This window comes from Nostoc sp. (assembly GCF_036916655.1).
Lineage (GTDB): Bacteria > Cyanobacteriota > Cyanobacteriia > Cyanobacteriales > Nostocaceae > Nostoc.
Window position 1 is genome coordinate 57672 of record NZ_JBALFY010000064.1, and the last position, 115343, is coordinate 173014.

The 115343-nt window shown below is 41.3% G+C and carries 102 protein-coding genes (1 of these 102 only partly in view); 56 read left to right on the forward strand and 46 right to left on the reverse strand.

Translation table 11 applies throughout. The features are described 5' to 3' along the window. Positions 1 to 43 carry the beginning of an ArnT family glycosyltransferase gene (locus tag V7L31_RS15680; protein WP_334697077.1) on the reverse strand. Its footprint begins 1868 nt before the window's first position, so 43 of the gene's 1911 nt are visible here — the first part of the coding sequence; the start codon lies at positions 41 to 43; its stop codon lies beyond the left edge, outside the window. Positions 44 to 305: 262 nt separating this feature from the next. Further along, positions 306 to 932 carry a hypothetical protein gene (locus V7L31_RS15685; protein ID WP_334697078.1) on the reverse strand — a complete coding sequence of 209 codons (627 nt, stop codon included), beginning with the start codon at positions 930 to 932 and terminating at the stop codon, positions 306 to 308. Between the two features lie 801 nt (positions 933 to 1733). Between V7L31_RS15685 and V7L31_RS15690 the strand changes: the two genes are divergently transcribed. From V7L31_RS15690 to V7L31_RS15720, 7 genes are all read left to right on the forward strand, one after another. Next, a complete protein-coding gene (locus tag V7L31_RS15690) occupies positions 1734 to 2066 on the forward strand; it encodes a DUF565 domain-containing protein (RefSeq protein WP_334697079.1) in 333 nt (110 codons plus the stop codon). Positions 2067 to 2081: 15 nt separating this feature from the next. Then, complete coding sequence (locus V7L31_RS15695) at positions 2082 to 3122, forward strand: glycerate kinase (protein WP_334697080.1); 1041 nt, start codon at positions 2082 to 2084, stop codon at positions 3120 to 3122. Between the two features lie 603 nt (positions 3123 to 3725). Beyond that, positions 3726 to 4226, forward strand: coding sequence for a DUF2231 domain-containing protein (locus tag V7L31_RS15700; RefSeq protein WP_334697081.1), 501 nt, complete (start codon positions 3726 to 3728; stop codon positions 4224 to 4226). Continuing rightward, positions 4223 to 4840, forward strand: a complete 618-nt coding sequence (locus tag V7L31_RS15705) for a DUF2231 domain-containing protein (protein ID WP_334697082.1) — start codon at positions 4223 to 4225, stop codon at positions 4838 to 4840. The genes V7L31_RS15700 and V7L31_RS15705 overlap by 4 nt, the downstream gene beginning before the upstream one ends. Before the next feature lie 32 nt (positions 4841 to 4872). Then, positions 4873 to 5787 (forward strand): cytochrome c oxidase subunit II, encoded by a 915-nt coding sequence (locus V7L31_RS15710; RefSeq protein WP_334697083.1) that lies wholly within the window; start codon positions 4873 to 4875, stop codon positions 5785 to 5787. A 13-nt stretch (positions 5788 to 5800) separates the two neighbouring features. Beyond that, on the forward strand, positions 5801 to 7462 hold the full coding sequence (gene ctaD / locus V7L31_RS15715; RefSeq protein ID WP_334697084.1) for a cytochrome c oxidase subunit I: 1662 nt from the start codon (positions 5801 to 5803) through the stop codon (positions 7460 to 7462). 93 nt (positions 7463 to 7555) lie between these two features. Beyond that, entirely contained in the window at positions 7556 to 8158 is a 603-nt protein-coding gene (locus V7L31_RS15720) for a cytochrome c oxidase subunit 3 (RefSeq protein WP_334697085.1), read from the forward strand. A gap of 113 nt (positions 8159 to 8271) precedes the next feature. On the opposite strand, the gene V7L31_RS15725 is transcribed toward V7L31_RS15720, so the two are convergent. Beyond that, positions 8272 to 8868 (reverse strand): hypothetical protein, encoded by a 597-nt coding sequence (locus V7L31_RS15725; RefSeq protein WP_334697086.1) that lies wholly within the window; start codon positions 8866 to 8868, stop codon positions 8272 to 8274. A gap of 203 nt (positions 8869 to 9071) precedes the next feature. Then, positions 9072 to 10424: a helix-hairpin-helix domain-containing protein gene (locus V7L31_RS15730; RefSeq protein WP_334697087.1), complete on the reverse strand. Its 1353-nt coding sequence runs from the start codon at positions 10422 to 10424 to the stop codon at positions 9072 to 9074. Positions 10425 to 10937: 513 nt separating this feature from the next. Here V7L31_RS15730 and gatA point away from each other — a divergent pair. Continuing rightward, positions 10938 to 12407 (forward strand): Asp-tRNA(Asn)/Glu-tRNA(Gln) amidotransferase subunit GatA, encoded by a 1470-nt coding sequence (gene gatA / locus V7L31_RS15735; protein ID WP_334697088.1) that lies wholly within the window; start codon positions 10938 to 10940, stop codon positions 12405 to 12407. Positions 12408 to 12489: 82 nt separating this feature from the next. On the opposite strand, the gene V7L31_RS15740 is transcribed toward gatA, so the two are convergent. Beyond that, the gene (locus tag V7L31_RS15740) at positions 12490 to 12963 is read right to left on the reverse strand and encodes a helix-turn-helix domain-containing protein (protein WP_334697089.1); all 474 of its coding nucleotides are present in this window, start codon (positions 12961 to 12963) and stop codon (positions 12490 to 12492) included. A 195-nt stretch (positions 12964 to 13158) separates the two neighbouring features. On the opposite strand from V7L31_RS15740, the gene V7L31_RS15745 reads away from it, so the two are divergent. Both V7L31_RS15745 and V7L31_RS15750 read left to right on the forward strand, forming a co-directional pair. Beyond that, positions 13159 to 14067, forward strand: coding sequence for an alpha/beta hydrolase (locus V7L31_RS15745; RefSeq protein WP_334697090.1), 909 nt, complete (start codon positions 13159 to 13161; stop codon positions 14065 to 14067). Between the two features lie 224 nt (positions 14068 to 14291). Then, positions 14292 to 14918 carry a PadR family transcriptional regulator gene (locus tag V7L31_RS15750; protein ID WP_334697091.1) on the forward strand — a complete coding sequence of 209 codons (627 nt, stop codon included), beginning with the start codon at positions 14292 to 14294 and terminating at the stop codon, positions 14916 to 14918. Positions 14919 to 15080: 162 nt separating this feature from the next. Here the strand turns inward: V7L31_RS15750 and V7L31_RS15755 are convergent, their stop codons facing one another. Both V7L31_RS15755 and V7L31_RS15760 read right to left on the reverse strand, forming a co-directional pair. Then, positions 15081 to 16079, reverse strand: a complete 999-nt coding sequence (locus V7L31_RS15755) for an aldo/keto reductase (protein ID WP_334697092.1) — start codon at positions 16077 to 16079, stop codon at positions 15081 to 15083. Between the two features lie 188 nt (positions 16080 to 16267). Further along, complete coding sequence (locus V7L31_RS15760) at positions 16268 to 17017, reverse strand: SDR family oxidoreductase (RefSeq protein WP_334697093.1); 750 nt, start codon at positions 17015 to 17017, stop codon at positions 16268 to 16270. A gap of 195 nt (positions 17018 to 17212) precedes the next feature. On the opposite strand from V7L31_RS15760, the gene V7L31_RS15765 reads away from it, so the two are divergent. Beyond that, positions 17213 to 18112, forward strand: coding sequence for an AraC family transcriptional regulator (locus tag V7L31_RS15765; protein WP_334697094.1), 900 nt, complete (start codon positions 17213 to 17215; stop codon positions 18110 to 18112). A 115-nt stretch (positions 18113 to 18227) separates the two neighbouring features. Here the strand turns inward: V7L31_RS15765 and V7L31_RS15770 are convergent, their stop codons facing one another. Beyond that, positions 18228 to 18914, reverse strand: a complete 687-nt coding sequence (locus tag V7L31_RS15770; protein ID WP_334697095.1) for an HAD family hydrolase — start codon at positions 18912 to 18914, stop codon at positions 18228 to 18230. A 197-nt stretch (positions 18915 to 19111) separates the two neighbouring features. Here V7L31_RS15770 and V7L31_RS15775 point away from each other — a divergent pair, with 197 nt between their 5' ends. Together V7L31_RS15775 and V7L31_RS15780 are read left to right on the forward strand one after the other, a co-directional pair. Further along, positions 19112 to 19885 (forward strand): glucosamine-6-phosphate deaminase, encoded by a 774-nt coding sequence (locus V7L31_RS15775; protein ID WP_334697306.1) that lies wholly within the window; start codon positions 19112 to 19114, stop codon positions 19883 to 19885. Positions 19886 to 20385: 500 nt separating this feature from the next. Next, positions 20386 to 22089, forward strand: coding sequence for a serine/threonine-protein kinase (locus tag V7L31_RS15780; protein ID WP_334697096.1), 1704 nt, complete (start codon positions 20386 to 20388; stop codon positions 22087 to 22089). A gap of 108 nt (positions 22090 to 22197) precedes the next feature. Here V7L31_RS15780 and V7L31_RS15785 read toward each other — a convergent pair whose 3' ends face one another. From V7L31_RS15785 to V7L31_RS15800, 4 genes are all read right to left on the reverse strand, one after another. Further along, positions 22198 to 22416: a type II toxin-antitoxin system HicA family toxin gene (locus V7L31_RS15785; protein ID WP_193946409.1), complete on the reverse strand. Its 219-nt coding sequence runs from the start codon at positions 22414 to 22416 to the stop codon at positions 22198 to 22200. Further along, on the reverse strand, positions 22416 to 22658 hold the full coding sequence (locus V7L31_RS15790; RefSeq protein WP_334697097.1) for a type II toxin-antitoxin system HicB family antitoxin: 243 nt from the start codon (positions 22656 to 22658) through the stop codon (positions 22416 to 22418). Before V7L31_RS15790 ends, V7L31_RS15785 begins: the two co-directional genes overlap by 1 nt. A 176-nt stretch (positions 22659 to 22834) precedes the next feature. Beyond that, the gene (locus tag V7L31_RS15795; protein ID WP_334697098.1) at positions 22835 to 23788 is read right to left on the reverse strand and encodes a heme o synthase; all 954 of its coding nucleotides are present in this window, start codon (positions 23786 to 23788) and stop codon (positions 22835 to 22837) included. A gap of 279 nt (positions 23789 to 24067) precedes the next feature. Next, positions 24068 to 25027: a COX15/CtaA family protein gene (locus tag V7L31_RS15800; RefSeq protein WP_334697099.1), complete on the reverse strand. Its 960-nt coding sequence runs from the start codon at positions 25025 to 25027 to the stop codon at positions 24068 to 24070. Between the two features lie 392 nt (positions 25028 to 25419). On the opposite strand from V7L31_RS15800, the gene V7L31_RS15805 reads away from it, so the two are divergent. From V7L31_RS15805 to V7L31_RS15825, 5 genes are all read left to right on the forward strand, one after another. Next, complete coding sequence (locus V7L31_RS15805) at positions 25420 to 26502, forward strand: cytochrome c oxidase subunit II (RefSeq protein WP_334697100.1); 1083 nt, start codon at positions 25420 to 25422, stop codon at positions 26500 to 26502. Positions 26503 to 26569: 67 nt separating this feature from the next. Next, the gene (ctaD, locus tag V7L31_RS15810; RefSeq protein ID WP_334697101.1) at positions 26570 to 28306 is read left to right on the forward strand and encodes a cytochrome c oxidase subunit I; all 1737 of its coding nucleotides are present in this window, start codon (positions 26570 to 26572) and stop codon (positions 28304 to 28306) included. A gap of 166 nt (positions 28307 to 28472) precedes the next feature. Beyond that, positions 28473 to 29099, forward strand: a complete 627-nt coding sequence (locus V7L31_RS15815) for a cytochrome c oxidase subunit 3 (RefSeq protein ID WP_334697102.1) — start codon at positions 28473 to 28475, stop codon at positions 29097 to 29099. Positions 29100 to 30300: 1201 nt separating this feature from the next. Further along, positions 30301 to 31557 carry a serine/threonine-protein kinase gene (locus V7L31_RS15820; protein ID WP_334697103.1) on the forward strand — a complete coding sequence of 419 codons (1257 nt, stop codon included), beginning with the start codon at positions 30301 to 30303 and terminating at the stop codon, positions 31555 to 31557. Positions 31558 to 31904: 347 nt separating this feature from the next. Continuing rightward, positions 31905 to 32984: a PstS family phosphate ABC transporter substrate-binding protein gene (locus V7L31_RS15825; RefSeq protein ID WP_334697104.1), complete on the forward strand. Its 1080-nt coding sequence runs from the start codon at positions 31905 to 31907 to the stop codon at positions 32982 to 32984. Positions 32985 to 33040: 56 nt separating this feature from the next. Here V7L31_RS15825 and V7L31_RS15830 read toward each other — a convergent pair whose 3' ends face one another. Further along, positions 33041 to 33511, reverse strand: a complete 471-nt coding sequence (locus V7L31_RS15830; RefSeq protein ID WP_334697105.1) for a hypothetical protein — start codon at positions 33509 to 33511, stop codon at positions 33041 to 33043. Between the two features lie 27 nt (positions 33512 to 33538). After that, positions 33539 to 33838, reverse strand: a complete 300-nt coding sequence (locus tag V7L31_RS15835; protein WP_334697106.1) for a methyltransferase domain-containing protein — start codon at positions 33836 to 33838, stop codon at positions 33539 to 33541. 493 nt (positions 33839 to 34331) lie between these two features. Here V7L31_RS15835 and V7L31_RS15840 point away from each other — a divergent pair, with 493 nt between their 5' ends. The 5 genes from V7L31_RS15840 (at position 34332) to V7L31_RS15860 (ending at position 38506) form a co-directional block, all read left to right on the forward strand. Continuing rightward, positions 34332 to 34499, forward strand: coding sequence for a hypothetical protein (locus V7L31_RS15840; protein ID WP_334697107.1), 168 nt, complete (start codon positions 34332 to 34334; stop codon positions 34497 to 34499). A gap of 138 nt (positions 34500 to 34637) precedes the next feature. Next, on the forward strand, positions 34638 to 35711 hold the full coding sequence (locus V7L31_RS15845; protein ID WP_334697108.1) for a hypothetical protein: 1074 nt from the start codon (positions 34638 to 34640) through the stop codon (positions 35709 to 35711). Positions 35712 to 35761: 50 nt separating this feature from the next. Then, entirely contained in the window at positions 35762 to 36172 is a 411-nt protein-coding gene (locus V7L31_RS15850; protein ID WP_334697109.1) for a hypothetical protein, read from the forward strand. Positions 36173 to 36284: 112 nt separating this feature from the next. Further along, complete coding sequence (locus V7L31_RS15855; RefSeq protein ID WP_334697110.1) at positions 36285 to 36686, forward strand: hypothetical protein; 402 nt, start codon at positions 36285 to 36287, stop codon at positions 36684 to 36686. 212 nt (positions 36687 to 36898) lie between these two features. Then, on the forward strand, positions 36899 to 38506 hold the full coding sequence (locus V7L31_RS15860; RefSeq protein ID WP_334697111.1) for a peptidoglycan-binding protein: 1608 nt from the start codon (positions 36899 to 36901) through the stop codon (positions 38504 to 38506). A gap of 135 nt (positions 38507 to 38641) precedes the next feature. Here the strand turns inward: V7L31_RS15860 and V7L31_RS15865 are convergent, their stop codons facing one another. Together V7L31_RS15865 and V7L31_RS15870 are read right to left on the reverse strand one after the other, a co-directional pair. Next, complete coding sequence (locus V7L31_RS15865) at positions 38642 to 40426, reverse strand: tetratricopeptide repeat protein (protein ID WP_334697112.1); 1785 nt, start codon at positions 40424 to 40426, stop codon at positions 38642 to 38644. Next, on the reverse strand, positions 40416 to 41708 hold the full coding sequence (locus V7L31_RS15870; RefSeq protein ID WP_334697113.1) for an ATP-binding protein: 1293 nt from the start codon (positions 41706 to 41708) through the stop codon (positions 40416 to 40418). The genes V7L31_RS15865 and V7L31_RS15870 overlap by 11 nt, the downstream gene beginning before the upstream one ends. A 652-nt stretch (positions 41709 to 42360) precedes the next feature. Between V7L31_RS15870 and V7L31_RS15875 the strand changes: the two genes are divergently transcribed. Further along, positions 42361 to 43683, forward strand: coding sequence for a hypothetical protein (locus tag V7L31_RS15875; RefSeq protein WP_334697114.1), 1323 nt, complete (start codon positions 42361 to 42363; stop codon positions 43681 to 43683). Positions 43684 to 44436: 753 nt separating this feature from the next. After that, positions 44437 to 44997, forward strand: coding sequence for a nitrate transporter (locus tag V7L31_RS15880; protein WP_334697115.1), 561 nt, complete (start codon positions 44437 to 44439; stop codon positions 44995 to 44997). Between the two features lie 3 nt (positions 44998 to 45000). Here the strand turns inward: V7L31_RS15880 and V7L31_RS15885 are convergent, their stop codons facing one another. The 5 genes from V7L31_RS15885 to V7L31_RS15905 all read right to left on the reverse strand — a co-directional run bounded on the left by V7L31_RS15885 (position 45001) and on the right by V7L31_RS15905 (position 49596). Then, positions 45001 to 46404, reverse strand: a complete 1404-nt coding sequence (locus tag V7L31_RS15885) for a collagen-like protein (protein ID WP_334697116.1) — start codon at positions 46402 to 46404, stop codon at positions 45001 to 45003. Positions 46405 to 46561: 157 nt separating this feature from the next. Continuing rightward, positions 46562 to 47584, reverse strand: coding sequence for an NADP-dependent oxidoreductase (locus tag V7L31_RS15890; RefSeq protein ID WP_334697117.1), 1023 nt, complete (start codon positions 47582 to 47584; stop codon positions 46562 to 46564). Between the two features lie 345 nt (positions 47585 to 47929). Further along, on the reverse strand, positions 47930 to 48502 hold the full coding sequence (locus tag V7L31_RS15895) for a GNAT family N-acetyltransferase (RefSeq protein WP_334697118.1): 573 nt from the start codon (positions 48500 to 48502) through the stop codon (positions 47930 to 47932). A gap of 142 nt (positions 48503 to 48644) precedes the next feature. Continuing rightward, positions 48645 to 49079: a VOC family protein gene (locus V7L31_RS15900; protein WP_334697119.1), complete on the reverse strand. Its 435-nt coding sequence runs from the start codon at positions 49077 to 49079 to the stop codon at positions 48645 to 48647. A gap of 103 nt (positions 49080 to 49182) precedes the next feature. Beyond that, positions 49183 to 49596: a GNAT family acetyltransferase gene (locus tag V7L31_RS15905; protein ID WP_334697120.1), complete on the reverse strand. Its 414-nt coding sequence runs from the start codon at positions 49594 to 49596 to the stop codon at positions 49183 to 49185. A gap of 153 nt (positions 49597 to 49749) precedes the next feature. On the opposite strand from V7L31_RS15905, the gene V7L31_RS15910 reads away from it, so the two are divergent. From V7L31_RS15910 to V7L31_RS15925, 4 genes are all read left to right on the forward strand, one after another. After that, positions 49750 to 50511 (forward strand): dienelactone hydrolase family protein, encoded by a 762-nt coding sequence (locus V7L31_RS15910; RefSeq protein ID WP_334697121.1) that lies wholly within the window; start codon positions 49750 to 49752, stop codon positions 50509 to 50511. A 306-nt stretch (positions 50512 to 50817) separates the two neighbouring features. After that, a complete protein-coding gene (locus V7L31_RS15915; protein WP_334697122.1) occupies positions 50818 to 51864 on the forward strand; it encodes a sulfonate ABC transporter substrate-binding protein in 1047 nt (348 codons plus the stop codon). 17 nt (positions 51865 to 51881) lie between these two features. Beyond that, a complete protein-coding gene (ssuD, locus tag V7L31_RS15920) occupies positions 51882 to 53018 on the forward strand; it encodes an FMNH2-dependent alkanesulfonate monooxygenase (RefSeq protein ID WP_334697123.1) in 1137 nt (378 codons plus the stop codon). Positions 53019 to 53106: 88 nt separating this feature from the next. Continuing rightward, complete coding sequence (locus tag V7L31_RS15925) at positions 53107 to 54477, forward strand: LLM class flavin-dependent oxidoreductase (RefSeq protein ID WP_334697124.1); 1371 nt, start codon at positions 53107 to 53109, stop codon at positions 54475 to 54477. Between the two features lie 521 nt (positions 54478 to 54998). On the opposite strand, the gene V7L31_RS15930 is transcribed toward V7L31_RS15925, so the two are convergent. After that, positions 54999 to 56027 carry an aliphatic sulfonate ABC transporter substrate-binding protein gene (locus tag V7L31_RS15930; RefSeq protein ID WP_334697125.1) on the reverse strand — a complete coding sequence of 343 codons (1029 nt, stop codon included), beginning with the start codon at positions 56025 to 56027 and terminating at the stop codon, positions 54999 to 55001. 584 nt (positions 56028 to 56611) lie between these two features. Then, positions 56612 to 57079 (reverse strand): hypothetical protein, encoded by a 468-nt coding sequence (locus V7L31_RS15935; protein WP_334697126.1) that lies wholly within the window; start codon positions 57077 to 57079, stop codon positions 56612 to 56614. A gap of 361 nt (positions 57080 to 57440) precedes the next feature. On the opposite strand from V7L31_RS15935, the gene V7L31_RS15940 reads away from it, so the two are divergent. Further along, positions 57441 to 60236 carry a pitrilysin family protein gene (locus V7L31_RS15940; RefSeq protein WP_334697127.1) on the forward strand — a complete coding sequence of 932 codons (2796 nt, stop codon included), beginning with the start codon at positions 57441 to 57443 and terminating at the stop codon, positions 60234 to 60236. Between the two features lie 262 nt (positions 60237 to 60498). Here the strand turns inward: V7L31_RS15940 and V7L31_RS15945 are convergent, their stop codons facing one another. Both V7L31_RS15945 and yidD read right to left on the reverse strand, forming a co-directional pair. After that, positions 60499 to 61515 (reverse strand): sulfate/molybdate ABC transporter ATP-binding protein, encoded by a 1017-nt coding sequence (locus tag V7L31_RS15945; RefSeq protein WP_334697128.1) that lies wholly within the window; start codon positions 61513 to 61515, stop codon positions 60499 to 60501. Positions 61516 to 61609: 94 nt separating this feature from the next. Further along, positions 61610 to 62221, reverse strand: a complete 612-nt coding sequence (gene yidD / locus V7L31_RS15950; RefSeq protein ID WP_334697129.1) for a membrane protein insertion efficiency factor YidD — start codon at positions 62219 to 62221, stop codon at positions 61610 to 61612. A 276-nt stretch (positions 62222 to 62497) separates the two neighbouring features. On the opposite strand from yidD, the gene chlP reads away from it, so the two are divergent. Then, on the forward strand, positions 62498 to 63718 hold the full coding sequence (gene chlP / locus V7L31_RS15955) for a geranylgeranyl reductase (RefSeq protein WP_334697130.1): 1221 nt from the start codon (positions 62498 to 62500) through the stop codon (positions 63716 to 63718). A 161-nt stretch (positions 63719 to 63879) separates the two neighbouring features. Here chlP and V7L31_RS15960 read toward each other — a convergent pair whose 3' ends face one another. The 4 genes from V7L31_RS15960 to V7L31_RS15975 all read right to left on the reverse strand — a co-directional run bounded on the left by V7L31_RS15960 (position 63880) and on the right by V7L31_RS15975 (position 67382). Beyond that, on the reverse strand, positions 63880 to 65148 hold the full coding sequence (locus V7L31_RS15960; RefSeq protein WP_334697131.1) for an MFS transporter: 1269 nt from the start codon (positions 65146 to 65148) through the stop codon (positions 63880 to 63882). After that, complete coding sequence (locus V7L31_RS15965) at positions 65114 to 65587, reverse strand: MarR family winged helix-turn-helix transcriptional regulator (RefSeq protein ID WP_179066503.1); 474 nt, start codon at positions 65585 to 65587, stop codon at positions 65114 to 65116. The genes V7L31_RS15960 and V7L31_RS15965 overlap by 35 nt, the downstream gene beginning before the upstream one ends. Positions 65588 to 65719: 132 nt before the next feature. Then, positions 65720 to 66574, reverse strand: coding sequence for an ABC transporter permease (locus V7L31_RS15970; RefSeq protein WP_334697132.1), 855 nt, complete (start codon positions 66572 to 66574; stop codon positions 65720 to 65722). Further along, positions 66531 to 67382, reverse strand: coding sequence for an ABC transporter ATP-binding protein (locus V7L31_RS15975; protein ID WP_334697133.1), 852 nt, complete (start codon positions 67380 to 67382; stop codon positions 66531 to 66533). Before V7L31_RS15975 ends, V7L31_RS15970 begins: the two co-directional genes overlap by 44 nt. A 207-nt stretch (positions 67383 to 67589) precedes the next feature. On the opposite strand from V7L31_RS15975, the gene V7L31_RS15980 reads away from it, so the two are divergent. The 7 genes from V7L31_RS15980 (at position 67590) to V7L31_RS16010 (ending at position 70663) form a co-directional block, all read left to right on the forward strand. Further along, the gene (locus tag V7L31_RS15980) at positions 67590 to 67778 is read left to right on the forward strand and encodes a DUF6888 family protein (RefSeq protein WP_334697134.1); all 189 of its coding nucleotides are present in this window, start codon (positions 67590 to 67592) and stop codon (positions 67776 to 67778) included. Next, positions 67765 to 69132, forward strand: coding sequence for a GTP pyrophosphokinase (locus V7L31_RS15985; RefSeq protein WP_334697135.1), 1368 nt, complete (start codon positions 67765 to 67767; stop codon positions 69130 to 69132). The genes V7L31_RS15980 and V7L31_RS15985 overlap by 14 nt, the downstream gene beginning before the upstream one ends. Then, the gene (locus tag V7L31_RS15990; RefSeq protein WP_334697136.1) at positions 69129 to 69257 is read left to right on the forward strand and encodes a hypothetical protein; all 129 of its coding nucleotides are present in this window, start codon (positions 69129 to 69131) and stop codon (positions 69255 to 69257) included. Before V7L31_RS15985 ends, V7L31_RS15990 begins: the two co-directional genes overlap by 4 nt. 22 nt (positions 69258 to 69279) lie before the next feature. After that, positions 69280 to 69534: a hypothetical protein gene (locus V7L31_RS15995; protein ID WP_334697137.1), complete on the forward strand. Its 255-nt coding sequence runs from the start codon at positions 69280 to 69282 to the stop codon at positions 69532 to 69534. A gap of 3 nt (positions 69535 to 69537) precedes the next feature. Further along, positions 69538 to 69915 (forward strand): type II toxin-antitoxin system VapC family toxin, encoded by a 378-nt coding sequence (locus tag V7L31_RS16000; protein ID WP_334697138.1) that lies wholly within the window; start codon positions 69538 to 69540, stop codon positions 69913 to 69915. A 170-nt stretch (positions 69916 to 70085) separates the two neighbouring features. Then, on the forward strand, positions 70086 to 70346 hold the full coding sequence (locus V7L31_RS16005) for an AbrB/MazE/SpoVT family DNA-binding domain-containing protein (protein WP_334697139.1): 261 nt from the start codon (positions 70086 to 70088) through the stop codon (positions 70344 to 70346). Beyond that, a complete protein-coding gene (locus V7L31_RS16010; protein ID WP_334697140.1) occupies positions 70319 to 70663 on the forward strand; it encodes a type II toxin-antitoxin system PemK/MazF family toxin in 345 nt (114 codons plus the stop codon). Before V7L31_RS16005 ends, V7L31_RS16010 begins: the two co-directional genes overlap by 28 nt. Positions 70664 to 70740: 77 nt before the next feature. On the opposite strand, the gene V7L31_RS16015 is transcribed toward V7L31_RS16010, so the two are convergent. Next, a complete protein-coding gene (locus V7L31_RS16015; protein ID WP_334697141.1) occupies positions 70741 to 71430 on the reverse strand; it encodes an SAM-dependent methyltransferase in 690 nt (229 codons plus the stop codon). Between the two features lie 46 nt (positions 71431 to 71476). Beyond that, positions 71477 to 72022, reverse strand: a complete 546-nt coding sequence (locus tag V7L31_RS16020) for a protein-tyrosine phosphatase family protein (RefSeq protein ID WP_334697142.1) — start codon at positions 72020 to 72022, stop codon at positions 71477 to 71479. On the opposite strand from V7L31_RS16020, the gene V7L31_RS16025 reads away from it, so the two are divergent. From V7L31_RS16025 to V7L31_RS16050, 6 genes are all read left to right on the forward strand, one after another. Continuing rightward, the gene (locus V7L31_RS16025) at positions 72015 to 72182 is read left to right on the forward strand and encodes a hypothetical protein (RefSeq protein ID WP_334697143.1); all 168 of its coding nucleotides are present in this window, start codon (positions 72015 to 72017) and stop codon (positions 72180 to 72182) included. The genes V7L31_RS16020 and V7L31_RS16025 overlap by 8 nt on opposite strands. Before the next feature lie 68 nt (positions 72183 to 72250). Further along, on the forward strand, positions 72251 to 73714 hold the full coding sequence (gene ffh / locus V7L31_RS16030) for a signal recognition particle protein (RefSeq protein ID WP_292848720.1): 1464 nt from the start codon (positions 72251 to 72253) through the stop codon (positions 73712 to 73714). Between the two features lie 193 nt (positions 73715 to 73907). Then, positions 73908 to 74168 carry a 30S ribosomal protein S16 gene (gene rpsP / locus V7L31_RS16035; RefSeq protein ID WP_251955408.1) on the forward strand — a complete coding sequence of 87 codons (261 nt, stop codon included), beginning with the start codon at positions 73908 to 73910 and terminating at the stop codon, positions 74166 to 74168. Beyond that, positions 74131 to 74565 (forward strand): KH domain-containing protein, encoded by a 435-nt coding sequence (locus V7L31_RS16040; protein WP_334697144.1) that lies wholly within the window; start codon positions 74131 to 74133, stop codon positions 74563 to 74565. The genes rpsP and V7L31_RS16040 overlap by 38 nt, the downstream gene beginning before the upstream one ends. A gap of 352 nt (positions 74566 to 74917) precedes the next feature. Beyond that, positions 74918 to 75871 carry a PhoH family protein gene (locus V7L31_RS16045; RefSeq protein WP_334697145.1) on the forward strand — a complete coding sequence of 318 codons (954 nt, stop codon included), beginning with the start codon at positions 74918 to 74920 and terminating at the stop codon, positions 75869 to 75871. A gap of 63 nt (positions 75872 to 75934) precedes the next feature. Continuing rightward, positions 75935 to 76339, forward strand: coding sequence for a ChuX/HutX family heme-like substrate-binding protein (locus V7L31_RS16050; protein WP_334697146.1), 405 nt, complete (start codon positions 75935 to 75937; stop codon positions 76337 to 76339). 5 nt (positions 76340 to 76344) lie between these two features. Here V7L31_RS16050 and V7L31_RS16055 read toward each other — a convergent pair whose 3' ends face one another. Further along, positions 76345 to 76683: a carbon dioxide-concentrating mechanism protein CcmK gene (locus V7L31_RS16055; protein WP_334697147.1), complete on the reverse strand. Its 339-nt coding sequence runs from the start codon at positions 76681 to 76683 to the stop codon at positions 76345 to 76347. A gap of 119 nt (positions 76684 to 76802) precedes the next feature. Between V7L31_RS16055 and V7L31_RS16060 the strand changes: the two genes are divergently transcribed. From V7L31_RS16060 to V7L31_RS16085, 6 genes are all read left to right on the forward strand, one after another. Next, positions 76803 to 77603 carry a DUF6816 family protein gene (locus tag V7L31_RS16060; RefSeq protein ID WP_334697148.1) on the forward strand — a complete coding sequence of 267 codons (801 nt, stop codon included), beginning with the start codon at positions 76803 to 76805 and terminating at the stop codon, positions 77601 to 77603. Between the two features lie 87 nt (positions 77604 to 77690). Continuing rightward, positions 77691 to 79511: an ABC transporter ATP-binding protein gene (locus V7L31_RS16065; RefSeq protein ID WP_334697149.1), complete on the forward strand. Its 1821-nt coding sequence runs from the start codon at positions 77691 to 77693 to the stop codon at positions 79509 to 79511. A gap of 482 nt (positions 79512 to 79993) precedes the next feature. After that, positions 79994 to 81136, forward strand: coding sequence for a vWA domain-containing protein (locus V7L31_RS16070; RefSeq protein ID WP_334697150.1), 1143 nt, complete (start codon positions 79994 to 79996; stop codon positions 81134 to 81136). Between the two features lie 19 nt (positions 81137 to 81155). Continuing rightward, positions 81156 to 84401 (forward strand): tubulin-like doman-containing protein, encoded by a 3246-nt coding sequence (locus V7L31_RS16075; protein WP_334697151.1) that lies wholly within the window; start codon positions 81156 to 81158, stop codon positions 84399 to 84401. Between the two features lie 66 nt (positions 84402 to 84467). Then, positions 84468 to 86102, forward strand: coding sequence for a hypothetical protein (locus V7L31_RS16080; RefSeq protein ID WP_334697152.1), 1635 nt, complete (start codon positions 84468 to 84470; stop codon positions 86100 to 86102). A 56-nt stretch (positions 86103 to 86158) separates the two neighbouring features. Next, positions 86159 to 86806, forward strand: a complete 648-nt coding sequence (locus V7L31_RS16085; protein WP_334697153.1) for a flagellar motor protein — start codon at positions 86159 to 86161, stop codon at positions 86804 to 86806. 62 nt (positions 86807 to 86868) lie between these two features. On the opposite strand, the gene V7L31_RS16090 is transcribed toward V7L31_RS16085, so the two are convergent. Beyond that, positions 86869 to 87825 carry a hypothetical protein gene (locus V7L31_RS16090; protein WP_334697154.1) on the reverse strand — a complete coding sequence of 319 codons (957 nt, stop codon included), beginning with the start codon at positions 87823 to 87825 and terminating at the stop codon, positions 86869 to 86871. 339 nt (positions 87826 to 88164) lie between these two features. Continuing rightward, entirely contained in the window at positions 88165 to 88302 is a 138-nt protein-coding gene (locus V7L31_RS16095; RefSeq protein WP_334697155.1) for a hypothetical protein, read from the reverse strand. 36 nt (positions 88303 to 88338) lie between these two features. On the opposite strand from V7L31_RS16095, the gene V7L31_RS16100 reads away from it, so the two are divergent. Beyond that, positions 88339 to 90447, forward strand: coding sequence for a M3 family metallopeptidase (locus tag V7L31_RS16100; protein ID WP_334697156.1), 2109 nt, complete (start codon positions 88339 to 88341; stop codon positions 90445 to 90447). Between the two features lie 126 nt (positions 90448 to 90573). Here V7L31_RS16100 and V7L31_RS16105 read toward each other — a convergent pair whose 3' ends face one another. From V7L31_RS16105 to V7L31_RS16125, 5 genes are all read right to left on the reverse strand, one after another. Continuing rightward, positions 90574 to 91401 carry a DUF928 domain-containing protein gene (locus V7L31_RS16105; RefSeq protein ID WP_334697157.1) on the reverse strand — a complete coding sequence of 276 codons (828 nt, stop codon included), beginning with the start codon at positions 91399 to 91401 and terminating at the stop codon, positions 90574 to 90576. A 230-nt stretch (positions 91402 to 91631) separates the two neighbouring features. Further along, complete coding sequence (locus tag V7L31_RS16110; RefSeq protein ID WP_334697158.1) at positions 91632 to 93947, reverse strand: CHASE2 domain-containing protein; 2316 nt, start codon at positions 93945 to 93947, stop codon at positions 91632 to 91634. A 183-nt stretch (positions 93948 to 94130) separates the two neighbouring features. After that, a complete protein-coding gene (locus V7L31_RS16115) occupies positions 94131 to 95099 on the reverse strand; it encodes a DUF1822 family protein (RefSeq protein WP_334697159.1) in 969 nt (322 codons plus the stop codon). A gap of 70 nt (positions 95100 to 95169) precedes the next feature. Beyond that, positions 95170 to 97824, reverse strand: a complete 2655-nt coding sequence (locus tag V7L31_RS16120; protein ID WP_442944433.1) for a CHAT domain-containing protein — start codon at positions 97822 to 97824, stop codon at positions 95170 to 95172. Positions 97825 to 98304: 480 nt separating this feature from the next. After that, complete coding sequence (locus tag V7L31_RS16125; RefSeq protein ID WP_334697161.1) at positions 98305 to 98955, reverse strand: sigma-70 family RNA polymerase sigma factor; 651 nt, start codon at positions 98953 to 98955, stop codon at positions 98305 to 98307. 551 nt (positions 98956 to 99506) lie between these two features. On the opposite strand from V7L31_RS16125, the gene V7L31_RS16130 reads away from it, so the two are divergent. Next, positions 99507 to 101081, forward strand: a complete 1575-nt coding sequence (locus V7L31_RS16130) for an ArnT family glycosyltransferase (protein WP_334697162.1) — start codon at positions 99507 to 99509, stop codon at positions 101079 to 101081. 58 nt (positions 101082 to 101139) lie between these two features. On the opposite strand, the gene V7L31_RS16135 is transcribed toward V7L31_RS16130, so the two are convergent. From V7L31_RS16135 to V7L31_RS16150, 4 genes are all read right to left on the reverse strand, one after another. Next, a complete protein-coding gene (locus V7L31_RS16135) occupies positions 101140 to 102522 on the reverse strand; it encodes a DUF2079 domain-containing protein (protein ID WP_334697163.1) in 1383 nt (460 codons plus the stop codon). A 41-nt stretch (positions 102523 to 102563) separates the two neighbouring features. Further along, positions 102564 to 103772, reverse strand: coding sequence for a hypothetical protein (locus tag V7L31_RS16140; protein WP_334697164.1), 1209 nt, complete (start codon positions 103770 to 103772; stop codon positions 102564 to 102566). Between the two features lie 169 nt (positions 103773 to 103941). Then, a complete protein-coding gene (locus V7L31_RS16145; RefSeq protein WP_334697165.1) occupies positions 103942 to 105963 on the reverse strand; it encodes a DMT family transporter in 2022 nt (673 codons plus the stop codon). Positions 105964 to 106003: 40 nt separating this feature from the next. Continuing rightward, positions 106004 to 107311, reverse strand: a complete 1308-nt coding sequence (locus V7L31_RS16150; protein WP_334697166.1) for a mannosyltransferase family protein — start codon at positions 107309 to 107311, stop codon at positions 106004 to 106006. Positions 107312 to 107811: 500 nt separating this feature from the next. On the opposite strand from V7L31_RS16150, the gene dxr reads away from it, so the two are divergent. Together dxr and V7L31_RS16160 are read left to right on the forward strand one after the other, a co-directional pair. Further along, the gene (gene dxr / locus V7L31_RS16155; RefSeq protein WP_334697167.1) at positions 107812 to 109008 is read left to right on the forward strand and encodes a 1-deoxy-D-xylulose-5-phosphate reductoisomerase; all 1197 of its coding nucleotides are present in this window, start codon (positions 107812 to 107814) and stop codon (positions 109006 to 109008) included. Positions 109009 to 109520: 512 nt separating this feature from the next. Continuing rightward, positions 109521 to 109718 (forward strand): hypothetical protein, encoded by a 198-nt coding sequence (locus V7L31_RS16160; protein ID WP_256874938.1) that lies wholly within the window; start codon positions 109521 to 109523, stop codon positions 109716 to 109718. A 4-nt stretch (positions 109719 to 109722) separates the two neighbouring features. Here V7L31_RS16160 and V7L31_RS16165 read toward each other — a convergent pair whose 3' ends face one another. Further along, positions 109723 to 110226, reverse strand: coding sequence for an acyl-CoA thioesterase (locus tag V7L31_RS16165; RefSeq protein ID WP_334697168.1), 504 nt, complete (start codon positions 110224 to 110226; stop codon positions 109723 to 109725). Between the two features lie 107 nt (positions 110227 to 110333). On the opposite strand from V7L31_RS16165, the gene V7L31_RS16170 reads away from it, so the two are divergent. Next, positions 110334 to 112400: a CHAT domain-containing protein gene (locus V7L31_RS16170; protein WP_334697169.1), complete on the forward strand. Its 2067-nt coding sequence runs from the start codon at positions 110334 to 110336 to the stop codon at positions 112398 to 112400. A 232-nt stretch (positions 112401 to 112632) separates the two neighbouring features. Here V7L31_RS16170 and V7L31_RS16175 read toward each other — a convergent pair whose 3' ends face one another. Then, positions 112633 to 113490 (reverse strand): SDR family oxidoreductase, encoded by an 858-nt coding sequence (locus V7L31_RS16175; RefSeq protein ID WP_334697170.1) that lies wholly within the window; start codon positions 113488 to 113490, stop codon positions 112633 to 112635. A gap of 159 nt (positions 113491 to 113649) precedes the next feature. After that, complete coding sequence (locus V7L31_RS16180) at positions 113650 to 113880, reverse strand: hypothetical protein (protein WP_292848643.1); 231 nt, start codon at positions 113878 to 113880, stop codon at positions 113650 to 113652. A gap of 416 nt (positions 113881 to 114296) precedes the next feature. Here V7L31_RS16180 and tatC point away from each other — a divergent pair, with 416 nt between their 5' ends. Beyond that, the gene (tatC, locus tag V7L31_RS16185) at positions 114297 to 115091 is read left to right on the forward strand and encodes a twin-arginine translocase subunit TatC (RefSeq protein ID WP_334697171.1); all 795 of its coding nucleotides are present in this window, start codon (positions 114297 to 114299) and stop codon (positions 115089 to 115091) included. Positions 115092 to 115343: the final 252 nt, after the last annotated feature.

Below are 115343 nucleotides of genomic sequence, written 5' to 3' on the forward strand. Positions count from 1 at the left end.
ACCACCGATCAACAGTGCGCTTAACACTCAATTTCATTCTCATTTAGTCAATAGTCAACAATCACTAATCAATAGTCGTTGGTTATCTATCTTTTGTTCTTCGGAGTTTTTAATTCAACAATTTTCCTCTACTCATTACTCAACACTTTACCAACTATAGGGTAGTGGCGTGGCAATGAGTGCTGAGTAATGAGTAATGAGTCTGGAATCTCATTTCTTGTACCAGGACTGGGAATGGGTTAAACGCCGCGCTATCGCTAACGCAAAAGACGAACTATTATTTTGCCTCCTGCCCCCTGCCTCCTTCAAGGACTCAACACAAGTTGCCACTCTTTATTTTGCGAATTCCACTTAGGTAATTGAGTTTCACCGACAACATAAGGGCCCCAGTAACGACGGGAACCATCTTGTGCAAAAGCAACTAAAATATCTCCTTTCTCCAGCTTTAAATTATTCTGAGGTAGCGATAAAATCAGTCCCTTCTCACTACCTTCCTGGGGAGCAAAATCCCAATGTGCTGGTACATCATAGTTAGTCTGTTTAATACTGGAGCCTTTCGCTACCGACTGTCGCGCCAGTAGAGCCAGCCGCACAGGCTGATTTGTTTGATTGCTCATTCGCAAAGTCCCTTGATTGTTGACTTTGCTAGCTGATTTATCACGATCTGCCAAGACAGGATAAGTATTCTCTTTGCTACTATGTTCTATTTGATTGGTTGAGTTAGTTACTGGAGTAGATACACTAGCAGCAGTATTTTTTTTGGGTAAAACAGAAGTTGTCTGCTTCTGAAAAGTTTCTGTTGGTAGTTGTGAAGATGTATCTGGGTTTGTGGACTCAAAGGATACGCTAATTCCAAAGCATCCCACCATAGCAAAAAGCAGTCCCAAGCAAGATGCTGTAACACCGACGTTACGATACACTGAAGATTTCATATTGATAGTTATTAGAAATAAATATTTTGTCTAGGCTTGACCAAATAGTAGCCTATTATCCCAAAAGATAATCACACAAATTAGCCTAATATAGACTTTGTTAAAATTAGGGACACGGATGTATTATAAATATCATTTTGATGAGAAAACACTTGGAGTAAATAATTTCTTTGATGTTTGAAAAACAAGGGTTACAGACACCCATCCCTTAGGATTTTGACCGTAGTATTGAATAAAAAAATAACATTTGATACAGAGCTAGTTAATTCATTTGTATAAAAAATAAAAGTTTCCTAAAACTGCTAGCGGCTCTAACAAGGCGTGCTTTGCCAAACCTTAGATAAATTTAAGTGGTATATTTTATCTTCTGCTATGAAAAGCCACCTGATTGAGAGGATGTTTGGAAAGTACCTATTGATATAGCAAGCGATCGCAGATCCCCCTAAATCTACGCTAGTCCTTTCTCTTATTGGAAGACACTACAGGTAGCTTACCTATATGGCTAAAAGTGAGGAAACTCGCGCTATGGAATAGTTTCCTTTAAAAAGAGGGAATTTGAGTCATTTTCCCCCTTTTTAAAGCTTGCTTGTGGGGATCAAACTAAATATTTATACTTCCCAACCATCCTCTAAGAAAATGTACTTCTCTAAAGATGATAGAATGAGCAAATTTGAAGTAACACTGGAATCTTAGTAGATATCTACAATATTAACAAACAAGCTGATACTAAAACCAATATCCTCCTGAATTTAATATAGATATATTTCAAGATATCTTGACTTTTCCCCAGAAGTCCCCTCAATGCAAAACACTCGTCTCAATAACTTGTTTGATGCCATTGCTACACGCTTGGGGCAATGGTTTTTAAATCCTTGGCGGCGGCTATCGTTGCTGATAATTAGTTTTTTGTTCGGTTTTTTTCTGGGAAACGCAGTTTCCACGACAGCTGGACAACGGGCAGAATTGGATATTGTGGTAGCTGGTTTTTTAGTAATGTTGACGGAAATTACCAGTAGGATATTTTATAGTCGTAGCTTTTTGTCAAGGCGATCGCTCTTGGTAGACTCATTAAATCTCCTCAAAGTTGGTTTCACCTACAGCCTGTTTCTCGAAGCCTTCAAGCTGGGATCGTAGTGAGATGGGGAATTTATGAATTTGTGGCTGGGTGAAATTTTGACAACCGATGCGGTAACAGAAACTTGGCAACAGCAAGCTAGAGTTGCAGCGCTGGCAGATCGCTTAAGGGCTAAAGCTTTTGGGATCGTGCCGGAAAATGTCGACGAAGCGATCAAAGAGCGATCGCATTTACTAAAATCTGTCTTGCCAGCTTTTAAGCAATTCTGCCAAACTACCCTCCAAAAGGAACCCCAGGAAATGTTACCAGTTTTGTGGGACTTGTGGCTTCCTTTGGGAATCAAACTAGCGTTGTACCGCAAACAATTGGGACGCCCTATGATTCAGGGAATATTGGGAGGACAAGGCACGGGTAAAACCACAACCTGCAAAATTCTCAGTTTGATTCTCGATCGGTTGGGATACCGGACTGTGAGTTTATCTTTGGATGACTTATATAAAACTTACAGCGATCGCTTGCTTTTAACACAGCAAGATCCCCGCTTAATTTGGCGCGGCCCGCCAGGAACCCACGATGTAGACTTAGGCTTAAATGTACTAGATCAAATCCGCCAGTCGCAAAGCTCAGTGATGGTTCCCCGCTTTGATAAATCTGCTTATGGAGGCGCTGGCGATCGCACTACTCCAGAAATCGTTACAGGTGTAGATATTGTACTATTTGAAGGCTGGTTTGTGGGTGTACGACCAATCGATCCAAATGTATTTAATACAGCACCGCCGCCAATTCTCACTGATAAAGATAGAGCCTTCGCCCGTGATATGAATCATCGCCTACAGGATTATTTACCACTGTGGGAGCGATTAGATAGCTTAATTTTGCTTTATCCCACCGATTACCGCTGTTCTTTGGAGTGGCGCAAACAGGCGGAACAGCAGATGATTGCTGGGGGTAAGTCAGGGATGAGCAATGCAGAGATAGAAGAATTTGTCAATTATTTTTGGCGATCGCTTCACCCGGAATTATTCATCAAGCCGTTGCTAAAAGATGCCGCAGCAGTTGAACTAGCGATCGAGATTCATGCCGATCATAGTTTTGGTCAAGTGTACGGCAATTAGTATTTTAATTAATGCAAAGTTGAAGAAGAATTCAGGAGCGAAGGCAAATACTCCGAAAGCTCCGATCAGAAAAACACCAATTATTCATCCACCAATCGTACATAATTCATTCTGAATTCTGTTTCTCTAAATACATTATGAAAATACATTTTTGTTAAATAACTAACTTTTAAAAGTTTAAAATTTATTGTTTTGACAATTCATAAAAATTTACTTAAGCTAAAAGATAGGTTAAGCAAATCAACAAACGACAGCGATTTGATTTAGCTCCATCCAGAATTGCTGTCGCAGGCTATTGGTATAAGGAAATGAATCAAAACTAAAATTATTCCATGTAGGCAATTCAACCAGATTTGGCTACAAAAAGCTAAGACATGATTAAGCATATTGCACCGCGCAGATATTGAACAGAATGAAATCAATTATGGATGGATACTTGTGGTGGTGTTAGTGATCGTCCATCAATTCTTGAAGTTTGACTAGCGATTTTAGATTTGGGATTTTCGATTAGGGTCTTCGGGTTTATCTCTCGTCAGGGACGGAATAAATCTAAAATCCAAAATTAATTCACCAAAGTGCGGTAGATATGTCCAGGAGAAGACTATGTTTGAGTATTTTACATCTTTGAACGACCACAATTTACCTTATCCAGATACGGTTCACCCCATCGTTGTCCACTTCGTAATTGCGATGGTTTTGTTTTCCTTTGTCTGTGATCTAATTGGCTATTTTACTGGTAAATCCGGTCTTTTTGAGGTGAGTTGGTGGAATATGTTAGTTGCCACGATCGCCATCTTCGTTGCGATTATTTTTGGTCAGTTTGAAGCGGGATTAGCACAGCCTTACAGCCTAGCGAAATCGGTGCTGAATTTGCATACGCTAATTGGTTGGTCGCTTTCAGGAATTATCACAGCGATTACAGCTTGGCGCTATGTAATTCGTGCCCGCAATCCTAAAAAAATACCGATTTATTATTTGGGAGCCGGATTAATTTTAACCTTAATAGTTGGCTTACAAGTATATCTCGGCGATGAACTTGTTTGGGTGTATGGATTGCATACCGTACCAGTTGTGGAAGCAGTAAAGGATGGTGTGTTGCGATGAACTCAGAATTAATTAACCAATTAACCGACTCTCTAGGCCCAAACGGATTACCTTACACAATTCCGATTCATCCCAACTTAGTCCATTTGACAATAGGTTTGTTCATCATTGCGATGACCTTTGATATCGTTGGTGTTCTGTTCCCCTTTGAAAAATGGGTCTTCAAATTTTTGGCAATTACTGTCGAACGTGACAACTTATTTGCTGTTGGCTGGTACAACATGTTAGCTGCCAGCATCATCACATTTTTCACAGTGGGAGCAGGCTTTTACGAAATGCTGTTGGCAGCACCGCCAGCTGATCTGAAGAGTGCCTGGGGATTGCAGGCAATGGAAACTATGCTTTGGCATGGTGTGGGTGGTGTGTTTTTATTAGCGCTGATTGTTGGCATGACCATCTGGAGAGCATGGCAGCGCTTCGTTTGGGGCAAACAAGAATATAAACAGACAGATAGAGAAGTGCAATGGATCTATCTGTTCGCAGGCATCGCAATCATGTTCATTCTGTACATTCACGGCACACTAGGGGCGCAACTAGCCGCCGAATTTGGCGTACACAATACAGCAGATAATTTACTGCGATCGCACCAAGACCTCAATACAACACTCAAGTAAGTCATTTGCCCAATGCCCAATAACCAAAGACCATGAAAATCCAGAAGATTTTAAATATTTTGACGCTGCTTACAGGCGCGATCGCAATCACTGTTACAAGTCTCTGGATCGGCAAGCAGTCTTACTCTTGGCTTCCTCCCCAAGCAGCGGCCGAATCCCTACTCATTGATGATTTGATTAGCTTCTTAGTAACCCTCGGTGCCTTCATCTTCTTGGGAGTAACAAGTACTCTGATGTATTCTGTGATCTTCCATCGGGCAGTCAAAGATGACTTCACTGATGGCCCCCCAATTGAAGGTAATGTCACCTTAGAAGTTGTCTGGACAGCAATCCCAATTCTCTTGGTGTTTTGGATTGCAACCTACAGCTATCAAGTTTACGAACAAATGGGAATTCAAGGCCCATCGGAAATAGTTCACCTGCATAATCCGCTGGTAATGGAATCAGCTTATGCCGCACCAGCTAAAGCCTTAGCAGAACCCGTTGAGAAAATCGACGTATTAGCTAAACAGTGGGCGTGGGTTTTTCATTACCCAGAAAGAGATATTACCAGTACCGAATTGCATTTACCAAGCGATCGCCGGATACGTTTAGCGCTCAAATCGCAAGATGTTCTCCACGGCTTCTATATTCCTGCGTTCCGCCTCAAGCAGGATATTATTCCCAACCATGCGATCGACTTTGAATTTACTCCCATCCGCCCCGGACAATACCGATTAACTGATTCTCAATATAGCGGCACATACTTTGCGACGATGCAGGCGAATGTCATCGTCGAATCTCCTGAAGATTATCAGCAGTGGCTAGCCCAAGCTGCAACTCAAAAGCCCTCCCCAGCAAAGAATCAAGCGGCTGCTGAGTATGCCCAAACATCCAATCAATCAGTCCAAACTGGTTGGGTTACAGTTCCACCTGCTGCACCTCCTCTAGTCAATTCACCTGGTTGAAAGGAAAGTAACCATGACTAATGTTCCTATTGAAGGTATCCTTCTCCCTAATGAGAAGCCTAACCACGAATCTCCGAGTAGCTGGAAAGAATACTTCAGCTTTAGTACCGACCATAAAGTTATTGGTATCCAGTATCTCGTTACTTCATTCTTCTTCTTTCTCGTCGGCGGTATCTTTGCGATGGTGATGCGGGGAGAACTTATGACACCCGAATCAGATTTAGTCGATCGCACCGTCTACAACGGAATGTTCACCATGCACGGCACTGTGATGCTGTTTTTATGGACATTTCCCTCACTTGTTGGTTTTGCCAACTATCTAGTACCCCTGATGATTGGGGCGCGAGATATGGCATTTCCCCGCCTGAATGCCGTCGCCTTTTGGATGGTACCAGTAGTTGGGATTTTGATGATGGGTAGCTTCTTCGTCCCTGGTGGCCCAGCCCAAGCCGGTTGGTGGTCTTACCCGCCAGTCAGTCTCCAGAATCCCACAGGTAACTTGATTAATGGTCAAGTTCTCTGGCTACTAGCGGTGGCAATATCCGGCGTATCCTCAATTATGGGGGCAGTCAACTTTGTCACCACCATCGTCAAGATGCGGGCCCCAGGAATGGGCTTCTTCAAAATGCCGTTGTTTGTCTGGGCAGTCTTTAGCGCCCAAATCATCCAACTATTTGGACTTCCAGCACTGACAGCTGGTGCGGTGATGCTGCTACTTGACCTCACTGCTGGCACTGCCTTTTTTGACCCCGCCAAGGGTGGAAATCCAGTGATGTTCCAGCATTACTTCTGGTTCTACTCCCACCCCGCCGTTTACGTGATTATTTTGCCTGTCTTCGGCATTTTCTCAGAAATCTTCCCAGTTTATTCACGTAAACCCCTATTTGGTTACAAAGTAGTTGCCATTTCATCTATCTTGATTGCCGTAGTTAGCGGCATTGTTTGGGTACACCACATGTACGTCAGCGGTACTCCTGGCTGGATGCGGTTGATTTTCATGCTGACAACAATGTGTGTATCTGTCCCCACAGGAATTAAAGTATTTGCTTGGGTAGCAACTATTTGGGGCGGTAAACTGCGGCTAAATACCGCCATGCTTTTCGCCTTGGGCGGATTAGTCATGTTTGTCTTCGCTGGCATCACAGGCATTATGCTTTCCTCCGTGCCCGTTGATGTCCACGTTAACAATACCTACTTTGTAGTCGGACACTTCCACTACGTCCTCTATGGCACCGTGACGATGGGCTTATTTGCAGCCATCTATCACTGGTTCCCCAAAATGACCGGGCGGATGTACTCCGAAAGCTGGGGTAAAATCCATTTTTGGTTAGCCTTCATCGGCACCAACCTTAACTTTTTGCCCATGCACCCCTTGGGATTGCAAGGAATGCTACGCCGAGTTGCTTCCTACGCCCCAGAGTATCAATTTTGGAACATCATCGCCAGCCTCGGCGGATTCCTCTTAGGAATGTCTACCTTGCCCTTCATCTTCAACATGGTGATTTCTTGGATGCAAGGCGAGAAAGCACCCGCTAACCCTTGGAGAGCAATCGGACTAGAGTGGTTAGTTTCTTCACCCCCCCCAGTAGAAAACTTTGAAGAAACTCCCATCATCATCTCCGAACCCTACGGCTACGGCAAATCAGAACCCTTAACAGCCAACCTCCCAGAATAACGCCAACCATCGGGAAGACGCAAAAACCCTCCGTGTACCTCTGCGCTTCCCTCCGCGTGCCTTTGCGTTTCAAACTCCCTCTCAAAAACCAACATGGACAGCTATATCAATTCCCACGAATTGCCCCACCCAGCCGCAGAACATACCCACGACGAAGAAGGCAACAAAATGTTTGGCTTCATCGTCTTCCTCCTCTCAGAAAGCGTCATTTTCTTGAGTTTTTTCGCTGGATATGCCATCTACAAAACAACAACCCCTAACTGGCTACCAGCAGGTGTTTCTGGACTAGAAGTAAAAGAACCAGCAATCAACACAGTAATTCTTGTTGCGAGTAGCTTTGTAATTTACTTAGCAGAACGCGCCCTTCAACGCCACGACTTAGTAAAATTTCGCCTGTTTCTCATAGCAACAATGGCGATGGGAACTTACTTTTTAGTTGGACAGGCGATTGAATGGAACGGCCTCGCCTTTGGTTTCACTTCAGGAGTATTTGGTGGAACATTCTATCTGCTTACAGGTTTCCACGGTTTGCACGTGTTCACTGGTATCCTGTTGCAGTTGATAATTTTGGTACGTTCTTTCCTACCCGGCAATTACGATACAGGTCACTTTGGTGTCAATGCAACTTCATTATTCTGGCACTTCGTCGATGTTATCTGGATTATTTTGTTTATCCTGATCTATGTTTGGCAGTAAGGATTGATGGAAGAAAAACCCAGATAATTTATCTGGGTTGGTGTATGGGGCATTATTAATTACTTTTATGCCCCATACACCATTCACTGCAATAACTATACTTAGGTATTGGCTCAACCTTTCAAATTCACTTTTTCCTCAAACTTTGATCCATCTTGATGAGATAAAAACCTATCACTATTGTGATAATTTCTTCGCCATTGTTCTAGCTTGTCTATAGATATTGATTTAGATATGACATTCACACCATTTCCTCGCCAAGCAACTTCTGCATCTGTTGTGAAAACCCCACACTCTAATTGATCTAGCCTCATATTCCAATATTCGCTAAATCGGCCTTTTAAAGTAATAACTTGCTCAAATACCTTGTTTCTATGTTTATTTCTTCTTTTCCTTTCTGTTGCTCCAGTTGCTTCTGTATCAATAAATTTAGTTTCTATTAAAAACAGACTACCCTTAAAAGTTAGGAAGACAAAATCACACTTCCCTAAATCTGTATAATCTGAAATTGGAGACTTTTCAAACAACAGCAATTCAGCGCACGAGGGAAACAATTCTTTAATATTCAGAAATAAATAAGCTTGCAATAGAAGTTCCTTATCGTAAGGAAATAATATCACTCCTTCAAAAAATTTTTGAATGTCCTCGTGAGTTTGGGGTTGAATTCTTTTACAGTATGAAACAAATTTATGTAGCTCATTTACAGTCATCAAGTTCTAACTCCTTCCCCCGGTCGCAGCCTTAAGGGTATTAGCATAAAAAGATACCACTCCCTCAAGGAAATTATCATCCGCATAAGTAACTAAAAAAACGATTCAAATCCTAGCTACTTAAGGCAATTTACTGTTGACAGTTCAATAAAACTAATTCTTAAGATACTTTTCAGTATTGGTTGATTTTTTGCTGCTAGTGTTTAGCTACTAGTCAGGGATTTTATATGAGCAGGAAAACTAGCATTTTGCAAAGCTTGAACGGTAATTCTAGAATCTTGTACACAAAATTGCCAACCCAAGCGAACAAGCTTACGAGAAGTTTCAGTTTGAATAATTCCAATTACTGGCATTTTTGCCTTTTCTTTATCTACTGAATGCTCTTGCAAAATTGTTTTCAAGCGATGTAAATCTTCCATATTACCTGCTTGTTGTGGATTTAATTCCACCATCACCATTTGTACTGTTTCCACTGGCTCTGCATCTTCAAGAATAAATTGAGTTTGTTCATCACGCCGATCTACTTTTCCCCAAATAATCAATCTAGTATCGACTTGGAGTAGAGAACTAATACGTTCATAAGTTTTCGGAAAAACTACGGCTTCTGATTGTGTAGTTAGGTCTTCTATTTGCAATATTGCCATCTGATCGCCTTTTTTCGTCACCACTTTTTTGACGTTATTTAACATCACAACTGCACAAAGCCTTGTATCTTCTCTTTGTTCTCCCAACTGCGAAAGATTAATTGGAGTCAAAAGTGGTGCTATTTGCCGTAAGGATTTCAGTGGATGATCTGATACATAAAAACCTAGTAATTCTTTCTCCATCTGCAACTTTTTCTGTGGGGGCAAATCTGTCACAGGTTTAGATTTGGGAGCAGTTTCAAAGGCATTATTTGCTCTCTTGTTCTGAGCTGAAGAAAATCCATCACCTAATAAATCAAACAGATTCCCTTGACCACTGGCTCTGTCTTTGGCGCGAGATTGTGCCCAATCATACACTAATTCTGAGTCATTAATTAACTGTTGGCGGTTGGATTCGATTTTGTCAAAGGCTCCACAGTAAATCAGCGACTCCAGGGTGCGGCGGTTAACAGCGCGCAAATCGACGCGATCGCAAAAATCAGCGAGTGTTTTAAACTCTCCTGTCTCATTTCTCGCTTCCAAAATACAAGCGATCGCATTTTGTCCCACGTTACGCACTGCCGAAAATCCAAACAAAATCTTGCCTGCCGTCGGTGTAAAATCAACACCAGAACGATTAATATCTGGCGGGTCTATAGAAATCCCCATATTTGTACAATTCGTAATATATCGCTGCACCTTATCGGTATCACCACTGTTAGCCGTTAACAGTGCCGCCATATATTCCAATGGGTAATTAGCTTTTAAATATGCTGTTTGATAAGTTACATAACCATAGGCAGTCGAATGAGATTTATTGAAACAATTAGAAGCTATTAAGCCATTTTTGATCGCAAAATTATGGTCGCGCTCAACTCCAATGTCATAGACATTTTGTTTACCTAAATATTTGCGTGTGGCTATTTTTATCATCCTACCCTACCCTGAAAAATTTTTGCGAAATTAATTAATTGATAAAAATATTGACTTTGTAGTATCTATAGCGGTTATAATACAAAATTATATCACTAGAAAACACTGCTATACTCTTACACGAAAGTAGTTAGTATATATCAAAATATATCAAAACTTTGATCGGCTCTTCATAGATGGTTAATAGCCATACATTTGCTGTTTTTTAAAACCTATTAAACACATTTCAATACATATTAATCCGCTGATTTAAGATGTGTGGGAACTGAGGACTGGGGAAGAAGCAAGGGAGCAGGGAGCAAGGGAGAAAAGTTTTCCCCTCAGCAAGAGTAGCACCCCGCCCCTCTGCCTCTTTTCAATGCCTAATCCCCTTCAAGAGTGCTGAGTGGGGAATCTCATTTCTTTACTCGGTACTCGGAACTGTTTTGCCCAATGCCCCATGACCAATGTCCCATACCCAATTTCGACCAATATGTACTAGAATCAATGACTTGAGTCATAAAGAGAGCAATCATGGCATCCATCCGCGAGTTGCACCAACAACTGATTGAAAAAGAACGTTCTGCCGTCGAAATTACCCAAGAAGCTTTAGATCGCATTCAAGCCTTAGAGCCAAAATTACATAGCTTTTTATGTGTTACCGCAGAACAAGCATTAGAGCAGGCAAGTGCTGTGGATGCCAAAATTGCTGCGGGAGAGGAAATTGGACTGCTAGCAGGGATTCCTATAGGTATCAAAGACAATATGTGTACCAAGGGAGTTCCCACTACCTGCGCCTCGCGGATTTTGGAAAATTTCGTGCCGCCTTATGAATCAACCGCTACGCAAAAACTGGCAGATATTGGGGCGGTAATGGTTGGCAAAACCAACTTAGATGAGTTTGCAATGGGTAGTTCCACAGAAAACTCTGCCTACCAAGTCACAGCTAATCCTTGGGATTTGTCACGAATTCCAGGCGGTTCTTCAGGAGGTTCTGCGGCGGCGGTATCATCCCAAGAATGCGTAGTTGCTCTTGGTTCTGATACTGGCGGTTCGATTCGCCAACCGGCATCTTTCTGCGGTGTGGTAGGGATGAAACCAACTTATGGTCTGGTTTCTCGTTACGGCTTGGTGGCTTACGCTTCGTCTTTAGATCAAATTGGGCCATTTGCCAACACGGTAGAAGATGCGGCAATATTATTGAGTGCGATCGCAGGTTACGATCCTAAAGACTCTACCAGCCTGAAAGTTGCCATTCCCAACTACGCTGCTAACTTAAAACCAGACTTCAAACCCAGAGGTCAGCTAAGAATTGGTGTTATTAAAGAAACTTTTGGTGAAGGTTTAGACCCTGTAGTAGAACAAGCTGTTACCAAAGCAGTAGACCAACTACAAAGTTTGGGAGCAGAGATTCACATAATTTCCTGCCCCCGCTTTCGCTACGGCTTACCCACTTACTACATCATCGCCCCGTCAGAAGCATCAGCAAACCTGGCTCGTTACGATGGCGTTAAATATGGGTATCGCGCTCCTGATGCAGATAATCTGCTATCGATGTACACTCGTACCCGTGCCGCTGGTTTTGGTACAGAAGTCAAACGCCGGATTATGATTGGCACTTATGCCCTCTCCGCTGGCTATTATGACGCTTACTACCTGAAGGCGCAAAAAGTCCGCACCTTGATTAAGCAAGACTTTGAAAAGGCTTTTCAAACGGTTGATGTGTTGGTTTGTCCCACATCTCCCACTACAGCATTCAAAGCAGGGGAAAAAACTACTGACCCCTTGAGTATGTACTTAACTGACTTGATGACTATTCCTGTAAATCTTGCTGGTTTACCCAGTTTAAGTTTGCCATGTGGTTTTGACGATCAAGGTCTACCGATAGGATTACAGTTAATTGGCAATGTGCTACGAGAAGACCAGCTTTTTCAGGTAGCTTATGCTTATGAACAATCCACTACTTGGCATCTGCGTAAACCACAAATAGTTGTTGGTCATTAGTCATTGGTCATTGGTCATTGGCATTGGTCATTGGTTATTAATTCTTCTCCCCAGTCCCCAATTCCCAGTCCCCAATTCCCAGTCAGTCTATTTTTTTATTAGTCTGATTACTGACTATTGACTGTTGATCTTTGTTTTCTGGAGTCGGGGATTCAGCTGTAAGCTGTGGATTAAGTATATGAAGAAGACCAGCTGATGCACCGACCAGTAATAAAATATAGGTCAGAACAAGAGGTATGTATGTATTTCCTTTGTTGTCCGAATTCTTATGAGCATTTTTAGAATCTTCACGGACAACATTGGTTATCAGGCTGTATGATAAAGCATTTCCATCCAGCCCTAAAGCATCTCCATAACGACGGATGAATCCTTGAAGAAAAATCGGCTCAGGTAATTCTTCAAATCGTTCTTCTTCTAAAGCTTGCAAAATACCTGCTCGAATCATTGTTTGAGAGGCGATTTCTTCTATGCGGATGGATTTTTCTTGTCTTGCTTGTCGCAGATGTGTGGTTATTTCCTTTAGTTGCTCTAATTGAGCTTCGTTTAAGAGCGTCACAATCTTTTCCTCTATGGCCTAATTCTACTATTCATTGAGAACACTCCAATTTGCATACGTAAATTTACTGGATATTTGATTTTAGGATAAATTTTTTTGAGAATGGCTTAATCCCGCATTTTAAAATGCTAGTGCGCCTTATAGTAAGTATTTTTATTGTTATAATACATACCTTAAAAGTAAAATAAATCAGGTATGAAAATTAACAAGCTGCAATTTATAATACAAGTATTTTCCCAGAGGCTACTCTGGGCTGGGATAATTGCAGCGATCGCTTACTGTGTTATCTGTCTAGTTCTTTTTATTGGGCAGCCTCAGTTTATTTTCTTTCCCTCTGCTGTTATTGAAAAAACACCAGAGTTTTTTAATCTTCCTTACAAAGAGGTTTGGTTGGCTGTACCTGGTAAAACAGGCAAGTTAGAACGCATCCACGGTTGGTGGATAAAAGCCAAGCAACCCAATGCCAAGGTGTTGCTATACTTACACGGAAATGGTATCAATATTGGCGCAAATATAACTCATGCTAACAGGTTTCATCAGCTAGGGTTTTCGGTATTACTGATTGATTATCGGGGTTATGGTCGCAGTGAAGGCAGCTTTCCTAATGAAAAGCGGGTTTATGAAGATGCAGCGACAGCTTGGAATTACTTGGTACAGCAACAAGAGATTCTACCCAGCCAAATTTTTATTTATGGACATTCTCTAGGGGGTGCAATAGCCCTCGATTTGGCAGTCAAACACCCACAAGCCGCTGGTTTAATCGTGGAAAGCTCTTTTACATCCATCCGCGATTTAATCACTTACCGAAATATGTTTTGGATGTTTCCGGTGGATTTAATCTTGACACAGCGGTTTGAATCCATTAAAAAATTGCCAAATTTAAAAATGCCAGTTTTATTCATTCATGGCGCTGCTGATTCGACTGTACCCTCTTTTATGAGCGAAAAACTTTATGCTGCTGCACCCGAACCAAAACAACTATTGTTGGTTCCAGGAGCAGATCACAACAATACCGCAGTAGTTGCTGGTTCACAATATTTGCAGTTGATAGAGTCTTTTGTCCAACAAGTGCAGACTCCTCGCTATTTGAACAGCTTCGACTAGCTTGGCTATTCCTTACGGTGTTGGCAGGGTTATTTGTACCATTTTGGATTTTAGATTTTGGATTGGGAATTGCCTTGGTGTGTCTGGCTTGGCGTGAATTTATCTGTTGCAATCATTTTTTAAATTGGTATTACTTCACAAATCTTCATCAAAATTCTATTCCGATATATCGCGATATATTCCGATATATCGTATATTAGAGAAAGTTGATTTGAGATTTATTTATGTTTAGACACTTTCGGTCACGTTTTGGCGCACCTGCATGGGCAGGAGTTAGCGAAGAGGATTCATTGCTTGTCAGGTCTTGGTTTGGCCATGAGAAGCATCATGGCAGACATCATGAGAAACACTTTGGCCATGAAATGTTTGGTCGTGGTTGGGGAGATGAACACCGGACTCGTCGGGGTGACATCAAGTTCATTCTGCTGGAATTGTTATCAGAGCATCCTAGTCATGGTTACGATCTGATTAAAGAGATGGAAACTCGCTATGGTGGTTTTCGTCGCCTCAGTCCTGGCTCAGTGTATCCAACACTCCAATTACTGGAGGAAGGTGGTTATCTCAAGAGCGCACAGGAAGGCGGTAAGCGGATTTACACGATTACGGATGAGGGTAGACAATTATTAGCAGAACGTACCCAGCAAGAACCTTCAGACTCTCCTTGGGATACCTTCAAAGGTTTTGTTACAGGTAAGCCCCAAGAGTTTATTGAGTTGCGGAATGCCGCCACAGAATTAGCTGCTGCTGTGGTGCAGGTTGCTCGTAGTGGCAATATAGAGCGGATAAATCGGGTGCGTGAGCTTTTAGAGCAAGTTAAACGGGAAATTTACGCGATTCTGGCTGAGAAATAAGTTAGAGAGACGCGATAAATTAAAGACGCGATAAATCGCCGTCTCTACAAGGAATTTCTCATTACTTATTGACAGGCTCGTAGTCAGGATTTTAGTCCTATTTTCTCAGTACTAAACTGCTTACTACAAACCCTCAAATCTTTGTTTGCGCTGTTAATAGCATTAGCGTTCGCTGTCTAGCATCTTCATTTGATGTTCATCATAACGAGTGCCTGCGATCGCTGATGCGGGAATTGCTGCTTCGATGCGGGTTAAGTCTTCTGGGGATAGGTTCACATCCAGAGCCGCCAACGATTCGGCAAGTTGGGTGCGCTTGCGTGCGCCGATGACTGGCACAATATTTTTGCCTTTTGCAAGTACCCAGGCAATAGCCAACTGTGAAGGGAGAATTCCTTTCTCGGCGGCAATGTGCTTCAGTTCTTCGATTAGGCGTTGGTTCTGGGCAAGGTTTTCTTTGCTAAAGCGTGGCAAGTCGGCACGGAAGTCTCCTTGGGTGGCTGGAGTGGAACCACTCAGCAATCCTCGCGAAAGCACGCCATAGGCAGTTACGCCAATACCAAGTTCTTCCAGTACAGGGAAAATCTCGCTCTCAGGATTACGGTCAATTAGAGAGTATTCGATTTGCAAGTCAGTGATGGGGTGGATGGCGTGGGCACGGCGAATAGTGTTCGCTCCCACCTCCGATAACCCAATGTATCGAATATAACCAGCTTTAACTAGCTCGGCGATCGCACCGATGGTGTCTTCAATAGGAACTTGTGGGTCTAATCGAGCCGGGCGGTAGATATCAATGTGGTCTACTCCCAATCGGTTAAGACTATAAGCTACAAAGTTTTTCACCGAAGCGGGACGGGTATCTATACCAATCCATCCGCCATCGGGAGTGCGTAAAGCGCCGAATTTCACAGAAACCAGTGCTTGATCTCGACGATCCTTGATTGCTCGACCAATTAACATTTCATTGTATCCACTGGCATAGAAATCGCCAGTATCCAACAATGTAATCCCGTCGTCGAGAGCTGCTTGGATAGTTGCAATGCTTTCGTTCTCGTCTGCTGCACCATATATACCAGACATACCCATACATCCAAGAGCTATGGGGAAAACACTTAGTCCTGTAGAACCAAGTTGGCGAGATTGAATTTGATTTTGTGTAGTCATATTTAAATTTTCAGTTGTTTTGCTTCTAGTAAGTAAGTCAGCATAATAAAACCAAACTGTGTGAAGAAAAAAAAGTAAACAAGCCTCAAACCCTTTCTCCCCCTGCACCCTGCCCCCTGCTCCCCTGCACCCTGCCCCCTGCTCCCCTGCCGTCAAAGCGACGGAATATTTTTTTAATTGGAAGTCCCTTAATATGGGCTGGCAGTGGGGCGGACAATTATCTCGTTCACATCAACGTCATCCGGTTGATCGATTGCAAAGGCGATCGCTCTGGCGATCGCTTCAGCCGGAAGCGCAATCTTACGGAATTCCTCCATCCCTTTGTCGGCTTCGACATCAGTAATACTATCTGCCAGTTCGGACTCTGTTACGCCTGGGGATATAACCGTAACGCGAATGTCGGTATTTTCCTGACGCAGCCCCTCCGAAATTGCCAGCACGGCGAACTTAGTAGCCGAGTAAACGGCGCAGGTTGGCCACACAGCATGTCCGCCGATGGAGGACAGATTGATGAACTGACCGAATCCTTGGCGCTTCATCAAAGGAAGTCCGGCGGCGATGCCATTGAGTACGCCACGGATATTCACATCAATCATCCAGTCCCATTCATCGACCTTCAGCGCTTCTAATTTTGAGAGCGGCATAACACCAGCATTATTGATGATGACATCAACGCGGCCGAATTTGCTCTGAGCAAATTCTACAAAAGCTTGAAAGCCAGCACGATCGCTGACATCAAGCGTCTGATACTCCGCCGAGCCTCCCTCAGAACGGATCGCAGCCACAAGCATTTCTAGGCGCTCCGTGCGCCGTGCGCCTAGTATGACATGGATGCCCTTACGAGCGAGTAGACGTGCTGTAGCCTCACCGATGCCGCTGCTTGCACCTGTAATCAGTACAACTTTCTGTTGTTTGGCGTTGTTTTCGTTGGCAGTCATAAAACGGTATTTCCAAGTTGTTGTTATTAATCTAAGAGAGTCATAGCCTACTGCGGTAATCTGAACCTGCGGAATTCTTGCCTAATCCTGCATTTTTATTCATTGTTTATGATGATAAAGATAGGCTGACCTCAACGGCTGAATATATTGGGGCTGCGCTAAGTGCTAGTTTTATAAAGGATTTCAAACGATATTATGGAACAGACTCTTAGAAAGCAGCAGTCGGAACTAGCCACTCTGATTGCACAGAACAGTAGCACAGATGGTATGCAAGCCACGGCGATCGAGCGATTGTTCTTGTTGCGCTCCTCACAACCAAGCGCGCCCCTTCATGCTCTGCATGAGCCTTCCTTGTGCATCGTTGCTCAGGGCAAAAAGCAGGTGATGTTGGCAGACAATCTTTATGTTTATGGTCAAGACCAATATCTAGTAGTGTCCATCGATTTGCCTGTCATCGGCCAAGTGATTGAAGCAACGCCAACCGTTCCGTATCTGTGCCTTCGGCTCGATTTAGATCCAGGAGAACTCAGCACACTAATGATGGAGGCAAAACTAGACGCTCCCGCTAACCAACCATTAAAACCGGGCTTGTCTATTAATCCTGTTAGCCCGCAACTGTTGGATGCAGCTATACGACTTGTACGGTTGTTGGAAACGCCCCAAGATATTGCCATCCTCGCACCTTTGGTTGTCCGAGAAATTCTCTACCGTTTGTTATCAGGCGAACACAGTGCTAGATTGCGACAGATTGCTTTAGTTGATAAACAACTCCAAGCGATCGCCAGAGCAATCAACTGGCTCAAATGGAACTATGAAAAGCCATTTCAGATTGATACGATCGCTCGTGAAGCGCGTATGAGTACTTCGTCTCTTCATCATCACTTCAAATCTGTCACCACGATGAGTCCTTTGCAATATCAAAAACAACTTAGGCTGCAACAAGCCCGTAACTTGATGCTAGGACAGGGCATGGATGCGGCCACAGCTAGTTATTCCGTAGGTTATGAAAGCCCCTCACAATTTAGCCGTGAATACAGCCGATTGTTCGGCGCACCACCATTACGTGATATAGCTCGGCTAAAAAGTGGAGTTTAAGGGCATGGAGAGAAATTAATTAAAAATTAAAAATTAAAAAACTCATGCCCCCTACTTCCCCTGCCTCCCCTGCTTATCCGAGCAGTATTGCCCTACCTCCTCTTTCCCAATACCCCTAAAAATTAGAAGCGATCGCACTTGAATCTGTCTCAATGAGTGAGTTCAGGAATGTCCACAACTGTAAATCAGTAAAATCTGGAATTGCCATAAATGCGCCGAATGACTGCAAAACTTGCGGATCGTGAGTGGAAGCGATGCCAATGGTACGGATATCTGCGCTCACTGCCGAACGAATACCAGAGGGAGAGTCTTCTAAAGCGATCGCTTCTCCTGCTTGAATACCCAACTTATTCAAAGCAACTTGGTAGGGTGCAGGATCGGGTTTACCTGCAATACAATCATCCGCCAAAACAATTGTATGAAACACTTCTTTGATTCCCAAAACCTCTAGCATAAATTCTGCATTTAATCTAGGGGCATTAGTTACTAATGCTCGTTTTAACTGATGTGTATTTGTCCATTCTAGTAATTCCAAAAATCCACTCAACGGTTTAAGATACGAGGCAAGTTTGCGGAAAAGTGCCTCTTTTTCATCTGCAAATTTTTGCCCTTCTGCTGCTGATAATTGTGGCAGAATATCCTTAACAATTTCTGGATTTAGCCCACCACTAATTCTAGATTTATAAAATGTTTCGTCAATTTCTATGCTGTAATTTAACAGCATTTCCTGCCAAGCTCGGTAGTGTATGGGGTCAGTGTTGACAATAGTGCCGTCTAGGTCAAAGAGAATTGCAGCCAGCATGATTTTTTGGTAAAATGTAAATAATTGTTAACTTAATTTAAATATTTTACATGGTTTTTTGTCTTTTTTCCTTATAGGAAAAAGTCGCGAATTAATCTGCTAAATCCGAAAATCTATACTGAATAGGGCATATAAGGACAGACAGGTAGAGCATCTCAACAAAGTGCCGTATAATTGATCACCTTATGTGTAAGCAAATGCTAGATGCGACAAACTTTTTTCGTGTTGATGATTTACTAGTGCAGATTTACAACACTGAAGTCGAAATGGCCAAAGATGTTGCCGAAATCGCCCAAAAGTATTTACAGCAAGTTCTTAAGCAACAAGATACGGCTGCTGTATTGTTAGCAACAGGTAATTCCCAACTCAAATTTCTCGATGCGTTGATTGCATTGGGTGGTGTGGATTGGTCACGGATTATTATGTTCCATCTAGATGAATATTTGGGAATTACTGCTGATCATTCTGCCAGTTTTCGGCGTTATATGCGAGAACGTGTAGAAAAGCGGGTTGCTCCTAAGGAATTTCACTATCTAGAAGGTGATACATTGCAACCAGTGGCAGAGTGCGATCGCTATACTAAACTACTGCAAGCACAGCCAATTGACTTATGCTGTCTTGGTATTGGCGAAAATGGACATTTGGCTTTTAACGATCCAACAGTAGCAAATTTTCAAGATCCCTACAGTGTGAAACTGGTGAAACTGGATAAAGTGAACCGTCAGCAACAAGTAAGCACAGGTCACTTTCCGAATCTAGAAACTGTTCCACAATATGCTTTTACTGTCACCATCCCGATGATTTGTTCAGCTAAAAAAATTATCTGTCTTGCTCCAGAAAAACGTAAAGCAAATGTGGTAAAAGAGATGTTACAAGGAGCTATAAGTACAGATTGTCCGGCTTCTATTCTCCGTCAACAATCCCAAGCAACGTTATTTTTAGATGTTAATTCTGCTAGTTTGCTTTCTTAAAATTTAAATGCGTAAAGCCTTTGACATGGCTTCTCTTCTCCTTTGGAGACGCTAACGCTTAGAGCGACTTTAGGAGCGTCACCCGGAGCATAGGTGTCAACTTAAGCTGGAAATAGCTTATCTGTCGGCTGACATGCCCGCCCGGAAATAAATTTTCGGGCTAATAGCTAAAGTCTACTGAAGTAGACTGGAGATTTTTGGCGATATTTAGTCATCTGAAGATGACTTTAGCTATGAGACGGGAATTTCAATTCCCGGCGGACAAACGGTTTCACGTTAAGTTGACACCAATGCACCCGGAGGGCTTCCCGCAGGGTATTGGTATTACCCCTACCGCATGTACTTTTGCGTAAGTCCTGTCTATATCATTACGCTAGCAAAAGTGACTTGAGACTGTAGATGTCACGAGAAGTAAATCTGCTCAAAAATATTAAGTCTCGTGAAACCGAGTAAGCAGAAAATGGGAAAACTTAATAGACACCATCTACTTATTCCCAAATATGCTTTACTGTTCTAATTCCAGTTGTTCAAATCCTTTTAACCCTGATGACAATAAGTTTTGTATTAAGTGTGGACAAACACTCACACCATTACTCAGAAACCGTTTCCGAGTAATACGACTTTTGGGTGAGGGTGGATTTAGCAGAACTTATGAAGCTAGGGATACAGATAAAATAGACGAACCTTGCGTAATTAAGCAATTTTTCCCTCAAGTTCAAGGAACAGATCCACTTGAGAAAGCAACGGAGTTATTTAAGCAAGAAGCGAAGCGTCTGTATGACTTAGGAGAACACCCGCAAATTCCCCGGCTGATTGCTTATTTTGAACAGGATAAGCGGCTTTATTTGGTACAAGAGTTAATTCAAGGGCAGAATTTATTACAAGAATTGCAGCAGCAGGGAGCCTTTAGCGAAGAAAAGATAAAACAGCTTTTAACTGATTTATTACCTATCCTGAAGTTTATCCATGAACGCGGTGTAATTCATCGAGATATCAAGCCAGAAAATATCATGCGCCGCCTAGATGGCAAGTTGATATTAATTGATTTTGGTGTTTCTAAACAAATTACAAAAACTTTTGTAGGTGTTGGCACAACAGTAGGAACGCCTGGATATACACCATTAGAGCAAATGCGTGGTCAAGTTTTCCCTGCAAGTGACCTTTATAGTTTGGGTGTAACTTGTATTCGGCTATTAACCCAAGTTTTACCAAATGCAGATGGTTCTGATGAACTTTATGATGCGCTCAGAGGTTGCTGGATATGGAGAGAATATTTGCCACTAGGTATAAATATTACTACTGACTTGGGGAAAGTTTTAGATAAGTTAATTCAGGATTATGTTAAAGACCGCTATCAATCTGTCAATGACGTATTTACAGATAATTGCAATGAATCGCAACTTATATCATCTCTAGAACCAGAAACTTCGTCTCTTTCAATGATTGGTACTTGGTGCGGTAAGTCTAAAACTAGAACACATATATTTATTACTCTCTGTATCACTAGCAAAAATGGTAACTCATTTGATGGAAATTTGAATGTTAGAGATGTAAATTTAGGCTGGACTTATCGCATTAAAATCAATGGAGAAATTGATTCTAAAACGAGTGAGGTAATCATTCAAGAAAATGAAGTTTACTCAGAGCATTTCTTGTGGAAATGGCAAAAGGGATTAAGTAAGGGAAAAATTTCCCTTGATGGTAACGCAATTTTTGGCAAACGAAGCACTTCAGTACAATACGATAATTTTTACCTCCTACGAATAGATTGCACTCAAATGTTAATTACTTTGTTGGAAGCAGGTAACTGGAAAGATGCTGATCGAGTAACTGGTACACTGATATTGGAAATCTCTTGTCGAGAAAAAGATGGCTGGCTTGACTCAGAAAGTATTAACAGATTTCCTTGCCAAGATATCAGGAAAATTAATGAAATTTGGCTAAAGTATAGCAAGGGACGTTTTGGCTTTAGTGTTCAAAGAAAAATTTGGTTAATATTAGACCGTGATTGGATTAAAGTAGGCGATCGCTTAGGTTGGCGTATCAATAATCGCTGGAAAGAATATTCTGAGCTTACTTTTAGTATTGATGCACCAGAAGGAGCATTTCCTACTTTTTGGGGTGGAGAGGGAAGAAAGTTGATATTTGGTTATTCAGGCGCTTGGGAAAATTTTTTTGCTCTTATCAGGAGTTGTAAATTGTAAAATTTAGTAGTTTAGGAAAGATCCGCTATGACTGAAATTGTATTTATCGTTGAAGATGATCCAGATTGTGGTTATACAGCTAGAGCTTTAACCGTTCGCGCATATAATTTATAACGCCTCCCATTCATCTCTGCTTATATTAGCTTGACGTAATATTCTATTTAGTAAGCTTGGGCTTATGTCTCCCTGATGCGGATTGGGAATTGTCAGCTTTAATTCACCTTTCACCATATATTGATGCTTACCACCTGGGTAAGGCCCATCAAAACCTGCATCTTTCAAATAACGAATCAGATCGCGCCGATTAATCGATCCAAAGGGTGGCATTAGGCAGCCTCTTTGGTGAAATTCAGGTCAATACTATCAAGTATCGGTAGAGTATGACCTAAACGCAGTCCTAAAATAATCCATCCTTCAAAAGTATCTTGCAAATCCTCCCGACAAGCTTCTAGTGTTGCAGCGTTTGCCCAAACTCCTTGACACTCTGGAATTTCGCCATAGAAAGTCCCATCCTCAAGCAACTCATAAGTTGCTTTGTGCATTGCTGTACGAATGTAATTTGTCAACATTTATATTTTTTACAACTTCATTCAGCTTTTTAATCAATTTGGTTATAACTGAAATTTTACTTGCGTAGGCGTAGATATCGCAAATCCACCAAACTCTAATTATTATGTATATTTTTTAATTTCTGAAAATGCGATCGCGCCACTTTACCAAACGCGATCGCTAAATTTTCCATCCCCTAAGCTATAAAATGCAACTGATCGATCGCTGCATTAATTAGATTATGGGTAACGGGAAGGCTATCAACTACCATCCCCAGACACAACAGCATCATGTAAGAGATGGAATAGAGAAACAACTCTCTAGCGACAGTGCGATCCTCTGGATTTTGCAACAGCCGCCAAGATTTGTGGATAAATAATCCTCCCAGACTGACGGCGATCGCAGCATAAAGAATTCCACTTGCGCCCAAGGGATAAACTAATAAGACGGTTGCGACTACAGTAAGCAGGGTATAATACCAAATTTGCTTCACGGTTGCCGTATCACCTTCAATTACAGGTAGCATTGGTATCCCCACCTTTGCGTAATCATCCCGAATCATCAGAGCTAGCGCCCAGAAATGGGGCGGTGTCCACAAAAAGACGATGGCAAAAATTAACCACGCTGACCAGCTTAATGTGCCCGTGACAGCAGCCCAACCCACTAAAGCCGGAATTGCCCCAGCCGCCCCACCAACAACGATATTTTGGGTGGTGTGGCGTTTTAGCCAGTGGGTATAGACCAAAATATAAAAGACGATGCCAGAGAAGGCTAATAGGGCGGCTAACAGGTTGGCAAATACTGCTAGAAGTGTAAAGGAAATTGTGGCCAGTGCGATCGCAAAAATTAGAGCATCGCGTGGCTGCACCTTACCCGAAGGTATCGGACGATGCCGCGTCCGCTCCATATCATAATCAATATCCCGGTCATAGACACAGTTAATCGTCTGGGCGCTTGCAGCAGCCAAAGTGCCACCAGTGAGAGTTACTAGCAACAGCAATGGGTCTACTTCTCCCTTAGCAGCAATCCACATACTCCCAGCCGTGGTAATCAAAAGCAACGGAATAATCCGAGGCTTGGTTAGCTGGTAGTAGCTTTGAACTACCTGTAAAAATGTTTCGTGGTGGCGAGAGACATTAGTCTCAATCATTTTGGCTCTGGTTCCTTATTTTTCAACAACTTACAGCAGAATTCAGAATTCAGGAGTCAGAATTCAGAAGTAAAACAGGCTTTATACCTGGCTTTGAGACGCAAGCTTGTGTACTTCACTTTCCTTGAAATCCGCTGTATATGCAGCCCCCGCTCAAGCTGGCTCTTTCAGACAAATGAAAACTGAGTGCTGAGTTAAGAGTAGAGACGCGATTAATCGCGTCTGTACAAGAGTTATGAATTAGGAGTTCTTTTCCTGCGCCCTCATCTCCTCCACTCCCTACTCAGCACGGGCTAAACGCCCCGCTTCCGCTAACAGCACTCGTGACTCAGCACTAACCGAGTCGCGTAGTGATAAAACTGTGAAAGCCACCAAAGTACCTAGCAAAGTAGCTCCTATAGCTTGGTGAGAGACGGTGAGAGGCTCGACTTGGAGGTGTAATTTGAAGGTGGCGAATCCCAACAAGATTTGTAAGGTTAGCAACGCACCAGCCATATTTGCCAGTCGCCGTAAGGCTGGATGTAGTGCTGGTGTCCGCCAACAGATAAATACCATTGCCAAGGTTGCCACTGTTGGCGGCACTAAACCAGCAATATGGCTGTACATCACAGTACAAAGTTGAGAACCGCCAAGGCATTGGTGTAGCGCCCAGCGAGAGCCTACCAAAGCACCTAGAATACTTTGCAGGTAAACCAGAACAGCGGCAGTTAAACCAACCCAAGGCAACTTACCAACGGTTCCATTTCCCTGATAGGGCATGAGTGCTGTGCCGATAATCAGGAGGGTGGTAAAAAACAACAGCGCCGTTCCTAAATGGGCGGTAACGATATCAAACCGCAATAATTCGGTAACGGTGAGTCCCCCTAAAATACCTTGGAAGACGATTAGAAATAGGGCGAATGTGGATGCCCAAGGTAGCCAAGAGGGTAAGAAGCGACGACGCCACCAGGACAAACCAAAAAGTGCGATCGCGCTTACACCAATTAAAGCCGCATCCAATCTGTGAAACCACTCCAAAAACACTTGGAGATTCATTTGCTTGGCTGGCACGAGTTCGCCATAGCATAAGGGCCAGTCTGGGCAAGCAAGTCCAGCATTCATAACGCGGGTGGCACTGCCTATGGCCATCAAAATTAAGGTGGCTATGCACATTTTCCACACCAAGCGCCGAATCATTTCTTTGGGCTTTTGCTGCTCAACTACCGCTTCATTTTGTTGTTGTAGGACAAATTCGCTCATGAACGATACCTTCTGCCCGCTCTTGGTGGATCTCTTAAAATTTTCAATTTTCTTTTAGTGTTCCATCTTCACCCTAGCGTATAGGCTAAAGGTTTATAGATTAGCACTCACTTATACTTTGAATCACTCCAGCAATGTTTTGCCCGAAGCTTTAGGTATTTTTCAAGATGTCAGAAATTGATTGATGACAATTAATTTAAGCATTCTAAATTTTTTCACTGGTTTGCATCTATTTTTGGCGTTGTATGATAGTAAACTCATACTCAAAATTACTAAAATGGCCAAAAAAATTAATAAAAATTTCAGACCTTTGTCCCCCATGTCTGACAGCCTAGACTACCTTAGTAAGTGAGCAGGTTTAAGATAACGTAGTAAATTCAATTAAGTAAGCCGTGAAGATTCCAAGTTCAATCTGGACATTACTCATTGGCATCGTGCTAACACTCGCCAGCTTTTGGTACGGACAAAATCACGGACTGTTGCCAGCAGCAGCCACGGATGAAGCCGTATTAGTGGATGGTCTGTTCAACGCGATGATGATCGTTTCTACAGGTATATTCCTGCTCGTAGAAGGTATTTTAATTTACTCTGCATTTAGATACCGTCGGCGTGCAGGTGACAATGAAGACGGCCCACCAGTTGAGGGCAATGTACCTTTAGAAATTCTCTGGACGGCGATCCCAGCAATTATCGTTATCGGTATTTCTGTTTACAGCTTTGATGTGTACAACGAAATCGGTGGCTTTGATCCCCATGCTATCCATCAAGCGCCGATGAATCAAGACTCGATGGCAATGCCTGGAAGTGCTATGGCCGCAACTTTAAGCGATACTCCTCCCAGCACTGAACCGAACCTCAATCAAGAAAAATCTGATGAGGCAATGCAAGATCCAGCTACGGCAGAAGTCCGCAATGCTGACCAAATTCCCCAACTGCGGAATGCTCCAGGTGTAGGTATTGTTGCCCCGACGATTGGGGGAACTCCTGATAAAGCAGGTAAACCAGCACAATTACAAGTCAACGTCACTGGTTTACAATATGCCTGGATTTTCACCTATCCTGAAACTGGTATAACTACAGGTGAAATGCACGTCCCCATTGGGCGAGAAGTGGAAATCAGTATGACCGCCAACGATGTCATCCACGCCTTTTGGGTTCCAGAATTCCGCCTAAAACAAGATGCGATCCCCGGTAGGCAAAGCGAGATTCGCTTCACCCCCCAAAAAGCAGGAGATTATGTCCTAATCTGTGCCGAACTTTGTGGCCCCTACCACGGTGCGATGAGAGCGCCAGTAGTTGTTGAACCACAAGAAGCCTTTGATAAATGGGTGCAAGAACAGCTAGTTGCCAGCAAAGAAACACTAAATCAAGCGATCGCTGTTAATCCTGCCGATCTATCCCCAAATGAATTTCTCGCGCCTTACACCAAGGACATGGGAATTAAACCAGAAATCCTCCATCAAGTTCACCATTAATCAATATGTTATTTAGTCAAAATCTAATGACTAATGACTAATGACTAATGACCAATGACTAAGGACTATGACACAAGCTCAGTTGCAAGAGGCTGCCAATATCCCCGCCATTCTTGAGGAACCAGGGGTAAGAAAATGGCAAGACTTCTTTGGCTTTCAAACCGACCATAAGGTGATTGGGATTCAATACCTAGTCACTTCGTTTATTTTCTACTGCATTGGCGGCGTGATGGCTGACTTGGTTCGTACAGAACTACGAACTCCAGAGGTAGATTTTGTCACCCCGGAAGTCTACAATAGTCTGTTCACGCTGCACGCCACGATCATGATTTTCCTTTGGATCGTGCCAGCCGGGGCAGGGTTTGCTAACTATCTAATTCCCCTAATGATTGGGGCAAAAGATATGGCATTTCCTCGGCTGAATGCTGTTGCCTTTTGGATGATTCCCCCTGCGGGTGTGTTGCTAATCGCTAGTTTAGTGGTAGGCGATGCACCAGATGCCGGTTGGACTTCTTACCCTCCCCTGAGTTTGGTGACAGGACAAGTGGGCGAAGGCATTTGGATTATGAGTGTCCTGCTGCTAGGTACGTCCTCAATTTTGGGGTCGATAAATTTCCTGGTGACATTGATCAAGATGCGTATCCCCAGCATGGACATTCACAAAATGCCCTTGTTCTGCTGGGCGATGTTCGCCACTTCATCACTGGTTTTGGTATCAACTCCAGTCTTAGCAGCAGGTTTGATTCTGCTTTCCTTTGATTTAATCGCGGGTACAACATTTTTTAACCCAACTGGTGGGGGCGACCCGGTAGTATACCAACACATGTTCTGGTTTTACTCCCACCCAGCCGTTTACATCATGATTTTGCCCTTCTTTGGCGCAATTTCAGAAATTATCCCCATCCATTCTCGCAAGCCGATTTTTGGCTATAAAGCGATCGCTTATTCGTCTCTAGCCATTAGCTTTTTGGGGCTAATTGTTTGGGCGCACCACATGTTTACTAGCGGTATCCCCGGTTGGTTGCGGATGTTTTTTATGATCACCACCATGATCATTGCCGTACCCACAGGGATTAAAATATTTAGCTGGTTAGCAACCATGTGGGGTGGGAAAATCCAGCTGAACAGTGCCATGCTATTTGCCATCGGCTTTGTCGGCACTTTTGTAATTGGTGGGATTAGTGGCGTGATGTTGGCAGCAGTGCCCTTTGATATTCACGTTCACGATACTTATTTTGTGGTTGCCCACTTACACTACGTCCTATTTGGTGGTAGCGTTCTAGGGATTTTTGCAGCCATTTACCATTGGTTCCCGAAAATGACGGGACGGATGGTAAACGAATTTTGGGGTAAGGTTCACTTTGCCTTGACTATTGTCGGTCTAAACATGACCTTTTTACCCATGCACAAACTGGGTTTAATGGGCATGAATCGCCGTATCGCCCAATATGACCCCAAATTCACCACACTGAACGAAATTTGCACCTATGGTTCTTACATACTGGCAATTTCGACATTCCCCTTCATCATTAATGCGATTTGGAGTTGGTTGTACGGCGAAAAAGCTGGCAATAATCCTTGGAGGGCACTTACCTTAGAGTGGATGACAACCTCACCACCTGCGATCGAGAATTTCGATGAAACTCCAGTACTGGCTACAGGCCCCTACGACTACGGTTTGGAAAATGCTAGTGAAGGTGTACCTTTATACGATCCCAATCCATTATTATCTGGTGGCCCCAACTCAGTATTAAGAGCAGAACCCGATCCAGCGGTTGCTGCTAATCCCGAAGACCGGAAATAAATAGGGGACTGGGGACTGGTGACTAGGGAATAAATTCAAACAAAATACTATTTATTTTCCAACACCCAGTTCCCAATCCCCATTACCCCTTATCCCCAGAGGGGGCCCCACCATCCCCAATCCCAATCCCTATTCCCCAATCCCCATTCCCCACTTATAAAAATTCATGCAAAGTCAAACTATTGACCCAGCTAAAACGGAACTGAATCATCACCACGCGGCGGAGGCGTCCGTCGGTCATCACGAAGAACATCCAGACCATCGCCTGTTTGGGCTGTTTGTCTTTCTGATTGCTGAAGGGATGATTTTTATGGGACTGTTCGGAGCCTACTTAGCTTTCCGTGCCACCTTATCTGTATGGCCGCCAGCAGGTACCCCAGAATTAGAGCTATTGCTACCTGGAGTCAACACCATCAATCTAATTTCTAGTAGTTTTGTCATGCACAATGCCGACACTGCGATTAAAAAGAATGATACGCGGGGGGCACAAATCTGGTTAGCAATTACCGCTGCAATGGGCGCTACTTTCTTGGTGGGTCAAGTATATGAATATACCCATTTAGAATTTGGTTTGACTACCAATTTATTTGCTAGTGCATTTTACGTTTTGACTGGTTTCCACGGATTACACGTTACTATCGGCGTTTTGGCAATTGTTGCGGTGTTGTGGCGATCGCGCGTTCCGGGTCACTACAGTAATGAAAAGCACTTCGGCATTGAAGCAGCCGAAATCTACTGGCACTTCGTTGACGTAATTTGGATTATTTTGTTCGGATTACTGTATCTACTGTGAGTATTAATTAATTAGTTGTTCAATCCACGCTGACAACATAATAAGCCCCCTAGTGGGGGCTTTTTTATTTCATATAAAAATTTTTATCCTTTACCATACTCAGTGCTGAGAGGAAGAAGGAATATCAATAGGGTTCAGGCTATAAATGTTGCAAAAATTGTAGGTTGGGGAGCCACTGCGTTCATTGGTGTCAACTTAAGCTGGAAATAGCTTATCTGTTGGCTTCCATGCCCGCCCGGAAATAAATTTTTTTGGCTTTTAGCTTAAGTCTACTGAAGTAGGGTGGAGAATTTTGGCGATATTTTAGTCATCTTCAGATTACTTTGGCTATTATACGGGAATTTCAATTCCCGGCGGACAAGCGGTTTCGCGTTAAGTTGACACCAATGCACTGCGTTGCGCGAGTTCCCCCCGTTGGAGGCTTTGCCAAAGCCAACATCCTGATAATATGTTGGGTTGCGCTCCGCTGCACCCAACCTACAAATATTCTTAGCCGAAACGTATTAGAAGGAATATCGATAAATAAATTTAACCTGAATTCGATTGCTCATATAATATCTACCCAATTTGCTCTATAAATTGCGTCTTCAAAGACCAATAATTGCTATTTTTTCGTTTTGTCGAACTCAGGTTGATATGACAAAGCGATCGCCTTTAGTAATGATGAAAATCTGGTAACAAAATTGTGGCGCACACTGTAAGGGTATTTGTGCTTTAAATTCAACTTTTTCGGGTTTTGTTCAGTAATCAGACTGAGCCGTTAAAAAATGAAGAAGAATTCAGAATTCAGGAGTCAGAATCAAGACTCGCTTGCCGCCGGCGCTATCCGCTTTTTAGGTCAAAATTCATTCTGTTAGCGGATAGCTAAGGTTTAGCCCATTCTGACTCCTGACTACTGAATTCTGTTCGATAAGCTTCATGACTCCTGAATATTCTCTTATATCCACAGTTCTAAACACCGTGGATTAGTGTTAGATTTACTTAAGTGATAAAATTACAGACTATTCCAAAAATAAATTTCATATTAAGATACCTATAAAGGTGTTGAATGAACCAATCAAGCGGCTAACCATCAAATAGATCCAAAGTATCGGTCGTCTAATCAGATGAATGCCTTAAATACTAGTAAATCTAGCCGCAGGTATTCATAACCTCACCCAAGCTCTGAATGGTCAGTAAATTAAAAATTAGTATACGCCACATGAGCCAGAACCCTTTAGTCAGAAAAACACTCCGAAGTCGCTTTGAGACTGTCAAACTGATGGGAAGCGGAGAATCTGGTAGTACTTACTTGTTAGGAGGTGCTATACGTAATAGATATAGATACTCTATTGCTAAAAAAACACTTCGGAATCGGTTTGAGATTGTCAAACACTTAGGAAGTGGAGGATCTGGTGATACCTACTTAGCTGTTGACTTGGATTTACCAGGACAACCCCATTGTGTCGTCAAACATTTCCACCCAAAAGATTCTAATCCTGCTGTTCTACCCATTGCTAAAAAGCTATTTGCTCGCGAAGCAGAAGTTTTATACCAACTAGGCAACAACCACGATCAAATTCCGAGACTGTTTGCCCATTTTGATGAAGATGGAGATTTTTATTTAGTCCAGGAATTTATTGATGGTCATGCATTGACTCAAGAAATTATACCAGGTCAGCGTCTTAACGAAAATGCAGTCTTAAGTTTATTAAAAGACATCCTGGAAGTGCTGGCCTTCGTCCACGAACATAATATTATTCACCGAGATATTAAGCCTCAAAACTTAATGCGGCGGCACTCCGATCAGAAGATAGTGCTAATTGACTTTGGGAGTATTAAGAAAATTGGTGCTTTGGGAACAGGCTTAACAATTGCTGTTGGAACTCCTGGCTATATGCCAAGCGAACAGGCTAAGGGAAAGCCAAAACTTTGCAGCGATATCTATGCAGTAGGGATGATTGCCATTCAAGCTTTAACAGGTTTGATACCTGAGCAATTACCAGAAGATCCCAATACAGGAGAAGTTATCTGGCGCGATAAAGCACAGGTAAGTGAGGCTGTAGCAAATATTTTAGATACAATGATTTGCGATCGCTACAACCAGCGTTATCAGTCTGCAACAGAAGCTTTGCAAGCGCTTAATTCTGTTTTGCCATCATCACAATCCTTCTTACAATCTGCTGGCATCAACCAAAACGGTGATGATAGCTATTTGCTAACTTATAGAAACTTTATTTTGCTGCTAGGTATAGGTCTTGGTGCTACTACTAGTTTAATAGTATTAATTTTAATCTATACATTTATTCATACTGGGACATCGCTTCCGAATCAACCTACTCAACTAAAGAAATTTCTAGAAAAATTTGTTGAGTTACCGTTAAATAATACGAATATTCTAGTAGACAAATCAGCAGCTAACAGAGGAGTTTGCCAAAACAATTGCACCATTGCAAAGATTACAAAAGAGCAAATTTAGCACGTGAGAAAGAGTTAATCATCTAGTAGCAATCTTGAAGAAGAATTCAGAAGTCAGAATCAAGACGCGACTCGAAAATACTCGCTCTAAGCGTTGGCACAGCCTATCGTAGAGAAGGCTTTACACTGGGCTATCCACCAATCATAGACAATTCATTCTGTTAGCGGTAGCGAGGCGTTTAGCCCATTCTGACTCCTGAATTCTGACTCCTGAATTCTGTTTGATAAAACTAGATATTAACTATTTATGAAAGATTTATTTTAAATCTAAATATTTAAAGATTACTGTAGGATAAATACTTAAGTATTCCTGTAAGATAAATACAATAAACAACATTAAATAAAAAAATGGACAATACAAATCAAAAAAAAGCTTTAATTAATGCCGAAATCGGACTATTTCTCAGAGGTTTGATTATTGGTAAAGTGTTGACACTTATGGTTATTGGCGGATTGCTTTGGTGGTTACTAAAGCCGAGTTTATCGTCCCGCAGTAGCGCTGATTCTTCCTCCAATCAAAGTTTAAAAACCGTTTCTAATAATGCATCCACTTTTGGGACAGTTGATGATGTCCCCACTGCTTCATTCAATTATGGAGGTAGTACAGCTTGGGCATCTATCCGGCAATTAGTAGATTCTCAGATCCAGAGCGATCGCCCCGAACTACAATTACGCTATGTAAACCCTATTAATGGTAGCCCTGGTTCTAGCTCAGGTATTCGGATGTTGCTGGATGGGAAACTAGACTTTGCTCAGTCCTCCCGCCCTCTTACAGATGAAGAACAAGCTATGGCAAAAGAGCGAGGATTCACCCTTGAGCAACGTCAGGTTGGTATGGATGGGGTAGCAGTGGTAGTCAATCCATCACTCAAGATATCGGGTTTAACTGTTGAACAATTGCAGCAAATTTATTTGGGGCAAATTACCAACTGGAATCAAGTAGGTGGGCCAAATCTAGCCATCACAGCTTTTTCTCAACGCCCAGAGGACGCAGATACAGTAATATTCCCTAGTAACAGCAACTTGAAGGGGCAAGCACTTGGCTCTAATGTGAAGTATGTCTACTCGACTACAGAGGCAGTGCGCCAACTCAGTAAAAACCCTGGTGGCGTGTATTACGCTTCGGCCCGTTCAGTAGTATTTCAATGTAGTGTGAAGGCTTTGCCATTGGGTAGTACTTCTGGTCAGTTAATTCCCCCTTATCGGGAGCCGATGGTGTCGCCTGAGCAGTGTCCACGTCAGCGCAACCAGCTAAATACTCAGGCGATCAAAAATGGCAGCTATCCTATAATTGCTAATTTGTTTGTGATTATTAAGCAGAATAAAGGTCGGGAGCAGCAGATTGGGGATTCATACACCAAACTTTTATTAACTGACCAAGGGCAAAAGGCAATTGAGCAAGCTGGTTTTGTCGGGGTTCACCAGTAGATTTGAGGATATATTGTTGAGTGCGATCGCGTGAGGCATTTTGCTCTGTAATTAGACTACAATCGCTGGGCTACGTACAAAGTAGTTAAGTAACCTTTGGTAATGTGACCATTGAATTTAGTATTAATTAACTCAGCGATCGCATCGAAAAAATGCGCCCTTTTAATGCTATCCAAACTTAGATGCCCAAAGTAGGTATTTAATAGGTTGAGATATGTCGCAGTCTCATATTCTGCATCCCATCGATAAGAGCGATATGTCACTTCACCAAAGAGGCCTGTTTGCTCAATTTCGCACGTTTTAGTAGGTACTTCATCCTCAGGACGAAGAAGCAAGTCATCCTTAAATATTTCAGGAACTAAGCGACGATATAACTCCTGCACTTGCTCAAAGAAGCCATTACTAGCATCACTGTGTACGTGTTCATTCCAAAATAGTGCGATCGCTCCTCCAGGACTGAGCGCTTGCACAGTTTTTTCGTAGGCAATTGTGGGATCGAGCCAATGAAAAGCAGTTGCCGCAATCACTAAGTTAAAAGCATTCTTTTCTACTAGCTAATCCTCAAAAGCTCCAATACGAACTTCTACTTGTGGATAAGTAGCCAGTTTTTGTTGGGCAACTAAGCCGAGATTTTCACCAAGCTCAATACAAAGCATACGATAACCTCGACGCGCAAAAGTTATAGTTGCCTGACCAGTACCACAACCAATCTCTAATATCCTTCCTTGTGGAGTTATTCCTGATAGAGACACCACATCGTCAAAAAGCGCCTTTGGATATCCTGGGCGTACTCGATCGTACAGCAACGCTACCTGATTAAAAGTAGTTCTTAACTGACTTCTCTCATCCGTCATAGTGTTTATGTACCACACCAAATTGTAATTATATAGCATCAGGATTTCTACTTGATAATTTCTAAACTTCCTGGCTTCTTGCTACAAGTAGAAAAAGTTTTTTAGACTGAAAGCCCCTTCCTTATTCGATTTCCGAAATACTTACTAGGACAATGGGCAATCTTTGGAAAATTCATCAATAAGCCCTAACTAAGCTCAATACACTAACAAGATCCGACTTTTTCAGACCTTTTCTCACCGTCAAACTTTATATCAGGCAGTAGAGTACTTGTATAAGTAAGTAGTTCTAGGAAGAAGTTTGAACAATAATTAAACGGGTGCAGTAAAGCGATCGCAAGCAAATTAATCATTATCTAAGATTTACAACATAATCACAACTGATGTATTTGACCCTCGCCCTGTTAGTTATTTCATCTCCAAAGGATAAATAAAATTTGTTGTGGATTTGACTACTCCACAACTCAAAATACTCATTTTTGTAAGGATTATCAAAATGAAAATTTCCCGTAGACTTCGGACAGAGCTATTGCTAATTGCTTTTGATTTAGGCGATGGTGAGGTAAATGACCTAGAAACAATGTGTGAAACTTTAGAGGCTATTGCTGCGGAAGGTAGAAAAGAGATTGAAGCAAGGAAAAAGGAAAATAAAACTACTAGTTAACTTTATAAGAAGAATTCAAAACTCAGGAGTCAGAATTCTTCTTATAAAGCTACTTCTGACTGGAGTACAGCGAGGCGTTCAGGCATTATCTACGATTTAGAAAATATTGATTATTTATGATCAGGAGGAACTTATTAATTGAAACAAAAATCTTCTAAATTAAAACAAAGTGTAATATTGATAACCTTTGGACTTTTAATATCTAGTTGCGGACGTGATATACCGTCATTGGAAGAAGTTGATCAGGCATCGGAAAACTTGAATGCTGCTGCTGTTGATATCTCAAGAGATATGTATGGTTCATGTATTAGAGCAACTAAATTCTTTGGAACGCCAGCTTCTCCTACTATGTTCTCTGAGCGAGAACCAGAAGAAAAGTTCTGTGATGAGAATTATCCGCAAATATCTTCAGTAATGGGAAATGCGAATAAGGTTTTGATTAATTATATGAATGTCCTTGTTCTTATTGCTAGAGGAGAAAGCGAGAAAGGCGAACCTATTTCCTTCGATGAAAGTTACAAAAATCTTGGCGATTCGCTGGCTAATCTTAAGTTCTCGTCTTCTCGTATAGCAGCACCGCAAGCTGTGTTTAAACAAGAAGAGGTACAGGCTGGAGTTGCGATCGCTAAATTTCTCACTAACTTTTTTACAAAGGAAATGCGCCGCAACAATTTGAAGAAAGCGGTTTTATGCACCGATAGCGATATTCAGGCTTATATCAAGGGTAAAGGTGCAGTCGAGGGACAACCTGAACCGGGTGGATTAATTGCGATCGCTAACAAAGTTTACGTCGATGGGTTGCTGGTTGAAGAAGAAATCAGTATTCGTACTTACTTTAGCGAATCCATTGCTCTACTTGGAGATGATCTGAGGAAAAACCCTCTAGAGTTTATGACTGTAGAGGAAAAGTATAACAATGCGATGGACTTGGTACGCGATCGCAAGCAAAAAGCTCAAATATATACTGAAATTTTAAGGAATTTAGCATCATTACACGCATCTCTCAAAAAAGAATTTGCCAAAGATGGTGATATTCCCTTAACAGATGAAAAATTTGATAACTACTGTCAAGACTTGTTTAAGCCATCTGAAACCAAAACTGTAGATAAAAAAGAATCTCAGGAAATTAAAGTTGAAACAATGCAAAGAGTTCAAGCAACTATCGCCAAACACATGAAAGTTATACAACCATTGCTTCAAAAGCTTCAGTAATAAAACCTAAGCGCCATTGATAAAAGTAAATTCAAGAGTTAAATAAAATAATGGAAAATCGAGACTTTAACAATTTAATAATTGCCCACAAATTAATCATTGAAACTATTAATTTAGAACAAGAAATAAGCAGTAATCTTTTGCTAAACCAAAAGATTACAGTCGATGATTTTGAGAAAATATTTGATGAGATTGAAATACCATTATGCAAAATTGCTGACGATATAGCAATTGTTGTTCACCAGAAACTATTGAATCCAGTAATAGGCTACAAGCAAGAAATTGAATTAATATGCTCCAAAATTCAAGATACTATTGAAAACTCTGAAAATTTTCAGAGTTTAATTACAATTCTTAGGAAATTAGTGAATTTTTTTGACAAAATTATAAATTCCGAAGATACATATCCTGAAATGTCCAAAATACTTGATGGGGTCGAATCTATCTGCAATCACTATTAAGTAGTGAATTTAGAGTTCAATTTAGGTAATACCACGAAACTCTATTCTGAAATTAAATCAACAGGACATTTTAGTTGTTTGATGTTATCCATTTATTACAAAGGAATAAAAGATGTCACAAGATGTAACTGACTTTGAACTCTGCCGAAAATTAATCAATCAGATTGTTGAATTTTCTCTAAAAAGACGTAATGAACTGTTTGTAGAAGGCAAGATAGATAAAGTTCAATATATTGCAATCCGCCAGAAAATTGAGGAGCCACTTCGCAGAGAAGCCAAAGATTTAACAATTAAAATATCCGGTAATATTTTTAAAGACATGTCAGTACACAAAGATCAAATTGATATAGTTACAGGTAATCTAAAACAAGTTATTGCTCAGATTCAAGATTACAATAATTCTATCAATTTTTTCACCAGAGTTATTAACTTTTTTGGTAGCATTTTGAGTGCTGCAAGCTCAGGTATTGCTGGAATTCCAAATCTACTTCTCAACCTCGAAGCAATTCTGTAGTAGGATTCTTGAGCATCAACTAGCCAATCTAGAAAATATCTGGATTAAGCTGATTATTTAGTTTGATTCAGATATCTAATAAATAATGCTACCTAGCATTAAATTTGAAATTTCCAAAATCTAATCCTGATATCAAACATCAGTATACAGCCAATAAGTTGATAAAACTTAGTTAGCGATCGCTTAGTCATTATTCATTAGGAGCAAACAAAATGCAACTAGATGCAGTCCTTAAAGAAGAATATCAACAACTCTACAACGATTGTCAAATTACATCAAATATCAGCCAAGTTGATACTATTATTAACCGAATTATGGACAATCGCGCTCGCTATAAAAAAGTAGAAAGAGTGACTGATGTTCCTTGGTTTATTATTGCAGTGATTCATCAACTGGAAGCTAGTGGAAATTTCAATACCCATTTACATAATGGTGATCCCTTAAGTGCTAAGACGATTCATGTTCCTCAAAACCGTCCCCCAGGAGATGCGCCCTTTACATGGGAAGAATCAGCACAAGATGCTTTGATATTTGATGGCTTGAATAATTGGACAGATTGGAGTATTCCGGGAATTTGTTACAAACTTGAAGATTTTAATGGTTGGGGTTATCGGTTATTCCATCAAGCAGTCAAATCTCCTTATTTATGGAGTTTTTCTAATCATTATATTAAAGGTAAATATCGCTTCGATAATGTATTTGATCGTGATTTAGTTAGCCAGCAATGTGGGGCGATGGTACTCCTGAAAAGAATGCAAGAAAAACAACGAATTTCTTTATCGCCACAGGATGGAATTGGGGATAATATTGATATAAAAACACCAAAAGAAAAAGTAACTTGGTTTGAACTTTATCGTAAAGAAGAAGCTGGTATATCTTACCCAGTTATTGCAGCTAACGCAGGTTCAAAAATCATTGAGGTTATAGAGTTAAAAACAAAACTAACTGATGAATTCGTGGATATGTTAGGTAAATATCCGACTGCGAAAACTTTTTTAGTTGCTCCATCTTCTAAATCGGTTCCTCTTGGTACTGCACCAGATATTACCATTACTCCTAGCCCTAGTTTGCCAAAATTAACTCGCATTCTGCGTTGGGGTACTAAAGGAGATGATGTTAAAGCTCTGCAACAAGCACTCAGTAGTTTAGGATTTGATGCAGGAGATGTAGATGGAGAATTTGAAAATAATACCGAAGAAGCAGTTAAAGCTTTTCAATTAAAAGCAGGTTTAATGGTTGATGGAGAAGTTGGCCCGATGACGTGGGGTAAACTTGGAGGTCAATACGATCCAAACTTTTCTACCGATCCATCCGATCCAGTTAATTTACGATTAGCTACTTTTGCAGAAATTGAAGCAGCTAAAGAACTCAGTTGGGTGGATGTAAATAGTGAAGCGGAAAAATATCTTAGTCCTTTCCGTCAACCAATGCAAGCTCTTGGTCATATAGGAACAGATCCGATTGGTTACAATTGGTGTGCAGCTTTTGTAGCTTATTCTTGTCGTAAAGTTGGAATTGACATACCAGATAAACCTAAAGGATTTTGGGCTACAATGGCTCTAGTTGCATCTTGGCAATTTTGGGCAAAACAAAACAGTTATTGGCATCCCAAAGGTTCTGTTATTCCGATGCGTGGTGATATTGTTACCTTTGACTGGCCTGAGCGTGATTTTCCAGGAGATTTTAATCATATTGGGATTATCAGAGCGCATTCTCAAGGAAGTTCTGTCATTAAGACTTCTGAAGGTAATAGAGGAAATACCAGTGGTAATTTCACTCGCAATTTATCTGCTGTATCAGGAATTATCAGAATCCGTTAACTGATAAAGTAGATTAAATAAGAAGTTGCGTAGTTTACCGCCGTAGGCATCGCACTTGCCAATCTACGCTGATTTTATGCGATTGTATTCTGTGTAACTTGATGAATTAATGCGATCGCACTTTCTACAACACGATTATTTTATGCGATCGCACTCTCCATTACTCTCCATTGCTGCGGCAAGTTTTTCTAAATTTTGGCGAACAGTGACACTACGGAGATGATTTACACCCCAGACTCGCTCACAAATATCTAAAGCTTGCAAATAAAGGGGTTTAGCTTCGCTGTAACGTTCTGTGGCACGATAGATTTCTGCTAAATTGTTGAGACTTTCGGCAACATTGGGATGATTTTCTCCCAATAGGTGTTTATCAAGCTCTAAGGCTTTTATACATAAGAGTTCTGCCTCATTGTAGCGCCCTTGTTCTCTATACATATAACCCAAAGCATAGATAGTATCTGCTAAAAGGGGGTGCGCTTTTTGTAATAAACGCTGCTTGAGTTCCAATGATTGCAAAAACACTGATTCAGCTTGCTCGTAGCGTCTTTGAGCGCGGTATATTAAACCTAAATTGTGCAAATCTGTTGCAACATCAGGATTCTCTTCTCCCAAAAATCGCTTATCTAGTTCTATTGCTTGTTGTGATAACGGTTCAGCTTCGCTGTAACGTCCTTGATGATAATAAAGTAGCGCTAAATTATTCAAGATTAGAGCAAAAGAAGGATGATTTTCGCCCAGCAGACGTTTTTCGAGTTCTAATGATTGCAGATATAGAGGTTCTGCTTCGTCATAACGTCCTTGTTCATCATATAGTAATGCCAAATTGTTCAGACTAGCGACAACATCAGCATGATTTTCTCCTAACAGGCGTTTCCTAAGTTCTAAAGCTTGTTGATATAAAAGTTCCGCTTTATTATATTGTCCAGTAGATTTGTAGAGTCCTGCCAAATTATTCAGGCTAGTGGCAAAAGAAGGATGATTGTCTCCTAGCAGGCGTTTCCTCAATTCTAAAGCTTGTTTATATAAGGGTTCGGCTTCGCTGTAGTTTCCGATTGCACGATATATTCCTGCTAAATTGTTGAGGCTAGTAGCTAAGTCTATCTGCAAACCTAATTCATTTTGTAACTCACTCGCCTGACGCCAATATTTAATTGCTAATTCTTGTTCTTCTTGATAATTTTGAGATTCACCCCGCTCTAATCTGCTGCGGTAAATATCACCCAATCTTGAATATAAAGTAGCCAAGATAGGATCTTTCGTTCCTTGCTCTTGTTCTACTTTCTCAATTAGCCTTTGTAAATCTTGGATGGGTAAGAAAAAGTGATTACTTTCATTAGTATCTGTACTGGCTAATTCTGTGTCTCTAAAAACAAAGCGGATATTTTCTAATTCTTTACCAGGAATAGCATTTGTCTTTTTAGATTCAAACCGAAATACACCATTACGCCAACTCCAAAAATCAGGAGCTTTTTTAATCAAGTTAACTAAAATTTGATTAGTTACCCAAAGCACGATCGCAAACGGAAATTCGCGCAATCCTTCTCTTGTCCACTGTAAGTAACCAAAAAATTTCTCCTGTTCTGATTGCTCTTTTCCCAACCTGAGAAAATAAAGTTGTTCAGCACCCGTCACCGTGATTACCGCCGGGTTCTGCTGACGGAGATATTCTTCTTGTTGTACCAGTTGGTTAAGAGCAGCTTTTAGGCTCGGTTCCTGACGTGCTAAAGTCACTCGATATAGACCGAAGGTGGGTTGTAGTTCAGCTTCATAGTGAGCAATAATCTCATCACGAAAGCTAGCATCATCACAAACCGCAATCAGTAAATTTAAACCCCGCTTTTGAGCTTCAATAGAAACAATTAAATCATCATACGCATCTTGATTTTCTCCCTCATCATCTAATAATTCCTCATTTAACATTAATAGCTCCCTGTCTTCTCAAGCTTTCGATAATAATTGGATGAACATCATACCAAGTTTCATCAGTGCGATATTCTAGAACATATAGCCCGTGTAGCAAATCCAAAAACTCTGCTTGTTTCGGGTCATTGGGCATAAATTGTTCATAAACACTCTGTAAAATATCGATATCAACCTTTCCTAAACGGATAGAAAAATCATTGCGAATTTTATTGATTGCTTGCAGGAGAATTTTATCATCAATAATAACTTTTGCTGAGGGATTTCGCCGAATAGTTCGCAAACAAATGCGGCAACATTCCTTAGAAATCCGAATTAACTCTCGCAATACGCCACCACTGTAAATCACAATTTTTTCAGCCGTTTCTGCTGCGATTAATTCACTGGGAATGCGCTTTTGTAAAACTTCACCGAGAATCTTTGTTGCTTCCGGGCGAGGTTGGGCATTAGGGAAGCGATTTTTACCTTTATCAAATATTTTTAATACAGGCATTGCTACTACTTGATCGTTGGTTTCAGTAGTAATTATTGTGCTAATAAATGTTTCTCGAAGAACTGCGATGGGGATGGTGTAAATAATTTGAAAGTTAGGTTGACAAAGAGCTTTAATGTTATCCCGATAAATTTCGTTAACTCTACCTAAATCAAGTTTATCTAAATCATCAATAATTACTAAAACATTTTGTTTAGTTGCAGCTTGAATTAGAGCCGCGATTTCGTTTATTCTGGCAACTAAATCTGATAACTTGCGTTCAAATTCTTGCTTAATTTCATCCCGGACGCTTGCATCAGCTTTTAATTTAGAGCTAATCAATTTTAAAAGGTCAAAACCTATACTAGCTTCTGCTTGTAAATTTAACTCTTCAGTGCGAGTACGGGTAGCAAACCATTTATAAAGAGCTTCTTTCGTAGATTGCGGAATATCAACTTTACGGGCTTCTGCCTCTGTCATTAAATTAACTGCGATCGCAAACAGTATATTAATATGATTAACAGCCGACATTTCAATTTTGTCAGCAATCGAAAACAGAACTACAAAATATTTATCTTGAATTTGTCTGCTAAACTCAGCTAACAAAGTAGACTTACCACATCCCCGATGTCCTGTAAAGACAATTTTGCCATCTCCATTAGGACTATCTTCCACTAATTGGTTCAGGTCTGCAATTAAATCATCACCATATTCGACTCTAAATCTTTCCATTTCGTTCCGTTCCATCAACGGAAATAGTTCGAGATTGCTGTATGCTTCTTGAAATGAGTTTAATAAGTCTTGAGACATTGGAGAGTGCCGGGAACGTGCTAACTATCCATATAATGGCTCATGATTTTTAAAGTAGAAATTCAGGCAATTACAGCTTTACTAACTTTGTCAATAAATGAGTACTAGGTGATACTGTCGTATGTTTCCAAAGAGGATACTTTATCTTTTACAATCTCAACCGAGAAGCAAGTAATAGAGGTGAATCTAAATAAGAGCTAACAATAGATTATACATTCGACAAATCTAAATAAATAATAGATTATACATTTGAAATAGTTAAAGTTACCTAACAAATTAAGAAAATAAAATTTTCATTTATAAGATAAAATTTTTAGCTTCCTTTGCTTCTGTATCCTCTTGCTATTCTTAAGATAGTAAAGTTCAGTAATTTCTACGATGTGCTATGACGTTTCCCATTCAGATGGAGTACAACGTTATATCGCCAGGTGTAGGGGGCAATAAAGTTCAGATAGAGCAACAAAACCCTGATGTAGAGACGCGATTTATCGGGTCTTGAAATACCAATTATCTACACCAGTAACCCTTAACCGAAGCGTATTGGATTATAAAGATAAGTTGCACAGCGCATGACAAGTTTTTTAATATACAGAATCACTCAAGTATGGTTACACTACCGACATAGTAATCACTGTTGGTGGAATACCGAGCGATGTATAAAAACGCTAAAAAATTTACTGCTATTTTTCTGTTGGTTTTTCTGTTGATTGTTTCTATCAACTTTGCAGTAATTGCTCAAGATAGTTCAGATGTCCCTGCTGTGAATTTGGCATCGCCTCAAGTCTGTTCAGTACCTCCTAATCTTAAAACTCAACAAGTAATTGCTGACAACGATCGCACCCAAGTTACAATGGGCGATCGCATCAGAATAAGAGTTGAAGGATTAGCAGCAGCGACCAGAAATGCAACGGCTAAAAATCCATTTGATCCTCGCCAATTAGTGTTGTATCTAGATGGCTATGAATTAGAGGATGTCCACGGAGAACCAGTCACCGTCATGATTCCGGGTAAAGATCAAAGCAAAATTGTTGATGATAATTGGTTAGCCTTTCTACTGAAACGTACCAACTCGTCTCAAGCTGCATGGAATACGCTTCTTGGTCAAGGAAGCAGATATAGTATTAATGCGATCGCGGGAGTAGGCTGTCCCAAGAAACTGGCAATTCCGGTGAGTAATCCTCTATCACCTCCTAAATTAAAAATAGTTCTGTTATCATGGCGATTTTGGCTGTGTCTGCTTCTACTTCTGGCTATTGCATTAATATTCATTAGATATTGCCGAAATGCCCTTCGTAGCCCTGGAATAGAAGGCGTTTACTCTAAAAAAGAAGTAATCGCTAGTGGGGAACTGTTAATCCCACAAAAGCTTGAAGTTCAAAAACAAACTCGGAAAAGCCGAATTGCTCAATTTTTTCTTGGTAGAAAAAAGTTGTACAAAAACCCCTTCAGTCTCTCGATATCTCAACTTGCTTTCTGGACGTTTCTAATTTTTGGTTCTTACCTGATTATCTACGGCATAACAGGAGATTATGCTAATATTTTGACTCGGCAATCACTAATTTTATTAGGAATTAACTCTGTAACTGCATTTGGTACTTCCTTAATTGATGGGCAGGGTAATGAAGAAAATAGAAAAGGTAGTCAAGGCATTTCTGAAGGTTTTTTCACTGATATATTATCGGATATTAATGGAATCAACTTTCATCGGTTCCAAACATTTATTTGGACAGTTGCGATCGGACTATTCTTTGTTTTGGAAGTAATTAAAAATCTAGCAATGCCGCAATTTGATGATACACTGCTGACACTACAAGGAATCAGTGCTGCAACATATCTTGGACTCAGAGGGCAAGAGCAGCATGGTATGACACAAAATCCTGAATCTTTATCGAAAGAAAATAACTTATCTGAACCACCCATTTTAACAAAACAAGACAATCCACCAGAAAGCGATCCATCAATTCCTCCTAACTAAATCTTAGAGGTTGAAAAGTGACTAGTTGTAATTTTAGGCACTTATTAATCCCTCCTAATACCATTTCACTTTAAGGTTGATACGGTTAAGTTAGTGTCAAAAACTTTCAGTTGTGTAGGTTGGATTGAGGAACTTACACCCAAAGGGGCTTACCGCAGGGCAACCCAATATTTTCAGGGCTTTGTTGGGTTGCCCTTTACTTCACCCAATCTACAATTTTTCTTAACTGAACTGGATTGCGCTATATTCTGTATTGCTAATAACAAACTTTGCTATTTATTTAGTATTAAAAGCTGTAGATATTCATACTTAGTGTAATCATCAAGCAAGTAAATTATGGAAATTGTATTGAATTTACTAATCAGGATTTGCTTTTCTGATAAAGTTTAGTCAAGACAAATTTTACTTCTTCTTTGTACTATTCCTCTCAAATCGCAATCATACCTAGTTTTTTAATTAGCCATTAATAAGGAGAAGATTTAACAATTCAAAATTAAAGACATTTCAGACGAGGATTTAGCGAGAAACGCGGTCTTGGGCAATGCCCAAGTGGAGCGATTTCTCAAGACAAACCCCGACTGAAATGGCTGCTACATATAGATTACAGGTTCTTAAACCCTTTAACTTACGATAAAAAATCTTGTAGCAATCAAAAATAAGGTGTAATTCAATACCTTTTTCATTTACGGTTTTGTGCTGATGCCGCAGTATTTCCCAAATGTTTTCTATGAGAACTGAGGCAGAGAAAATAATATGTTTTTAGACATTTTAGCTAGCCTACAACGGTTATTTGTTGGTTACATTCCCGCCGTTGTATTGGGTAGTTTTGTTGGATATTTCATCGGTATGAATAGCGTGATTTATCAGCTATTTAGGCTGATATTTCAGATACCGCATAGTATTCCTCCTATAGCTTTGCTACCTATTGCCCTAATAGCATTTCAAGAGAGCGACACGGCTGCTATTATAGTAGTTTTTATAGGAACTCTCTGGACGATGATCATTAATACAGCAATAGGTATGCGGCATTTTCAGAGACAGAATAATAACTTTAGAGTAGCTATTTTTCATATATTTCATGCCTTGAAAGTTAGCATTTGGGTAGCCTGGTTTATAGTTATTGCCACAGAAATGTTAACAGGCCCAAAAGGACTGGGCTTTACTCTTTGGGAGGCTTACAAAGCTGGCAATGCTGATTATATAATCCAGACGATCATCTACATCGGGATTATTGGTTTTTTACTGGATCAGTTACTAGATTTCGCAGCTTATATTCTCTCGCAAATGGTTTCAGATGGGAAAAAATCTTCTTAAACTTTATCTAGGCTTGTGGATTGCACCTTGCCAGCTAATAGTTTGCTTGGCAGAACGTATTCCCAATGAACGAGTTGCTATAACTTCAATATCAATATTGACACCAGGGCGTAAAGCTTCGTCAGAAATTTTCAGCTTGCCCAAAGCTAGAGTAAAACGATTGTAGTCACGAGTAACAAGTTCGTTAGGAATATCCCCCTCGTATTCAGTTTTGTAGCCAGAAAAACCGTGTAAGCTATCCTGGGCGCGGAATTTCACGCGAAACTGAGTATTAATGGTGTCAGACTTTGCTGCCAAATCAACTATTTTTAAGTTAAGGTTTTGTCCGGCATCGGCAAACTCTGACACCGCTAACCGGGTGACATCTTTTTTGGCAATGGCATGGTTAACGGTAAATGTTGTTAAGTTAGCCTCACTTTTGGTACTACCTTCAACCCATAATTCCTCTGGAAAAGTAACTTCTACTTGTTTGTTATCAGTTAAATTTAGTGTTACAGCTTGATTATCAAAGCTGGTGATGGGTTGTCTTTCTTGCCAAACTAGTTGAAAAGCCTCTTCTAGACGTTGTTCAAACTCAAGGTAATTATCAGCGATCGCAGCACCAGGCGCAAGTAGAGAAGCTGCCCCTATGCGTTGATTCCACTTGTTCTTTGAGAGGTTAAACTGTTTGTTTATCAGTTGCGAAATTGCTAGCTGCACGGTTGGATTATCAGCGGCCAAAGCTTGCTTGCTATTGACAATACTCAAAGTTCCTAAGCGTCCTTGGCTACCATCGCTACCATCACTGCCATCTCGTCCATCGCTACCGTCACTACATCGATAAACCTTCTCAGTACACTTATAATCAGGACTACCAGGAGTTCCCTGACAGGTTTTCACTTCCCATCTGTGTCTGTGACAGTTACAACCCTGCGTACCATTACCACCTCTACCGCCGCGCCCGCCTTTTCCACCAGTTGCCCTAATGGAAATATTTCGTAAATCTGCCAAATTGCTGTAATACACAGTCAGGGAACCGCCATTTCCCCCATTTCCTCCTTTGCCACCGTTACCGCCATTACCACCATCTGGTGCGCTTATGTCGTGGCTGACGCGTTCGCGTTGGGAACCACAGTCAGGTTGATCGCCATGTTCCCCGTCTTCTCCGTCTTCACCATCTTTACCCGACAAATCAAGATTTACAGGTGAACCATTGACAAAAATGTTTTGGTTTTCACCGCTGCTACCATCTCTACCAGATCGCCCATCGGTTCCTGTACGTCCGTCTCTGCGATAATTTCTGGCTATTTTATAGTATTCGTCAGAGGCAACGGCTGGACACAAAACTGAACCAGAGGCAGGCAACAAGCTAGTAAATAAGCAGAATGTCAGCAGTAGTGGTAGTTTACTCCTAAAATCATTGTGCATCTAGTTACACCTAAAACTTTAGTTGGATTATCTACTCCTGACGCTGATTTCCAACAATTTGCTCCCCTTTATTCATTGATATGCCAAAATTGTCGCCCATTTGGAAATAATTTGACAGATTCAGATCCCCGACTTCTTGAAGAAGTCGGGAATCTTTTTAAGCTGCTGTTGGGTCATCATTGACCTTAACAATCAACTTGCCAAAATTATCACCTCGAAGTAAACCGATAAATGCAGCAGGAGCCTTCTCTAAACCATCAGCTACATCTTCTCTATACTTGAGTTGACCAGATTGCAACCATCCAGAAACATCATGTAAGAAATCGTTAAATCGATGTTGGTAATCGCCAACTAAAAAACCTTTAATCAAAGCTCGTTTGACTAGCAGTGGTCTTAAATTCGGCCCTGATGGAGTAGATGTAGCATTATACTCCGAAATCAAACCTACTAATGGAATTCTGGCCCCAAGATTGATCTGCTGCAACACAGCTTCTAAAATTACACCTGCTGTATTGTCATAGTAAACATCAATGCCATTAGGGGCAGCTTCTTTAAGGGCTGAATCAAGTTCTTGAGTTTTGCGATTAATGCCAACATCAAAACCTAATTCTTTGACTATATAATCCCGCTTATCGTCACTCCCAACAATTCCCACTACTCGCGCACCTTTGATTTTGGCAATTTGACCTACTACCGCACCCACAGCACCAGAAGCCGCTGAAACCACAACAGTTTCACCTTCTTTCGGTTGACCGATATCAAGTAAAGCAGCATAAGCAGTCAGACCAGGCATACCCAGTACACCTAAACTATAGGATAAAGGTGCTTGAGTGGGATCGAGTTTACGCAGTGTTTCACCTTTAGATACAGCATAAGTTTGCCAACCATTACCACTAAGAACAAAATCCCCTACTTGAAATTGAGGATGATTTGATTTAATTACTTGGCTGACTGTACCACCGACAATAACTGAACCCAATTCTATTGATGCAGCATAAGACTTGCCTGCACTAATGCGACCACGCATATAAGGGTCGAGAGATAGATAAATGGTGCCGCTAAGAATTTCGCCTTCACCCGGTTCGGGAGTTGGTGTTTCTACTAGAGCAAAATCACTCTCTTTTGGTTCACCAAATGGACGACTTTTAAGGATGATTTGTTTGTTAATTAAATCAGACATCAGTTATTTTCCTCTAAATTAATCTGACCATTTATGAGTATACAGATGTGTGCAAGCATTCCGAAAATACTTCTACCTTTAGTGTGAGACTGACAAAGAATCTAGGATTATTATTTTATGTTTAAAAAAACTCTGCATAACTCGAAAACCCTGATTTTCTCTTCTCCATTTTCGACATAAGCTTAAAAAATAAATTTGGTTATTATATGAAAATACAGTTCATATAAACATAAAACAATTTTATAGACGGCGATTTATCGCGTCTTTAATACCCAAAATTGTTGCCAGTAGCCCTTAAATATCCGTATTTTATTATATTACTAATAATCAAAATTAATTAAACAGCTAATTATTGAAAAATTTGCTAATTTCCCACTCACTCCGTAAAATGCTATAAATATAATCATCCCATAGTTTACCGTCTAACTCATGATGTTCTCTTAAAATTCCATCTCTATGAAAACCGAGCTTTTCAAGTAGTTTAACTGAGCCAATATTGAAAGCAGCAGTCTGACAATATAATTTGTTGAGTTCTGTTGTTGTCAACAGGTAATCGATAGCAGTAATCAACATTTTTGTTCCCAAACCCTGGTTTCGCAATTTTGGGTTGATGGTATATCCAAATTCTGCCGAACGATTTCGTGGGTTAATATCAAAATATCTGAATCTTCCTACAGGTTCTTCTAATCCATCAATAAGGAAAGCAAAAATTATTGTTTTATCACTTATAGTAATTCTTTGACCATCAATAATAGGACGACATGTTTTTGTTTCTATCCGATCAAATTTACCCCAGTCCTTGAAGGATCTCTGGTGTTGAGCAGTTGCACGTTCAAGCCACATAATTAATTCACCTACGTCAACTAGCAGAAAATCAAGCTTTTTTAGATGTTCGCCAGAAGGATTAAAATAATTCATAATTCGTAATTACTTCAAAGAAATAAATTATCCATGTGGGGTGGGCATCTTGCCCGCCATACAGACTGGGCGGGCAAGATGCCCACCCCACAAGAGTTAACTAGATATTTTTTATTTGGAATTTCCTTAGTACGATTCCTATCTAAGACAATGTTACTGAATGTCTTTCTAATAGTAACTCCTCTGTTTGTACCTGTTCAAAAGTATTCTTGACAACCTCTGTAATTTCTATACGATTCCCACCAGGATCGCGGAGGAAAAATCGCACGTATCCGGGAAGTGGTCGCTGATCGGGAATAATTTCTACCCCATGTCTTTTTAGGTGTTCTTCAAAAGCTTTCAAGTTATCGACTTGAAAACAATAATGTCGTCTAGATGTTTGGTTATTAGCGTTTTTCTCTGTACTAATGTGCAGTTCAATATCTCCTAATTTATACCATGCTCCTGAATCGTTTTTAATTACTTCAGGTCTGGGAATTTCAGTCAATCCCAAAATTTTGCTGTAGAAAAACAGCATTGCATCCTCCACCTCAAGCGGATAAGTTACCTGAATGTGATGAACTGCATCAAGTTTCATAAATTTTTCTCCGAGTTTGGGTTAAATTTGGCAACGCTACAATCACTTTTTGTAGTATTACTGGCGTATTTCTCAAGTTTTTCTGTTCCAACTCACAAAAAGCTTATGTGACAAGCTTTCCCATGTTGATGCGTTCTTCGACGAGATAGCCAAGTTTTCTATAAAACTCAACGACTTCTGCATTGGAGACACGAACTTGGAGATTGATTTTGAGGCATCCCATCGCTATCAATCCCCTCTCTGCGTGCTGCACTAGCTTGCTACCAATACCCTGCCGTTGATACTGAGGGCTGACCGCAACTGTGTATAGCCAACCGCGATGCCCGTCATATCCCGCCATGATTGTACCTACAATTAGAGAGCTAATCTCAGCAACGAAAAACAACTCAGGCTGTACAGCAAGCTTCTGACTGATTACCAATTTTGGGCTGCTGTGCGACGGGTTATTAGGAAACACCTCATCCCATAGCGCACTGACTGATTCAGCATCAGATTCTTGGTACGGTCTTATATTCATCTACATCTCAATCAAATGACTTGCCTTTGCACATTGTTTGTGAAATACTACTCTTGAAACTACGGTAAATCGGTATTGTTTAGGTAGTATTGTACAAAACTTACCATAAAACATTTCGTCCTGAAAGCAACTACAGGCTAATCCCTAAGAAAGATGACAAACACAGAAATTCGCACCACCCAAGTTAAAGTCCCTAACGGAGATTTGCAGATTGATGCTTACTTAGCTGAACCAGTCCAAAAGGGAACCTTTCCTGCTGTGATTGTGATTCAGGAAATTTTTGGGGTGAATATTCACATTCGGGAAGTTGCTGAGAAATTTGCTAAAGACGGGTATGTAGCGATCGCACCGACTTTATTTCAACGCACCGCCCCCGGTTTCGAGGGTGGATATACCCCTGAGGATGTCCAGCAAGGCAGAGGTTATAAGGAGCAAACAACAGCAGAGGAAATATTGAGCGATATTAAAGCTGCGATCGCTTATTTGAAAACTCTACCAAATGTCCAAGGAGACGCGATCGGCTCCATTGGTTTCTGCTTTGGCGGCCACGTCGTTTATCTCGCTGCTACTTTACCAGATATCAAAGTTACAGCCTCTTTCTACGGTGGTGGTATTCCCAACTCAACTCCCGGCGGTGGCGAACCAACCATCACCCGCACTGCCGATATTAAAGGCCCTATTTACGCCTTCTTTGGTCTTGACGATCAGGGAATCCCCTTGGAACAAACAGAACAGATTGAGGCTGAATTGAAGAAAAATCAGATTACTCATGCTATCTTCCGTTATCCCGGTGCAGGACATGGCTTTTTCTGCAACCATCGCGCCAGCTACAATGCCGAAGCTGCTGCTGATGCTTGGAAAAACGTTCAAGAATTGTTTCAAAAAAACCTTCAGCTTCAAAAAGTGTCAACTTAACCCGAAACGGGCGGTTAGAAACCGCGTCTACACAAACAAAAGCTACCGATCCTGGGTTTCAAATCCTTAATTTGACATTAGTCCATTCGCTAGAGGCGCACATGTGTGCGCCTCTACGATTGAAAATCGGCAAGTATTAGGGGAATTCCAAGAAATAAATTATCCAATATTGTGGGGTGGGCGTCTCGCCCGCCCAGTCCGTATGGCGGGCGAGACGCCCACCCCACAAGAGTTGATTGAATATTTTTTTATTTGGAAGTCCCTAAGCAAATAATCAAGACCAAATAATAACAAAGTATCACATCCATGATTCTCGCCTTCAAACAGCCACAAGTTAAGATTTTTCAACGTTTTTCACTATTCCTATTACCTGGGTTATTAACAATCTCAACAACCTTAATCAGTTGCTCAGTGCAAACCCCAAATTCAGAAAATCAAACAACTGAGTTGAAAACCAAAGTTGTACGAATGGGATATCAAAGCTCTGGGGATCTCGTCAGGCTGAAAGGATTAATTGAAAAACGTCTAAAGCCTTTAGGTGTTTCTGTAGAATGGGCACAATTTGCCGCCGGGCCACAACTAATGGAAGCGATGAATGTTGGTAGGGTTGATATTGGTTCTGTCGGCGAAACTCCCCCAATATTTGCCCAAGCTGCTGGTACATCTTTAGTCTATGTTGCTAGTAATAAACCCAGCACTGGTAAAGGAAGCGGAATTATCGTCCAAAATAATTCACCAATTCGCACTTTAGCCGACCTCAAAGGCAAAAAAGTAGTTTTTCAAAAGGGTTCGGCTTCACATTACTTATTAATAAAAGCTTTAGAAGAGGCTAACTTGAAATATAGTGATATTCAAGCTCTTAGCCTACCTCCTTCAGAAGCTCGTGATGCTTTTATTCAAGGAAAAATTGATGCTTGGGTAACTTGGGACCCTTATTTAGCTGTAGCCCAAAAGAAGGCCAATGCTCGTGTTTTGCGAGATGCTAGTGGTATTGCTACTCAGGGCGGATATTATATGGCGGCGCGAAAGTTTGCTACAGAAAATCCGAAATTAGTGCGATTAGTTCTTGAGGAAATCGATAACACAGGTAAATGGGGTGAGCAAAATCGATCGGAAGTTGTAAAACTGACTATTCCTCATCTCAAAATTGATGAAGATATTTTAACAACAGTGGTTGAAAGGCGGACTTATGGGTTAAGACCAATTACCCCAGAAATCATGGAAAATCAACAGAAGATTGCAGATTTGTTTGCCAAAGAAAAAGTGATTCCTAAACCTATTAGTATCAAGGAAGCGATGCTGACTACTGAACAATATGCAGCCATCACACCAGAAACCATCAGTCAGAAATAGGGACAGGAGGTAGGAACATGGAAGTTTTTTGGTATTTGCCGACACAGGGAGATGAGCGTTATTTAGGTACTACAATTGGCAGACGAGCAGCCACTTATCCCTATATGCAGCAAATCGCTCAAGCTGTTGATAAATTGGGCTATGGTGGAATGTTGATTGGTACTGGACAAAAACAGGATACTTGGATTGTAGCGACTTCCTTAATTTCAGTTACAGAACGCTTGCGGTTTCTTGTTGCTTTTCGTCCGGCAATTATGTCGCCTTCTTTGGCAGTGAGGATGGCTGCTACTTTTGACCAGATTTCTAACGGTCGAATTATTCTGAATGTGGTGACGGGTGGCGACACCAAAGAACTTGCTAAAGATGGAATTTTCTTAGATCACGATCAGCGTTATGAACTCACAGATGAGTTTTTGATAATTTGGCGATCGCTCATGCAAGGTGAAGAAGTAACCTTTAATGGTCGTCATCTCAAAGTTAAAGGCGCAAAACTCCAATTTCCTCCCGTACAAAAGCCTTATCCCACCTTATATTTTGGTGGTTCTTCAGATGCGGCGCTCCAAGTTGCAGCCAAGCACATTGATGTGTATTTAACTTGGGGTGAACCACCAGATCAAGTTGCTCAAAAAATAGCCAAGGTACGCCAATTAGCAGCAGAACAAGGTAGAACGGTACGTTTTGGGATTCGGATGCACGTTATAGTCCGCGAAACTACGCAACAAGCTTGGGATGCAGCCAATGAACTGATTCAGTATGTTGATGATGAAACCATCGCTGCTGCACATCAGCAGTTTGCTAAATCGGAATCAGAAGGACAACGCCGCATGGCTCAACTGCATAAAGGCGATCGCCAAAACTTAGAAATTAGCCCCAACTTATGGGCAGGTGTGGGCTTAGTGCGTGGAGGTGCTGGCACTACCTTAGTCGGAGATCCAGACACAGTTGCAGCACGAATGCTGGAATATGCCGATTTAGGAATTGATACCTTTGTTTTCTCAGGGTATCCCCATCTCGAAGAAGCCTATCGAGTTGCAGAATTACTGTTTCCCAGGTTGCCGTTACAAACACCGGCGATCGCATTACCGCAACAAGTTGCAAGTACATTCAGTGAATTTGTTACCAAAACAGATTTACTCAAACCCCAGCCAGTGTAAGCAATTCAAAAGTACAACATTGCATAAATTCGGCAAAACTTTGCGTGCCTTTGCGTTTAAAAACACTTCTTACCAAACAGAAAAAAGCATGAGTACAAAAAAACCTCAACTTAGACTAGGTGCATTCTTGCCCAGCACTGGCCATCACGTAGCATCATGGCGACACCCCGAAGCGCAGGCTGACGCTGGTTTGAACTTTCAACATTATAAAGAGCTGGCACAAACGGCAGAACGCGGCAAATTTGACATGATCTTCTTTGCAGACGGCGTGGCCGTGCGCGATCGCAATCAAAGCGCCGACGTTTTGAGCCGTAACGGTAAACTCGTCCACTTTGAACCTCTCACTCTGCTGTCGGCTTTATCTGTAGTCACAGAAAACATTGGTTTGACGGCGACAGTATCCACCACTTACAACGAGCCTTATCACCTCGCCCGCAAGTTTGCATCACTAGATTATCTCAGCGGCGGTCGTGCCGGTTGGAATCTCGTGACTTCCGCGACTGAAGCTGAAGCGCTGAACTTCAATCGGGAAAACCACATGGAGCATACCCTACGTTATGAGCGTGCCAAAGAGTTTGTAGATGTTGTCACCAAACTCTGGGATAGTTGGGAGGATGATGCCTTCCTACATGATAAAGAGTCGGGTATTTACTTCGATCCAAATAAACTGCACGTTCCCAACCACAAAGGCGAACATTTTTCAGTGCGCGGCCCGCTAAATGTGGCGCGTCCCATCCAGGGTTATCCGGTGATTATTCAAGCTGGGTCTTCCGAGGATGGTAAGGATCTGGCTGCACAAACGGCGGAGGTAATTTTTACTGCCCAGCAGACTTTGGCAGAAGCTCAGGCTTTTTATCAAGATGTGAAGGGGAGACTGGCTCAATACGGACGCTTACCTGACCATCTCAAGATCATGCCTGGTGTATTTCCAGTCATCGGCAAAACTGAGCAAGAAGCCAAGGACAGATTCGATCAGATTCAAGAGTTGATCGATCCGGTGGTCGGCTTAAATTTGCTTGGCTCAATGATTGGTGGATTTGACTTATCCGGCTATCCGTTGGATGGGCCATTGCCAGATTTACCAGAGACTAATGGCGGTAAAAGCCGTCAGCAACTTTTGACTGACCTGGCTCGTAGAGAGAATTTAACGATTCGACAACTGTATTTATGGATTGCTGGAGCGCGTGGGCATCGTCAGATTCTAGGCACACCAGAACAAATTGCCGATCAATTAGAAGATTGGTTTGTCAATGGCGGGGCTGATGGCTTTAATATTATGCCGCCTTGGTTGCCAGGAGGATTGGATGAGTTTGTCGATTTGGTAATTCCTGAATTGCAACGTCGCGGTTTGTTCCGTACAGAGTATGAAGCACGAACCCTACGCGAGAATCTTGGTTTACCTCGTCCGGTAAATCAGTTTAGCAAAGTTGCGGCTGTCGCTGAAGCTGCGATCGCTTAACTTTATTGAACCTACGTTAGTTCAAACAGACAAAAATCATCTGCAATTGGAATCCAAATCTCTTTGCCAGTATAAAAGGAGTTAAAAAGATACGTCTTTTTTTAACTCCGTTTCCCTATTGGATTTCAGATTTTCTAGCTGAAAATTCTCAAAATATTTCAAAATTTCCGCGACTTTTTTACATAGAGAACTCCATAGAATGATTGATCCAATAGCTGTCATTGCGAGCGAAACGGAGTGTAGCAAAGCAATCCCAAGGTTTTGCGGTTGCTTCATTTCGCTTCGCTCCATACCCTTCAGGAATGCCAGGGGCGAACGCAATGACAATTGGGCATTTCTTTTTGTGGAGGTCTCTTACATACCCTAAACTCCCTTTTAAAAGCTGTAATTAACACATCAAATTACCGTGTAATAGCTTGACAATCAAGAGAGAATAAAAACATCCTACTTTTCCCACCTTTCTTACTTTGCATAATTTTTTCATCGTATTGTTGCAATATTCAATATCGCCATTATCAAAGTTAAGGCTTGATTTCTGGTGGGGTTATCGCAGCATATTCTTCAGGCGTCAGAGTCACATCTTTAACATTAATCTTCTTGCTAATGAATTTTTGCTTATAGAACAAGTCAGATATTTCTTGCTGTCCTGCTATGACCTTATCAGTAATCGGCCTCAAGCCAAAACGCCGCCGTTTGACCATTGTTTCCAACGTTGGTAAATCAAGTTTGGCATCACGCCCGATAATTTGGGCTACTTCTCGTGGATTTGCTTCAGACCATTTGCCTAATTTGTAGACTTCTTCAAGGACAATTTTTACTAGTTCAGGGTTTTCTTTAACAAAACTACGTGCAGCTAACCAGTAGCCTCCTTGGGTTGAAAGCCCTTTAGCATTGCGGAGAATCCGAACTTTTTCTGTTCTTTGAAATATAGCCAGGTGGGGATCTCCTAATACAGCTGCATCAATACTCTTACGCAATAATGCTGCACGAGTTTCTGGTGCTATGAGATTGAGATGTTTAACATCTTTTAGTTCTAGTCCTCCTTCCTGCAAAGCTTTAACCACAAAGTACTGACTAGCAGTAGCTCTTTGAAAGGCGATTTGCTTACCTTTTAAATCAGCTATAGTCTTGATCGGAGAGTCTTCTGGGACTACGATCGCAGAACCCTCACCAGTACCCGGTATAGTATTAGCAAGCAAAACAAAAGGAATACCACTTGCTTGAGCAAAAATAGGTGGAGTTTCACCAACAGCACCAATATCCAAACTGCCCACATTCACTGCTTCTAAAAGCTGTGGCCCGGCGGTAAATTGCGCCCACTGTACCTTAATACCCAATGGATTCAAGCATTTCTCTAAAACTTGTCTCGATCTAGTTATATCCGCAGCAGTAAAATAACCTATTCGTAACACCTTCGTTTTAATACCATTAGAAGCGGCGACGGCGGCTTTCTCTGGTGTATTCGGTGTCTTACAACTAACTAGAGTCGTCGATAGGGTAAAAACTCCAGCCATTAATAATATTAGAAAGTTATGTTTTTTAGCTACCATAATGTGATAAAAATTTTCTGATGTTTAAGGTTTACTGTAAATGCTTAAGGCTTAACTTCCGAAGGGTTGAAAGCAGCACAATATGTGCCCTTTGCACTACTGACAATTGGTTAAAAACTGAAATGAAACTTTTAGCTGATAAATTTAATTAAGCAGCTTTGAAAACAGTGCATAATCTCGACCAGATTTTAATCTACGGTAAACCAATCAAGTTACAGTATTTTATGATTGCACGGATATTATCATAGACTTCTGGAAGAATCAAGCAGCAAATACAGGCGGACTTGACAGGATAAATGTCAATACGGTTCGGTTAAGTAAGATTTCTTGACGAAAATTATAGAGCGCAAAGATCCGATAAATCGCCGTCAAGGGACTGACAAATAAAAAAATATCCAATTACTCCTGTGGGGCAAGCAAGATACCCACCCCACAATATTGGAATATTGGATAATTTATTATCTTGGAGTTCCCCAAGACGAAAGACTGATTATTGTAAAGACGGCGATTCATCGCGTCTCTTGCCTTAAGTGAACAGTTCTTAAGTAATTATTTACACCAACCTATTTATCCTTGTTGTGTAGTTAAAAGGCAACAGCTTGGGCTGTACCAGTCAAATGAATTATGGTATAGGTTTGCGTTTGCCCCTGGTTAAATTTAGCGATCGCAGAAAAGCGGTTTGTTGTTGTGATTCCCTTAGTTTCAACTGTGGCTGATTGGCTGTTTCTAAGGTTTACACGGGGTACGATCAAAGTAAACAAAGTATTGCCAGTATCTACTGTCTGACGGATAGTTACGGTTACTAGTGTACCAATTTCTGTTTCTACAGTACGGATCTGCTCATTACCTGTAAAGTTTAATGCCTGTTGCTTATCTTTATAGGTAAAAAGGGGCTTGCCAGTAAAGCTTGTGGTTGAGTAAGTAACACTGACATTTTTCCCTTGGAACTGGTACAAGTCTGGTACTGCTTCTGAAGCTTTAGCTGATAATACAGGTATTGCTGTTAACAGCATACCTAATGTAAACGAGCCAATTAAGTTTCTTGTTTGCATATCTCAAAAAGTTATTGCTAGTTTGACAGAAATACCTGCCCTAATGGCGTGACAACAGGTATCAAACTAATGTTATAAGGGAATATTCGGAAAATCGTGTCAAATGGAATACATTGTAAAAGTTGTTAATATACTTGCAATAATTCTGAGAGTTTGTAGAAATTTTATCTGCCAATCTCATTACTATCAGTAAATTTGACGATCTAAATCCAGCTACCATCTCAATTAACTAGACAATTTGCTCAACAACTTGTTCAAGTTAGGCAAACTTCCGCCACAGTCTACGAGTAACTTGAGTTAGATTTAGATGTTGAAATACCCTTTGGGGTTTTATTTAAAAATTGGAAATTTTGCATTGCTTATGAAACGGCGCTCATACATGCTTATAGGATTTTTTCTCAGCCTTCTCTTAACTATCGTGCCTTTTTCGGGCAATTTTACTAATGCTGCAACACCAACAGCAGTCACACCTGTATCTGCTCTCTCATTCACCCAAGGGGTACAAAAAACCTTATTGGACAATGGCTTAACAGTATTAACAAAGGAAGTTCATACTGCTCCAGTAGTGAGTGTGCAAGTTTGGTATAAAGTTGGTTCACGCAACGAGGTTAAGGGAGAGAATGGCATTTCTCACCAGCTAGAACATTTGATGTTCAAAGGTACAACTGACCGTCCAGTACAGTTTGGACGGTTGTTTAGTGCTTTGGGTAGCCAGTTCAATGCTTTTACTAGTTACGACGAAACAGTTTACTTTGGCACAGTGCAACGAGATAAATTGGAAGCACTGCTGACACTGGAAGCCGATCGTATGGAAAACTCCTTAGTTGGGACTGAACAACTCACCAGTGAAAAGCGGGTGGTGATTTCCGAGTTACAGGGGTACGAAAATTCACCAGGCTATCGTCTAGATCGGGCAGTGATGCGAGCTGCTTTCCCTAATCGAGCCTACGGCTTATCGGTAGGAGGCACAAAAGCTGATGTCGAGAAATTCACGGTGGAACAGGTGCGGAATTATTACCAAACCTACTACAGCCCAGAAAATGCCACTTTAGTGATTACTGGGGATTTTGCCACAGAACCCGCACTCAAAGTTGTAAAAGAAACTTTTGGGAAGTTATCGCAACGAGCAAAAAAGGACACAGTACTTGATAATGCCTCGGCATCTTCTGCCCTCGCCAACGCTTCTCCATCCCCCTCTGTTGCTAAAAAAGCACCGATTGTCCTCAAGCAACCTGGAAGTGCTGCACTATTGCAAGCAGTGTATCCTCTGCCAGATATTAAACATCCTGATGTGCCAGCAATTGATGTGATGGATGCTATTCTCACAGGTGGGCGTAGTTCTCGGCTTTATCAGGCTTTGGTGGAATCTGGACTTGCCAGTTCAGTGAGTGGTGGTGCTGCCGAACTCATCGAACCAGGTTGGTATCAAATTGATGCTACGGCGGCTCCAGGTCAAGAGTTGGGGAAAATTGCCCAGGTACTCCAGGAATCTTTAGCAAAATTGCAACAGCAGCCTGTCACCTCAGAAGAGTTGAACCGAGCAAAGACACAGCTGCAAGCCTCATATATTTTGGGGAACCAAGATATTACTAGTCAAGCTAATCAACTGGGGTACAACCAAACGATCGCAGGGGATTATCGTTTTATTGAAAAATATCTGGCTGCGATCGCCAAAGTTACTCCGGCTCAAGTCCAGCAAGCAGCGAAAACTTACCTCAATCCGGCACAACAAACCATTGGCTTCTTTGAGCCGACTCAACCAGATGGGAAGCCAGGAACTTCTAGCGCTGGTTCTAGTCGCACAGTGGAGAATTTTAGCCCTGGTAAGCCTGTAGATCCGGCAGAACTGGCGAAATATTTGCCACCTACGACATCAGCTACAGATTCAGCCAAACAATCACTACCAGAAGAGTTTACTTTAAATAATGGTTTAAAGGTTTTGCTCTTGCGCGATCGCAACCTTCCCACCATTAACCTGAGTGGACAAATTAATGCTGGTACTGAATTTGACGGCAATCAAAAAGCTGGATTAGCGAATCTAACTGCAAGCAACTTAATGAATGGGACGCAGACTAAAAATGCTCTGACCCTAGCAAAAACTTTAGAAGACCTGGGAGCCGGTTTGAGCTTCAGTGCTAGTCGTGAGGGAACTAGCGTTAGTGGTGAGGGACTTTCAGCAAATCTGCCAATATTGATTCAAACTCTGGCAGATGTGTTAGAAAACGCCACTTTTCCCGCCGATCAGTTAGAACTAAGTCGCCAAAGAGCGTTAACAAGTCTAAAAGTCCAGCTAGATGACCCTAGAGGACTGGGAAGACAAGTATTCCAGCAGGCAATTTACCCTGCAAACCATCCGTTCCACAGCTTCCCGACAGCCGAGAGTTTAAAGAGCATTACTCGTGATGATTTGCTTGGCTTCTACCAGACACACTACCGACCAGATACCACAACGATCGCAATAGTTGGAGACTTTGAGACAGCTAAGGTAAAAGCTTTGCTAAATCAAGTGTTTGGTAAATGGCAAGCCAAAGGTAAGCCACCTGTTCTCAAAATACAGTCCGTACCATTCCCGCAAACTTTAACACGCCTAAACAAAGTAATTCCCGGTAAATCTGAGGCTGTTACTTACATCGGCTACAGTGGTATCTCTCGGAAAGATCCACGTTATTATGCGGCGCTGGTACTAAATCAAATTTTGGGTGGTGATACCTTATCGAGCCGCCTGGGTACGGAAGTGCGCGATCGCCAAGGTTTAACTTACGGTATATACAGTGGTTTTGCCGCCGGCATCAATCCCGGCCCATTCTTGATTCAAATGCAAACTGCTCCTGGAGATGCCCAAAAAGCGATCGCCAGTACTCTCGCTTTGCTCAAGCAATTGCGCGAACAAGGAGTAACTGAAGCTGAATTCAACACCGCAAAACGTTCAATTACTAATAGCTACCCCGTAGATTTAGCTAATCCTAGTGATGTATCAAGTATCATTTTGGATAATGCTGTCTTGGGGCTTTCAAGATCGGAAATCCGAGAGTTTCCCGATCGGATTCAAGCAGTGACTATGGCTGACATCCAAAAGGCAATTGAAGATTTGATTAAGCCAGAAAATCTAGTAATTGTCACCACTGGCCCTGGAGATGCTGTAACCAAAGGCGGCTAATTACCTCAGACATCCTCACCGCCGTAAACGCACGGTGATTCTGGAGTAATGAGTAATGAGTAATGAGTAATAAGTAATGAGTAAATACCCATTTTTCATCCACTCATTACTTTAAAGCCGTGCTGGAAACAGGGGGTTTTTAACCCATTTTTCTGATAAATAGGAATGCGATTTGATTTGTAAAAATTGCAATAATTAAGATCCCCGACTTCTTTAAGAAGTCGGGGATCTCATTGTTCACAAATGATTTAGAATTGCAGGTTTAAATTGAATAAGACACTGGGAATGATTTTGCATCCTTTGGCTTCACATACACTCGCTGTTTCGCTTCTAACTCTAGGTCATTAAAGCGATCGCGTGTTAAATGCGCCATCACTACTTGTCCATCATCGAAAGTTAATTCCACCTGAATTTCCCAACCTAAATGTACCAATCGGCTCACTGTGGCAGGTGTAGTAGCACCGTTAGCAACCTTTTCAAAAATCACATCTTGTGGACGTAAAAATACTTGTGGGTGTGGCGCATCAAAGCCGCTACTTTTAAAAATCTTCGAGGTACTAGGTAATATGTTTACTGGGCCGATGAAGCTCATTACAAATGCAGTGGCGGGATTATCGTAAATTTCAGATGGCGTCCCTATTTGTTCCACACGCCCTTTATTCATCACCACAACCTCGTCGGAGACTTCCATTGCTTCCTCTTGGTCGTGGGTGACGAAAACTGTGGTAACATGAACTTCATCATGGAGGCGGCGTAACCATGCTCGTAAGTCTTTACGGACTTTTGCATCAAGTGCGCCAAAGGGTTCATCTAGCAATAAAACTTCCGGTTCTACTGCCAGTGCCCTAGCTAATGCTACCCGTTGTCTTTGACCGCCAGAAAGTTGTGATGGATAGCGATCGCCTAATCCAGTCAATTGCACCAATTCGAGTAACTGTTCTACCCGCCCCTTAATCTTCTTTGGCTGTGCCTTCCGAATTTCTAAGCCAAAGGCAATATTTTGCTTGACAGTCAGATGCTTGAATAGGGCATAGTGCTGAAACACAAACCCAATATTTCGCTCTTGCACGCTTTGGTATGTAGCGTCTTTACCGGTCAGCAGGATTTTGCCGCTATCTGGCATTTCTAAACCTGAAATTAATCGTAATAGCGTAGATTTACCTGATCCCGATGGCCCGAGTAACGCAACTAGCGAACCACTCTTAATTTCCAGGCTGACCTCATCAACTGCCTTGAAACTCCCGAATTGTTTGGAGACGTTCTCAACTACTATGCCCACTGCCGCTGTACCTCTGCAACTAAATCTACAGCTCCTTGGTAGGATTACTGTGCCTTACATATACCATACATAATTATTTATAGATGAACAAGATTTAGCTACCGCAGCTACCGCAATCAAGGAAGCTACAATCAGCACCACTGCAATCTACAGAACTACAATCAGCAGCACCACAATCTAAGGAACCACAATCAGGAATCACGGTAGCCATTTCAGCACAATTGCAACCCAAATCGGCACAATCAAAACAGTTGGTATTGTCGCTACTAATAAATGAAGATTTTTGAGTAACTTTACCAGATACTTGTTGTTGCGGCGTGTCTGCTTCCTCCTCTGGGGATTCTTCTGAGTTATCGGTTTGCGTAGACGCGTAGTGGTGAGGGAGTCGCAGTCTTGGCGGTTCCCGTCGATTGCGAACTCCCGAACCCGTTGGCGCAGCCTCTTGTAGAGAAGGGCTTGCCGCAAGGCATCGCAAAATTTGGTTGGCTTGCTTGCAAGCTTGAAATCGTTCGCGGGAACTGATAAAAGCTGCTTTTAACCCTTCCTTAGCAACTACCCGCTTGATGTATTGAGAGCATGATTCGCCCCCATATAGTATTCTGTGGGCACAAGCAAAACCTTTGTGTGGGGAAATGTGCTTTTGATATCCAGTAATTGCGGCAGTACCAACTTGTCTAGTAAAAGAATCGAATAAGGAAATCTGCATATTGGGGATTGGGGACTGGTGATTAGGTAGGCGATATTAATATTCTTCATTCTTCCCAATACCTAATACTCAATATCTAAATCCTCAGTCCCAAATCCTAAATCCTAAATCCTAAATCCCAAATCCCCAGTCCCCAGTCCCAAATCCCAAATCCAATTCGTATCGAAACATTAAGGAATATTGCATTTGTGCAGAAACCTGGAGGAAAAGCACCAAATCACTAGAAAGACCGTGGTAGTATGCTCTCGGTAAATGTGAAGATTGGGAGAAAGACCTTTGACACTACGGGTTGCTGTTATTGGGTCAGGCCCAGCTGGTTCATCTGCCGCTGAAACACTGGCTGCCTCTGGGATTGAAACCTACCTGTTTGAGCGGAAGCTAGACAATGCAAAGCCTTGTGGGGGTGCAATTCCCCTGTGTATGGTGAGTGAATTTGACTTACCACCAGAGATTATCGATCGCCGGGTACGGAAGATGAAAATGATTTCGCCTTCCAACCGCGAGGTCGATATCAATCTGATAAATGAAGATGAATATATAGGAATGTGCCGCCGGGAAGTGCTAGATGGCTTTTTGCGCGATCGCGCGGCCAAACTAGGCGCAAATTTAATTAATGCGACTGTTCATAAACTCGATATACCAGGAAACAATACTGACCCCTATACCATCCATTACATTGACCATACAGAAGGCATATCACAGGGGATTGCTAAAACCCTGAAGGTGGATTTAGTAATTGGGGCAGACGGGGCTAATTCTCGCGTCGCTAAAGAAATGGACGCTGGGGATTACAATTATGCGATCGCCTTCCAAGAGCGAATTCGCTTACCTGAAGACAAAATGGCCTACTATAACGACCTCGCCGAAATGTATGTCGGTGATGACGTTTCGACCGATTTCTACGCTTGGGTTTTCCCCAAATATGACCACGTAGCTGTCGGTACTGGCACAATGCACATCAATAAAGCCAGCATCAAACAGTTACAAGCTGGTATCCGCGCCCGTGCTTCCGAGAAGCTAGCTGGCGGTAAAATCATCAAAGTCGAAGCCCACCCCATTCCCGAACATCCCCGTCCCCGTCGTGTTGTCGGTCGCATTGCACTGGTGGGAGATGCTGCTGGTTATGTTACCAAGTCCTCTGGTGAAGGTATTTATTTTGCCGCTAAATCTGGGCGGATGTGTGCCGAAACCATTGTAGAAGCATCTAACAGTGGTAGCCGGATTCCTACAGAAGGCGACCTTAAGGTTTACCTAAAGCGTTGGGATAAAAGATACGGACTCACCTACAAGGTGTTGGACATTCTGCAAAGCGTGTTCTATCGTTCCGATGCCACCCGCGAGGCGTTTGTGGAAATGTGCGATGACCTCGATGTACAAAGGCTAACATTCGATAGCTATCTGTATAAAACGGTTGTCCCAGCTAATCCCATCACCCAACTAAAAATTACTGCCAAAACTATTGGTAGTCTAATTCGGGGTAATGCCCTTGCACCTTAATTGAGTATGGAATCTTGTAAATTGCAACAATTGACACTGCCTAGTTCAATACTGTTCGGTTAATACAAGAGACGCGATGAATCGCCGTCTCTACAATAATTACTCTTTTGTAGAGACGGCGATTTATCACGTCTTTGTGATGAAACAATAAATAAGTACTTCTACTTGTACTCCTGCAAAGCCCCTAATCTGCGAATTTCCGGCCAAATAGCGGCTGTAGCAATTACTACTAAAATTGTGCCAATTCCACCACCCACAACGGAAATCACCGGGCCAAATAAAGCCGCAGTTAAGCCTGACTCAAAGCCTCCCAATTCATTGGAGGCACTAATAAATACGCTATTAATCGCAGCAACCCGACCACGTAAATGATCTGGTGTTCTGATTTGAACTAATGTATGGCGAATTACAACGCTAATACTATCTAGTGCGCCACCAAGGATTAGCATCAACATAGACAACCAAAAGGAATGAGAAAGTCCAAAGATAATTGTGACAACTCCAAAGCCAACCACTGACCACAATAAAGCTGGGCCTGCTTTGCGTAATGGTGGTAAATACGCCAGAGTAATAGCCATAGTCAAAGCACCAATGGAATGGGCTGCTTGTAGATATCCCAACTCCATTGGCCCTACGTGTAAAATATCTTTAGCAAAGATGGGTAGCAAGGCGATCGCACCACCCAACAAGACAGCAAACATATCCAATGTAATCGCTGCTAAAATTAACTGATTCTGCCAAACAAATTTAGCACCAGCTGCAAGTGCTTGAAATGAGATTGGTTCCTTTGCACGGATCGCTTTTTGCTCTTTGATTGCTAGGGTTAAAACAAAACATAGGAACGCGGCGATCGCAGCTAGCACATATACACCTGTAGCACTGCCGAACAGCGCAATCCCGAATCCCCCTAAGGCTGGGCCGATGACTGCGGCTAACTGAAAGCTACTACTATTCCAGGTGGCTGCATTGGTAAACGCACTGACAGGTATCAACTGCCACATCAAAGCATCACTAGCAGGTCTGAGGAAAGCCCTAGCGACACCTGTTAATAGCAAACAAGCATAAGTTAGAAAAATTGCACCTTTTGTATAGGAAAGCACCGCCAAAGCCAGCGAGCAGAGAGCTAGCAACATCACCGACAGTAACATGATGAGTTTGCGATCGCGGCGATCGGCCACATGGCCGACAACTAAGGTGAGAGCAATCATCGGCAAGACTTGCGCCAACCCGACACCACCTAAAGCGATCGCTGAGTTAGTTCGCTCATAGAGTTCCCAGCCGATGGCTACAGTTTGCATTTGCGATCCCACGAACAGCACCAGCCGTCCAATGGTAAATAGCCGATAGTCTCGAAACTTAAAGGCTGCAAAGGGATCGTGCTGTGCAACCTCAGAGTTATGGAGCTTTGAGTTCTGTTTTCTCGAAGACATTTTTTAGTAGAGTTAAGCCTTCTTCAATATTGGAAATTTGCTCTTCTGTCAGACCTTTTAACAAATCGGTAATATGAGCGCGCGTTTGGTCTTGAGATTGCTTCAAATGATGCTTTCCATCTTCAGTTAAACTAAGCAGCACCCGCCGCCGCTCTTGAGGATGATCGCAGCGTTTTACGAAGTCGCGTTGTACCAAGCGTTCTATGGTTGCTGATGCGGTAGCAGAAGTGACACCTAAATGCTCTGCCAGGTCAGATAAGGAAGCGCCAGGATTGCGGTTGATAAATGCTAGCGATCGCAACTGAGGTATAGATAAAAAAGCAGCGCTGTGGGCACGCATATCCGCTCGGATAAACCGCATCATTAATGGAACTGTTTCCATTACTCTAGCGGCACATTCTTCGGAAGTTGCACCTTGAGTAGGTTTATCCAAGGTCATGGGCTTGTTGTTCTCCTGATTACATCGCCACCACTGGATTGAGTCGTCTACCAATGATGGCTAAAATTATTAGTGTTAATAAGAGAATTGTACAATCCAGACCAAAGCGATAGCCGCTATTTCCATTGGGGATTACATTGCTACCCGTGGATAAAGTCGTCCACCGATAGTAGCTAAGATGACTAACGTTAGTAAAAGAATTGCCAAATCCCAACCAAAACCATAAACGCTGACTCCATCCACTAGCATGGCGCTACGTAAGGCATCAACCTGATAAGTTAAGGGATTCAAGTGGGAAATAAACTTTAACCAGTCGGGCATCATTGAAATCGGATAAATAGCGTTGCTGGCAAAAAATAACGGCATGGTTAACATTTGGCCAATTCCGGTCATCCGCTCTCTGGTTTTTGCCAAACAGCCAATAATTAAGGAAAAAAGACAAAAGCAAGCCGCCCCCAGCATCACTATCAATAGCACTTGCCCAAAAGCTAGAGGATGAAGATTTAGTTTTACACCTAAGATAAAAGACAACACATAAATTACTGCTACCTGTGATAAGCATCGGACTCCACACGCGAGAGCTTTCCCCAAGACCATTGCTACACGGGGGGTAGGACTAGCAAGGAATTTATGTACAATCCCTAAATCTCGCTCCCAAATTAGTGTCATTCCCCCGGTAAAAATGGCCACATACAACACGCTTTGAGCGAGAATACCAGCAGCCATGAAGTCTAAATATGGTAAGTTCCCGGTGGGAATTTCCCGAATTTTGGAGAACACTTGCCCAAAAATCAGCAACCATAATGACGGTTGTACCGATCTGACTACTAAATCAGTGGGATCGTGGCGGAGTTTACGCACTTCCAATTCTGCGATCGCCAGGGTTTTTGTAACTAGCTCTTTAATTGCAGAGATCGCATTAGCTCGGTGAGTGGGTGGTGATTTAACCCAACCGTTGAGCAGTACGTCTGGTTCTTGCTGTGTCACGGTAGTTGACTCCTGATGTTAACTGGTCGCCTGTATAGTAAATAAAGACATCATCCAAAGTTGCGTTTGGTTTATCTAAAGAAGCTTTTAAGTCGCTTGGTGTACCTGTGATAACGACTTCACCTTGCTGCATAATTGCCACTCGGTTACACAAACTGTCTGCTTCTTCTAAAAAGTGGGTTGTTAAAAATATAGTTGTGCCGTAATCAACACAGAGTTGCTGTACAAGCTGCCATACTTGAGTTCGAGCAATGGGATCTAAGCCGACAGTCGGCTCATCAAGAAACAGAATTTGGGGTTGATGTAGAACTGAGACGGCGATTTCCAGCTTGCGGATCATCCCACCAGAGTAGTTTCGTACCAAGCGTTTCGCTGCATCTTGCAAACCCATGTATTCTAGAATTTCATAGATGCGGCGATCGCGTCCTTTGGCAGGTATGCCATACAGCTTGGCAAAAATTAACAGATTTTCGTAACCCGTGAGACTACCATCAGCAGAGAGCGCCTGGGGTACATAGCCGATAGCCCTTCTCACAGGATTAGATTGGCGAGTCACATCATAGCCAGCCAGAGTTGCTGTTCCGGCACTGGGAGGCAGTAAAGTTGTCAACATCTTAATAACTGTACTTTTCCCGGCTCCATTGGGGCCAAGCAGGCCAAATACTTCACCCTGTTCCACAGATATGCTGAGATTATTAACAGCCGTTAACTTACCAAAACGGCGCGTGAGTCCCTGAGTTTCCAAAATCAGCGGTTTTGGCTCGCTAGGAGGTTCTGACCGATTTATTTTTCCCGTCAGTATTGTCACAAGTTTGATGCACTTCCATTAATTAGTTAAGCTAACTATTAGCTTCTCAATATATTCGTCTGAAGTCAATAGACTTGTTACAAAAATCTGAATCAGAGTAAAAAGAAACTCAGTAGAGTGCCGGCGAGGTTATTGATGGGCAAAGCATCACTGACAAATTAACCCCAAACAGTTGCTAGGATAGTTAATAGGTGAGAAATTTTCAGAATGCCTACTGCTACCCAGCTAGAGAGTCTATACCGCATTGCCTATCAACTGACCTATGTTATGCTTCAGCCCATACATCTTGTTTGTGTTGATAATCGTACTGGTAATGTGTATTTATTAGCTGGCTATAGCGAAGAACTGGAGTTTCAAATTCTACCTAACGGAGAGTTTGCTGATGAGCCGCATTAACTATGATGCAATGTCTAATGCCGAGTTGAGAGAGTATTTTCTCAAACATCGTAGAGATGAAGCGGCATTTCAGGCGTACTTAAACAGAATTAACCAACGTCCACTCAGAATTATTGCATCTCTCAACGACCCTGATTTTGATGAAAAGGTTCAGGTAGCTATTCGTCAAAAGTTAGAAGCCTCAAGAAATGGTAGCAACCAGCCGTCTAACACAGCATTGGAACCGAAAGATCAAGTTGCTATACTGAACGTGATAACTATGAATGATAACGTGCAAAATGACATTCTCAATGAATATGATAACAGCCAGATAATACTCCATAAACTTGAAACAAAGGTAAAAGAACTTTTAAATGATCTTTTAGAACCAAATAAAGCAAATATTCATACTATAGTTTCAAGAATAAAATCAAAGGATAGCCTTATCAAGAAAATAGAACGTAAAAACAAGTACTCTTATTTAAGAGATATAACTGATATTGTTGGTTTTAGAGTCATCACTCTTTATTCTGATACTGTTGATGAAGTCGCAAAAATTATTGAATCTGAATTTAAGATAGACGAGCAAAATTCTATTGATAAAAGAAAAGCTTTAGAACCTAACAGGTTTGGCTATCTTTCACTTCATTATGTAGCTTCTTTTTCTGATATTCGAGGTCAGTTACCTGAAAATACTTTAGTTTCAGATTTTCGTTTTGAAATACAAATTCGCTCAATTCTTCAGCATACTTGGGCTGAGATAGAACATGACCTTGGATACAAAAGCAAAAATTCACCTCCCGAACCAATTCAGCGAAGATTTTATCGTCTTGCGGGACTTCTGGAAGTGGCTGATGAGGAATTTAAACATCTTCGTAATGCAATTGAGGAGTACAAATGTCAGGTAGAAGATAGTATAAATCAAAATGATTTGAACAATGTAAGAGTTGATCTAGAGTCAATTAAAGAGTTTATACAAAGAGAAGCTTTAGTTAAGCAAATAAGTCACGCTATATCTACTAAAATAAATGTACCTCTCTACAATCAAGGTGTTGAATCGGATATAATCGAGCGCCTATTTTTTTCAGGTTTCTCTACTCTTGAGGAAATCAAAAGAGATTTAGAACAATATAGAAACCAAATTATAGAGTTCGCTGTGTTATGGATTAGTGGAAGCAATAGAAATAACTTTGCCTTTATTACTTGTGAAGTAGCATTCATATATCTTTGTTATATCAAATTAGCTTTGATAGGGAATGCGCCTGATATAATAGAGCGTCTAAAGTTGTTTCCTCTTAATATAGGTACTGAAGAACAATTTAAACAACTTGCTGGTCGGATCTTGAAAACATATAAAGAAATTGACGATTCATGAAATATCGCATTGAAATGCCGAGTGTAGCAGAAGCAAACAAGCACACGGGGATATGCTGGAGCATAATTAAACATATACCAGCAAAGCGATCGCATCTGGTAATTTTGAGAGCCATGCCAAGATAGATAGAAAGTAGAGAGCAAAATAATGCTAAAAACATTCAGAGCTTGGTTGAAAGGAAGTTGTTTAGAGTGGATTGATGATGTACCAACATTGGGAGAGCAACAAATCCCGGTTCATGTTACATTGCTCGAAAATGAATCAGTCATAGATAAACAAGCACGGGGACGAAGAATGGCTGAAATATTAGAAAAACTTGCTGTAAGTCAAGCTTTGACTGATATTGATCCAGTTATTTGGCAGCAAGAAACCCGTCAAGACCGTTCACTTCCGGGACGATAAAACGTGCTGCTTGATAGCAATATTATTATATATTCTGCTCAATCAGAAAACGGCCAATTGAGAGAGTTAATTGCTGAATATGCACCTGCGGTATCAGCACTCAGTTATTTGGAAGTGTTAGGCTATCATCTGCTTAAAGAGGAACAACGCCAGTATTTTGAGGAGTTTTTTCAAGTTGCTCAGGTTCTACCAATCTCTCAAGATGTGTTAAATCAAGCGGTAATTCTGCGACAACAGAAACGAATGACTCTAGGTGATGCAATTATTGCCGGCACTGCTTTGGTGTATGGACTAACTTTGATAACAAGAAATACAGATGATTTCCGTTGGATTACACAGGTGAGATTGTGGAATCCGTTTGAGTCTGGTAAACCCAGTTAAGAGAAAAGTGCGTAGAGGTAGCCGATCATAGACATCGCATCTGGTAATTTTGAGAGCGATGCCTACGACTGGCTACGCCTACGCATTAAAAATTATTGAAAATTGAGCGCTTCTTGACAAAATCCCGAATTGTAGTCACAATGTAATTACAATCAAGGATAAGTATTTTTATGGGGACAGCAATTAGAACCCGTATTGTTAAAATTGGGAATTCTCAAGGTATCCGCATTCCTAAACTTCTGTTGGAACAAAGTGGTATTGGCGAAGAGGTGGAAATTGAAATTCAAGATTGTCATCTAATTGTCCGTGCTGCCTCTCAATCGCGTCATGGATGGGAGGAAGCATTTGCAAATATGGCGAAGCAACATGACGATGCACTGCTTGATGATGGCGTAACCACAGAGTGGGAGCATCTAGAGTGGGAGTGGTAGTCAATCGATTTGATGTGTTTTTGGTTAACCTCGACCCGACGATTGGTAGTGAGATTCAGAAAACAAAACCCTGTGTAATAATCTCACCAGATGAGATGAACAAATATATTGCCACGGTTATTGTTGCTCCGATGACAACTAAAGGACAGTCTTATCCAACTCGTGTTGCTTGTCAGTTTCAGGGCAAGGATGGGCAAATTGTTCTAGATCAAATTCATACAGTTGACAAAACTCGATTAGTCAAAAAGCTAGGTCAGATTGGTTCTGATGAAAAAAAAGCAGTTTTAGATACCTTGGCTGAAATGTTTGCTGAATAATATGCTTAACAATCGCGTACATTGAATTGTTATATTATTCCATCGCAATGGTTATACTAATTCTCGATGAATACGAATTATATAACGTCTCTGCTTATCTTCAACATTTTATTTCCACCAGGTTGTAGTTCGTATTCAACCTTTTCAATCTCTACCTTGTAACCTTTTGAAGTGTAATATTTAACTATTTCATCTAAATGTTGTGAATGTTTCCACATTAAAGTTAACAAGGGAAAAATTCGGACTTCTTTAGCAATACGCAACATCTCATCTACTGAATTTAAGTGAAAATCGTAGTCGAGATGGTCTGAATACAAAAATAATAAATGTGAGCAGATCGCTAGATCAAATTCTTGATTATTATACGCCAATTTCGGCAACTCACCGACTATATACCTGTTGCTCTTTTTACCAGTTTCATAATCAGATAAAAATTCTTGAATAACTTTAACTCGATTGTGTCGCAAATCATCAGGGGATTTATGATAGCTCCATACCCAATCATTCGATGTTGCCTTGACTTGGTTAATGATGTTATCTACCGCTTCATTAAATCTTTGCAATATTTCATCACCGGAAAATTGGTATAGTGGATCAACAGAAACTACACTTTTACCTTGACGTGTCATTTCTGCATTAAAGCTTGCTGGCCCATCCCCAATGCCAATAATATTTTTATTTAAATCTGCGTTTGTTAAATTGAATATTCTTATATATTCATCCATTGACCTACCAAAAGGAACTACTTTCTCTAAAACCATTGCCATAAAATTCACCTCATAAATAGACTGATGAAATAGGATAATAGCAAACTCAAAATCTTTGATGTACTGCTAGACGGCAATCATTCAGAAGCACATCAAGCTCTTTGACAACCTTCAAGGGATTTCTACCTCTAAATACAGCAGCGATCGCAGCTTCATAAGGATTTCTACCTGTTCTTTTGACAGCATCTATTGCAGCTTGATTTGATAATCCTCGGACACTAACTAGCCAAGCCGCTAATACATGTCCAGTACGTCCAATTCCACCAGCGCAATGTACAACAACTTTCTGATTTTGTTTATCGGCTTCTATTAAGAAAGGAAGTATTTTCTGGGTGAGGTTTTCTAAATCAGATAAATGAAAATCTGCAATTGGTGTAGAGCAAACTAGCTCATTACCAAATTCCTGTTTGTATATGCCCAAAAGATCGGAATAAGAAGCTAGCTGTTGTTCAGCAAGAAGACAGCAAACACGCTTGATATCTTGGCGCTTCATGAATTCTACCCAATCTTGAACGTTCTTATCAGTGTATCCAGGTCGCGCAGCACCAAAGACTATTTGCTCATTCTCGCAAGCTGGGGCAAACTTGTACATATCTAAACTGTCTAGAGTCGAGGTTGATAAATTTCACCAATGGCAGAAAATGGCGATCGCAGCAATAGCAACGATTCAAATCAAAGTCCCCAATCCGTATCTAGTTGCTACAGTCGCGGTGAAAAATACTAAGCTGGTAGATAGCACGTTAAAACTTTAGCGGAAATTCGCAATCGCATTCATCGGCGGTTTAGAATTCTCCATTGGCGAACTACCTGTAATTACATTATGTTTGATGCATTATCTGACCGTTTAGAATCCGCCTGGAAAAAACTGCGGGGACAGGACAAAATTTCTCAATCCAACATTCAAGATGCATTGCGCGAAGTGCGCCGCGCCTTGTTGGAAGCAGATGTTAACCTCCAGGTAGTCAAAGATTTTATTAGCGAAGTCGAAGCTAAGGCACAGGGCGCCGAGGTGATTACTGGCGTGCGACCTGACCAACAGTTTATCAAAATTGTTCACGATGAACTGGTGCAGGTGATGGGAGAAGAAAATGTTCCCATCGCAGAAGCCCAGGAACAGCCTACGATTATTCTAATGGCTGGGCTGCAAGGTACTGGTAAAACCACAGCTACCGCTAAATTAGCCTTACATCTGAGAAAATTAGATCGTAGCTGCTTGTTGGTGGCGACAGACGTATATCGTCCAGCAGCGATCGATCAATTGCTAACCTTGGGTAAGCAAATTGACGTACCAGTATTTGAACTAGGAAGCGATGCCGATCCCGTAGAAATAGCAAGGCAAGGTGTAGAACGCGCTAGGGCAGAAGGTGTAAACACAGTAATTATTGATACTGCTGGTCGTCTGCAAATTGACGAAGATATGATGGCGGAATTAGCCCGCATCAAAGCAACCGTCCAACCCCATGAAACTCTGTTGGTGGTGGACGCGATGACTGGTCAAGAAGCCGCTAATCTTACCCGCACCTTCCACGATCAGATCGGCATTACTGGGGCAATTCTCACCAAATTAGATGGTGATAGCCGTGGTGGTGCAGCGCTTTCTGTGCGGAAGATTTCGGGCGCGCCGATTAAATTTGTGGGCGTGGGTGAAAAAGTCGAGGCACTGCAACCGTTTTATCCCGATCGCATGGCATCGCGGATTTTGGGAATGGGCGATGTGTTAACCCTGGTGGAAAAAGCCCAAGAAGAGTTTGACTTAGCCGATGCTGAGAAAATGCAGGAGAAAATTTTGTCAGCGAAGTTTGACTTTACTGACTTTCTCAAGCAGTTGCGGATGCTAAAGAACATGGGTTCTCTGGGAGGCTTGATCAAGATGATCCCAGGGATGAACAAGCTTTCAGACGATCAACTCAAGCAGGGGGAAACCCAGTTAAAGCGCTGTGAGGCGATGATTAACTCCATGACTCGCCAAGAACGCCATGACCCCGATTTATTAGCCAGTTCTCCCAGTCGGCGGCGGCGGATTGCTTCTGGCTCCGGCTATAGAGAGTCAGACGTGACTAAACTGGTGGGTGATTTCCAAAAAATGCGATCGCTCATGCAGCAAATGGGTCAAGGCGGCTTCCCTGGAATGCCAGGAATGTTCGGCGGTGGCGGTATGGGTAACGCCTTCGCGGGTGCTGGGAATCGTCCCCCTGCCCCCGGATGGCGGGGTTATGATGGTGCCTCAGCCACGAAAAAGAAAAAACCCAAAGATAAAAAGAAAAAAGGCTTCGGCAATCTTTAGTCAAGAGTTATTGGTCATTAACCAATGACAAAGGACAAAGGACAAAGGACTAATAGCAGCAAATGCTAGGCAGTGCTAAAATTAGCATTTCGACCTCAGAATTTATCAGCAGAGGAAACTAACCCTCAATTTCTTGGCAACAGCCAGATTTAGGTTACTTCCTTTTAAACAATAGGAGAATGATTCTTCAACCATGATCAAACTGCGCCTGAAGCGATTCGGTAAAAAACGGGAAGCAAGTTACCGCATTATCGCCATTAACAACCTCGCTCGCCGCGATGGCCGTCCCTTAGAAGAATTGGGTTTTTATAACCCCAGAACTGATGAAGTGCGACTAGACGTTCCCGCCATCGTCAAGCGACTACAACAAGGCGCTCAACCCACTGACACCGTTCGTCGCATTCTAGTAAAAGCTAATGTTTTTGAGCAGGTCAGTGCAACAGCCGCATCATAATTTCGGAACAAAACTCCCAACAGCTAGCCCAAACTATGTTGAGCTGGTTCGCTTTTTGGTGCAGCCGTTTTTGGAATCTCCAGAGACTTTAAGCGTCGATTGTGAAATTTCTCAAGCCCTCAAACGGGTTTGGGTTCGCATCGCCTTTGAAAGCACAGATAAAGGAAAAGTGTTTGGTCGAGGGGGACGCAATATTCAGGCGATTCGTACAGTAATTGCCGCAGCCGCAACCGCAGCTGGGCAATCAACATACCTGGATATCTATGGCAGCACCACTCCGGGCCGCGAGGGTATGTCTTTTGATGAAGACACAGAAGAGCGATCGCCACCGCCGACTAAGAGAGAACCGCGTGCAAATGATGGGCCTAAACCCATTGTTAAACCGCGCCTCCGCTAGGTTGAAACTAGATAGTGAATCTGAGCGGTTGTTGTTACCTCCGCTCAGAATTTTTGCAAAGATGGAAAGTAGCAAAAAGATTTAAAAATCTTTTTTTGGACTATTCGTGGGGGCTATGCCCTCACCCCCAGCCCCTCTCCCAATATGGGAGAGGGGAGTAAATTAATTATCCATTTCCCCTTCTCCCAATATGGGAAAAGGGGTTAGGGAATGAGGGCAAGCTGTACGCCCCTACGGACGATTAATTTATGACAAAAATTTTTCAAAATGTAGGTAATAAAAACATAATTTCGCCATTAGCGAGAAAAATTAACCTTTGTCAAATACAGATCCTCACCAATTAAAAAATCCTATGGCAGGTGCTTTAACAATTCAGCTGCCGAATATTCCCAGTGCGATCGCTCTTGGGGGAGATGGAGAAGAAAATCTCAAAATCCTATCTCGGCAAACAGGGGCCACTTTAGTGCTACGCGGACAGGAATTAGTGATTTCTGGTACTGAAGGGCAAATTGATCTGGCTTCTCGATTAGTGCGATCGCTTGAAAACCTCTGGATTAAAGGCCATACTATCTCCAGTGCTGATATTTTAACAGCCCGTCAAGCCATAGATAGCGATCGCCAAGGAGAACTCCAAGATTTACAGCGAGATGTCCTCGCTAAAAGTCGCCGGGGTGAAGAAGTCCGTGCCAAAACCTTTCGCCAGCGTCAATATATCGATGCACTCCGCAAACGCGATCTCACCTTCGGTGTTGGCCCTGCCGGTACTGGCAAGACTTATCTTGCTGTTGTTGTCGCGGTGCAAGCACTCCTTGCCAACCAAGTTGAAAAGCTAATTTTAACTCGCCCTGCTGTCGAAGCTGGTGAAAAACTCGGTTTTTTGCCTGGAGACTTACAGCAAAAAGTTAATCCCTATCTTCGCCCACTTTACGATGCTATTTATGAATTCATCGACCCAGAAAAAATACCCAGTTTAATGGAGCGCGGTGTGATTGAAGTCGCACCACTCGCCTATATGCGGGGACGCACTCTCAATAACGCTTTTATAATTGTCGATGAAGCGCAAAATACTACACCCGCTCAGATGAAAATGGTTTTGACTCGTCTGGGTTTCCGTTCGCGGATGGTGATTACAGGCGACATGACACAAACTGATTTACCACTTCACCAACAATCAGGTTTAGGGGTGGCTTTACAAATTTTAAAACACGTTGAAGGCATTGCCTTTTGTGAATTTTCTCAAAAAGATGTCGTGCGCCATCCTTTAGTTCAGCGCATTGTTGCTGCTTATGAACAATATGAAAAGTAGGGATTTGGAATTGGGCATCAGTTAGGACTCATCGTTTAACCAATGACAAAGGACAAATGACAAATGACCACAACATTGAAAGAATTTTTAGCAGCTTGCGAGACTTTGGGAACTTTGCGTTTAATTGTTACTAGCAGTGCTGCTGTATTAGAAGCACGGGGCAAAATTGAAAAGCTATTTTATGCAGAATTGCCCAAAGGTAAATATGCAAATATGCACACCGAAGGCTTTGAATTTCACTTGAATATGGATAAAATTATTCAAGTGAAATTTGAAACAGGTGAAGCGAAAAGGGGGAATTTTACAACCTATGCAATTCGGTTTTTAGATGAGAAACAAGAGTCTGCTTTAAGCCTCTTTTTGCAATGGGGTAAACCGGGAGAATATGAACCAGGACAGGTGGAAGCTTGGGAAACTCTAAAAGAGAAGTATGGGGAAATTTGGGAACCATTACCAGCAGAAATTTAATACAGCTAAACTGATAGGGGTGGAGGAAATCGGATATCTGCACTGAACTGCTCGATATTAATGCTGCGATGAATTGGTAAAACATATTCTAAATTTTCGTGGGGGCGGGGAATAATATGCTCAGAAAGCACTTCGCCACCGTTGACTTGCAGCACCGCTTTTAGTCCTGCTGTCACCGCCACATTCACCTCGCCAATAGCCCCTCGAATTAACACGGTAATTCGTCCCAAATCAGTATTTTCATAACCAACAAGGGTTACACGGGCAGCTTTACACATTGCATCTCCCACTTCCACTGCTGTCGGAACGCCATAAACTTCAATCATGCCTAATGCTAATGTCATGCTGTCACGATAAATTTGGGATTGTAAGGTTAATTAATCTACTATAAAATTTTAATTTTTAACACAAAAATAATTAATTTTTAATCGATAAATAATAAACGTTAAATATAAAACTGTTAATGCTTGTCATGAAGGGAATTTGGAGTTTTTGCTTGCTGTTTTTATTTCTTCTGTGGGGTGGAGAAGCTGAAGCCGGAGAGTTATCTAAACGGTTAACCAACTTTCCCCAGTGGGAAAAATTAACTTCAGTGAAACCAGCATCGGGTGATTTAGTTTACCCTGAATGGATGGCTGGTACTTGGAAAGTTACAAGTACTTTAGTAGATTTAGTTGCGCCTTTAGCACCAGAGATTGTAACACCAGGATTTGAAGGTAATCGCCGACAATTAAATCAGCCTGTGAGTTTTGTAGTAAGATTTGTAAAAGAACAACCATCAATTACTGGACTAAAAATATTACCTCAGATAGATTACAAATCCCCAGTTTTAGTAGCAGATAGAGCGTTTAATAGCTTGAATTTGGCGAGGGCTTATTTAGGGGATGAAGCAGTGTTATTAGTCAAAGTAGATCCAGATTCACCTAATCGTCAAATTACATTTTTGCGTAGCAGTCGGCAACTAATTTCCATTGTGACTGCACGAGCCACAGAAAATCCCACTGATGGAAAATTTATCACTACAGAAGTGTTTCAACAACTATTTAAAGGCGGTTCACGCCCCTACTTAAACTCTGTAGAATCTACCACCGCTTATCATAAGCTTCCAACATCTAATCCGGCGATTGAAGCAGATCAAGTAACTGCTGTTTATCTTTCACCCCAAGATCCAGATTACTTTAAAGCGGGTTCTCGACCAGTTGCTCTCTACCGCTATCGCCTTGAATTTTTCCCTCAAGAATTGCCAACTACTCCTAAAGGGTGATTTGTCATCTAGCTCTTGACTACTTTGTAATACATTCGTAGTATAGAAATTCCAAGTTTACGATCGCGCTCTTGGACGGTGTGCATCATGGCCAAATTTCAAGATATTGTCAATTACTTTCGCTCTTACTGGAAGCCGAGTGTTTTCAGTATTACAGCATCCAGCGTTTACGAAATTATTGATTTGGTTGTACCTTACGCGATCGGACAGATTTTAAACGTTTTGTCTGCTCAACCATTGGATAAACCACTTCAAAGTGCGATCGCAACTTTTTCGGAAATCACCAATTATCCAGTTAATCAAACTCTATCTTTAGGTGTATTGCTGGGTTTAATTTTCGTTGTCACCGTAGTGAGAGCGCCCACACAACCCTGGTTAACCAATTGGTTTCATTGGGATATAGCCTTCAGATCGCGTCGAGAAAAAAACGAAACAGCGATCGCCAAAGTTCTGACTCTGCCACTAGAATTTTATGATGAAAATAACCCTGGCCGCATTGCCGGAAGAGTAGCTAGAGGTATTTCTAATCATACTTTTAGTTACCCGGAAGTTGCCGGACAGTTGATTCCTAAACTGGCTCGTGTGCTGGGGATTTTTGTGTTTATCTTGTTGATAGAGTGGCGGATTGCAATTTTATATCTAATTTCTTTTGTAATTATTCTCAGCTTCAGCTTGAGGAGTTTACAAAAGCTAGTTAGATACGAAAGTCGTCTGGATAAGTATGGAGAGGACACCGAAAGCCGCACTTCCGAATTAATCACCAATATCAAAACGGTAAAAGCATTTGCTACAGAAGCTAGAGAACTGAAGCGGCAAAAGCAACGTTTGGATCGCGAACTAACGGTGCTTGATTATCGCATCCACAAAGGTTATACGATATTGGGTACTTGGCAAAGAACCGTAATTCAGTTTTGTGTATTTACAATTCTGGGTTTGACTTTAGCAGCAACAGTAAATGGGAGAATTTCTCTCGGTCACTTTGTCATGACCTTAACTCTTTCTAGCATGGCTTATGCCGAATTAGAACCTATTAGTAGCTTGGCAGAAGTTTTTGCCCGCCGTTATTCTTCCATGCTGCGGTTTCACGAATTTCTCCAAGAGCCAACTGCATCTGATTCAGCTAGTCTTTTAAAAGAGAGTAACCAGACAGAATCACCTTATAAATTTACTGGAAAAGTCGAGTTATCGCACCTCAGTTTTGGATATGATGCCAACCGTCAAGTTTTACAAGATATCAACTTGTTGATTGAGCCATACCAAACAGTGGCATTAGTAGGGCGTTCCGGTTCTGGTAAGTCTACTTTAGTAAAATTGCTATTGCGATATTTTGAACCTCAATCAGGTCAAATTTTGATTGATGGTCAAGATATTCGCACTTTAGATGTGGGTAAGTATAGACGAAGGCTAGCGATCGTTCACCAAGAAGTAGACGTTTTTAACGGTACAATATTGGATAATCTCACCTACGGTAGAACGAATGCCACTTTCGAGCAGGTTCAGGAAGCCTGTAGAATTGCCAGAGTCGATGAAGTAGTACAGCACTTAGCCAAAGGTTATTACACTGTCGTGGGAGAACGAGGTGTCAGACTATCTGGAGGGCAAAGACAGCGCTTGGGAATTGCTAGGGCGTTGCTAGTGGAACCAGACGTGCTGATTTTTGACGAAGCCACCTCTAGTTTAGATTATGAATCTGAGCGTTCAATTCAGCTAGCGATGCGATCGATTCAGGGTACTTGCACCACCATTGTGATTGCCCACCGTTTAAGCACAGTGCGAGAAGCTGATAAAATTGTCGTTCTAGAGCAAGGAAAGATTGTAGAAGTAGGTAGCCACGATGAACTTTTGCGTCACGAAGGTATTTATCGCCGCTTGCACTCCCTGCAAGAAACAGGAGAACTCCTGAGTTAGGGGATATACACCTTTTAGATTTTAAATTTTAGATTGACTCCACCAATCAGTCTGCTTCATTAAATCGACCTTATTGTATTATCAAGAAGGTCGATTTTTTCCAATTTTCTCCAATAGTATTTTGTACAAGACTGGAAATTCTGAGCCACCAGTCATAATGTATACAATATGTGATAATAGATTTCAGATAAAAGTCAATGTCTACTGAACTCTGCCGAGTCCATCTCACTTTTTCCTAGCCCTAGCGAATGAAAATCGCGGCTACACAAACAAAACCTAACTCCGTGGGTTTCAAATTCCTTCAGTCCGCGCAGACGGACTTCGTTTGTATGGCCGCGATTTCTAATCATCAGATATATTTGCAAAACTGAGATGCTTCCACTCTGTCAACCTAAGTAATGCAAGAACCATGTTAATTACATATCCCTAGATATCTATGCAACAAATCTTATACATTATTATTTAATTAAACTATATTATTTGTGACTATAACTAAAATTACTCCTGGACAAACACTTACTTCCACACAAAAAATTGGCTTAGATTTAGTTGCTGTTTTGGGTGGCGGACGAGATGTTGTCTTGGCAATTGATTTGACAGAAAGCGTGGGATTGAATGATGAAGGCCGTATCCGCTTACGTCAAATCATTCAAGATAGTCTTAAGCCGGGAGATACTGTATACATTATTCCTTTTGCTCAAGATGTAGTTTTAAGTGAAGTTAAATCAGGTGTAAATCCTTTGGGAACACCCCTTGACTTTATTAGTAATAATCAAGAAAATATTGACAATATTTTAGCAAAAATACCTTCGTCAGACCCAAAATACTACGGTACAGATATTCAGCAAGCTGAATTCACTGTTTATCAAGGTCTGGCTCAGATTAATCAAAATCGACTGCAAGAAAATCAATATATAAAACCACAATCAGTAGTTTGGATTACAGATGCACCCCTATTTACCCAACCAGGAATTCCTTCTCAAATTTGGATAGAAACCTCTGCTGCTAGCCCTTTTCGGATAGCTGAATCAAGAGAAAGTCAACAGCGACAAGCTTGGATTAAAGATTTGCCGATTCAGAAGCGATCGCTATCAATAAAAACGCAGAAGAATCAACAATATAAGCTTACTGTAGTCGATATTGCTCCTACAGTTCAAGAATTTTGCACCCCAGCCCCAGGTAATAAAGAAACTTGTTTAGTCACACCTTATTTAATCAAAAAACTGTGGATACCTGGATTAACTGTAATATTACTATTAGTAGCGCTAATTTTAGGTGGAGTAAAATTATATCGTCTGCAAAAAAAATGGGTATTGATAGTTGATTTTGAAGCAACAGCAAAACCAGAAGACCAAAAATGCAGCTTGCCAAACAATAAACGGATTGCAATTGGTGAATATGACTCTACTTGTGTAGATTCTATTGACTGCCCAGGTGTAGAAGTTAGGGCATATTTAGAACGCAAAGGTGAGAAGCTTTATTTAGTACCAACTAATTTGACACCAATTTATTATAATGGTAAAGAAATTGCGTCACGTACTCTCATAGATAAATCTAGGTTTCGGCTAAATTGTCCAGATTTTCGCAACCGCGACTACGAGATCATTATTAAGCTAAAAAAGTAGTATCTCTAGGATGCCTATAATGAGTCAATCAACTAAAAATGAACTTCAATATCGGGGAATTAACCGGACAATTTGTATAGGTTTAGGGGGTACTGGACGCGATGTTTTAATGCGAATTCGGCGGTTAATTGTTGACCGTTATGGAGATTTAAACAATCTCCCAATTGTGAGTTTTGTTCACATCGATACGGATAAAGCTGCAACACAAGTCACCGGTATTCGTACAGGAAGTACCTATCATGGCGTTGACCTCAGCTTTAAAGAAGCAGAAAAAGTCAGTGCTACAATGTCCTCCAACGAAGTTACCATGTTTGTCGAAGGATTGGAGCGGCGATCAGAATATACTCGTCATGGCCCATACGACCATATTGCCAGATGGTTTCCACCACAACTATTGCGAAATATTAAAGCAGTTGAAGAAGGTGCAAAAGGCATTAGACCTGTAGGTAGGCTAGCTTTTTTCCACAATTATCAAAAGATTAAAACAGCAATTGAAAGCGCAGAAAGGCGCACCAGAGGACATGATTCTTTATTACTGAAAGCGGGTTTAAGAGTCGAACCAGGACTAAGCATTTTTGTTGTTGGTTCTCTTTGTGGCGGTACTGGTAGTGGGATGTTTCTGGATATTGCTTATAGTCTCAGACATCTTTATGGCGACCAAAGCGCTAAAATTTTTGGCTATTTAGTGATTAGTCCAGAATTGTATGGCAACGCTCCTAGTATGAGCGCGAATACTTATGCCGCACTCAAAGAATTAAATTATTACAGCACACCAGGCACAAAATTTGAAGCATTTTATGATCTCCAAAATTTAGTTTTTATTCAAGAACAGCGTCCACCATTTGACTACACCTATTTAGTATCAAGTCAAACAGGAGGTGAATATTCAATCCTTGTTCAAGGTAAGCTATGTAATGTAATTGCTCATAAGATTGCTCTGGATTTTTCTAGTGAATTAGCGCCAGCAATTAAAGGTAGTAGAGACAACTTTCTGCAACACATGATCCAATGTGATAAACACCCGCGTCCCAATAGCCAGCGTTATTTAACATTTGGATTGGCGGCTATCTATTTTCCGCGCGATACTATTGTCCAAATCGCTTTAAACCGCGTTAGTTTAGAGCTAGTGAAATTTTGGTTAAACGGCAAAGGTCAAAGTCCAGATCCTTTAAAATTAATTGAGCAATTTCTCATTCAGTATCATTGGCACAACAACCCAGAAAACAAGGATAATTTCACGACAAAGCTAGCAGAATCGGTTCAAGAGAATAACAAGAGCTTTCGGAATACTATTAGTACTTGGAGAAATAAATTAGAGAGGCAAATTTCCGAGTGTCAAAAACGCGAGAATCGCAATGATATTCGCGGACAGTTACCAAGGGAATTTAGAGAGCAATTTCGCAAAGTTCAGCCTGGTGAAACTGAAAGCACTAGAGGAATTTGGTTGACAAGACTACTACAAATTTCTCCAAATACCACCAAGGAACTAAAAACTAATATTGATGATTATCTGAGTCAGTTACTCACGCCAACAGATTCTACTTTTTCCATTAAAAGTGTCCGTGATTGGCTAGATGCTTTGCAACATGAATTGCATAACTATCAACTAAACTTGCAAGAAAAAATCACTGATCGTGGTGGAATGAAAATCTTAGAAGATTTAGAAAGAAAATGGCGAGATGCTGAACAAACAATCGATGACATTGAACATAAAGCTGGTATTCCCCTCCTGAATAATAAAAATAGTCAATTCCAAGATGAAGCCAAAAAATCAGTACAGGAAGTCTGCAAAATTATTCAGCATAACTTTGATGTCACAGTCGTTCAAGAGTCACTAAAAATTGTTAATAATCTGCAAAAGCATATTCAAGAGAGAACAACTCAAGTTGCTGCCTTTAGTAGCTTAGTAGAAGATTTACAAAGTTTCTATGAAAAGCAAGATAGAGACTTGAGACAATTGAATTTTGATGAAATGAGCGGGGAAGCAATATTTGATAGTGAGGATATCGATCGTTGTTATCAAAATATTTTGCCAGAAGATGATTTACGTCGCCAGTTTGTGTTAGTAAGTTCGACACTTACAGAACAAACTGGTAGAGGACAATCTTTGGTAAGTTTTATAGACAGAGAACGCACTACTTCAGAACAGTTGCAAAAAGAAATTGATCTGAAAGTTGATAAATTATTTGCTTCTCGGAGTATTAATATTGTCAACTCTGTGATTAAGCGTTTTATGCAAAACTACTCTTTAGCAGTACGTTCAACTCGTTTAGCACAAGTTATGCAGGAAGCTGAACCTCTCTTGCGTTTGAATTTAACTGACCCTTATTTTCGGGAAGACCCTGCTAAAAGTAGTAAGTTAGTCGGGTTTAAGGATACAGATGAATTAGAAGTACGACAGTTTAAAACTTTGCTGACACAAGATATAGGAGTGGAGCCAAGTGTCTTAAAAGCAACACAAGCTGAAGACGAAATTTTAATTGTGAATGAGTATGCTGGTTTTCCTCTCAGACTAATTAGTAGTCTAGCAAGAATGAGAAACCCCTACCTGCGCGAACAGCATTCTCCGACATCTTTTCTTCATAACGACTATAACGCTTCCTTCCCTGATATTATTCCACCTGATGCTAGAAAAATGGAAGAATTGGAGGATGTTTTTTATCCTTGCCTAGCATTGGGTTTATTAGAAAAAAATCAGGATAATCAACAGTTGGAATTTCAATATCACGATCCATTGCGTGATAATTATACTACTGCTTCTTTAAATACAGAATGGAGTCAAGCTTTGGAGGAACTTGCTAACCGTAAGGATATGACTCAAGCTTTACAACAGCTTTTAGATAATGAGATTTCTGTAATAGAAAGAAAACCCGAACTTTGGGACAATAACTATCTACTTAGAGTCCGGCAATTTGTCAAAAAAGTGGATGAATTACCAGAAGATAGTGCTAATTATCCCTACAAAGCAGCAGTAGTTGGAACTCCTACAAGTACAGACCCGATAGTTAAAGAGGGAATTATCAATCGCTTCCGCAGAAAGATGAATGAGCGGTTTAAAACTTCCCCAACTCTCAGCACAAATATAGGAAATCAAAAAGCTATTATTGGTGAAATAGTTGTTGATTATCCTGTAAATTCTACTGATAATCGAGCAAAACGGCGTTTAGAATTGGAGCGACTAAAACAAGATTTAGCTGACGAATTAATTACTGAGGAAGAGTACGATCGCGAGAAACAAAAAATCTTTTATCAATATCCACTTTAATCTCTTTTTCAGGTTAGATAATATCCACATTTTTAGCAAGTTTTTCATATTTTCAAGGTGTTTTTGATGCCATCATTACCAGGCTATTTAATATTTATTACTATTGTACTCGTCGTTCTACCATCTATAGCTACAATTTTTCTCCGCTTGGCTCTGTACCAACATCTATTATCATTGGAAGAAAAGGTACGAAGGTTAATTAGTAGACAATCACTTGGACAACAACCAAAAATAATAGAAGAATTAGAACGAAGGTTTAGAGACGCTAGTAGAAACTTAGATCAGGTTAACACAGGAGCATTAATTGACCAACTTTACAGCCAAGAAAAAGTTTGGGGATTTACCTGTGAACAAATCGATTACTTTTGTCGTATTCTTCCGAATTTACTCTTAGCTTTTGGTTTACTTGGTACTTTTCTAGGTATCACGCTTAATTTAGCAGTACTCAGTCGAACAATCAATCAAACTAATACCAGCAATGTTAGCAATTTAGTTGCTGAATTAAAGAAACCACTAGAAGGGATGAGTATTGCCTTCACTACTAGTTTAACCGGACTTTTATTTAGTACTTTTTTAACACTATTTAACTGGTTTAAAAATACTAGTTTTGCCAAGTACAGACTTATTTGTACTCTTGAAGACTATCTAGATAATATTTATCATCCCCAAATACAAGGTGATACTCGTCTTGATAAAATTGTGAAGAGAATGGTATCCCAGCAGGATGAGTTTTTAACTCGCTTTGGTGATACTGTGCGGAATGCAGTGGAAAAATCTATAGGAAGTGTAGCAAAACAAATTGCTGACGGAAATAAAGAAGCTGCTGATTTAGCCAAGCAAGTTTATGAGGGCTTTTATCAAGCTGCTGGTACTATATCTGGTGCTGCTAATGAGTTTGAACATGCTATTACTGAATTGAATGCAAAATCTCATATATTTAAACAGTCTGCTGAAACATTTGCGAATAGTCAGTTTCCTGAGAAATTATCAGCAGCGACAGCCAATTTGACTACTATGCAAGAGAGATTTTCACAATCTGCTACAAGTTTAGCCCAGACAACCCAGTTAATTGAAACAGCATTGATAGAAGTTCAGCGTTGTAGTCAAGAATTAACTAATTTAGGACTAGATATTAAAAAGGCAAATCAAACTTCAATTCAAGTTTTAGACTTACATCAAAAAAATCAAAACTCCCTTGGTGAGATTATTCCTAAACTCAAACAAGGAGCTAGTAGTTTTTCAAAAGCCATTAACAAACTTGATAAGTTAGAGGAAAGAATTGCAAACAAAGCTGATAATTTGACAGAGTTGGTAGAAGGAGTTAAAAGCTATACAGAACAAGTTAATTTGGCAACCGAGGCTTTAGGCGATCGCTTGATTTTAAGTTTATCTCAACAAATTGGTTCTAACAACCAACAAGTTAAAATTGCTATGGCTAATTTTGAAGAATATATTAATCAGTTAGGTATTAAAGTTGATATATATAAATCAGATTTTGTAGATATAATTCAAAATAATAATGAAAAATTTACTTCTGAATATAAAAATGTCAGCGCTCTTATTGTTAAAGGAATTATTCAGCAGACAGAAACAAATAAACAAGGATTACAAATGTTAATCAATAATCTTCAAGATTTAAATAAAGATGTAAACAATATAAAAGATGAAATTTCTCGGTTGAGACAGATAATGGAAAAGTAAATAGGAAAATTTTAGCTGATTACATTGATATTAATTTGAAACTAAAATATTCAATTATGGCTCGTCGTTCACGGCATAATGACTACAAAGAAGATTTAAATATTTGGCCTGCTTTTACAGATTTAATGTCTAATGCCTTTATGATCTTGCTACTATTATTATTAATAGCCAGCACTAACTATACGATATCGCAAATATCTAATCCAGGGACACCGCCAATTTTGTTGATAAAAGATGAAAATTCGAGGTTTGATCTAGGTAGTGCAGTAATTCCAATGACAATGTTAGACTATATCAAAAATAAACTTGTACCTGATATAGAAAAAACCACAAAATCTTACAACATTAATACAGTTGAAATCATTGGACATACTGATGAACAACCTGTTAGTATTGTCAGCAGCAATTTAGACTCTAATTTAGAGACAGCAGCTAGCCAAGGGGGTTCAGTTAGTACGCTTAAAGCCGGTTCTAACGCTGATTTAGGATTGATGCGTTCCCTTGCAGTGGTTAAAGAATTGCTGAAAATCCAGCAACAAAATAAGATGCCAGGAATTCAATTTCGCGCTTATTCTGCGGCACAATTAATATTACCAAGTGGGGAATTTGCTCCCATTCCACAAGAAAAACGCCAGCCAGAACCGAAGCGGCGACGTATTGAAATTCGTTTTACGCGCTTGGGTCAAGTGCGAGAAGTAAAGTAAATAATCCATTCCCCACTGCTGGAATACTAATCAGTAATCGAAGTTTTCCAAATAATAAAAAACTAAGATTTACTCTTATCGGCTTCTTTCTGCGCCGCTTCACTATATTTCTTATATAGTTGAGTACGAATCTTAGCTTCTTGATAGCGGGTGTGGGTTTGTGGTACCGTACTCATTAAATCTGAAGCCCGTTGCCATTTAGCAGCTATCTCTAACCACTGAGTTGAGGTTGTAGCTGTTTTCCCAGATGCAGAAGCAAGGTTTGCAATTCGCACAGATATTTGAAATGGATCGTCAGATGACTCAGAAAAGCTATTGTTAGGAGCGCTGGATGGCGTTCGGGCTTTCCTATCGTTAGTATTTTCTGTAGTTGAAGATTTGGAAGTTTCTAGTTGTATGAGGTTTTTCAGTTTATTACCTAGCTGGGCATAAACAACCCAACTGAGCAACAACAGTGAGCATAAACCAGCCGCCGCTAATATCTTTGTGTTGGGTTTATTTTTGTATTTTTCTTTGTTAATCAGTACTAAAGGACGAGAAACTTGAGTTTTAGGATAATTTGGTTTTCCTAGTTCGGCTTGAGCTTCTGTGAAATCTTTAATTAATTGCTTTATAATATTAGGCTGAATTAGTGTAATTTCCTGTGACCAAAGCAATTGGTTTTCGCGATCGCTATCTATTTCCTTTAACCACAGTAATTGTTGTTCCCGAACAATCCGACTGTTGATATTAACTCGGCGAATGTGACGCGGGGCGATGGACTCAAGAATTTGGTGAATTTGTTCTACAAGGGGAGATTGCTCAAGTTGCTCGACCCTAGCCGCTTCGCACAGAAGTTGTAAAACACCATCAGAAAACATGGCTCTAGTTCTGACACCAGACTTGGCTAGCTTTTCGTTCAATAGCTGAATAATCGCCGCAACGCTCCCTTGGTGGGCTTGCCAAGCGATATCGTTGATCCGGTCTACCACCTGATATTTAGTGATAGCTCTTCCATCATGACTGATTAACGTACTCATTAATTTAAGGACTCTTTTCTACTGACCTTGATCTTGTCTTCGATTTTACGAGTAAAAAGATGAGTTGCCAAATAATATCATAAATGTGGAACAATGTAGAGTCTTATTCTCTGTTTGGCAAGAACGCTCGATCGCGCTCAGTTAATTGAACTCCTCTCACGCCTTGAAAGCGTCTAATTGCTGGGCTGAAACTACGCCTTCAGGATAACGCTCATACTCGCGGATGAGCTACCTGTTTGACATAGTATATTATGATATCTTTTCGCGTAGGCGTAGGCCGCCATAGGCATCGCCTTTAGTTAGGTTGAGTTAGGTAAATGCACTCTGCGATGGTGCGAATCACTTAGAATATGCGATCGCAAATGCCTGATGGGATACTTTTATGAATAATTCTCGCTTTTTTTGCCTTTTTACCAGAATGGTAATACTAAAAAGCACAGCGATCGTTACATTAGAAGATATATAAATAAAAATCATTGTTGATTTTTATTCCTTCGCAGTTCACACAAAATCATGAGTGCAAGTACCATTATTTCCCATAATCCCTTACTCCAAGGCAATGGTTTACCTCCCTTTGCAGAGATTAAACCAGAACGAGTAGTACCAGCCTTCAATCAGTTGTTGGCAGAACTTGACCAGCACCTTGCCACCTTAGAGGCTAATGTACAGCCGACTTGGAGTGATTTAGTAGAACCCTTAGAAAAGCTGACAGAACGGCTTACCTGGAGTTGGGGGGTGGTAAATCATTTAATGGGTGTTAAAAATAGCCCGGAACTGCGCGAAGCTCATGAAATTGTACAGCCACTAGTCGTACAATTTATCAACAAGCTCGGTCAAAGCCAACCCATCTACAATGCTTTTAAAGCACTCCGTAGCAGTGATAGTTGGGCAACTTTAGAATTAGCCCAACAGCGGATTGTTGAAGCTGCCATTCGAGACGCAGAGCTTTCTGGTGTTGGCTTACAAGGAGAAGCAAGAGAGCGTTTCAACGCCATTCAGATGGAGTTGGCAGAACTTTCGACCAAATTCTCTAACCATGTACTTGATGCCACAAAAGCCTTTAGCTTAACCCTGACAACAAAAGCGGAAATTGACGGTTTACCACCAAGTTTGGTAAGTTTAGCTGCCCAAGTTGCTCGTGCGGCTGGAGAAGAAAAGGCCACACCAGAGAATGGCCCTTGGCGCATTACTTTAGATTTCCCCAGTTTCGGCCCTTTCATGCAGCACAGTACCCGTCGAGATTTGCGTGAAAAGCTCTACAAAGCTCATATCACCCGCGCTTCTAGTGGCGATTTAGATAATAATCCGTTAATTGTGCGTATTTTGGAGCTACGGCAAGAACTCGCAGATTTACTTGGCTTTAAAAGTTTTGCCCAGTTGAGCCTTGCCAGTAAAATGGCTCCTAATGTTGAAGCAGTAGAAGCACTATTAGAAGAACTACGCCAAGCTAGTTATGATGCTGCTGTCAAAGATTTAAAAGAACTCCAAGCTTTTGCTGCATCTTATGGAGAAGAATCTCAAGATTTAAAACACTGGGATATCAGCTTTTGGGCAGAACGCCAACGAGAAGCAAAATTTGCTTTTACTGCTGAAGAATTGCGTCCCTACTTTCCCCTTCCTCAGGTGCTAGATGGCTTGTTTGGACTTGTCAAGCGGTTGTTTGGTGTTACAGTAACTCCAGCCGATGGTCAAGCTCCAGTGTGGCATGAGGATGTCCGTTATTTCCAAATAGCTGATGAAACTGGTTCTCCCATAGCCTACTTCTATTTAGACCCCTATAGCCGTCCAGCAGAAAAGCGTGGTGGTGCTTGGATGGATGTATGCATCAATCGTGCCAAAATCACTGAGAATGGTGCATCTAGCGTTCGATTGCCTGTGACTTATTTGATATGTAACCAAACTCCTCCAGTAGATGGCAAGCCGAGTTTGATGACTTTCTATGAAGTAGAAACTTTGTTCCACGAGTTTGGTCATGGATTGCAGCACATGCTCACCAAGGTTGATTATGTTGGAGCCGCAGGCATCAATAATGTGGAATGGGATGCAGTGGAACTACCTAGTCAGTTTATGGAAAACTGGTGTTATGAGCGACCTACTTTGTTTGGCATGGCTAAACATTACGAAACTGGGGAAGCTCTACCGGAACATTATTATCAAAAGCTGCTAGCGGCGCGTAATTATATGACTGGTACTGCGATGTTGCGGCAAATTCACTTTAGTAGTATTGATTTAGAATTACATTACCGTTATCGTTCTGGTAGCGATGAAACTCCGGCAGATGTGCGTCATCGCATAGCTAAAACGACTACTATCTTACCACCACTTCCAGAAGATTCAATGTTATGTGCTTTCGGGCATATTTTTGAGGGTGGTTATGCAGCCGGCTACTACAGTTATAAGTGGGCTGAGGTACTGAGCGCTGATGCTTTTGCCGCTTTTGAAGAAGCTGGGCTAGAAGATGAGGAAGCTGTAAAAGCGACAGGTGGACGTTATCGAGATACGGTACTGGCTCTCGGTGGTAGCAAGCATCCAATGGAAGTGTTTAAAACTTTCCGGGGTCGTGAACCGAGTACGATCGCTTTGCTGAGGCACAATGGTTTAGTGAGTGCGCCTGCAAACTAAACAACACCTCTGTAGAGACGTTGCAATGCAACGTCTCTACATCAACATTTTTACAAATAATCCTTAGAGTCTAAATCCTCCACTGATTGCATTCTGAATTCTGAATTCTGAATTCTGAGTTCTTTTTTAAGGTGTTACTGGAAGAATCGGTTCTGCTGCAACATCATCTAAGCGGATGCTGCGTAGTAAATTTAGCCACTCTGCTTGCAGTGCCGCATCTTGAGGATTTTTTTGACGCAGTTCAGCCAGCGTCGTCAGTGCCTCGTGCCATATTCCTTTTTGGGCATAGATTGCATAGCGCTTTAGAGGTTCTGTGGTTTCTAGTTCTTTGACTGTTTCTGCACTCAGGTTCACTCGTTTTATTACCCCTTCAACGTAAGTCGGGGGAGAATTTTTTTCTTGGTCACAGTTAATGGTGAAAAACCAGCGGTATTGTTTGTCTACTGCTAAAGCCGGAGTATTCGTAGGCAAAGAAACGCGGATGACTCCTGGTTTATCTGGTAGAGCGATCGCTTTTCGGTAAATCTCTTTAGAATCTTTAGAGTCAGGATCTTCTTGCAGTACAAATTCAACTATATATGGCAAATCTTTGGTATATGGCACATAGAAAAACCAACTTGGGTGTTCTACTGTTGTTTGTCCCCAGACATTAACTACTGAGTTAGCTTCCTGAGTAAAAGGTACTAAAGCAGTCAGGTCAAGTTTGGTAATTTTACATCCAGCCGGCCCGCGTTTCGCTCCACCACGAACCCGACCGCCAGGAGCAGGGCCAGGTGGAATTGGAGGTTGATTAAAGCTGGTAACTTGAGCCAGGGTTGTTTTAGTCTGAGAGCCATCGCTACGTGAAGAATCAAGAGTTGGTTTCGCTAGTACTGGAGTTAGGCTAACTAATAAATTTGTACAGCTAAAAGTTAATACTAAAAACAGTTTTATTGGTTGTGAATTTGAATTCATAAAAACCTTGCCTTATACGATTTTAGATTTTAAATTGGGTATTATTTATCGTAGATTCAAGGGTTTAAAAACCTGCAATCTACATCTAGCACCCATTTCTGTCGGTGTTTGTCTTGAGAAATCGCTCCACTTGGGCTTTGCCCAAGACCGCGTTTCTTGCTAAATCCTCGTCTGAGATGTCTTTAATTTTTAATTGTTAATTTTTAATTGTTAATCTCCCGACTCCCCTCCTAATCTGTTTTTGAATTATAAATTGACATCAATCCCCCCATAGCTACTAGCGATAAAGCTGACGGGACAAATGGTACCCAAGCACCTGAAATTAACAGACCAAAGCAAACTACATACAAAACGCTAGAAGTAACACCAATTGCCAACGTCAACCAAGGTAATGAAAACCTGCGCCAAGCTAGGACTCCCCCTACCAAAGACCAGCCCCAAATCCAGGCCACCTCAACCCAGAATGACCAAGCCCGCAATAACGGCCGCCCATCCTGGACTGCACTGAGAATCTGGCTAATCATGTGAGCTTGTACTAACACTCCTGGCATTTGCTCATCTAAAGGAACGCCATAGGGTGTTGGCCAGGTATCTGGAGAATCCCCCTTTGCCACCACACCAATAAGAACAATTCGGTCTTTAATGGCGCTGGGGTTAATTGGACTAGATAAAAATTGCGTTAGCTTTACCTGTTCGGCTATCTCTTTTGATGAACGATAGTTGAGTAAGATTTGACCACCATTAGCATCAATATTTTGATAGCCGCCAGTATGAGGCTTCAGATTCGGAAAAATAGTTTTATCCAGTTGCAAATTCCCTTCTGGAGTGAACTTCGTTTGAATTCCTAAAGGGCGCAGATAGAGGGAGGCAAGTTGTAAACTGAAGGCATAAGGAGCAGAACACAAGGATGTCGTCTCCTGATTCATAAACAGAAGTTGCCGACGAATCACGCCATCGCGATCGTGAATAAAGTCACTGAATCCCAAATTTCCTGGGGGGATTTCTGGGGGTGGCTTAATGCCTTTGATATTTCCTTTGCTATCACTCCCTTTGCATACACCAATCAAATTTTGAGTTTGTTGGAGACGAGTAATTAAATCTGGTTCTTTGGCAGAAAAATCACGGTAGATATCTAAGCCGATCGCACGGGGTTGGTATTGATTTAGTTTTGCCAGGAGTTTATTGAGAGATTTTTCAGAAATGGAAGCCCCGATCAAGGATTCGTTATTTTGTCTTTGAATTGCCAAATCGTCATCGTCAATTGTGATTATCAACAATCGGGAATCGGTACCTTCGGCAGGGCGCGATCGCATCATTAAGTCAAAGGTTTGAATTTCTTGATTTTCCAACAATCCCAGCCATCTCACCACACAAACCAAGACTGTAATTGCCAAACTGGGTAACAAAATTGTCCGAAATCTGCGTTTGGTAGGCAAGGGTAAATTTGGTTTATCTTCTTCAGGTTTTACAGACCTTAATTCATCCCAAGTAGGTGGCATTTGGGCTGGATTTTGGCAAATCACTGGTAGCCAAGTCGCACAGGGAAATCGATCCTCAAGTCCTTGCAAGCGTTCTCGTGCTTGGCGTACCGCTTGATATAAAGACTCACCACCTGCAAAGCCTTGGAGAAAATACTTTAAAAATTCCTTAGCAACCTGGTCTGGTACAGGTTCGCGCATGACGATTATTTGAGGAATTTGCAAATCAGCCAATTCTCGCGCTAAACCCAATCCATCACAGGAGTTGAATATCGCTAATTGCAAGCCGTTTTCAATGGCTTTCTTGAGAGCATACTTTAACTCGCCAATGGTCAGACTATCAGTTTTATTCAGGTAAATTCGTCCGCTTTCTCCATTTTTGTTACTAGAACTGTGTCCGGCAAAGAAGAGAATATCCCAGTTTTTTCCCCAGAGGTGGTCAGTCAATTCTTTACGCGGTGGTTCTACTAAAAAACTGACCTCTGCATTACTACACTGTTGCAGTAAAGCTTGATCGGCTTGGGTGTCAATCCCCTTACTGTTGCCCACAATTGCCAAAATGTTGACTGATTGATTGGGAGTGCGTGGCTTGTGAATGCGATCGTAAGATGGTGAAGAAAGGGCAATTTCAGCCTTGGGGTAGCGTTCTAACAAGTCCCACAGATGCCAGGGTAATAGCTGTAATTGGCTATTTTCGGTTTGCAAAATTACCCGTATTTCGTCCGTAGACGACAATCTTTCTAACCATTTTTCTCTCAAAGGGCGAAAATCTTCTGATCGTAGCCAGGTATTAAAGCGTGCCCGCAAAATATGAGAAGTGTTTTCGCAGTCTTGAATCATCGATACATTAGTTACCTGCATTTTGTCAGCATGGAGGCGATAACGATTGCCTATTTGCCGATAACTAGACTGCCAATGACTATAATAAAGCGGCATTTCAGGAAATGAAGGTAGCTTCCCTGTAATTTCGGTTGCAGCACGCTCGTGTTCTTCACCAATTTGGAGAGTGACAGCAAATCCCTGCTCAAAACTACCCTCTCCGAATTTCATCACTACTAACTTACCCATGACCGTCGTTATCTCCCTAAGCAAGATCGCGCCCTGTTCTAATGTCTCATAACAAGCTCCACAAGCATCTACAGACTTTTCTCAAAATCCCTAAAAGCCAGCTTGAATTTTTAATTTTTAGTTTTTAATTAACCAATTACCACTTAATAAATTACTGACAAAAAGGGAAGATAGCTAAACAATTCAAATTCGGAAATGTTCGGTAATGCTAGTATTATCCAAGGCTACCCTAACGCTAAATTGCTCTGTAGGTTCACCACGGAACTGCAACTGAATGTAATTGTCCGATCTTCGAGATTGAGCATCTAGAAATACTTCTCCCGAACTATCTAGAACAGTGAGATGAACTCCTAGTGGCAAATAGATTTGATTGCCAGTGGCGTGCAATTGGAGATGAATACTAGTTTGTTGCTCTTTTTCGGAGCTAATTTCCACAATTAACATGACTGGTTGGTTAAGAATTTGGATACCCAAATCAATCAGTTTTGCCCGTTTAGTAGTTGATTCTGGTCGATTAAGGGTCTCTAGTTCCAAAGTTTCAATACTGCGAAAGGCATAAGTTGGTCTGAGTTCTGGCGTGTTCCACAGGGATTCAATAGTTTGCCAGCCAGTCTCGAATACACCAGCAAACCACTGACTCAAATTCACTAGTGAATTCACTGGAGATTGACGCAGTTGCCATAAATGATCGATAAACGCTTCCAATGGTTGCAGTTGCGCTAAAGGCAGTGTTTCAGTTGCGACACTAGGGATAAAACCAAGTAGCTTCGCTTCTTGGAGCGATTCATCAAATTGAACTACTAAATAACCTACTCGTTCTTCCCAAGTTTCTGGAGGAATAGAACATATTTGCTGATGTAGATGGATGGGGCGACACTCCAGACGACCAATTGAGGGTACATCTAAGTCAGCAACATTCCCACAAAAGCGCATGATGGGGTTCCAACTGTCACTAGCTTGAAGATCAGTCGGAATATCCATCATCTGCAAGTAGTCATTTACCACCCATACAGCTAGAGTATTCAACCGGACTTGCTCTGCTTTTTCAGAGTTTGGCTGCTGGTTAGCAAATTGCTGGGCAGTTATGCGAGCTCTTTGGGAAATCGGCAATGTTAAAGCGAAATCGTCTAGCTGATAGGTGGAGTTATTCATAAGTCAATCTTGAGTGATCAATGCTGCTATGTTACATATCAGCTGCATTCACTAAATTTATGCCACAAAATTACAACCAATTCCCAATCAACACATAGGCAGACCAAAAGCTTGGTGCATGATAGTTGGGATGTTTCAACAGTTGTAGCTGGGCACGGTGGACTGCTTCGGCTTTGGTGATTTTGCCACTCTTGAGTTCTCGATAGAAGGCACTCACAAACATCGCTGTTGATTCATCATCAATTTGCCATAGGGAAGCTATGGTACTGCGTGCCCCGGCTCGTACAGCTGCTCCTGCTAGACCGAGTGCTGCACGACTGTCTCCTGCTGCTGTCTGGCAAGCACTCAAAACTAATAGTTCTACTATGGTTTTACCCTGACTGCGGAAGAGAGTATCAAAATCTTTGACGTTGATCTGACCATCGAAATCTAAAATAAAAGTGTCTTCAAGGCGAGAACTAAACTGACCGTGGGTTGCCAAATGCACTATGTTGAATGAAGCAGCACTAATTTCACTTTCTAAATTCTTTTTCTTAAAATTTCCATCCATGAGGCTGGTTGTCGCAACTCCGGCTTTAGTAATGCCATCAAACTCAGATTTAATCGCTAGCAATGGTGCAAATTTGGTAAATCCTGGTGGTGGCTGAGTCAGTCCTGCTGTTAGCGCTCTGAGTTGCTGTTTTACTAGCGGTTTCGGGTCTGGGAGTTGCAAACCTACGCTGAGAGCGATCGCATATTTCTCTACTAAGTATTGTTGACCATCGTAGAGTGCTGCCATTGGTAAATTGCGTAATGGGCCATCTAGAACGAATACTAGGGTATCAACGCCACTTTTTTGCAGTTGTGACTCAATGGGTTTCAGCAGCCAGTTATAAACTTCTTGCGATTGGGTTTGGACAATCTTAGTAGCAGTGGGATTGACAAGATTTCTTCGCAGTTCTACTAAGAGTTTCTCTACTTCTGCTTGGGAAATTTTGGTACTGTGGCTTTGCAGAGATTGTTTGGGAATTTTGACAATTACCTGGAGTTCGTCACGAAGAATAATTGGATAAAGGATGGCAGCCTTGGAATTATTTTGGTCTACCAATTTATCTAGGGCTACTTTTTGTCCTTGCAGACAAGCTTCTTGGAAGAAGTCGTCTAATTCTGCTAGTTGGAGTGCTTCAATGCGATCGCGTGCTTTATCTAATATTTCTTCATTTGGTTTTCCCTGTTGGGATTGTAGCAGTAATTCTACTGACTGGCGGTAGACGGGTTCTACACTGTCCCGGAAGTTGAATTGTATATCCTGGTTCACGACATCTTTATTCACTACTAAATCTCTGCGGAGAGACTGGAGAGTTTCTACAGCCGCATCATAAGCGGCGATCGCACCATTTATATCTTTGGTTGCCCACAGCAATCTACCTAACTGCCACTCCAAGCTATAGGTAATTTCTGGGGCATTGCTACTCTGTGCCAAAGCTAATCCTTGCCGGGTCAGGTCTTGCGCCTCTGACCACTGCCTAGTTTCTTCGTACAAGCTGCCTAAACTCTTCAAAGCATAAGCCTCCGCCCGCTTATCCCCTAAACTGCGGGATTGCTGGATGGCACTGGCGAGTAACTTTGCTGAGTCTTTGGTGCTGAGTCCTGAGTAATAATTATTTCTGGATGCTTGCAATACACCACTCTTGACTTTTGCTAAACTTTGTGAAAAGTTAACACGAGCGTAAATACTCGCACGGCTGAGGGGGAGTTGGTCGAGTCGGGACTCAATCAATGGCAAGAGACTTTGAACCTTTGCCCATTGTTGATCTTCAATTAGTAGTGCCAGGTGATTTAGTTGCGCTTGAATTTTTGTCAGAGGTGAGGGAGATGCTGCGACTGTTTGTTGATAATAGGCGATCGCTTGTTGTTTTTCCTGTTGTTTACGGGCATGATTTCCCAAGCTGAACAGACTAGCCCCAATATCAGCGCTAGATTGCAGATTTTGAGCAATTCTCAAACTTTCTTCTAGTGCTTGGCGTGACTTTTTCAAATCACCCAATACCAAAAGGGCATCACCGAGCGATCGCAAACTCACTGTTTTTTCTATAGAATCAGGTTGAGATTTTAATGTTTGACTAACTCGATCTAGTGTTTTGACAGCGCGGGGGTAAAACCCTTGGGTGCGCCACGCCTGTGCTTGATTGATTAGCGATCGCACCACACCACTTTGATTATCTGCTTGTTTGTAAATTTCTTCCGTCTGCTGCCAAGTTGCTAAAGCTGCCTCAGACTGTCCCATTGCCAGTTGTAGACGGCCTTGAATATCTAATGATTGGGCAAATATTGGCAAATTTTGGTTTTTATCCTGTCCTTTCAGCAAATCTAAGCTCTCTGTAATTGCCTGCTGCGCTTGACTCCATGCACCGAGTTGCTGATAAGCTAAGGAAAGATTACTCAGTGTCGCTGCTAGTTTGAGATTATCCCCTTGCTGTTTATATGCTTGGACAGCTTCTTGCAATACTTCTACAGCTTTCGCAAAGTTACCAGCACTGTATAAAACTTTGCCCTGTTGTAATAATGAAGCGGGATCAGTGGTAACAGTTAGCGATATCAGCCTGTTAATTGACGGTTGCGATGATGAATTGATTGAACTAGGAACTTTTGCTAACACCGGTGAACCGATAATGCATAGCAAAGCGATCAGGAAGTAAAAAGGCAAAGATAAAAAGTGAGCCAGTGCAGTTTTTTTGGTTTCCAAAATGAGTGATTGGCCAACTCTGAAGGGGTAAAAAATCCTGCAACATAGGGAAAATACGCGACGCCCCAGCCCCTTTTGTCTTTTAGCTTTTACAGAATTAGCGCCAAAAATCCTAGTTGTTTTAGCCATAACCACGACAAGAGGTAGATGATAACCAGGAGCGTACAGGATGAACTATAAGGACTTCCAAATAAAAAAATATCCAATTCACTCTTGTGGGGTGGGCGACACGATAGCCCAGTCTATATGGCGGGCAGGATGCCCACCCCACAATATTGGATAATTTATTTCTTGGAGTTCCATAGCTGCTTGGGCTACCACAGTAATAGTACCATTCCTCTCTCTCACCTATCCCTGAGCTTCCACAATCTTATTTATCACCAAAGAGTGAGTTTCTCGGCTGAAAATGGAAAGATTCAACAATACTACTTCTTACTCAAGACTCAACGCCCCGCTACTGCTAACAACACTCATCACCCATCATAATAATCCCTCCAGTTCTGCGAATTTACGCAAACGCGGTAGACATTGGCGCTGATAAAAACTGCTTAATGTGGGAATTGACAACCCAAATTCTTCAGATAATTCTCTCCAGCTAACTTCCGGGGGTAAGCGTTTGAGAATTAACACCTGACAATTCACATCTGGACGCCCTTTAATGTAAATACCGCGCAGTTCTCCATTAGAATCTGTCTGCGCCCATATCTCCAAATCTTCCAGAATTGGAGGTGCTTGGGGACTAGCCGGGAGGTTATCTATAGGATCAATGGCTTCACTTATTCCACCTGATGTAGACTGACGAATTCTCTGAGGAACTGTTGTGGCTTGTTCCCGATTCTGGTTAAGGTAAAAGTCTTGTAGTCTCCTTCTTAGGTAGGCATTCAGCCAAGTTATGATACTGCCATAATTGGGATCGTAGATTTGACCTGTCAAACCTTCACAAACATTGCGACAGAAATACAACCAAGTTTGTTGTAGTGCATCTTGATAGTAGGGAGTAGTTTCTCTCCAGAGTCTACTTGCTGTCAAGCGAATAATTTGCGTGAGCAACTTCTGACGCTGAGGGCTTCCAGGTTTGTGTCCACAGGCTTCTGTAACTAAGCGGCGTAGCTGTTCATCGAATGGAACCATGACAATCTTGGCGAAGAAAGCAAGAATATCTTAGTATTGCGTATAACAACACGCTAAAGAATTACCTTTCGTCAAGATGGGATATCTTTTTCAATGGGAGTATCGCATCTCGTCTCCTAGCTGAACTGGAAAGATGAAGAAGAATTCAGGAGTCAGAATTCAGAATTCAGAATTCAGAAGTCAGAATAAAAATGCGACGCCCGAATACTCGGTATCATAGACTCGCTCTAAGCGGAGTTATACTGTTCGCGTTATGTTGCGATAAAAAGTTATCCAAAAGCTGCTGCATCCAAACAAAATTAAGGCCGTCACGCCAATTATCCAACCAAGATAACCCAATACAGTTCAGAATGAGCAACAAAACACTTGTAGAGACGGCGATTTATCGCGTCTCAAAACCCCAAAGTTGTTGCCAGTAGCCCTTAAGTAAACCGTATTGCCAGATAACCAAGCTGATTCAATTTTTTCCTCATACCAGCAAAAAAGTTTTCACTGTGAGTATTTTAGATTGCATAATTAGCAATATTATTCACTACGATTATTAGACCTAAATGTATAGCATAAATATTGTAAAGCTATTCACAAAAAGAACGATCGCATTCCAAGAAAAAGAATGGTTATTTAGCTTACTGGTAATATCTTTAGTCCTTTGGCTGATATTTTTAGGAAACTCCCCTTTACGAGATTGGGATGAAGGTACTTACGCTCTAGTCGCTAGAGAAATTTATCGTACTGGTAACTGGCTTTATCCAACTATTCAAGGAGAACCATTTTTACTAAAACCGCCTTTGATGCAATGGTTAATTGCTTGCTGCTACCACTTAGGAGGAGTACAAGAATTCACCACACGCTTACCTGGTGCGGTTTTAACTGCCTTGGGAGTGCCTTTGCTTTACTTGGTGGGGCGTTTGGCCTTTAAGCAAAGTTTACCGGCTCTATTTGCTGCTTTAGTTTACTTGACAATGTTGCCTGTGGTGCGTCATGGACGACTAGCAATGTTAGATGGGATGACTATTTCTTTTTTCTTGCTGTTGTTGTTTTGTCTTTTGAAGGCACGTCAGAACCGAAAATATGCTCTAGGGGTGGGATTTTGTCTGGGGTTAATTATTCTGACTAAGGGAATGATAGTTTTGCTGTTGGGGGCGATCGCCTGTTTATTTTTGCTTGCCGATCGACAATTAGCTTTGTTAAAAAGTCCCTATCTCTGGGTGGGAATTTTGTTAGGAAATGCCCCGGCGATCGCCTGGTATATTGCTCAGTGGCAACATTATGGGAATACTTTTTTAGAAGTGCATTTTCAAGCACAAGCTTTTGACCGCCTGGTACAATCTGTTGAAGGTAATAGCGGGCCTGTTTGGTACTATTTATTGGAATTACTTAAATATGGTTTTCCCTGGCTATTATTTTTACCTGGAGGGCTTTATCTAGCTTGGAAAGAACGTCATCATACTTGGGGTTCTCTAGTTCTATTAGGTACAATTATTTACTTAGGAACTATTTCTTTGATGAGAACTAAACTACCCTGGTATATCATGCCTGTATATCCATTTTTAGCTTTAGCAATTGGTGCTAGATTTAGCGAAATTTGGCAACACGGTAATTTTCGGGTAAGAACTTGGACTATATTTCTGACTATTATTGCTGTTGCTGGTTTAGGAGGTTGTGTTTACTTTTATCTGAAAAAGCAGCCTATTTTGATAGTCATGAGTATTATTTTAACAATAAGTATGGGTATTACAGCATGGCTAATTAAAAAGCGCGATCGCAACTTTATTCCAGTGTTATTTACAGGGATGTATTTAGTTTTAACCCTGTTGGTAAGTTCGCAATCTTGGATTTGGGAATTAAAGGAAGCTTTTCCAGTTAAACCAGTTGCAGACTTAATTCGGGCAAATGTTTTACCAGGAACACAAATTTATACTTCTTTTGCTTATGGGCGTCCTAGCTTGGACTTTTACAGCGATTGCAAGGTAACTGCTGCAACTGTACCAATTCTACAAAAAATGTTATCTAATAAATCTTATTTACTGTTAGATGATGTAACTTTAAAGCAAATCAATTTATTTGACCATCAGGTTCTAGGCACTGCTGATAAATTTACTCTTATTTCATCATCAATTAAATGATATATGATAGCGATTTTTGAAAAAAGTATCCAAGATAGTTATATTGATGAATATGATTTTAACTAACTATTTTTTTAAAAAGATATACATCATCTTGTTGATATTCTAAGCTGAATTTAGACTGATTTTGCAAAATGTTTACTAACCTTGAAAGAGATTCTGAACTTGCAGCCCAACCTGGATGGCGGACATTGAGCAAGATATAGTGAAACTTATTCAACTCAGCAATGTCTTGAGAAGGATTATATTTAAAACTAATCAACTGTCTATGAGTTAAATGTGGAGTAATTATATCTGTAGTTAGAACACTATCTTTAGTTTTAACTAGAGTGATCGCCTCTTTTGTGGCTGGCAAATTATCCAGATGATGGAGATATCTTGAGCTAAAGAACCCATATTTACCTAAAACTAAAAACCAAACTAAAGACCACAAAACAATTGCTCGTCTTTTTGGTAGCCATGCTTTACCTGCTGCTAGGCTGGCAATTCCGACTAAAATAAGAAATGGAATTGCTGGTAAAGAGTAATGTAAAACTAGGTTTTTTTGCGAAGGATGATCGGCAAGTAAATTTAGTGTTACACAAGGAATTATACTTATCAAAGGTATGATATATTGTGGTTTTAAAGCCCAAATAACAGGTAATAATAAAAAAAACAAATATTCTAAATTTAGAATTGAAAAAAGGTTGTTAAAAAGGATTTTCGGTTGGAATAGTAAGATTTGTAGCATTTCGGAAAAGGAGTTTCCCAAATAGCTATAGCGATAAAGATGACGGTTAAGTAACGCTGCTTCACCACCAAAATGAGGGATGATAATCCAGTTAGCAATCAAAAACCATATTGTCCCACTAATAATAGCGATCGCACCATACAAACGCCGCTTTTCAAACAAGAGTAGCCAAATCCCCATAGCCACTACAGTCAGGGATAATACGGCCTTACAACCCAATACCAAAAGAATACTAACGCCAAACCAAGCTATTTTTCTCGATCTAGCAGCCAAAACTGCTGTTAAAAGTGCGGGGACTGCGATCGGATCTGGGTGAAAATCACATAGATTGCTATTGTAAACCACCGGATACATTAGATATACAGCCATCATCGCAACTGCTAAATTTTCTTTTAAACCTGCTTGCAGCGCCAGAAAATATGTAGGTAAAGCACCTAACGCTAAAGCAACAGACTGTACTGCAAACAGCCAATAAACGCTAGGGTAAATTTTGTATAGTAAAGCCAAAGGATATAAAATCCAAGCAGCATGATCGGCTAAAACATGAAAACCAATTACAGAAGAAACTGGCGGTAGTCCTTGACTAATTAGGTAAATTCCTTGGTCAAAAAATGCTAAATCCCCAGAAGAATTAAATAATTCGTGTCGTAAACTGCTGGAGATAAATAAAATTAAGGTACTAATGCCGATAATTGCTCTGATCTTATTCATTTTTGGCAGTTGTTCTGTTAATAAAATCCTGCTTGCACTTACTACCAAATTTTATTGATATTTGAGGACAATTCAGCTTGTAATTTCGGATAAATTACATCAGACTTTCGCACAACAAACCAGAGGGTAAAACCTAAAGGTATTGAAAACAACTGGATAAAGATGGGAGTTCCCAAATATCCAAAAAATGATGCCATTGGCACTATTATCCCTACCCAAAAATATCGGGGAAAATAAAAAGCAAAGATAATCGAAAGTATATCAGCAGGATAAAAATATCTTTCGTGCATTTTGGGTAGGATATATGGCATAAACAAAACTGATATGGTGGCTAAGTGTATCAGCCTATCTTGAGTAATTTCTAGTCTACTTTTATAAACAATATATGCAAATAAAAATATTGCAGATATCGTTAACGTTAAAGCTATAGGTACAACAATATTATAAAAATTGTTAGGAATCCATTGATAAAGATTAGGTGCGCCTTTAGCTAATTCCTTATATTTATTAGCTTGATTAAAGTAGACCAATAGCAATTCTTGTATTGGTCTTCCCATAAACCAAGGTGGTAAAACTGTGATGATATATACCGCCGGAATTAATGGTAGATAATACCAATGAATTCTTTTTTTGAGCAAAAGAGCTAATAATAAAGGTGCTAAAAACATAGCTTGCAACTTAAAAGAAAGTGCCACACCAAAACTGAGTAAGGCTGGAATTTCTTTTTGAATAGATAAAAAGTAAATACAGGCAATCAATCCTGTTGTATAGATAACGTCACATTGACCCCAGAGGGCACTATTATATATAACAGTAGGACTCAAGATAACTGCCAAAAAAGCAAAGATGGGTTTCCTGCGCTGTGGGTATTTTAGTCGGACAATTTTGTAAGTTAAAAATGCACAAAGAAAATCAACAGTCATAGCAAAAAGCTTGATTGCTAAAATTTTTGGCAATCCAGATAGCAAAGTAGCAGCAATTAAAATCCAGTAGAGATAAGAAGGTGTGTAATCAGCAAAACTATATTTTAGAGCGCTGAAACCGCCATGAGATGCGATGAAATCATACCAAGGCGCTAAAAAATATTTATAATCCACCGATTTATTTGGAACACAGGCTAATCGGATCAGCACTGCTAATATCATGCCAATTGCTAAGTATCCAGGAACGGGGAATGGGAGAGAGTTTAAGAGTCTATTGAACGGAGATTTCACTAATTTTAATAATGTCTTGTCAGAAGTTTTCGTCATAAATTGTATCAGTCAAGTTGGCAATGTCAAAATACTAAATCAAGAATAAAACTAGCCCTAGCGACTAGAAGTCGCGGCCACACGAGACTTTAACAAGAGAGGCAGTCTTGCTGGAGAAATGCCTCCTGCCTTCTTTACAACTGCCACTTTCTAGCTGCCTGTCATGATGCTACAAGCTTTCGTTTGTTACTTGAACAGTGGATTGACTAGATTGGGCGAGATAGATACCTGCTAGAACTACGGCAAAAGTTGCCCAGTCAAACAAACCGACTTGTTCTGAAAAAATAAACCAAGCAAAAATAGAAGCTAGAACTGGTTCTAGAAGAAGCGTGACGGCGACAACTCCTGAAGAGATTCTGCTGAGGCTATAAGCTAAAAGTCCCTGACCCAAGACTTGACAGAAGAGGGCTTGGAATATGATGAAAAACCAACCCGTCCAGGAATAGGGAAATAGTCTATTTTCGAGGAATGGGAGGACGGGTAGTAGAAACATTGTTGTCACTCCACAGCGCCACAGCATGATAGTTGCAGTGCTAAATCGGGTTCGTAGTCGTTCTATCAGCAGCATACACGTGGCCATGAAAACCGCAGTCAGCAGTGCCAAGGTATCACCCAATATTTGATCGGTTGCAAATTGCACCTTATTGAGTTCAAATGCGATCGCTCCCCCCAAGGCGATGACCAGACCAATCACGAATCTGCGATCAAAACGCCGACCGAATAATAGATATCCAGCTAAAGCAACAAATAAGGAGTTCAAATTAGATAGTAAAGCCACATTGGCAACACTCGTTTGACTCAGCGCCCAAGCCCACAAGAGGAGGTAGGTTCCAGCAGAGGTTCCCATTGCTAACAATAGCCACACTTCTTGTTTCGTAAAAGTAAAAGGCTTCTGTTCTATAGATTGGTTATCAAGTAAGGCAGGAGTAATATTGCCCCCTGCCGACGCTCGCGGACTCGCTAACGCTGCGCTATCTTCCCTCCCGCCTCCTTCAATAGACTGTTGGTAGCGGAAAGCCTCAAACCCATTCCACAGACCAAAGACAACTGTAGCAATCCAACTGCGATGAAATACTACAGCATTTGCACCAATTTCTTGTTGACACAATTTAGTTAGAGATGGTGCTAAAGATATAGGAATTAGAGCAAACAATAATGAGACAGTTCCTAATAAAGCTGGTGTTTCGGAGAATTGTTGCTTTAGTAATGACAGTTTGCTCGTCATACTTATAACGAAAGTGTTAACTATATTTGTGACTGATTCTTGAAGCGGCAAATTAACAGCAGCTTGGCTAGATACGGCTAAGTATAAACCGATTAAAACTACGGCGAACCCCACCCAATTTGATAAAGTTAATGTTTCCGAAAATATTACCAGAGCGAAAATGCCGCTAAATACAGGCTCTAAAAGATGCACCAAGGAGACAACCACAGAGGAAAATTTGGCAAGGCTATAGGTCAAAAGCCCATGACCTAAAACTTGGCAGATTAGGGCTAGGGAAATCACCCAAAGCCACCCACTAACTGTAGAGGGGAAAAGTTGATCTTGAGTGAATAAAAGTATGGGGAAAATAGCTAAAGCTGCGATCGCACAGATCCACAACTGAATTGTGACCGGAGAAAATTTGGTGCGTAATTTTTCTACGATTAGCAGGTATGCACTCAATAAAATCGCCGAAACGATGGCAGCCAAGCCTCCTTGAACTTCGTCTGTGGCTATTTGTAGTTCCTCAAATTCAATCGCGATCGCTCCCCCAAGCGCAACGACTATCCCAATCAAGAATTGGCGCTCAAAACGCTTACGAAATAACAGCCACACCCCTAAACTAGTAAATATGGGGGCGAGATTATGCAACACACTAGAAATTGCTACGCTAGTTTGAGTGAGTGACCAAGCCAACAAAACTAAAGTGGCAGCCCAAAGAATACCAGCACCTAGCAATAGCAATAGATCCTGACTGGTGTAGGGCTGCTGTTCTACAGATTTTTCTTTGGAAAATCGCTGCCGTATTGCCTCGTATCCATGCCAGAGTAAGAAAACCACACTAGCAAGCCAAAAGCGATTAAATACAGTGGCGCTGGGGCTGAGTTCCATTTCGCTCAATTTCATAAAAATAGAACCAAAAGATATGGCACCTACACCTAGAAATAATGAAGCGATCGCGATCTTCGTTTGATTAAATAAATTCATTGGAAAATTTCAATGCAACTCAACTATATGGATCAACCCTCTAACCAACCCAACGCTCTTGGGCAAATCCTACAGCTATTTTGGCTAGTAGTGTTATAAAAGCCCCCAATATTAAATATCCCTGACGAGGATGGCGAGATAACAGCACACCAATGGCTATATTCAAAGGCACAATACCATAAGCGAGACGGCTCAAGGAGATAGTGCCTCCAGAAGCTAACAGCAAACCAATACCACAAAAGCCATAAATCACTGTAACCGGCGTCAGTTGCGTGTGTAAGTGCCACAATATATAGCCACCACCCAAGATCATGAACAAGTTAAGCAAGTTATTAATCCACTGTTCGCTTGCTAGAATCAACAAAAGTAAGGCTAAAGCATAAAAGCCATAGAATAATTTTACAGAACTAAAACGTTGACGGAAACGCCATAAAAGATAGCTACTGGCAACACTCAAGCCAAACAAGAAGAGATACCAAGGGTCTTGAATCCCGCCAGAGGGGTTTTGAACCCAACCCTTGTGCCAATTTTCTCTACCGACTAAAATTTGCATGAACATATTTAACCAACCCTGCCAATCAAAGCCCAGAGTTGGTCGCCATCCTTTTTGTGCTTCGATAAAAGCTAAAGGATTGCCAAAATAAATCGCACAATACAAACTGAATAAAAGTATGCCAATAGCGGTAGTCAAACCAGCTATATAGGCAATAGGCGGTCGGCGTTCTTTCCAGGCTGCGATCGCCAATGCTGGAATTAATGCCATACCTGTAGGACGTGTTGCTGTGGCCATTGCACCCCAAAGGGCAGTCCAGCCATACTGTTTTCGATCAAAGGCCCGCAAAGTAGCTGTACTCAAAAACAAATACAGCCCCTCTGTGTAAATCACTCCCGTAAACATAGAAGACGGATATAAAGAAACCACAGATGTTATCCAATGGGCTGCATTGATGCCATAATGCTCCTTGACCCAAAAGTATAAACAGTAAAGCGCTGCAAAAAATGCCAAATTGTTGACTAACATACCTGCTAGTTCAAACGGTAAGCCCAGCTTCATCAAAAACCAGATGCTTAAGGGAAATAGGGGAAAGAAGGCCAGATTATGCTGTTTGCCGTCATTGGCAAATTCATAGCCAGAAGTTGCGATCGCTCGATAATGCATACTATCCCAAGCATCAAAAATCCCCCAACCAAAATGGGGCAAAAAGTCTTCTGCTGGTAACGGTAGTTTTGGCGCAATCAGCAACATAGCAGTCCAGATGAATATTCGACTGGCAAACCATATTGCGGCTGGAAACAGGAAATCATTGTTCCATAAAATTTTTTTTATAACTATCTGAACTTTGACCATAAGCTTGAGTGCTTTAACAAACTCCTTTCTGCATCCTTCTACATATAGCTGTAACACAGCAATTTCTGAATAACATCTTGCATATTAAATCCTCCACCAACATAATTAACAAACTGGACAGATCAAAAATTACTTAAAAGGCTTCACTACCTGGTTAGTTTTGCCAATTTTGTCTTTAAAAATATAGTATTTATAAATACTATATTTGTCTAAATATATAAAAATTTGTCATTTGTCATTTGTCAAGAGTTATTAGTTAATTGGAGTACTCCAAGTAAAAAAATGTCCAATTGTCATTGCGTTCGCTTCGCTCTCTACGAGACGCTACGCGAACACAATGACGGGTTTTGGATCGTTTATTTTTTGGAACACTCTTAGTGATTCTCTCCCTTGCCTCATCTCCCGACTCCTGGACTCAGTGTATCGATTATGGTGATTGCTGTGATTAAAGAGTCCCCAGCAATTTATAGTGGGAGTTGTCTGTAAATCCTTAAGCAATTGTGAAAGCGATTACTCTTGTTGGTTCCACTGGTTCTATTGGTACTCAGACTTTAGATATTGTCACTCAGTACCCAGATCAGTTTCGGATTGTGGGATTGGCAGCTGGGAACAATGTAGAGATGTTGGCTGCTCAAATTCGGCAGTTTCGACCGGAAATAGCAGCCATTTGCTCAGAAGATAAATTACCAGCGCTCAAAGAAGCTCTTATTGACCTCGATCCCCAACCGATTCTACTGGGTGGTGATGCCGGAGTGATAGAAGTTGCTCGTTACGGCGATGCCCAAACTGTTGTTACGGGGATCGTTGGTTGTGCTGGTTTGCTACCCACGATCGCAGCGATTGAAGCTGGTAAAGATATTGCCTTAGCGAACAAAGAAACCCTGATTGCCGGCGCACCTGTGGTTCTACCCCTAGTTGAAAAACATGGTGTAAAATTACTACCAGCCGATTCTGAACATTCCGCAATCTTTCAATGTCTCCAAGGTGTGCCAAAGGGAGGTGTGCGGAAAATTTTGCTGACTGCATCTGGTGGGGCTTTCCGGGACTGGGATGTAGAAAAGTTAGCAGATGTAACCGTAGCTGATGCCCTAAAACATCCTAATTGGTCGATGGGACGGAAAATCACAATAGACTCTGCTACTTTGATGAATAAAGGACTGGAAGTAATTGAAGCTCACTTCCTGTTTGGCTTGGATTATGACGATATCGAAATTGTTATTCATCCCCAGAGCATTATTCACTCGCTGATTGAATTGCAAGATACTTCAGTTTTAGCCCAACTCGGTTGGCCGGATATGCGCTTACCTTTGCTGTATGCCCTATCTTGGCCCGATCGCATTTACACCAACTGGGAACGACTAGATTTAGTCAAAGCTGGAAATTTAACCTTCCGCGAACCAGATCACCAGAAGTATCCTTGTATGCAGTTGGCTTATGCTGTGGGTAAAGCTGGTGGTTCCATGCCAGCTGTGTTGAATGCCGCCAATGAGCAGGCTGTGGCTTTATTTTTAGATGAAAAAATTCGCTTTTTAGATATTCCCCGATGTATCGAATGGGTGTGCGATCGCCATCAAAATGATAACCGTACAAATCCCTCTTTAGATGACATTTTGGCAGCAGATAAATGGGCAAGACAAGAAGTTTTAATAGCGACTGAAAAGTTAGAGACTCACTCGCAGATAATTTCTCTGCGATAAAAACCTTAAATCGAACCAAAATAACCCCGACTTCTTCAAGAAGTTGGGGTTCTGAACCTCTAGGTCATTCTGTTAAGCTGTTGCACCTGCAAATTGCATCACAAGCATGATTAGGCAAAACCTGTAAATCCTCTCCCTTGCACCCTGCTCCCCTGCCGCCTCAATGTGCAAACTATAATCACAACAGCTGATATCTGTTCTCACTTCAGACTAAAGCCTCATTTCTGCCTCAAATATATTTAGTGGTTTCCTGCTTACTTATTGTTTTTATACATATCTACAAACAAATAAACAGATTTTTCAGAAGTTTGCCAAATTGCCAAATAATTTGCCTGACATCCAAATTCTTGTCTGATTCTCGTGTAAAATATTTTTGGAACATTTACGCAAATAAACCAGTTTTAGTAACTGCTATTAATTGACTGTAACAGCTAGATAATTTACCCTTTCTGAATAAATACACTCTCAGATAAGGGCAATTATGAAGGAATTATGTATAAAGGAATTAATATATGATTGCTACCTTGATTGTAGCTTGGATTGTCTTCATAATATTATGGAAGTTGCTAAAAGCAACCTTAAAAAGTGCATTGACTATTGCCGCAATCCTAATCTTATTAAATATCAGTTTTGGCATTACCCCGCAAGATATCTGGCAGCACGTAACGCAGTTTGCTCAAACTATCTCCCAAATCCAAAGTGGCAAATAGAAAGTTAAAAATTGTTATTTAATGCCGAAATCTTGGCTAATGCATCCTTAACACTGGCTGGCAACTGACGCATAATCTTGCCTCTTTCGCGATCTAAAGCGACTAGAGTCACCTTGGCGGTGACGTACAATTGTTGTCCATCAGTTGAGACAATGGCATAATCCCAATTGATTCGGACGCCAGTCACCTCAGCCATGCGCGTTTTTACCACCACTGTCAGACCTAATTGAATTGAGTGATGATAGCGCACCGACAGTTCTACAACTGGTAAATCGCAGCCGATAGTGACTAAATCAGCAAACTCAACCCCGATAGATCGCAAACATTCAATGCGTGCTTCTTCCATCCAAGCTATATAGGAACCGTGCCAGACAATGCCGGCATAGTCAGTGTGGTGGGGTTGTACTCTCACAGGATATTCAAACCAATTCCCAAATTCCTGACTTGATGGATTGTCAAGGGCGCTGGTTGGTGGTAGTTTTGGTTGGCTGGGTTTTTTTTCTGACATCTTCAAATTTCTCAGCACCTATAAATTTTCCAAATCAATAAAAATTAATTGCGTTGCCGGACTTCTTGATTTAATATTTACCTTCCTGGAATAGGAAGTATTTTATTATGCCGCTTAATCTTAAGTATATTAATGTTTTTGCTTTGACTCTACTTAGTTTACTAGGTTTTGGGATGGCATACCCAGACAATAATCAGGTAAGTACAAATGCAAGGTTGAGCTACCAATTTGGAGAAAAAGCTCAAGCTTTACCCAAGAATAATCAACTATCAGAAGTTGCAAGGCTCAATGAAGAAGCTATCAAAGAATCTCGCCAAGGTCAATTGACACATGGGTTGCAGAAATTACAAAAAGCATTAGCCATCAGCAGAGAACTTGGAGAGCGTTCTTGGGAAGCGGTAACATTCAACAACATCGGTAGAATCTACCAAAGTCAAAAAAAGTATCCTGAAGCACTTCAATCTTATCAGCAAGCCCTATTAATTAACAAAGAACTAGGGGATCTGGTTCGACTTGGCAAAACCTACAGTAATATAGGTTACTCATTTGATATCCAAAACCAACCAGAGTTAGCAATTTTTTTCTACAAGCACTGCTTAATTAATCGTGAGAAAGCTCGCTTAAATCCATCAACGCTGAGTGTGCCGCAGCCAGATGCTTACAGCATAACTGTTAGCCAGACATATCGGATTTTGGGTGAACGATTACTCAAACAAGAACGTGTTGCTGAAGCACAAAGGACAATGGATTTACTCAAGGTTGAAGAACTAGAAGAATATCTCCAGAAGGTGCGAGGTAATCAACGTACTCTCAAAGGTATTAATATAGCGGCAACAGAAAAACCAATTAAACAAAAGTTGGATCGAAGCGTGGATAATGCTGTTGTGTTGGGTAAAGAACTGACAAAACTGCGAAAAATTAAGCCCGAACAGCGATCGCTCGAACAAAAACAACGCATCGAGCAATTAGTCTTAAATCAACAGCAAATTCTAGATGAATTTAACGAATTTATCAATAGTCCTTCAGTCAAAGCACAGGTAGAGCAAATTAGCCGTACAGCTAGGCGGCAAAATTTGGATTTGGAGAATCTCAACGAACTTCGGGATAATTTGGCACGATTGCCGCAAAAATCGGCACTACTTTACCCACTGATTTTAAAAGATAGCTTAGAATTGGTATTGGTAACTCCTGAATCTCCACCAATTCATCGTACCGTTGCTGTAAAGCGCGAAAACCTCCATCAAACAATTGCTGTTTTCCGCCAAGCTTTAATCGACCCCAGTCAAAATATCAAAGCACCTGCACACCAATTGTATGACTGGCTAATTAAACCGATAGAAAAAGACCTGGAGTCATCAGGTACACAAACTCTAATTTACGCTCCCGATGACCAGTTACGCTACATTCCTTTAACTGCTTTATATGATGGCAAACAATGGCTAGTACAGCGCTTCAATGTGAATCACATTACATCTGCCAGTCTGACTAACTTAAATACCCCAAAACAATCTACTTTGCGAGTTTTAGCAGGTGCTTTTACTAAAGGTAATTATCAAATCAAAGTTGGTAATCGGCAAGTTGCTTACGCTGGCTTACCCTTTGCAACGCAGGAGGTGGAAAGTGTAGCAGATGCGGTTCCTGAAACTAAGAAGCTTTTAGACGATGCCTTTACCCCCAGCGTTGCTATACCCCAAATGGATGATTATACAATTGTCCATTTAGCGACTCATGCCGCTTTTGTGGTGGGTAAACCAGAAGATTCTTTTATTTTATTCGGGAATGGCGATCGCGTTAATTTTAGAAATGTCGCCACTTGGTCACTCCCCCATGTAGATTTGGTAGTGTTGAGCGCCTGTGAAACCGGCTTGGGAGGTAAGTTAGGTAACGGTGAGGAAATTTTGGGCTTTGGCTATCAGATGCAACAAACTGGCGCAAGAGCTGCGATCGCCTCTTTGTGGTCTGTGGATGATGGTGGTACACAAGCACTCATGAGTGCTTTTTATGGTATCCTCTCTACTGAGAAATTGACTAAAGTTGAAGCTTTAAGAAAAGCTCAAGTCTCATTGATTAATGGAAATTGGAAGTCTCTGGGTCAAAATGCACCTGTAGCAGCTAGTAACTTTAGTCACCCATATTATTGGGCATCTTTTATTTTGATTGGCAATGGACTTTAGCCCGCTTTTATCAGGAGAGGCAGAGGGCAGGAGGCCTCCTGCCTTATCAGAAAAATGGGTTTAAAACCCCGTGTTTCCAGCACAGCTTTAAAGTAATGAGTAAGGAGTAATGAGTGGATGAAAAATGGGTATTTACTCATTACTCATTACTTATTACTCATTACTCCTTCTTAAGAGTGCGTTTACGGCGGTGAGGATGTCAACTCAACGACAAATATTTACGCCCACCTAATTACAGCCCCATTGAGTATAAAATTATTCTGTCATGTAGGTGATCGGGCAGAATATGCTTTAGCAACGCTCCAATTTTGGCATCTTGTCCAACAAGATAGCGCGTCTTAGGTTTATTTGCAGTGAGCGCCTGAACAACGGTTTGAGCGACAATATCCGCAGAAATTCCCCCAGATGCAAGAATCTGCATTTTTTTGCGGACAATATTCATGGCTTGCCCGTAGAGATTTTGTGCCGATTGTGGTAAATCATCCTGTGCTATTTCCGATTGACTGAGAGACTTTTCCCAAATTGGAGTAGCGATCGCACCAGGTTCGATAATAGAAACGGAGATTCCCCAAGGTCTTAACTCCATCCGCAGCACATCATTGAGCGCTTCCAATGCAAATTTTGACGCATTGTAAGCTCCTAAGAACGGCGTCGGACTTCTACCAGCAATGGAACCCATATTGACAATTCGCCCCCGACTCTGGCGTAATAGACCAAGAAACGCTTGTGTGACTGCTAATTGTCCGGTGACATTCACCAGCATTTGTTGTTGAAATTCGGCGATCGTTAATAATTCTAAGGGGCCAGGGACAGCAATTCCGGCATTATTCACTAAACCCAAAATCCCTCCACCACCGACAGCATTTGTGACTTTATCAACCGCAACTGCGATCGATTCAGCCTCAGTAACATCTAAAAAAATCGGAATCAGCCTTGGCGATCCTTTCTGTTTAAGTGTTTGAGCATCAATATCTTGACGCACGCCAGCAAAAACAGAGAAGCCCAACTGGTCTAAAAGCAAAGCAGTGGCCTGACCAATTCCTGTTGAGGCTCCTGTAACCACTACTGTACGTTGATATTCTACAACCATTAATTTTCTTTGATGATGGGGCTGCCTTTTTTTAGGGACTTCCAAATAAAAAAATATCCAATAACTCTTGTGGGGTGGGCAACACGATAGCCCAGTTTATATGGCGGGCAAGATGCCCACCCCACAATATTGGATAATTTATTTCTTGGAGTTTCCTTATCAATCTTTGCAAATACCAAGCCGAAGGCAATCTTCGGTTTGGTCATCTCTAGCCGATATTTGCCACGGTAATATGCGTGATTGAGCATTTGTACTGTAAGCAATTAGAGCAGCTATTGTGGAAAACTGGTTTTTAACAATTGTCACGTCACTACTACAAGTATTGCCTAGCTCAACATTGTATAAATAAATAGGCAATGCCATGAGGGCAATGCAAATTGTCCGGTTCATACCCAACCTCAGCTAAAAATTTCCGATTACGCTATGTATAGATGCCACCTTGATGAACCGGATTTTTAAAACTGAGTGTTAAATGTTGAAATTTTGAAGTTGTGTAAATTTACTCAGCGCTACTGGTTGCAGAGACGTGATTTCTTAATTATCGGTTCCACCCTTTTTCAGGTTAGGCATTGCCTACAAGATGGCTTCCTACTAACTTATGCAGATGCAAACCCAAAAAACAGGACAAAAAACCCACAGCACCCAAAAACATATCTATGGTAGCTGCATTCCCCAGATAAAATAATGAAGAATGCTGAGTCACCGAAATGGTCGATGACCGACACACACTCATGATACAAGCCCATAAATAAATTTAGGGTATTGTTAATTTTGAATTTTTAATTTTAAATTCGGAGCGAAGCGACGTGACGCCTTCACAAGACGTAGATACTATAAACGTTCCCAACATCGATCCTGAAGGATATGGCAACTCAGACACCGATCCTCTTGATGAGTTGCCAGGTGAAATCGAAATGTCCCTTTTCGACCACCTAGAAGAGTTGCGGCAGCGGATTTTCTATTCGTTGATTGCCGTAGCGGTGGGCATTATCGGCTGTTTCTTTGCCGTCAAGCCCATTGTCCAACTACTTGAGGTTCCAGCACAAGGAGTAAAATTTCTCCAACTTGCACCCGGAGAATATTTCTTTGTCTCCCTCAAAGTGGCAGCTTACACTGGCTTCATAATTTCTAGTCCTTTCATTCTTTACCAAATTATCCAGTTTGTGGTTCCAGGACTGACTCGCCGCGAACGCCGTTTACTGGGGCCTGTGGTTTTGGGTTCGAGTGTGCTGTTTGGGGCAGGTTTAGTATTTGCCTATTTACTTCTTATCCCCGCCGCCTTGAAATTTTTTATCAGTTACGGAGCAGATGTAGTCGAACAACTTTGGTCAATTGATAAATATTTTGAATTTGTGCTGCTACTGTTATTCAGCACTGGTTTAGCATTTCAAATTCCGATCATCCAATTGTTGCTTGGTAATTTGAATATTGTCTCCTCTCAACAGATGGTTTCTGGTTGGCGTTACGTGATTATGGGAGCAGTGGTTTTAGGAGCCGTCCTGACACCTTCTACTGACCCCCTAACTCAAAGTCTTTTAGCGGGAGCAGTTTTAGCGCTTTATTTCGGCGGTGTAGGACTAGTGAAGCTCACAGGTAAATAACATTTAGCAATTATGATGATCGAGATTTAAGTTCATCAAAGAAATGTACGATGGACTGGCCTAAATCCTCAATGTGAATACTGAGCAGTTGAAAATGCCACCCTTCTAGCTCCTTATATAAATAGGGTTGAAAACCTTTGTGTTTAATCTGTTCTACCATGAATGCTACATCATCTTCAGCTATACCATCCAAGTTAAAAGAAATGACACTCGTTAAATTAAAGAGTTCTTGACTAGATCGAATCAAACATT

What these genes read in the sequence shown, in the direction of transcription:
- V7L31_RS15770 (WP_334697095.1), bottom strand. Translation starts at nt 18,914, where the DNA reads ATGCTGGCTGCAATTCTCTTTGACCTAGACGGCACTATTGTCAACACT.
- V7L31_RS15750 (WP_334697091.1), top strand. Translation starts at nt 14,292, where the DNA reads ATGTTTAGACACTTTCGGTCACGTTTTGGCGCACCTGCATGGGCAGGA.
- V7L31_RS16175 (WP_334697170.1), bottom strand. Translation starts at nt 113,490, where the DNA reads ATGGTTGTAGAATATCAACGTACAGTAGTGGTTACAGGAGCCTCAACA.
- V7L31_RS15870 (WP_334697113.1), bottom strand. Translation starts at nt 41,708, where the DNA reads ATGTCTCAAGACTTATTAAACTCATTTCAAGAAGCATACAGCAATCTC.
- V7L31_RS15840 (WP_334697107.1), top strand. Translation starts at nt 34,332, where the DNA reads ATGAAAATTTCCCGTAGACTTCGGACAGAGCTATTGCTAATTGCTTTT.
- V7L31_RS15700 (WP_334697081.1), top strand. Translation starts at nt 3,726, where the DNA reads ATGTTTGAGTATTTTACATCTTTGAACGACCACAATTTACCTTATCCA.
- V7L31_RS15720 (WP_334697085.1), top strand. Translation starts at nt 7,556, where the DNA reads ATGGACAGCTATATCAATTCCCACGAATTGCCCCACCCAGCCGCAGAA.
- V7L31_RS15695 (WP_334697080.1), top strand. Translation starts at nt 2,082, where the DNA reads ATGAATTTGTGGCTGGGTGAAATTTTGACAACCGATGCGGTAACAGAA.
- V7L31_RS16085 (WP_334697153.1), top strand. Translation starts at nt 86,159, where the DNA reads ATGGCTCGTCGTTCACGGCATAATGACTACAAAGAAGATTTAAATATT.
- V7L31_RS16090 (WP_334697154.1), bottom strand. Translation starts at nt 87,825, where the DNA reads ATGAGTACGTTAATCAGTCATGATGGAAGAGCTATCACTAAATATCAG.
- V7L31_RS16060 (WP_334697148.1), top strand. Translation starts at nt 76,803, where the DNA reads ATGCTTGTCATGAAGGGAATTTGGAGTTTTTGCTTGCTGTTTTTATTT.
- V7L31_RS16040 (WP_334697144.1), top strand. Translation starts at nt 74,131, where the DNA reads ATGTTTTTGAGCAGGTCAGTGCAACAGCCGCATCATAATTTCGGAACA.
- V7L31_RS15760 (WP_334697093.1), bottom strand. Translation starts at nt 17,017, where the DNA reads ATGACTGCCAACGAAAACAACGCCAAACAACAGAAAGTTGTACTGATT.
- V7L31_RS15860 (WP_334697111.1), top strand. Translation starts at nt 36,899, where the DNA reads ATGCAACTAGATGCAGTCCTTAAAGAAGAATATCAACAACTCTACAAC.
- V7L31_RS16080 (WP_334697152.1), top strand. Translation starts at nt 84,468, where the DNA reads ATGCCATCATTACCAGGCTATTTAATATTTATTACTATTGTACTCGTC.
- V7L31_RS16150 (WP_334697166.1), bottom strand. Translation starts at nt 107,311, where the DNA reads ATGGTCAAAGTTCAGATAGTTATAAAAAAAATTTTATGGAACAATGAT.
- V7L31_RS15835 (WP_334697106.1), bottom strand. Translation starts at nt 33,838, where the DNA reads ATGACGGATGAGAGAAGTCAGTTAAGAACTACTTTTAATCAGGTAGCG.
- V7L31_RS15940 (WP_334697127.1), top strand. Translation starts at nt 57,441, where the DNA reads ATGAAACGGCGCTCATACATGCTTATAGGATTTTTTCTCAGCCTTCTC.
- V7L31_RS15855 (WP_334697110.1), top strand. Translation starts at nt 36,285, where the DNA reads ATGTCACAAGATGTAACTGACTTTGAACTCTGCCGAAAATTAATCAAT.
- V7L31_RS16015 (WP_334697141.1), bottom strand. Translation starts at nt 71,430, where the DNA reads ATGGCAATGGTTTTAGAGAAAGTAGTTCCTTTTGGTAGGTCAATGGAT.
- V7L31_RS15985 (WP_334697135.1), top strand. Translation starts at nt 67,765, where the DNA reads ATGAGCCGCATTAACTATGATGCAATGTCTAATGCCGAGTTGAGAGAG.
- V7L31_RS16165 (WP_334697168.1), bottom strand. Translation starts at nt 110,226, where the DNA reads ATGTCAGAAAAAAAACCCAGCCAACCAAAACTACCACCAACCAGCGCC.
- V7L31_RS15710 (WP_334697083.1), top strand. Translation starts at nt 4,873, where the DNA reads ATGAAAATCCAGAAGATTTTAAATATTTTGACGCTGCTTACAGGCGCG.
- V7L31_RS16045 (WP_334697145.1), top strand. Translation starts at nt 74,918, where the DNA reads ATGGCAGGTGCTTTAACAATTCAGCTGCCGAATATTCCCAGTGCGATC.
- V7L31_RS16105 (WP_334697157.1), bottom strand. Translation starts at nt 91,401, where the DNA reads ATGAATTCAAATTCACAACCAATAAAACTGTTTTTAGTATTAACTTTT.
- V7L31_RS15730 (WP_334697087.1), bottom strand. Translation starts at nt 10,424, where the DNA reads ATGATAAAAATAGCCACACGCAAATATTTAGGTAAACAAAATGTCTAT.
- V7L31_RS15905 (WP_334697120.1), bottom strand. Translation starts at nt 49,596, where the DNA reads ATGAATATAAGACCGTACCAAGAATCTGATGCTGAATCAGTCAGTGCG.
- V7L31_RS15800 (WP_334697099.1), bottom strand. Translation starts at nt 25,027, where the DNA reads ATGAGCGAATTTGTCCTACAACAACAAAATGAAGCGGTAGTTGAGCAG.
- V7L31_RS16050 (WP_334697146.1), top strand. Translation starts at nt 75,935, where the DNA reads ATGACCACAACATTGAAAGAATTTTTAGCAGCTTGCGAGACTTTGGGA.
- V7L31_RS15965 (WP_179066503.1), bottom strand. Translation starts at nt 65,587, where the DNA reads ATGACCTTGGATAAACCTACTCAAGGTGCAACTTCCGAAGAATGTGCC.
- V7L31_RS15825 (WP_334697104.1), top strand. Translation starts at nt 31,905, where the DNA reads ATGGACAATACAAATCAAAAAAAAGCTTTAATTAATGCCGAAATCGGA.
- V7L31_RS16005 (WP_334697139.1), top strand. Translation starts at nt 70,086, where the DNA reads ATGGGGACAGCAATTAGAACCCGTATTGTTAAAATTGGGAATTCTCAA.
- V7L31_RS15705 (WP_334697082.1), top strand. Translation starts at nt 4,223, where the DNA reads ATGAACTCAGAATTAATTAACCAATTAACCGACTCTCTAGGCCCAAAC.
- rpsP (WP_251955408.1), top strand. Translation starts at nt 73,908, where the DNA reads ATGATCAAACTGCGCCTGAAGCGATTCGGTAAAAAACGGGAAGCAAGT.
- V7L31_RS15980 (WP_334697134.1), top strand. Translation starts at nt 67,590, where the DNA reads ATGCCTACTGCTACCCAGCTAGAGAGTCTATACCGCATTGCCTATCAA.
- ssuD (WP_334697123.1), top strand. Translation starts at nt 51,882, where the DNA reads ATGGAAGTTTTTTGGTATTTGCCGACACAGGGAGATGAGCGTTATTTA.
- V7L31_RS16170 (WP_334697169.1), top strand. Translation starts at nt 110,334, where the DNA reads ATGCCGCTTAATCTTAAGTATATTAATGTTTTTGCTTTGACTCTACTT.
- V7L31_RS15865 (WP_334697112.1), bottom strand. Translation starts at nt 40,426, where the DNA reads ATGTTAAATGAGGAATTATTAGATGATGAGGGAGAAAATCAAGATGCG.
- yidD (WP_334697129.1), bottom strand. Translation starts at nt 62,221, where the DNA reads ATGCAGATTTCCTTATTCGATTCTTTTACTAGACAAGTTGGTACTGCC.
- ctaD (WP_334697101.1), top strand. Translation starts at nt 26,570, where the DNA reads ATGACACAAGCTCAGTTGCAAGAGGCTGCCAATATCCCCGCCATTCTT.
- V7L31_RS16095 (WP_334697155.1), bottom strand. Translation starts at nt 88,302, where the DNA reads ATGATTTTTATTTATATATCTTCTAATGTAACGATCGCTGTGCTTTTT.
- V7L31_RS15960 (WP_334697131.1), bottom strand. Translation starts at nt 65,148, where the DNA reads ATGTCTTCGAGAAAACAGAACTCAAAGCTCCATAACTCTGAGGTTGCA.
- V7L31_RS15725 (WP_334697086.1), bottom strand. Translation starts at nt 8,868, where the DNA reads ATGACTGTAAATGAGCTACATAAATTTGTTTCATACTGTAAAAGAATT.
- V7L31_RS15990 (WP_334697136.1), top strand. Translation starts at nt 69,129, where the DNA reads ATGAAATATCGCATTGAAATGCCGAGTGTAGCAGAAGCAAACAAGCAC.
- V7L31_RS16115 (WP_334697159.1), bottom strand. Translation starts at nt 95,099, where the DNA reads ATGAATAACTCCACCTATCAGCTAGACGATTTCGCTTTAACATTGCCG.
- V7L31_RS15820 (WP_334697103.1), top strand. Translation starts at nt 30,301, where the DNA reads ATGAGCCAGAACCCTTTAGTCAGAAAAACACTCCGAAGTCGCTTTGAG.
- V7L31_RS15875 (WP_334697114.1), top strand. Translation starts at nt 42,361, where the DNA reads ATGTATAAAAACGCTAAAAAATTTACTGCTATTTTTCTGTTGGTTTTT.
- gatA (WP_334697088.1), top strand. Translation starts at nt 10,938, where the DNA reads ATGGCATCCATCCGCGAGTTGCACCAACAACTGATTGAAAAAGAACGT.
- V7L31_RS15785 (WP_193946409.1), bottom strand. Translation starts at nt 22,416, where the DNA reads ATGCCACCCTTTGGATCGATTAATCGGCGCGATCTGATTCGTTATTTG.
- V7L31_RS15935 (WP_334697126.1), bottom strand. Translation starts at nt 57,079, where the DNA reads ATGCAAACAAGAAACTTAATTGGCTCGTTTACATTAGGTATGCTGTTA.
- V7L31_RS15790 (WP_334697097.1), bottom strand. Translation starts at nt 22,658, where the DNA reads ATGTTGACAAATTACATTCGTACAGCAATGCACAAAGCAACTTATGAG.
- V7L31_RS16055 (WP_334697147.1), bottom strand. Translation starts at nt 76,683, where the DNA reads ATGACATTAGCATTAGGCATGATTGAAGTTTATGGCGTTCCGACAGCA.
- V7L31_RS16135 (WP_334697163.1), bottom strand. Translation starts at nt 102,522, where the DNA reads ATGAATAAGATCAGAGCAATTATCGGCATTAGTACCTTAATTTTATTT.
- V7L31_RS15685 (WP_334697078.1), bottom strand. Translation starts at nt 932, where the DNA reads ATGAAATCTTCAGTGTATCGTAACGTCGGTGTTACAGCATCTTGCTTG.
- ctaD (WP_334697084.1), top strand. Translation starts at nt 5,801, where the DNA reads ATGACTAATGTTCCTATTGAAGGTATCCTTCTCCCTAATGAGAAGCCT.
- V7L31_RS15910 (WP_334697121.1), top strand. Translation starts at nt 49,750, where the DNA reads ATGACAAACACAGAAATTCGCACCACCCAAGTTAAAGTCCCTAACGGA.
- V7L31_RS16180 (WP_292848643.1), bottom strand. Translation starts at nt 113,880, where the DNA reads ATGAACCGGACAATTTGCATTGCCCTCATGGCATTGCCTATTTATTTA.
- V7L31_RS15690 (WP_334697079.1), top strand. Translation starts at nt 1,734, where the DNA reads ATGCAAAACACTCGTCTCAATAACTTGTTTGATGCCATTGCTACACGC.
- V7L31_RS15795 (WP_334697098.1), bottom strand. Translation starts at nt 23,788, where the DNA reads ATGATTGAGACTAATGTCTCTCGCCACCACGAAACATTTTTACAGGTA.
- V7L31_RS15895 (WP_334697118.1), bottom strand. Translation starts at nt 48,502, where the DNA reads ATGAATTATTTTAATCCTTCTGGCGAACATCTAAAAAAGCTTGATTTT.
- V7L31_RS16020 (WP_334697142.1), bottom strand. Translation starts at nt 72,022, where the DNA reads ATGTACAAGTTTGCCCCAGCTTGCGAGAATGAGCAAATAGTCTTTGGT.
- V7L31_RS16160 (WP_256874938.1), top strand. Translation starts at nt 109,521, where the DNA reads ATGATTGCTACCTTGATTGTAGCTTGGATTGTCTTCATAATATTATGG.
- V7L31_RS15885 (WP_334697116.1), bottom strand. Translation starts at nt 46,404, where the DNA reads ATGCACAATGATTTTAGGAGTAAACTACCACTACTGCTGACATTCTGC.
- V7L31_RS15900 (WP_334697119.1), bottom strand. Translation starts at nt 49,079, where the DNA reads ATGAAACTTGATGCAGTTCATCACATTCAGGTAACTTATCCGCTTGAG.
- V7L31_RS15880 (WP_334697115.1), top strand. Translation starts at nt 44,437, where the DNA reads ATGTTTTTAGACATTTTAGCTAGCCTACAACGGTTATTTGTTGGTTAC.
- V7L31_RS15995 (WP_334697137.1), top strand. Translation starts at nt 69,280, where the DNA reads ATGCTAAAAACATTCAGAGCTTGGTTGAAAGGAAGTTGTTTAGAGTGG.
- V7L31_RS15890 (WP_334697117.1), bottom strand. Translation starts at nt 47,584, where the DNA reads ATGTCTGATTTAATTAACAAACAAATCATCCTTAAAAGTCGTCCATTT.
- V7L31_RS15755 (WP_334697092.1), bottom strand. Translation starts at nt 16,079, where the DNA reads ATGACTACACAAAATCAAATTCAATCTCGCCAACTTGGTTCTACAGGA.
- V7L31_RS16125 (WP_334697161.1), bottom strand. Translation starts at nt 98,955, where the DNA reads ATGGTTCCATTCGATGAACAGCTACGCCGCTTAGTTACAGAAGCCTGT.
- V7L31_RS15765 (WP_334697094.1), top strand. Translation starts at nt 17,213, where the DNA reads ATGGAACAGACTCTTAGAAAGCAGCAGTCGGAACTAGCCACTCTGATT.
- V7L31_RS15775 (WP_334697306.1), top strand. Translation starts at nt 19,112, where the DNA reads ATGCTAGATGCGACAAACTTTTTTCGTGTTGATGATTTACTAGTGCAG.
- V7L31_RS16065 (WP_334697149.1), top strand. Translation starts at nt 77,691, where the DNA reads ATGGCCAAATTTCAAGATATTGTCAATTACTTTCGCTCTTACTGGAAG.
- V7L31_RS15745 (WP_334697090.1), top strand. Translation starts at nt 13,159, where the DNA reads ATGAAAATTAACAAGCTGCAATTTATAATACAAGTATTTTCCCAGAGG.
- ffh (WP_292848720.1), top strand. Translation starts at nt 72,251, where the DNA reads ATGTTTGATGCATTATCTGACCGTTTAGAATCCGCCTGGAAAAAACTG.
- V7L31_RS16100 (WP_334697156.1), top strand. Translation starts at nt 88,339, where the DNA reads ATGAGTGCAAGTACCATTATTTCCCATAATCCCTTACTCCAAGGCAAT.
- V7L31_RS15850 (WP_334697109.1), top strand. Translation starts at nt 35,762, where the DNA reads ATGGAAAATCGAGACTTTAACAATTTAATAATTGCCCACAAATTAATC.
- V7L31_RS16140 (WP_334697164.1), bottom strand. Translation starts at nt 103,772, where the DNA reads ATGACGAAAACTTCTGACAAGACATTATTAAAATTAGTGAAATCTCCG.
- V7L31_RS16145 (WP_334697165.1), bottom strand. Translation starts at nt 105,963, where the DNA reads ATGAATTTATTTAATCAAACGAAGATCGCGATCGCTTCATTATTTCTA.
- V7L31_RS15915 (WP_334697122.1), top strand. Translation starts at nt 50,818, where the DNA reads ATGATTCTCGCCTTCAAACAGCCACAAGTTAAGATTTTTCAACGTTTT.
- V7L31_RS15815 (WP_334697102.1), top strand. Translation starts at nt 28,473, where the DNA reads ATGCAAAGTCAAACTATTGACCCAGCTAAAACGGAACTGAATCATCAC.
- V7L31_RS16110 (WP_334697158.1), bottom strand. Translation starts at nt 93,947, where the DNA reads ATGGGTAAGTTAGTAGTGATGAAATTCGGAGAGGGTAGTTTTGAGCAG.
- V7L31_RS15780 (WP_334697096.1), top strand. Translation starts at nt 20,386, where the DNA reads ATGCTTTACTGTTCTAATTCCAGTTGTTCAAATCCTTTTAACCCTGAT.
- V7L31_RS15930 (WP_334697125.1), bottom strand. Translation starts at nt 56,027, where the DNA reads ATGGTAGCTAAAAAACATAACTTTCTAATATTATTAATGGCTGGAGTT.
- V7L31_RS15925 (WP_334697124.1), top strand. Translation starts at nt 53,107, where the DNA reads ATGAGTACAAAAAAACCTCAACTTAGACTAGGTGCATTCTTGCCCAGC.
- V7L31_RS16075 (WP_334697151.1), top strand. Translation starts at nt 81,156, where the DNA reads ATGAGTCAATCAACTAAAAATGAACTTCAATATCGGGGAATTAACCGG.
- V7L31_RS16130 (WP_334697162.1), top strand. Translation starts at nt 99,507, where the DNA reads ATGTATAGCATAAATATTGTAAAGCTATTCACAAAAAGAACGATCGCA.